Source organism: Shewanella sp. WE21, assembly GCF_002966515.1.
Lineage (GTDB): Bacteria > Pseudomonadota > Gammaproteobacteria > Enterobacterales > Shewanellaceae > Shewanella > Shewanella oncorhynchi.
This window is the reverse complement of the sequence record NZ_CP023019.1, coordinates 2,076,170-2,191,512: the sequence shown is the minus strand read 5'-3', so window position 1 is coordinate 2,191,512 and position 115,343 is coordinate 2,076,170. Positions and strand designations below refer to the sequence as shown.

General features: G+C 46.5%; 97 protein-coding genes, 6 tRNA genes, 3 rRNA genes and 1 riboswitch (1 of these 107 cut by a window edge). Of the genes, 24 read left to right on the top strand and 82 right to left on the bottom strand.

Annotated elements, in window-relative coordinates:
* From rplO to CKQ84_RS09215, 38 genes are all read right to left on the bottom strand, one after another.
* On the bottom strand, positions 1–30 hold the 5' end (the start) of the coding sequence (rplO, locus tag CKQ84_RS09400; RefSeq protein ID WP_006083581.1) for a 50S ribosomal protein L15. Its footprint begins 405 nt before the window's first position; only the first 30 of its 435 coding nucleotides appear in the window; the start codon lies at positions 28–30; its stop codon lies beyond the left edge, outside the window.
* A 3-nt stretch (positions 31–33) separates the two neighbouring features.
* The gene (gene rpmD / locus CKQ84_RS09395) at positions 34–216 is read right to left on the bottom strand and encodes a 50S ribosomal protein L30 (protein ID WP_006083582.1); all 183 of its coding nucleotides are present in this window, start codon (positions 214–216) and stop codon (positions 34–36) included.
* Positions 217–222: 6 nt separating this feature from the next.
* Entirely contained in the window at positions 223–726 is a 504-nt protein-coding gene (gene rpsE, locus CKQ84_RS09390; protein WP_006083583.1) for a 30S ribosomal protein S5, read from the bottom strand.
* A gap of 11 nt (positions 727–737) precedes the next feature.
* Positions 738–1,088, bottom strand: a complete 351-nt coding sequence (rplR, locus tag CKQ84_RS09385; RefSeq protein WP_006083584.1) for a 50S ribosomal protein L18 — start codon at positions 1,086–1,088, stop codon at positions 738–740.
* Between the two features lie 10 nt (positions 1,089–1,098).
* On the bottom strand, positions 1,099–1,632 hold the full coding sequence (gene rplF / locus CKQ84_RS09380) for a 50S ribosomal protein L6 (RefSeq protein WP_105251036.1): 534 nt from the start codon (positions 1,630–1,632) through the stop codon (positions 1,099–1,101).
* Between the two features lie 10 nt (positions 1,633–1,642).
* Positions 1,643–2,035, bottom strand: coding sequence for a 30S ribosomal protein S8 (rpsH, locus tag CKQ84_RS09375; protein WP_006083586.1), 393 nt, complete (start codon positions 2,033–2,035; stop codon positions 1,643–1,645).
* A gap of 24 nt (positions 2,036–2,059) precedes the next feature.
* Entirely contained in the window at positions 2,060–2,365 is a 306-nt protein-coding gene (gene rpsN / locus CKQ84_RS09370; RefSeq protein WP_006083587.1) for a 30S ribosomal protein S14, read from the bottom strand.
* A gap of 10 nt (positions 2,366–2,375) precedes the next feature.
* A complete protein-coding gene (gene rplE / locus CKQ84_RS09365; protein ID WP_006083588.1) occupies positions 2,376–2,915 on the bottom strand; it encodes a 50S ribosomal protein L5 in 540 nt (179 codons plus the stop codon).
* 12 nt (positions 2,916–2,927) lie between these two features.
* Entirely contained in the window at positions 2,928–3,242 is a 315-nt protein-coding gene (gene rplX, locus CKQ84_RS09360; RefSeq protein ID WP_006083589.1) for a 50S ribosomal protein L24, read from the bottom strand.
* 11 nt (positions 3,243–3,253) lie between these two features.
* Positions 3,254–3,622, bottom strand: a complete 369-nt coding sequence (rplN, locus tag CKQ84_RS09355) for a 50S ribosomal protein L14 (protein WP_006083590.1) — start codon at positions 3,620–3,622, stop codon at positions 3,254–3,256.
* A 180-nt stretch (positions 3,623–3,802) separates the two neighbouring features.
* A complete protein-coding gene (rpsQ, locus tag CKQ84_RS09350; RefSeq protein WP_105251035.1) occupies positions 3,803–4,051 on the bottom strand; it encodes a 30S ribosomal protein S17 in 249 nt (82 codons plus the stop codon).
* Positions 4,051–4,242, bottom strand: coding sequence for a 50S ribosomal protein L29 (gene rpmC, locus CKQ84_RS09345; protein ID WP_006083592.1), 192 nt, complete (start codon positions 4,240–4,242; stop codon positions 4,051–4,053). Before rpmC ends, rpsQ begins: the two co-directional genes overlap by 1 nt.
* Positions 4,242–4,652: a 50S ribosomal protein L16 gene (gene rplP / locus CKQ84_RS09340; protein WP_006083593.1), complete on the bottom strand. Its 411-nt coding sequence runs from the start codon at positions 4,650–4,652 to the stop codon at positions 4,242–4,244. The genes rpmC and rplP overlap by 1 nt, the downstream gene beginning before the upstream one ends.
* An 11-nt stretch (positions 4,653–4,663) precedes the next feature.
* Positions 4,664–5,356, bottom strand: coding sequence for a 30S ribosomal protein S3 (rpsC, locus tag CKQ84_RS09335; protein ID WP_006083594.1), 693 nt, complete (start codon positions 5,354–5,356; stop codon positions 4,664–4,666).
* 9 nt (positions 5,357–5,365) lie between these two features.
* Complete coding sequence (rplV, locus tag CKQ84_RS09330) at positions 5,366–5,698, bottom strand: 50S ribosomal protein L22 (protein ID WP_006083595.1); 333 nt, start codon at positions 5,696–5,698, stop codon at positions 5,366–5,368.
* A gap of 15 nt (positions 5,699–5,713) precedes the next feature.
* Positions 5,714–5,992 (bottom strand): 30S ribosomal protein S19, encoded by a 279-nt coding sequence (rpsS, locus tag CKQ84_RS09325; protein WP_006083596.1) that lies wholly within the window; start codon positions 5,990–5,992, stop codon positions 5,714–5,716.
* Between the two features lie 14 nt (positions 5,993–6,006).
* Positions 6,007–6,831, bottom strand: a complete 825-nt coding sequence (rplB, locus tag CKQ84_RS09320; RefSeq protein ID WP_006083597.1) for a 50S ribosomal protein L2 — start codon at positions 6,829–6,831, stop codon at positions 6,007–6,009.
* Between the two features lie 16 nt (positions 6,832–6,847).
* Positions 6,848–7,150 (bottom strand): 50S ribosomal protein L23, encoded by a 303-nt coding sequence (gene rplW, locus CKQ84_RS09315; protein WP_025008843.1) that lies wholly within the window; start codon positions 7,148–7,150, stop codon positions 6,848–6,850.
* Positions 7,150–7,755 carry a 50S ribosomal protein L4 gene (gene rplD / locus CKQ84_RS09310; RefSeq protein WP_105251034.1) on the bottom strand — a complete coding sequence of 202 codons (606 nt, stop codon included), beginning with the start codon at positions 7,753–7,755 and terminating at the stop codon, positions 7,150–7,152. The genes rplW and rplD overlap by 1 nt, the downstream gene beginning before the upstream one ends.
* Positions 7,756–7,772: 17 nt before the next feature.
* On the bottom strand, positions 7,773–8,411 hold the full coding sequence (rplC, locus tag CKQ84_RS09305; RefSeq protein WP_006083600.1) for a 50S ribosomal protein L3: 639 nt from the start codon (positions 8,409–8,411) through the stop codon (positions 7,773–7,775).
* A 30-nt stretch (positions 8,412–8,441) separates the two neighbouring features.
* On the bottom strand, positions 8,442–8,753 hold the full coding sequence (gene rpsJ, locus CKQ84_RS09300) for a 30S ribosomal protein S10 (protein WP_006083601.1): 312 nt from the start codon (positions 8,751–8,753) through the stop codon (positions 8,442–8,444).
* A 334-nt stretch (positions 8,754–9,087) separates the two neighbouring features.
* Complete coding sequence (gene tuf / locus CKQ84_RS09295) at positions 9,088–10,272, bottom strand: elongation factor Tu (protein WP_105251028.1); 1,185 nt, start codon at positions 10,270–10,272, stop codon at positions 9,088–9,090.
* Between the two features lie 72 nt (positions 10,273–10,344).
* Complete coding sequence (gene fusA / locus CKQ84_RS09290) at positions 10,345–12,441, bottom strand: elongation factor G (protein WP_006083603.1); 2,097 nt, start codon at positions 12,439–12,441, stop codon at positions 10,345–10,347.
* 78 nt (positions 12,442–12,519) lie between these two features.
* Entirely contained in the window at positions 12,520–12,990 is a 471-nt protein-coding gene (rpsG, locus tag CKQ84_RS09285; RefSeq protein WP_011787570.1) for a 30S ribosomal protein S7, read from the bottom strand.
* An 81-nt stretch (positions 12,991–13,071) separates the two neighbouring features.
* A complete protein-coding gene (rpsL, locus tag CKQ84_RS09280; RefSeq protein WP_006083605.1) occupies positions 13,072–13,446 on the bottom strand; it encodes a 30S ribosomal protein S12 in 375 nt (124 codons plus the stop codon).
* A 179-nt stretch (positions 13,447–13,625) separates the two neighbouring features.
* Positions 13,626–17,843: a DNA-directed RNA polymerase subunit beta' gene (gene rpoC, locus CKQ84_RS09275; RefSeq protein ID WP_105251033.1), complete on the bottom strand. Its 4,218-nt coding sequence runs from the start codon at positions 17,841–17,843 to the stop codon at positions 13,626–13,628.
* Positions 17,844–17,927: 84 nt separating this feature from the next.
* The gene (gene rpoB / locus CKQ84_RS09270; protein ID WP_105251032.1) at positions 17,928–21,959 is read right to left on the bottom strand and encodes a DNA-directed RNA polymerase subunit beta; all 4,032 of its coding nucleotides are present in this window, start codon (positions 21,957–21,959) and stop codon (positions 17,928–17,930) included.
* Between the two features lie 243 nt (positions 21,960–22,202).
* Positions 22,203–22,568, bottom strand: coding sequence for a 50S ribosomal protein L7/L12 (rplL, locus tag CKQ84_RS09265; RefSeq protein WP_105251031.1), 366 nt, complete (start codon positions 22,566–22,568; stop codon positions 22,203–22,205).
* 54 nt (positions 22,569–22,622) lie between these two features.
* Positions 22,623–23,123 (bottom strand): 50S ribosomal protein L10, encoded by a 501-nt coding sequence (gene rplJ, locus CKQ84_RS09260; protein ID WP_006083609.1) that lies wholly within the window; start codon positions 23,121–23,123, stop codon positions 22,623–22,625.
* Between the two features lie 268 nt (positions 23,124–23,391).
* Positions 23,392–24,093: a 50S ribosomal protein L1 gene (gene rplA, locus CKQ84_RS09255; RefSeq protein WP_105251030.1), complete on the bottom strand. Its 702-nt coding sequence runs from the start codon at positions 24,091–24,093 to the stop codon at positions 23,392–23,394.
* A gap of 4 nt (positions 24,094–24,097) precedes the next feature.
* Positions 24,098–24,526, bottom strand: a complete 429-nt coding sequence (rplK, locus tag CKQ84_RS09250) for a 50S ribosomal protein L11 (protein WP_006083611.1) — start codon at positions 24,524–24,526, stop codon at positions 24,098–24,100.
* A gap of 127 nt (positions 24,527–24,653) precedes the next feature.
* The gene (gene nusG / locus CKQ84_RS09245) at positions 24,654–25,205 is read right to left on the bottom strand and encodes a transcription termination/antitermination protein NusG (RefSeq protein WP_105251029.1); all 552 of its coding nucleotides are present in this window, start codon (positions 25,203–25,205) and stop codon (positions 24,654–24,656) included.
* 9 nt (positions 25,206–25,214) lie between these two features.
* Positions 25,215–25,586 carry a preprotein translocase subunit SecE gene (gene secE / locus CKQ84_RS09240; protein WP_006083613.1) on the bottom strand — a complete coding sequence of 124 codons (372 nt, stop codon included), beginning with the start codon at positions 25,584–25,586 and terminating at the stop codon, positions 25,215–25,217.
* A gap of 261 nt (positions 25,587–25,847) precedes the next feature.
* Complete coding sequence (gene tuf, locus CKQ84_RS09235) at positions 25,848–27,032, bottom strand: elongation factor Tu (RefSeq protein ID WP_105251028.1); 1,185 nt, start codon at positions 27,030–27,032, stop codon at positions 25,848–25,850.
* Positions 27,033–27,149: 117 nt separating this feature from the next.
* A tRNA-Thr gene (locus tag CKQ84_RS09230) sits at positions 27,150–27,225 on the bottom strand.
* Positions 27,226–27,233: 8 nt separating this feature from the next.
* Positions 27,234–27,307 (bottom strand) — tRNA-Gly (locus CKQ84_RS09225).
* Positions 27,308–27,345: 38 nt separating this feature from the next.
* Positions 27,346–27,430, bottom strand: a tRNA-Tyr gene (locus CKQ84_RS09220).
* An 8-nt stretch (positions 27,431–27,438) separates the two neighbouring features.
* Positions 27,439–27,514: transfer RNA gene (locus tag CKQ84_RS09215), tRNA-Thr, on the bottom strand.
* A 235-nt stretch (positions 27,515–27,749) separates the two neighbouring features.
* Here CKQ84_RS09215 and coaA point away from each other — a divergent pair.
* Complete coding sequence (gene coaA, locus CKQ84_RS09210; protein WP_105251027.1) at positions 27,750–28,700, top strand: type I pantothenate kinase; 951 nt, start codon at positions 27,750–27,752, stop codon at positions 28,698–28,700.
* Positions 28,701–28,727: 27 nt separating this feature from the next.
* On the opposite strand, the gene birA is transcribed toward coaA, so the two are convergent.
* The 7 genes from birA to CKQ84_RS09175 form a co-directional block, all read right to left on the bottom strand.
* Positions 28,728–29,687 carry a bifunctional biotin--[acetyl-CoA-carboxylase] ligase/biotin operon repressor BirA gene (gene birA / locus CKQ84_RS09205; protein WP_105251026.1) on the bottom strand — a complete coding sequence of 320 codons (960 nt, stop codon included), beginning with the start codon at positions 29,685–29,687 and terminating at the stop codon, positions 28,728–28,730.
* Positions 29,680–30,705 carry a UDP-N-acetylmuramate dehydrogenase gene (gene murB, locus CKQ84_RS09200; RefSeq protein ID WP_105251025.1) on the bottom strand — a complete coding sequence of 342 codons (1,026 nt, stop codon included), beginning with the start codon at positions 30,703–30,705 and terminating at the stop codon, positions 29,680–29,682. Before murB ends, birA begins: the two co-directional genes overlap by 8 nt.
* A gap of 188 nt (positions 30,706–30,893) precedes the next feature.
* Positions 30,894–31,009, bottom strand: a 5S ribosomal RNA gene (gene rrf / locus CKQ84_RS09195).
* A gap of 139 nt (positions 31,010–31,148) precedes the next feature.
* Positions 31,149–34,051, bottom strand: a 23S ribosomal RNA gene (locus CKQ84_RS09190).
* A gap of 362 nt (positions 34,052–34,413) precedes the next feature.
* A tRNA-Ala gene (locus CKQ84_RS09185) sits at positions 34,414–34,489 on the bottom strand.
* A gap of 138 nt (positions 34,490–34,627) precedes the next feature.
* Positions 34,628–34,704: transfer RNA gene (locus CKQ84_RS09180), tRNA-Ile, on the bottom strand.
* 99 nt (positions 34,705–34,803) lie between these two features.
* A 16S ribosomal RNA gene (locus CKQ84_RS09175) occupies positions 34,804–36,348 on the bottom strand.
* Together the 16S, 23S and 5S rRNA genes with 2 tRNA genes alongside form the textbook arrangement of a ribosomal RNA operon.
* A 643-nt stretch (positions 36,349–36,991) precedes the next feature.
* On the opposite strand from CKQ84_RS09175, the gene CKQ84_RS09170 reads away from it, so the two are divergent.
* On the top strand, positions 36,992–37,453 hold the full coding sequence (locus CKQ84_RS09170; protein WP_105251024.1) for an RNA-binding protein: 462 nt from the start codon (positions 36,992–36,994) through the stop codon (positions 37,451–37,453).
* 36 nt (positions 37,454–37,489) lie between these two features.
* Here the strand turns inward: CKQ84_RS09170 and murI are convergent, their stop codons facing one another.
* A complete protein-coding gene (gene murI / locus CKQ84_RS09165) occupies positions 37,490–38,314 on the bottom strand; it encodes a glutamate racemase (protein WP_105251023.1) in 825 nt (274 codons plus the stop codon).
* Positions 38,315–38,536: 222 nt separating this feature from the next.
* On the opposite strand from murI, the gene trmA reads away from it, so the two are divergent.
* On the top strand, positions 38,537–39,634 hold the full coding sequence (trmA, locus tag CKQ84_RS09160; RefSeq protein WP_105251022.1) for a tRNA (uridine(54)-C5)-methyltransferase TrmA: 1,098 nt from the start codon (positions 38,537–38,539) through the stop codon (positions 39,632–39,634).
* Between the two features lie 107 nt (positions 39,635–39,741).
* Here the strand turns inward: trmA and fabR are convergent, their stop codons facing one another.
* The gene (gene fabR, locus CKQ84_RS09155; RefSeq protein ID WP_105251021.1) at positions 39,742–40,356 is read right to left on the bottom strand and encodes an HTH-type transcriptional repressor FabR; all 615 of its coding nucleotides are present in this window, start codon (positions 40,354–40,356) and stop codon (positions 39,742–39,744) included.
* A 144-nt stretch (positions 40,357–40,500) separates the two neighbouring features.
* Between fabR and CKQ84_RS09150 the strand changes: the two genes are divergently transcribed.
* The 3 genes from CKQ84_RS09150 (at position 40,501) to mnmH (ending at position 43,882) form a co-directional block, all read left to right on the top strand.
* Complete coding sequence (locus CKQ84_RS09150; RefSeq protein WP_105251020.1) at positions 40,501–41,607, top strand: fatty acid desaturase; 1,107 nt, start codon at positions 40,501–40,503, stop codon at positions 41,605–41,607.
* 95 nt (positions 41,608–41,702) lie between these two features.
* Complete coding sequence (gene selD / locus CKQ84_RS09145) at positions 41,703–42,761, top strand: selenide, water dikinase SelD (RefSeq protein WP_105251019.1); 1,059 nt, start codon at positions 41,703–41,705, stop codon at positions 42,759–42,761.
* Positions 42,761–43,882, top strand: a complete 1,122-nt coding sequence (gene mnmH, locus CKQ84_RS09140) for a tRNA 2-selenouridine(34) synthase MnmH (RefSeq protein ID WP_105251018.1) — start codon at positions 42,761–42,763, stop codon at positions 43,880–43,882. The genes selD and mnmH overlap by 1 nt, the downstream gene beginning before the upstream one ends.
* A gap of 23 nt (positions 43,883–43,905) precedes the next feature.
* On the opposite strand, the gene CKQ84_RS09135 is transcribed toward mnmH, so the two are convergent.
* The 15 genes from CKQ84_RS09135 to CKQ84_RS09065 form a co-directional block, all read right to left on the bottom strand.
* Positions 43,906–45,222 carry a hypothetical protein gene (locus tag CKQ84_RS09135; RefSeq protein WP_105251017.1) on the bottom strand — a complete coding sequence of 439 codons (1,317 nt, stop codon included), beginning with the start codon at positions 45,220–45,222 and terminating at the stop codon, positions 43,906–43,908.
* Between the two features lie 56 nt (positions 45,223–45,278).
* Positions 45,279–47,156, bottom strand: a complete 1,878-nt coding sequence (locus tag CKQ84_RS09130) for an MFS transporter (protein WP_105251016.1) — start codon at positions 47,154–47,156, stop codon at positions 45,279–45,281.
* Complete coding sequence (locus CKQ84_RS09125) at positions 47,147–47,758, bottom strand: TetR/AcrR family transcriptional regulator (protein ID WP_105251015.1); 612 nt, start codon at positions 47,756–47,758, stop codon at positions 47,147–47,149. The genes CKQ84_RS09130 and CKQ84_RS09125 overlap by 10 nt, the downstream gene beginning before the upstream one ends.
* Before the next feature lie 320 nt (positions 47,759–48,078).
* A complete protein-coding gene (locus CKQ84_RS09120; protein ID WP_105253041.1) occupies positions 48,079–48,522 on the bottom strand; it encodes a GNAT family N-acetyltransferase in 444 nt (147 codons plus the stop codon).
* Between the two features lie 7 nt (positions 48,523–48,529).
* Positions 48,530–49,342 carry a 3'(2'),5'-bisphosphate nucleotidase CysQ gene (gene cysQ / locus CKQ84_RS09115; protein WP_011848162.1) on the bottom strand — a complete coding sequence of 271 codons (813 nt, stop codon included), beginning with the start codon at positions 49,340–49,342 and terminating at the stop codon, positions 48,530–48,532.
* Positions 49,343–49,413: 71 nt separating this feature from the next.
* The gene (nudE, locus tag CKQ84_RS09110) at positions 49,414–49,965 is read right to left on the bottom strand and encodes an ADP compounds hydrolase NudE (protein ID WP_105251014.1); all 552 of its coding nucleotides are present in this window, start codon (positions 49,963–49,965) and stop codon (positions 49,414–49,416) included.
* A gap of 237 nt (positions 49,966–50,202) precedes the next feature.
* Positions 50,203–64,311: a putative Ig domain-containing protein gene (locus CKQ84_RS09105; protein WP_105251013.1), complete on the bottom strand. Its 14,109-nt coding sequence runs from the start codon at positions 64,309–64,311 to the stop codon at positions 50,203–50,205.
* Positions 64,308–65,168: a sulfotransferase gene (locus tag CKQ84_RS09100; RefSeq protein ID WP_105251012.1), complete on the bottom strand. Its 861-nt coding sequence runs from the start codon at positions 65,166–65,168 to the stop codon at positions 64,308–64,310. Before CKQ84_RS09100 ends, CKQ84_RS09105 begins: the two co-directional genes overlap by 4 nt.
* A gap of 70 nt (positions 65,169–65,238) precedes the next feature.
* Complete coding sequence (locus CKQ84_RS09095) at positions 65,239–65,778, bottom strand: phage tail protein (protein WP_105251011.1); 540 nt, start codon at positions 65,776–65,778, stop codon at positions 65,239–65,241.
* A gap of 11 nt (positions 65,779–65,789) precedes the next feature.
* Entirely contained in the window at positions 65,790–66,320 is a 531-nt protein-coding gene (locus CKQ84_RS09090) for a phage tail protein (RefSeq protein ID WP_105251010.1), read from the bottom strand.
* 12 nt (positions 66,321–66,332) lie between these two features.
* Complete coding sequence (locus CKQ84_RS09085) at positions 66,333–66,854, bottom strand: phage tail protein (protein ID WP_105251009.1); 522 nt, start codon at positions 66,852–66,854, stop codon at positions 66,333–66,335.
* An 84-nt stretch (positions 66,855–66,938) separates the two neighbouring features.
* Complete coding sequence (locus CKQ84_RS09080) at positions 66,939–67,430, bottom strand: GNAT family N-acetyltransferase (RefSeq protein WP_158683034.1); 492 nt, start codon at positions 67,428–67,430, stop codon at positions 66,939–66,941.
* A gap of 280 nt (positions 67,431–67,710) precedes the next feature.
* Complete coding sequence (locus tag CKQ84_RS09075; RefSeq protein WP_105251007.1) at positions 67,711–68,850, bottom strand: sulfotransferase family protein; 1,140 nt, start codon at positions 68,848–68,850, stop codon at positions 67,711–67,713.
* Positions 68,850–70,895 carry a phytanoyl-CoA dioxygenase family protein gene (locus tag CKQ84_RS09070; RefSeq protein ID WP_105251006.1) on the bottom strand — a complete coding sequence of 682 codons (2,046 nt, stop codon included), beginning with the start codon at positions 70,893–70,895 and terminating at the stop codon, positions 68,850–68,852. Before CKQ84_RS09070 ends, CKQ84_RS09075 begins: the two co-directional genes overlap by 1 nt.
* Positions 70,873–71,460, bottom strand: a complete 588-nt coding sequence (locus CKQ84_RS09065) for an aspartyl/asparaginyl beta-hydroxylase domain-containing protein (protein ID WP_173913169.1) — start codon at positions 71,458–71,460, stop codon at positions 70,873–70,875. Before CKQ84_RS09065 ends, CKQ84_RS09070 begins: the two co-directional genes overlap by 23 nt.
* A gap of 160 nt (positions 71,461–71,620) precedes the next feature.
* Here CKQ84_RS09065 and yrfG point away from each other — a divergent pair, with 160 nt between their 5' ends.
* On the top strand, positions 71,621–72,283 hold the full coding sequence (yrfG, locus tag CKQ84_RS09060; protein WP_105251004.1) for a GMP/IMP nucleotidase: 663 nt from the start codon (positions 71,621–71,623) through the stop codon (positions 72,281–72,283).
* 142 nt (positions 72,284–72,425) lie between these two features.
* Here the strand turns inward: yrfG and CKQ84_RS09055 are convergent, their stop codons facing one another.
* From CKQ84_RS09055 to gspC, 12 genes are all read right to left on the bottom strand, one after another.
* Positions 72,426–73,187, bottom strand: coding sequence for a type II secretion system protein N (locus tag CKQ84_RS09055; protein ID WP_105251003.1), 762 nt, complete (start codon positions 73,185–73,187; stop codon positions 72,426–72,428).
* A 14-nt stretch (positions 73,188–73,201) separates the two neighbouring features.
* Positions 73,202–73,678 carry a type II secretion system protein M gene (locus CKQ84_RS09050; protein ID WP_105251002.1) on the bottom strand — a complete coding sequence of 159 codons (477 nt, stop codon included), beginning with the start codon at positions 73,676–73,678 and terminating at the stop codon, positions 73,202–73,204.
* Position 73,679: 1 nt separating this feature from the next.
* Complete coding sequence (gene gspL / locus CKQ84_RS09045) at positions 73,680–74,867, bottom strand: type II secretion system protein GspL (RefSeq protein ID WP_105251001.1); 1,188 nt, start codon at positions 74,865–74,867, stop codon at positions 73,680–73,682.
* A 183-nt stretch (positions 74,868–75,050) separates the two neighbouring features.
* The gene (gene gspK / locus CKQ84_RS09040) at positions 75,051–76,049 is read right to left on the bottom strand and encodes a type II secretion system minor pseudopilin GspK (RefSeq protein ID WP_105251000.1); all 999 of its coding nucleotides are present in this window, start codon (positions 76,047–76,049) and stop codon (positions 75,051–75,053) included.
* On the bottom strand, positions 76,046–76,828 hold the full coding sequence (gene gspJ, locus CKQ84_RS09035; RefSeq protein WP_105250999.1) for a type II secretion system minor pseudopilin GspJ: 783 nt from the start codon (positions 76,826–76,828) through the stop codon (positions 76,046–76,048). The genes gspK and gspJ overlap by 4 nt, the downstream gene beginning before the upstream one ends.
* Entirely contained in the window at positions 76,809–77,177 is a 369-nt protein-coding gene (gene gspI, locus CKQ84_RS09030; RefSeq protein WP_105250998.1) for a type II secretion system minor pseudopilin GspI, read from the bottom strand. The genes gspJ and gspI overlap by 20 nt, the downstream gene beginning before the upstream one ends.
* Positions 77,164–77,739 carry a type II secretion system minor pseudopilin GspH gene (gspH, locus tag CKQ84_RS09025; protein WP_105250997.1) on the bottom strand — a complete coding sequence of 192 codons (576 nt, stop codon included), beginning with the start codon at positions 77,737–77,739 and terminating at the stop codon, positions 77,164–77,166. The genes gspI and gspH overlap by 14 nt, the downstream gene beginning before the upstream one ends.
* Before the next feature lies 1 nt (position 77,740).
* Positions 77,741–78,175, bottom strand: a complete 435-nt coding sequence (gspG, locus tag CKQ84_RS09020) for a type II secretion system major pseudopilin GspG (protein WP_105250996.1) — start codon at positions 78,173–78,175, stop codon at positions 77,741–77,743.
* 62 nt (positions 78,176–78,237) lie between these two features.
* Positions 78,238–79,461, bottom strand: coding sequence for a type II secretion system inner membrane protein GspF (gspF, locus tag CKQ84_RS09015; RefSeq protein ID WP_105250995.1), 1,224 nt, complete (start codon positions 79,459–79,461; stop codon positions 78,238–78,240).
* Between the two features lie 3 nt (positions 79,462–79,464).
* Positions 79,465–81,030, bottom strand: a complete 1,566-nt coding sequence (gspE, locus tag CKQ84_RS09010) for a type II secretion system ATPase GspE (RefSeq protein WP_105250994.1) — start codon at positions 81,028–81,030, stop codon at positions 79,465–79,467.
* Positions 81,023–83,140 carry a type II secretion system secretin GspD gene (gspD, locus tag CKQ84_RS09005; RefSeq protein WP_105250993.1) on the bottom strand — a complete coding sequence of 706 codons (2,118 nt, stop codon included), beginning with the start codon at positions 83,138–83,140 and terminating at the stop codon, positions 81,023–81,025. The genes gspE and gspD overlap by 8 nt, the downstream gene beginning before the upstream one ends.
* A gap of 24 nt (positions 83,141–83,164) precedes the next feature.
* Positions 83,165–84,094 carry a type II secretion system protein GspC gene (gene gspC / locus CKQ84_RS09000; RefSeq protein WP_105250992.1) on the bottom strand — a complete coding sequence of 310 codons (930 nt, stop codon included), beginning with the start codon at positions 84,092–84,094 and terminating at the stop codon, positions 83,165–83,167.
* Positions 84,095–84,347: 253 nt separating this feature from the next.
* On the opposite strand from gspC, the gene hslR reads away from it, so the two are divergent.
* From hslR to CKQ84_RS08980, 4 genes are all read left to right on the top strand, one after another.
* Positions 84,348–84,746, top strand: coding sequence for a ribosome-associated heat shock protein Hsp15 (gene hslR, locus CKQ84_RS08995; RefSeq protein WP_105250991.1), 399 nt, complete (start codon positions 84,348–84,350; stop codon positions 84,744–84,746).
* A 14-nt stretch (positions 84,747–84,760) separates the two neighbouring features.
* Positions 84,761–85,621: an Hsp33 family molecular chaperone HslO gene (gene hslO / locus CKQ84_RS08990; RefSeq protein ID WP_105250990.1), complete on the top strand. Its 861-nt coding sequence runs from the start codon at positions 84,761–84,763 to the stop codon at positions 85,619–85,621.
* 198 nt (positions 85,622–85,819) lie between these two features.
* Positions 85,820–87,361 (top strand): phosphoenolpyruvate carboxykinase, encoded by a 1,542-nt coding sequence (locus CKQ84_RS08985; protein WP_105250989.1) that lies wholly within the window; start codon positions 85,820–85,822, stop codon positions 87,359–87,361.
* Positions 87,362–87,615: 254 nt separating this feature from the next.
* Complete coding sequence (locus CKQ84_RS08980; RefSeq protein ID WP_105250988.1) at positions 87,616–89,175, top strand: AbgT family transporter; 1,560 nt, start codon at positions 87,616–87,618, stop codon at positions 89,173–89,175.
* 196 nt (positions 89,176–89,371) lie between these two features.
* Here the strand turns inward: CKQ84_RS08980 and CKQ84_RS08975 are convergent, their stop codons facing one another.
* Positions 89,372–89,728: a hypothetical protein gene (locus tag CKQ84_RS08975; protein ID WP_105250987.1), complete on the bottom strand. Its 357-nt coding sequence runs from the start codon at positions 89,726–89,728 to the stop codon at positions 89,372–89,374.
* Between the two features lie 538 nt (positions 89,729–90,266).
* Between CKQ84_RS08975 and CKQ84_RS08970 the strand changes: the two genes are divergently transcribed.
* The 3 genes from CKQ84_RS08970 (at position 90,267) to CKQ84_RS08960 (ending at position 95,098) form a co-directional block, all read left to right on the top strand.
* Positions 90,267–91,517: a dicarboxylate/amino acid:cation symporter gene (locus tag CKQ84_RS08970; protein WP_105250986.1), complete on the top strand. Its 1,251-nt coding sequence runs from the start codon at positions 90,267–90,269 to the stop codon at positions 91,515–91,517.
* A 274-nt stretch (positions 91,518–91,791) separates the two neighbouring features.
* Positions 91,792–92,928 carry an FUSC family protein gene (locus CKQ84_RS08965; protein WP_105250985.1) on the top strand — a complete coding sequence of 379 codons (1,137 nt, stop codon included), beginning with the start codon at positions 91,792–91,794 and terminating at the stop codon, positions 92,926–92,928.
* A 133-nt stretch (positions 92,929–93,061) separates the two neighbouring features.
* Complete coding sequence (locus tag CKQ84_RS08960; protein WP_105250984.1) at positions 93,062–95,098, top strand: M14 family metallopeptidase; 2,037 nt, start codon at positions 93,062–93,064, stop codon at positions 95,096–95,098.
* 25 nt (positions 95,099–95,123) lie between these two features.
* Here CKQ84_RS08960 and CKQ84_RS08955 read toward each other — a convergent pair whose 3' ends face one another.
* On the bottom strand, positions 95,124–95,891 hold the full coding sequence (locus CKQ84_RS08955) for a bifunctional 2-polyprenyl-6-hydroxyphenol methylase/3-demethylubiquinol 3-O-methyltransferase UbiG (protein WP_105250983.1): 768 nt from the start codon (positions 95,889–95,891) through the stop codon (positions 95,124–95,126).
* Positions 95,892–96,151: 260 nt separating this feature from the next.
* On the opposite strand from CKQ84_RS08955, the gene CKQ84_RS08950 reads away from it, so the two are divergent.
* The 3 genes from CKQ84_RS08950 (at position 96,152) to CKQ84_RS08940 (ending at position 98,530) form a co-directional block, all read left to right on the top strand.
* A complete protein-coding gene (locus tag CKQ84_RS08950; RefSeq protein ID WP_105253040.1) occupies positions 96,152–96,937 on the top strand; it encodes a hypothetical protein in 786 nt (261 codons plus the stop codon).
* A 308-nt stretch (positions 96,938–97,245) separates the two neighbouring features.
* Complete coding sequence (locus tag CKQ84_RS08945) at positions 97,246–97,716, top strand: hypothetical protein (protein WP_105250982.1); 471 nt, start codon at positions 97,246–97,248, stop codon at positions 97,714–97,716.
* 121 nt (positions 97,717–97,837) lie between these two features.
* Positions 97,838–98,530, top strand: coding sequence for a hypothetical protein (locus CKQ84_RS08940; protein ID WP_105250981.1), 693 nt, complete (start codon positions 97,838–97,840; stop codon positions 98,528–98,530).
* Positions 98,531–99,173: 643 nt separating this feature from the next.
* On the opposite strand, the gene CKQ84_RS08935 is transcribed toward CKQ84_RS08940, so the two are convergent.
* From CKQ84_RS08935 to CKQ84_RS08925, 3 genes are all read right to left on the bottom strand, one after another.
* The gene (locus tag CKQ84_RS08935) at positions 99,174–99,728 is read right to left on the bottom strand and encodes a transglycosylase domain-containing protein (RefSeq protein ID WP_105250980.1); all 555 of its coding nucleotides are present in this window, start codon (positions 99,726–99,728) and stop codon (positions 99,174–99,176) included.
* A 441-nt stretch (positions 99,729–100,169) separates the two neighbouring features.
* On the bottom strand, positions 100,170–100,616 hold the full coding sequence (locus CKQ84_RS08930) for a GIY-YIG nuclease family protein (RefSeq protein ID WP_105250979.1): 447 nt from the start codon (positions 100,614–100,616) through the stop codon (positions 100,170–100,172).
* Positions 100,617–100,627: 11 nt separating this feature from the next.
* Positions 100,628–102,763: a S9 family peptidase gene (locus CKQ84_RS08925; RefSeq protein WP_105250978.1), complete on the bottom strand. Its 2,136-nt coding sequence runs from the start codon at positions 102,761–102,763 to the stop codon at positions 100,628–100,630.
* 180 nt (positions 102,764–102,943) lie between these two features.
* Positions 102,944–103,175: riboswitch (FMN riboswitch) on the top strand.
* Between the two features lie 188 nt (positions 103,176–103,363).
* Here CKQ84_RS08925 and ribB point away from each other — a divergent pair.
* Together ribB and CKQ84_RS08915 are read left to right on the top strand one after the other, a co-directional pair.
* Complete coding sequence (gene ribB, locus CKQ84_RS08920; RefSeq protein WP_105250977.1) at positions 103,364–104,017, top strand: 3,4-dihydroxy-2-butanone-4-phosphate synthase; 654 nt, start codon at positions 103,364–103,366, stop codon at positions 104,015–104,017.
* Positions 104,018–104,450: 433 nt separating this feature from the next.
* The gene (locus CKQ84_RS08915; RefSeq protein WP_105250976.1) at positions 104,451–107,675 is read left to right on the top strand and encodes an EAL domain-containing protein; all 3,225 of its coding nucleotides are present in this window, start codon (positions 104,451–104,453) and stop codon (positions 107,673–107,675) included.
* 60 nt (positions 107,676–107,735) lie between these two features.
* On the opposite strand, the gene ftnA is transcribed toward CKQ84_RS08915, so the two are convergent.
* Positions 107,736–108,272 (bottom strand): non-heme ferritin, encoded by a 537-nt coding sequence (gene ftnA / locus CKQ84_RS08910; protein ID WP_105250975.1) that lies wholly within the window; start codon positions 108,270–108,272, stop codon positions 107,736–107,738.
* A 349-nt stretch (positions 108,273–108,621) separates the two neighbouring features.
* Between ftnA and glp the strand changes: the two genes are divergently transcribed.
* The 4 genes from glp to CKQ84_RS08890 all read left to right on the top strand — a co-directional run bounded on the left by glp (position 108,622) and on the right by CKQ84_RS08890 (position 111,710).
* Positions 108,622–109,875 carry a gephyrin-like molybdotransferase Glp gene (gene glp, locus CKQ84_RS08905; protein WP_105250974.1) on the top strand — a complete coding sequence of 418 codons (1,254 nt, stop codon included), beginning with the start codon at positions 108,622–108,624 and terminating at the stop codon, positions 109,873–109,875.
* A gap of 10 nt (positions 109,876–109,885) precedes the next feature.
* The gene (gene moeB, locus CKQ84_RS08900; protein WP_105250973.1) at positions 109,886–110,656 is read left to right on the top strand and encodes a molybdopterin-synthase adenylyltransferase MoeB; all 771 of its coding nucleotides are present in this window, start codon (positions 109,886–109,888) and stop codon (positions 110,654–110,656) included.
* Between the two features lie 128 nt (positions 110,657–110,784).
* Positions 110,785–111,447 (top strand): Bax inhibitor-1 family protein, encoded by a 663-nt coding sequence (locus CKQ84_RS08895; protein ID WP_105250972.1) that lies wholly within the window; start codon positions 110,785–110,787, stop codon positions 111,445–111,447.
* A gap of 17 nt (positions 111,448–111,464) precedes the next feature.
* On the top strand, positions 111,465–111,710 hold the full coding sequence (locus tag CKQ84_RS08890) for a DUF333 domain-containing protein (protein WP_105250971.1): 246 nt from the start codon (positions 111,465–111,467) through the stop codon (positions 111,708–111,710).
* Positions 111,711–111,796: 86 nt separating this feature from the next.
* Here CKQ84_RS08890 and rlmF read toward each other — a convergent pair whose 3' ends face one another.
* Positions 111,797–112,897: a 23S rRNA (adenine(1618)-N(6))-methyltransferase RlmF gene (gene rlmF / locus CKQ84_RS08885; protein ID WP_105250970.1), complete on the bottom strand. Its 1,101-nt coding sequence runs from the start codon at positions 112,895–112,897 to the stop codon at positions 111,797–111,799.
* 58 nt (positions 112,898–112,955) lie between these two features.
* Positions 112,956–113,384: a flagellar basal body-associated protein FliL gene (locus CKQ84_RS08880; RefSeq protein ID WP_105250969.1), complete on the bottom strand. Its 429-nt coding sequence runs from the start codon at positions 113,382–113,384 to the stop codon at positions 112,956–112,958.
* 170 nt (positions 113,385–113,554) lie between these two features.
* Here CKQ84_RS08880 and CKQ84_RS08875 point away from each other — a divergent pair, with 170 nt between their 5' ends.
* Positions 113,555–114,118, top strand: a complete 564-nt coding sequence (locus CKQ84_RS08875; protein WP_105250968.1) for a chorismate lyase — start codon at positions 113,555–113,557, stop codon at positions 114,116–114,118.
* The last annotated feature ends 1,225 nt before the right edge of the window (positions 114,119–115,343 follow it).

The following is a 115,343-nucleotide window of genomic DNA, read 5'->3' as shown; positions in this document are numbered from 1 at the left end:
TGCAGCTGGAGATAGAGTATTTAAACGCATCTATTAATCCTCCACCTTAACCATGTAGTAGACCTTGTTGATCATACCGCGAACAGAAGGAGTATCTTCTAATTCAACAGTGTGACCAATGCGACGCAAACCAAGACCCGTTAGGGTTGCACGGTGCTTCGGTAAACGACCGATACCGCTTTTAGTTTGAGTAACTTTTACAGTTTTAGTTGCCATGGTGCATTACCCCCGAATTTCGTCAACATTCAGGCCACGCTTAGCTGCGATTTGCGAAGGTGACTTCATGTGCACCAATGCATCGACAGTCGCGCGAACGATGTTGATCGGGTTAGTAGAACCGTATGCTTTTGACAGAACGTTATGCACGCCTGCTACTTCCAATACGGCACGCATTGCGCCACCGGCAATAATACCAGTACCTTGTGATGCAGGTTGCATGTACACAAGTGAACCAGTATGACGACCTTTAACTGGGTGATGCAGAGTACCTGCATTCAACTCAACGGTCACAATGTTACGACGAGCTTTTTCCATCGCTTTTTGAATCGCGGCTGGAACTTCACGTGCTTTGCCATAGCCATAGCCGATCTTACCGTTACCGTCACCCACTACTGTCAGTGCTGTGAAGCTAAAGATACGACCGCCCTTAACTACTTTAGAAACACGATTAACTGCAATTAATTTCTCTTGCAGATCGTCTTTTTGCTGAGCTTCTAATTTAGCCATTTTATAACCCCTTAGAACTTCAGGCCAGCTTCACGAGCTGCATCTGCTAAAGCAGCTACACGACCGTGATACTTGAAACCAGAACGATCGAACGCAACTGAAGTTACGCCTTTTTCGATCGCGCGCTCAGCAACAAATTTACCTACTGCTTTCGCTGCGTCTACGTTACCGGTACTCTTCAGTAGCTCTTTAACCGCTTTTTCTACGGTTGAAGCAGCTGCCAACACCTGAGCTTCAGGATTGATCACCTGAGCATAAATGTGACGCGGTGTACGATGTACAACCAGACGGTTCACGCCCAGCTCTTGGATCTTCTTACGAGCGCGAGTAGCGCGACGTAAGCGAGATGTTTTCTTATCCATATCGCGTTACCTACTTCTTCTTAGCCTCTTTACGGCGTACTACTTCGTCGTCATAGCGAACACCTTTGCCTTTGTATGGCTCTGGTGGACGGTATCCGCGAATCTCAGCAGCGACTTGGCCAATTAACTGTTTATCAACGCCACGTAGGACGATGTCAGTTTGGCTAGGGCACTCTGCAGTAACGCCTGCGGGCAGTTTGTGTACTAACGGATGAGAGAAACCTAAAGTAAGGTCAATATCAGCACCGACGAGTTTCGCACGGTAACCAACGCCAACTAACTTTAACTTACGCTCAAAACCTTGAGATACACCAACAACCATGTTGTTTACTAATGCACGAGTTGTACCAGCCTGTGCCCAAGCGTTAACAACGCCTTCAACAGGGAGGAACTTAACTACGCCGGCTTCAATAACAACATTGACCGCATTGTTGATCACTCGAGTCAGACTACCTTTTCCGCCTTTGACGGTAAGGGTCTGTTCGTTCAAGGTCACCTCTACGCCAGCTGGAATAGATACTGGTGCTTTTGCTACACGAGACATTCCTAGCTCCTTAAGCTACGTAGCAGATAACCTCGCCACCCATGCCTGCAAGGCGGGCGGCACGATCAGTCATCAAGCCTTTAGAAGTGGACACAATTGCGACACCCAGACCGCCCATCACCTTTGGAAGTTCGTTTTTACCTTTGTAAATACGAAGACCAGGGCGACTTACACGCTGGATAGTCTCAACGACTGGTTGGCCTTGGAAATACTTTAAAGTAACTTCCAGTTCAGGCTTGGCTTCATCTGCTACGGCGTAATCAGCAATATAACCTTCATCTTTAAGTAGTTTCGCAATTGCGACTTTCAACTTAGCTGAAGGCATCTTCACTGATACGTGGTTAGCAGCTTGGCCGTTACGAATACGGGTTAACATATCCGCAATAGGATCTTGCATGCTCATATTAGCTTACTCCGTGACAAGTGCTTACCAGCTGGCCTTACGCAGGCCAGGAACTTCACCACGCATGGTTGCTTCACGTAATTTGATACGGCTTAAGCCGAATTTACGTAAGAAGCCATGTGGGCGACCAGTTTGATTACAACGATTGCGTTGACGCGCAGCGCTGGAATCACGTGGTAGAGCTTGCAGCTTAAGAACCGCATCCCAACGATCTTCGTCAGAAGAAGCTGGACTTGCAATGATAGTCTTAAGAGCCGCACGCTTTTCAGCGTACTTGGCCACGAGCTGTGCACGTTTAGCTTCACGTGCTTTCATTGATGTTTTTGCCATTACGCTACCCTTATTTCTTGAATGGGAAGTTAAAAGCGTCTAACAAAGCACGACCTTCTTCATCATTCTTCGCAGTAGTAGTGATAACAATATCCATACCACGAATCTTATCGATTTTATCGTAATCGATTTCTGGGAAGATGATCTGCTCACGCACGCCCATTGCGTAGTTACCACGGCCGTCAAACGCTTTAGCGCTTAAGCCACGGAAGTCACGAATACGTGGGATTGCGATATCGACTAAACGCTCTAAGAATTCCCACATACGCTCACCGCGTAGGGTCACTTTACAGCCAATAGGGTAGCCTTCACGGATTTTAAAACCAGCAACTGACTTACGAGCTACAGTCACAACTGGCTTTTGACCAGCGATTGCAGTCATATCACGGACAGCATGGTCCATGATTTTCTTGTCTGCAACAGCTTCGCCAACACCCATATTCAGGGTGATTTTCTCAATCCGAGGGACTTGCATGACACTGGTATAACCGAACTTTTTAGCAAGTTCAGCGACAACAGTCTCTTGGTATTTATCATGCAGTTTCGCCATCGTTTACTCCAATTACTTAACGAGTTCACTGTTCGATTTGAAGAAACGAACTTTTTTGCCGTCTTCAAAGCGGAAACCAACGCGATCAGCTTTGCCAGTGGCAGAGTTGAAAATCGCTACATTTGATGCTTGTATCGGTGCTTCTTTCTCAACAATACCGCCAGCTACACCCAATTGTGGGTTTGGCTTTTGGTGTTTTTTGACAAGATTGATGCCTTCAACAATCAATTTACCAGTAGGAAGGACTTGAGAAACTTTTGCACGTTTACCCTTGTCTTTACCTGCTAATACAATCACTTCGTCTTCACGACGTATTTTAGCTGCCATTTTGAAGCTCCTTACAGTACTTCTGGTGCCAGCGAGACAATTTTCATAAATTGCTCATTACGCAATTCACGTGTCACTGGTCCAAAGATACGAGTACCAATCGGCTGCAGGTTGTTGTTCAAAAGAACAGCTGCATTCCGATCGAAGCGAATGACAGAACCGTCTGGACGACGTACGCCTTTCTTAGTACGGACTACCACCGCGTTATACACATCGCCTTTCTTCGCTTTAGCGCGAGGAATCGCTTCTTTAACAGAAACTTTGATGATGTCGCCGATACCGGCATAACGACGATGAGAGCCACCCAAGACCTTAATACACTGAACTCTGCGTGCGCCGCTGTTACAAGCAACGTCAAGAGTCGATTGCATTTGGATCATTTTAAGTGCTCCGCTATCGTTACTACACAATTCCCACTATGGGACAATAAAAACACTCATTTTTGCTATTAATTTAGTCAAAAATGGCGCGCAAATATAACACCATAAAAGTGGAATGTATAGTATTAAAAAACAAACGGCCCCACATTCTGGAGCCGTTTACCTAAATACCTAATTAACTTAGGCCTTTGATACTACTTCAACCAGGGTCCAAGACTTAGTCTTAGACAAAGGACGACATTCGCGAATCGCTACTAAATCGCCTTCATTGCACTGATTCGTTTCGTCATGTGCATGGATCTTTGTCGTACGCTTAATGTATTTCCCATAAATTGGGTGTTTCACTTGGCGTTCGATAGCAACAGTAATGGACTTCTCCATTTTGTTGCTAGTTACACGACCCTGCAAAGTACGGATTTTATCAGACATTATGCACCCGCCTTAGAAGTAATAATGGTCTTAACGCGCGCAATGTTACGGCGCACCAATTTCAGTTGATTAGTCTGAGTCAACTGACCAGTGGCGTGTTGCATACGCAGGTTGAACTGCTCACGCAGCAGACCAAGTAGTTCAGCGTTCAGTTCTTCAACGCTCTTTTCTCTCAGTTCGCTCGCTTTCATTACATCACCGTCTTAGTTACGAAGGTAGTCTTAATTGGAAGCTTGGCAGCAGCCAAAGCAAACGCTTCACGAGCGATCACTTCAGAAACACCATTCATCTCATAAAGAACCTTACCAGGTTGAATCTGACATACCCAGTATTCAACGTTACCTTTACCTTTACCCATACGCACTTCAAGAGGCTTAGAGGTAATCGGCTTGTCCGGGAAAACTCGAATCCAAATTTGTCCCTGACGCTTAATGTGACGTGTCATGGCACGACGTGCAGATTCGATCTGACGTGCAGTTAAACGGCCACGGCCGACTGCTTTCAGACCAAAAGTACCAAAGCTAACTTCAGTACCGTTCGCTAGACCGCGGTTGCGGCCTTTGAACATCTTGCGAAACTTCATACGTTTAGGTTGCAGCATTGCCGGCTCTCCTATTTACCACGAGGCTTGCGCTTAGGTTGCTGCTGCTTCGGCTCTTCAATCTGTGGCAGCATTCCGTCTAGAACTTCACCTTTGAAGATCCAAACTTTAACGCCAATCACACCGTATTGGGTGTGACTTTCAGATGTAGAATAGTCGATATCAGCACGCAAAGTATGTAAAGGTACACGACCTTCACGATACCACTCATCGCGCGCAATCTCAGCTCCGCCTAAACGGCCACTAACTTGTACTTTGATACCTTGAGCACCAATACGCATTGCGTTTTGAACTGCGCGCTTCATAGCACGACGGAACATTACGCGACGCTCTAATTGCTGTGCAATTGAGTCAGCAACTAACTTGGCATCTAGCTCAGGTTTACGGATCTCAGCGATGTTAATTTGAGCAGGAGTGCCAGCAAGTTTTGACACTGCAGCACGCAATACTTCAACGTCTTCACCTTTCTTACCGATCACAACACCTGGACGGGCAGTGTGAATGGTAACGCGGATGCTTTTCGCTGGACGCTCGATAACAATCTTAGATACTGAAGCAGCTTGTAATTTCTCTACAAGAAACTTACGCACTTCCCAGTCGCTGTTCAGGTTACTTGCGTAATCTGATTTATCTGCGTACCAGGTAGAGATCCAAGGCTTGGTGATACCCAGACGGATACCATTAGGATGTACTTTCTGTCCCATTGCTCTCTCCTAGCGATCTGATACAACCACAGTAATGTGGCTGGTACGCTTCATGATACGATCAGCGCGGCCTTTAGCACGTGGCATGATACGCTTCATAGTTGGGCCTTCATCTACGAAGACGGCTCCGACTTTAAGCTCATCAATATCCGCGCCTTCGTTGTGTTCGGCGTTTGCGATAGCTGAGTCAAGTACTTTTTTAACCAGTACGGCGGCTTTCTTGGGGCTGAAAGTCAAAATTTCGAGTGCCTTAGCAACAGGCAATCCACGAATTTGATCAGCAACCAGACGGGCCTTCTGCGCAGACGTACGGGCAAAACGATGTTTAGCTAAAACTTCCATCTTATTCCTCCCGTATTAACGCTTCTTCGCTTTCTTATCTGCAGCATGGCCGCGATAAGTGCGAGTTGGTGAAAATTCACCAAGTTTGTGGCCGATCATTTCGTCAGTTACGAACACAGGAACGTGCTGACGACCATTATGGACAGCGATGGTCAAACCAATCATATTTGGAATGATCATAGAGCGACGTGACCAAGTCTTAATAGGCTTTTTGTCACCGGCTTCCATCGCTTTCTCTACCTTCTTCAGCAAGTGCAGGTCAATGAAGGGACCTTTCTTGAGAGAACGTGGCATGGCGAATCCTCTTACTATTTATTACGACGACGTACGATGTACTTGTCAGTGCGCTTGTTACTACGAGTTTTATAACCCTTAGTTGGCACACCCCATGGAGTCACTGGGTGACGACCACCAGAAGTACGGCCTTCACCACCACCGTGTGGATGGTCTACTGGGTTCATTGCAACACCACGCACTGTAGGACGTATGCCTCTCCAGCGCTTAGCACCTGCTTTACCTAACTGGCGTAGCATGTGTTCGGCATTACCAACTTCACCAAATGTCGCGCGGCAATCAACTGGCACTTTACGCATTTCGCCAGAGCGAAGACGTAGAGTGGCATATGCGCCATCACGAGCAACAACTTGTACATAAGCACCTGCAGAACGAGCGATCTGAGCACCTTTACCAGGCTTCATTTCAACTGCGTGAACTACAGAACCTACTGGGATGTTGCGCAGTGGCATAGCGTTACCGGTTTTGATCTCGGCAGCAACACCAGACTGGATCTTATCGCCAGCTTGCATGCCTTTGGCAGCAAGAATATAACGACGCTCACCATCCGCATACAATACTAACGCGATGTTAGCAGTACGGTTTGGATCGTATTCCAGACGCTCAATCTTTGCAGGGATACCATCTTTATCGCGTTTGAAGTCGATTAGACGATAATGCTGCTTATGACCACCACCTACGTGACGGACAGTGATACGGCCAGTATTGTTACGGCCACCACTTTTAGATTTTTTCGCCAACAAGCCAGCAAAAGGTTTACCCTTGTGCAGGTCAGTGTTCACCACTTTAACTACGTGGCGACGACCTGGAGAGGTTGGCTTACACTTAATAACTGCCATGATAATTCTCCTTTGCTTACTCAGCGCCGCCGACGAAATCGATGTCAGCACCAGCAGCTAGAGTCACATAGGCTTTTTTCCAATCGCTACGACGACCAGTACGGCCACCAGTGCGTTTAGTTTTGCCTTTGCTCACTAAAGTGCGAACTGAATCAACTTCAACTTCAAATAGCTTAGCAACAGCAGCTTTAATTTCAGCTTTAGTTGCATCGATAGCTACGCGGAAAACAACAGTGTTGTGCTTCTCAGCGTTCACAGTGCTCTTTTCAGAGATATGTGGAGCGAGAATAACTTTTAGCAAACGTTCTTCGCGGATCATCATACTAGCATCTCCTCGATTTGCTTCACTGCGTCAGCAGTCACAAGCACAGTGTTGAAGGCGATCAGACTCACTGGGTCTAGACCCGCTACATCACGAACGTCAACCTTGTACAGGTTACGAGCTGCTAAGAATAAGTTCTCATCAACTTCTGCAGTCACAATCAGAACGTCTTCAAGGTTCATTGCTTTCAATTTAGCTTTCAGCTCTTTAGTTTTAGGAGCTTCAACACCGAAAGATTCAACAATAACCAAACGCTCTTGACGTACCAATTCAGACAGAATGCTTCTCAGCGCGCCGCGGTACATCTTTTTGTTAACTTTTTGGCTGTGATCTTGGGTTTTAGCAGCGAATGTTACGCCACCGCCACGCCAGATTGGGCCTTTAACAGAACCAGCACGAGCACGGCCAGTTCCTTTTTGGCGCCAAGGCTTTTTGCCTGAGCCAGTTACTTCCGCACGAGTCTTTTGAGCACGAGTGCCCTGACGCGCGTTTGCAGCGTATGCTACAACTACCTGATGAACCAGTGCCTCGTTAAAGTCACGGCCGAAGGTAGTTTCGGAAACTTCAAGAGCGCTTTGCGCGTCTTTCAATACCAATTCCATTACTATCTCCTCAGACCTTAAGCTTTAACGGCAGGCTTGATAATCAAGTCGCCATTGGTAGCGCCAGGAACAGCGCCACGGACTAGTAGCAGGTTACGCTCAACATCTACACGAACAACAACTAGATTTTGAGTAGTAACACGCTCGGCACCCATATGGCCTGACATTTTTTTGCCTTTGAATACGCGACCAGGCGTTTGGTTCTGACCGATAGAACCATTCGAGCGGTGCGACAAAGAGTTACCGTGAGTCATATCTTGAGTACGGAAGTTCCAACGCTTAACACCGCCTTGGAAGCCTTTACCTTTTGATTGACCAGTAACATCAACTTTCGCTACGTCTGCGAAAATATCAACATTTAGCTCAGCACCAACTTCAATGCCCTCGCCTTCACCGTCTACCAAACGCATTTCCCACAAACCACGACCGGCTTCAACGCCGCTCTTGGCAAAGTGACCTGCTTCTGGTTTAGTGATGCGATTGGCTTTTTTGGTGCCAGTTGTAACTTGAAGTGCACGGTAGCCGTCAGTTTCTAAAGTTTTCACTTGAGTAACACGGTTGCCTGCAACTTCAATTACAGTAACTGGTATTGAAACACCATCTTCAGTGAAGATGCGAGTCATACCAACTTTACGACCAATAAGACCGATAGCCATCTCTCAAACCTCTTCTTACTAGGATCTCAATTAACCCAAGCTAATCTGTACGTCGACACCAGCCGCAAGATCTAAACGCATTAACGCGTCAACAGTCTTTTCAGTTGGCTCTACGATGTCAACCAGGCGCTTGTGTGTACGTAATTCGTACTGGTCACGAGCATCTTTATTAACGTGCGGAGAGATCAAAATGGTATAACGCTCTTTGCGAGTAGGTAGTGGAATTGGACCACGAACCTGCGCGCCTGTACGCTTAGCAGTTTCAACGATTTCCGCTGTAGATTGATCAATTAAGCGATGATCAAATCCCTTTAAGCGGATACGGATTCTTTGGTTCTGCATTGACCAGAGCTCCTAAAATGGACATATAAAAAATCACCCTCTAGCTTCTTCTAAATAGAAAAGCAGAGCGAGATGATTTAACCGTTCGACTCCCAATCGGAGCCGCTATGATAATGATTAACTTAAGCGACTAATCATTTAATTCGTCAACCTAGGTCGACGAGGGGGCCATTATACCTATCTAAATTCGGATATCAAGCCCGCTGTGTAAATAGTCATCAAATAACTATTTAACTTCAGAGTGGCGAGCATTTTACACAAATTTGTGAATAAAACCAGCCCTCAAATAAAAAAGGAAGCCGAAGCTTCCTTTTCAAACTAATTTCTATCGCAATTAAGCGATGATTTTAGCTACTACACCAGCACCAACTGTACGACCACCTTCACGGATTGCGAAGCGTAAACCTTCGTCCATCGCGATTGGGCAAATCAGAGTCACTACCATTTTGATGTTGTCGCCAGGCATTACCATCTCTACGCCTTCTGGCAGTTCGATAGTACCGGTTACGTCAGTTGTACGGAAGTAGAACTGTGGACGGTAGCCTTTGAAGAATGGAGTGTGACGTCCGCCTTCTTCTTTTGACAGAACATAAACTTCTGATTCAAAAGTGGTGTGTGGGTTGATTGAACCTGGTTTAGCCAATACTTGACCACGTTCTACGTCATCACGCTTAGTACCACGTAATAACACACCACAGTTCTCGCCTGCACGACCTTCGTCAAGCAGTTTACGGAACATTTCTACACCAGTACACGTTGTTTTAGTCGTTGTGCGAACACCAACGATTTCAACTTCGTCACCCACTTTAACAATACCACGCTCAACACGACCAGTAACTACTGTACCACGGCCTGAAATTGAGAATACGTCTTCGATTGGCAGTAGGAACGGCTTATCGATGTCACGTTGTGGTTCTGGAATGTAAGAATCAAGTGCTGCGGCTAATTCAAGGATCTTAGCTTCCCACTCTGGTTGACCTTCTAGGGCCTTCAGAGCTGAACCTTGGATTACTGGTAAATCATCACCTGGGAAATCGTATTCTGACAGAAGTTCACGCACTTCCATTTCAACCAATTCCAGTAACTCTTCGTCATCTACCATGTCACATTTGTTCATGAACACGATGATGAAAGGTACGCCAACCTGACGAGAAAGCAGGATGTGCTCACGAGTCTGTGGCATTGGACCGTCTGTAGAGGCAACTACTAGAATCGCGCCGTCCATCTGTGCAGCACCAGTGATCATGTTTTTAACATAGTCAGCGTGGCCTGGGCAGTCTACGTGTGCGTAGTGACGTGAAGGCGTGTCATATTCGATGTGAGAGGTATTGATCGTAATACCGCGCTCACGCTCTTCAGGAGCGTTATCGATTTGAGAGAAGTCTTTAGCTTCGCCACCGTAGGTCTTAGCCAGTACGTGAGAGATAGCTGCAGTCAGTGTGGTTTTACCATGGTCAACGTGACCAATGGTGCCCACGTTTACGTGAGGCTTAATACGTTCAAATTTAGCTTTTGCCACGATATATTCCTTTCTTTTCAGAATAGTCCAGTCAGTGCTGGACCATAATAACATTTATGTCGTAACTGGATATTAGCTACGAGATTCAATAATCGCTTTTGCAATGTTTTGCGGTGCATCAGAGTACTTCAAGAACTCCATAGAGTATGAAGCGCGACCCTGTGTAGCAGAGCGCAAATCAGTTGCATAACCAAACATTTCAGAAAGAGGCACTACAGCATGGACTATCTTGATGCCACCGAAGCCATCATCCATCCCTTCAATTAAGCCACGACGACGGTTCAAATCACCAACGACGTCACCCATATAATTTTCAGGGGTAGTTACTTCTACTTTCATGCAAGGTTCGAGCAACGCCGGATTCGCTTCAAGCGCACCCTTTTTGAAGCCCATAGAACCTGCAATTTTGAACGCCATCTCGTTCGAGTCCACATCATGATATGAACCATCGAACAGAGTGACCTTCACGTCCAACACAGGGAAGCCAGCGAGAACGCCATTCTTCATCTGTTCTTGGATACCTTTATCAACCGCAGGAATGAATTCACGAGGAATCACACCTCCCACAACAGCATTGACAAATTCGTAACCAGCGCCTTCTTCATTAGGCTCTAGTTTTAACCAAACGTGACCGAATTGTCCACGACCACCTGATTGGCGTACAAATTTACCTTCAGCTTCTACTGAAGCTCGGATAGTTTCGCGGTAGGCCACTTGTGGCTTACCTACGTTACATTCAACACCAAATTCGCGACGCATGCGGTCTACGATGATGTCTAAGTGTAACTCACCCATACCCGAAATCAGAGTTTGTGATGATTCTTCGTCAGTTTCAACTCGGAATGATGGATCTTCCGCTGCAAGTTTTTGCAACGCGATACCCATTTTGTCCTGATCGGCTTTTGACTTAGGCTCAACGGCAATGGTAATTACTGGCTCTGGGAACTCCATACGTTCCAAGATCACTCTATGATCGTTATCACAAAGCGTATCACCCGTAGTCACTTCTTTTAGACCAATCGCCGCTGCGATATCACCAGCACGGACTTCTTTCAGTTCAGTGCGATCGTTTGCATGCATTTGCACCATACGACCTACGCGTTCACGCTTCTGTTTGACAGAGTTGTAAACGCCCGAACCTGATTCGAGTACGCCTGAGTACACGCGAATAAAGGTCAAAGTTCCTACGAATGGATCTGTAGCAATCTTAAATGCCAATGCAGCAAAAGGCGCATTGTCATCTGATGGGCGTTCTACTTCTTGGTCGTTCTCATCGATGCCCTTAATTGGAGGCACATCAATTGGCGCTGGCAAGAATTCAATAACCGCATCAAGTACCGCTTGAACGCCTTTGTTCTTAAATGCAGAACCACAAGTCGCTAAAACGATTTCATTATTTATAGTACGTTGACGTAGCGCCTTTTTAATTTCGTCTTCTGATAGCGTGCCTTCTTCAAGGTACTTATCCATCAGTTCATCCGAAGATTCGGCTGCCACTTCAACCAGATACTCATGCATTTCAGCCGCTTTAGCTGCTAACTCTGCAGGGATCTCCTCATAAGTGAAAGTCATACCCTGGTCTGATTCATTCCAGTTAATTGCTTTCATCTTGATTAAGTCGATCACGCCTTTGAAGTTTTCTTCTGCACCAATATTCAATTGAATAGGCACACAAGTGGCTCCAAGACGAGTTCTAATTTGCTTCACTACACGTTCAAAGTCTGCACCTGCACGGTCCATCTTGTTGATAAATACCAAACGTGGAACGCGGTATTTATCAGCTTGACGCCACACTGTTTCTGACTGAGGTTCAACACCAGATGAACCACAGAAAACGACAACAGCACCGTCGAGGACGCGCAGAGACCGTTCAACTTCAATAGTAAAGTCAACGTGACCAGGGGTATCGATGATATTGATGCGGTGTTCAGTGAATTGAGCATCCATACCACGCCAGAATGTGGTTACCGCAGCCGAGGTGATAGTGATACCACGCTCTTGCTCTTGAACCATCCAGTCTGTGGTAGCGGCGCCGTCATGCACCTCACCGATTTTATGAGACAAACCGGTATAGAACAGAACACGTTCTGTTGTGGTGGTTTTACCTGCGTCAACATGAGCACAAATACCGATATTACGATAACGCTCAATTGGGGTTGTACGAGCCACGATTATACCCTCTCCACCAAGACCTAAGTCTTGGCAATATCAACAACTATGGTGTGGGCCTAAGCCCACACCATCATATTACCAACGGTAATGAGCAAAGGCTTTGTTAGCTTCAGCCATGCGATGCACGTCTTCACGCTTCTTAACAGCAGTACCTTTGTTTTCAGACGCATCCAGCATTTCACCTGCCAGACGTAAAGCCATAGATTTTTCACCACGCTTACGAGCAGCTTCAACTAACCAGCGCATCGCCAGTGCGTTACGACGCACAGGACGAACTTCACATGGTACCTGGTACGTAGAACCACCAACGCGACGAGATTTAACTTCGACTGATGGGCGAACGTTGTCCAGGGCTGCTTCAAGGATAACTAAATGGTTTTCGCTTTTCTTTTCAGCGACAACATCTAGTGCCTTGTAAATAATTTTTTCTGCAGTCGACTTTTTGCCGTCTTGCATAATGACGTTGATGAACTTAGCCAGCAACTCACTGTGAAACTTTGGATCTGGTAGGATTTTACGTTGTCCTACAACGCGACGTCTTGGCATAACAATTCTCCGTATGCTTCAGGGATTTCCAAAACTGGAATTCTCAAAATAAAACTAGCTTGGCCTTACTTAACGGATAAGTTAAGACTTAGGACGCTTAGCACCGTATTTAGAACGGCTTTGGCGACGTGAAGTCACGCCTGCACAGTCTAATGCGCCACGAATAGTGTGATAACGCACACCTGGTAAGTCTTTAACACGACCACCACGGATTAAGATCACGCTATGTTCCTGCAGGTTGTGGCCTTCACCGCCGATGTACGAAGTAACTTCGAAACCGTTAGTTAGACGCACACGAGCTACTTTACGTAGTGCAGAGTTAGGTTTTTTAGGGGTAGTAGTGTACACACGTGTACAAACACCACGTTTTTGCGGGCACGCATTCAACGCAGGCACGTTAGTCTTGTCGACTTTTGGCGCGCGTGGCTTACGTACCAACTGGTTTACAGTTGCCATGTATAGCTCCGAGTCAGTTGAATCAAACTCAACGATAAGGTGTGAAAAATCTATATCCCACAATGGTGGGACGCGGAATTTTAGAAAGGTAATGCCTGACTGTCAAGAAATAGCCAACTTTTGCGGCATATTACAAGAAAAAAGGCGCCCTAGGCGCCTTTTTATAACAAACTTATTACTTAATCTTGGCTACCAGCCAAGTTTAAGAGATCGGCCAAGTTCTGTTCGGCTTCACTTGCAGTGATCTTGTTCACTACTACAGGTTCGTTTTTCTTCGCACGCGCTTCATTACGAGTCTTGTGATAAGCGTAACCAGTACCAGCTGGGATCAGTCGGCCAACGATAACGTTTTCTTTCAGACCACGTAATTGATCGCTCTTACCACCTACGGCGGCTTCGGTCAGTACGCGCGTCGTTTCTTGGAACGATGCTGCTGAGATAAAGGATTCTGTTGCCAGAGATGCTTTAGTAATACCCAGTAGTTCACGTTCAAAGGTCGCAGGCACTTTACCTTGGGCGATCAGTTCGCGGTTAGCAATCTTCACGCGTGACACTTCAGCTTGCTCGCCTTCGAGGAAGTCAGTGTCACCGGCAGAAGTGATAAGACACTTACGCAGCATCTGACGGATGATCACTTCGATATGCTTATCGTTGATCTTCACGCCTTGCAGACGGTAAACGTCCTGTACTTCGTTCACAATGTAGTTTGCTACGTTGTGGATACCACGAAGACGCAGAATGTCGTGCGCTGCTTCTGGACCGTCAGCGATAACTTCACCACGTTCGACTTTTTCACCTTCGAACACGTTTAAGTTACGCCACTTAGGGATCATCTCTTCATAATGATCGCCGCCATCAGCAGGTGTAATCACCAAACGACGCTTACCTTTGGTCTCTTTACCAAACGAGATGGTACCAGAGATTTCCGCCAGAATAGCAGGCTCTTTTGGCTTACGCGCTTCGAACAAGTCAGCAACGCGTGGCAGACCACCGGTGATGTCGCGAGTTTTAGACGATTCCTGAGGAATACGAGCTAATGCGTCACCTACGTTGATTTGCGCGTTATCTTCTAAGTTAACGATCGCACTACCTGGTAAGAAGTATTGTGCTGGTACTTCAGTACCTGGGATCATCAAGTCAGCACCATTAGCGCCAAGCAGACGGATCATTGGGCGCATTTCTTTACCCGCAGTACCACGCTGACCAACGTCAAGGATCACGATTGATGACAGACCCGTTAGTTCGTCTGTTTGACGTGTCATAGTAACACCGTCAATCATGTCTACGAACTTAATACTACCCGCCACTTCAGAAATGATTGGGTGAGTATGTGGATCCCAGTTAGCGATAACATCGCCCGCTTCAACAGCCGCTTCTTCTAGTTTCTCGAGCACAGTACCGTATGGCACTTTATAACGCTCTTTCTCACGACCCAGCTCGTCAATAACAGCCAGTTCAGAAGAACGAGAAACGATAACCAGTTTGCCGTCACTGTTAGTAACATGCTTAGCATTATGCAGTTTCAATGAGCCCGAGTTTTTCACTTGGACATTGTTTTCTGCAGACGCTCTAGATGCCGCACCACCGATGTGGAACGTACGCATCGTTAACTGTGTACCTGGTTCACCGATAGATTGTGCTGCCACAACACCGATGGCTTCACCGTGGTTAATAATATGACCACGAGCCAAGTCACGACCGTAACAAGCTGCACACACACCGAAATCGGTATCACAAGAAATAACAGAACGTACAATCACTTCGTCGATTGAATGCTCTTCTAACTTGTCACACCATGCTTCGTCAAGTAGCGTGTTACGTGGTGCTAATACGTCTTCAGTGCCTGGATAGAACACATCAATCGCAACCACACGACCCAGTACGCGTTCACGTAACGGCTCAACCACATCACCACCTTCAATCAGCGGTTTCATGGTTAGACCTTCGTGAGTACCACAATCGTCTTCGATAACCACTAAATCTTGTGCAACGTCTACAAGACGACGAGTCAGGTAACCCGAGTTCGCTGTCTTCAATGCCGTATCGGCTAGACCTTTACGCGCACCGTGAGTAGAAATAAAGTACTGGAGTACGTTTAGACCTTCACGGAAGTTAGCGGTAATTGGCGTTTCGATGATTGAGCCGTCTGGCTTAGCCATCAGACCACGCATACCCGCCAACTGACGGATCTGTGCGGCACTACCACGAGCGCCTGAGTCAGCCATCATATAGATGCTGTTAAACGAGGCTTGTTTCTCTTCAACACCATCACGGTTAATCACTGTCTCAGTTGACAGGTTTTCCATCATAGCTTTAGAAACTTTTTCGTTGGCACTTGCCCAGATATCGATAACTTTGTTGTAACGCTCACCAGCTGTGACTAGACCAGATTGGAACTGCTCTTGAATTTCAAGAACTTCCGCTTCTGCATCAGCAACTAAGGTGTATTTCTCGTCTGGAATAACCATGTCATCGATACCGACAGAGGCACCAGAGATGGTTGCAAAACGGAAACCGGTATACATCAATTGGTCAGCGAAGATAACAGTATCTTTCAGACCCAGTTGACGATAACAGGTGTTCAACAGTTTAGAGATCTGCTTTTTGCCCATGTTCTGGTTAACCAGATCAAATGACAAACCTGCTGGCAGAATAAGTGACAGCAGAGCACGACCCACAGTCGTATCAACGATACGGCGTTGTTCAGTGCGCTCACCATCGTCACCAATAATGGTTTCAGTGATACGAACTTTAACGCGGGCATGCAGTTCAGCAGCGCCAGTTGCGTAAGCTTTTTCAACTTCAGCAACAGACATAAATGCCATACCTTCACCACGGCCGTTAATACGCTCACGGCTGGTGTAGTACAGACCCAATACCACGTCTTGAGACGGGGTGATAACAGGCTCGCCGTTGGCTGGTGACAGGATGTTGTTGGTAGACATCATCAGGGCACGGGCTTCAAGCTGCGCTTCCAGTGTTAACGGTACGTGTACCGCCATTTGGTCACCGTCGAAGTCGGCGTTGTATGCCGCACAAACGAGTGGGTGTAACTGGATGGCTTTACCTTCAATCAGTACAGGTTCGAACGCTTGGATACCCAGTCTGTGCAGTGTTGGTGCACGGTTGAGCATCACTGGATGTTCGCGGATCACTTCATCCAGAACGTCCCAAACTTCCGCCACTTCACGCTCAACCATCTTCTTAGCCGCTTTGATGGTAGTCGCTAAGCCACGACCTTCTAGCTTGCCATAGATGAATGGCTTGAACAGTTCCAGTGCCATCTTCTTAGGAAGACCACATTGGTGTAGACGTAGAGTAGGACCTACGGTAATTACCGAACGACCAGAATAGTCGACGCGCTTACCTAACAAGTTCTGACGGAAACGACCTTGCTTACCTTTGATCATATCAGCCAAAGATTTCAGAGGACGCTTGTTAGAACCGGTAATAGCACGACCACGACGACCGTTATCTAATAGCGCATCAACAGACTCTTGTAACATACGCTTTTCGTTGCGTACGATAATGTCTGGCGCAGCTAAATCTAACAGACGCTTCAAACGGTTGTTACGGTTGATCACGCGGCGATACAGGTCGTTAAGATCTGAAGTCGCGAAGCGGCCGCCATCGAGCGGAACCAACGGACGTAAGTCAGGTGGTAACACAGGCAGTACTTTTAAGATCATCCACTCAGGCTTGTTGCCTGAAGTGTAGAATGCTTCCATCAACTTAAGACGTTTAGTCACTTTCTTGCGACGAGTCTCAGAGTTGATTGAAGGCAATTCTTCACGCATTTGTTCGATTTCTTTCGCTAAATCGATAGCACGTAACAGTTCAAGTACTGCTTCGGCACCCATTTTAGCTTCGAACTCATCACCGTATTCTTCTAATGCATCCAGATAAGTTTCTTCTGTCAGCATTTGGCCACGTTCAAGGCTGGTCATGCCAGGCTCGATCACGACAAATGATTCAAAATACAGTACGCGTTCGATATCACGCAGCGTCATATCCAGCATTAAGCCAATACGTGAAGGCAGTGATTTTAAGAACCAAATGTGCGCAACTGGGCTAGCCAGTTCGATGTGACCCATACGCTCACGACGTACTTTAGTTTGGGTTACTTCAACGCCACACTTTTCACAAATAACACCACGGTGCTTCAAACGTTTGTACTTACCGCACAAACATTCGTAATCTTTGACTGGGCCAAAGATACGCGCACAGAACAGACCTTCACGCTCAGGCTTGAAGGTACGGTAGTTGATGGTTTCTGGCTTCTTAACTTCACCAAAAGACCAAGAACGGATCAGATCAGGCGATGCCAGACCAATTTTGATGCCGTTAAATTCTTCAGTCTTGCTTTGCTGTTTCAGAAACTTTAATAAGTCTTTCACGTTTCTCTCCTGAAGGAGTTAAACCGGGTGCTCCGCTTGCACGGAGCACCATTCTGTTTGCCAAACGCGGCTAAAGGCCTGCGCTTATGCCTGATCCAACTCGATATTAATACCGAGTGAACGGATCTCCTTCAGTAACACGTTGAAGGACTCTGGCATGCCAGGTTGCATCTGATGGTTACCGTCGACGATGTTCTTATACATCTGAGTACGACCGTTAACGTCATCCGATTTAACAGTGAGCATTTCTTGAAGCGTATAAGCGGCACCGTATGCTTCTAGTGCCCACACTTCCATCTCACCGAAACGCTGACCACCGAACTGAGCTTTACCGCCCAGTGGTTGTTGAGTCACTAAGCTGTACGAACCGGTAGAACGGGCGTGCATCTTGTCATCAACTAAGTGGTTCAGTTTGAGCATGTACATGTAACCTACCGTTACTTGACGCTCAAATTCGTTACCGGTACGACCATCAAACAACTTCAACTGACCAGAGGTTGGCAAACCTGCAAGTTCAAGCATCTGCTTGATCTCTTTCTCTTTAGCACCGTCGAATGCAGGAGTTGCAATCGGGATACCGCCTTTCAGGTTAGTCGCAAGACGTAATACTTCATCATCAGTGAATGAATCGATATCGACGCGCTGCTGCACTTCGTCACCTAATTCATAAACTTGCTTGATGTAACCACGAACTTCAGCCAGCTCACGCTGTTCTTCAAGCATCGCAGTGATCTTGTTACCAATGCCTTTGGCAGCGGCGCCCATATGGACTTCAAGTACCTGACCAATGTTCATACGTGATGGAACACCTAGCGGGTTCAATACGATGTCTACTGGGTTACCTTGCTCGTCATATGGCATGTCTTCGATTGGGCAAATCTTAGAGATAACACCCTTGTTACCGTGACGACCCGCCATCTTGTCACCAGGTTGGATAGTACGCTTAACCGCTAAGTAAACCTTAACGATCTTGAGTACGCCTGGCGCCAAGTCATCACCTTGGGTGATCTTGCGACGTTTGATTTCAAACTTCTTATCGAAGTCAGCTTTCAGCTCTTCATGCTGTTCAGCTAATTGCTCAAGTTCAGTTTGTTTTGCTTCATCGTCAATGACTTGAACCAATACATCTTTACGTGGCAACGCAGCAATTTGCGCTTCAGTGAAACCAGCACCGATTAACAGGTTACGCGCACGGCTCAATACACCTTCTTCAAGGATCTTGAACTCTTCGCCTAAGTCTTTACGAGCCTGGGCAATGTGCATCTCTTCGATTTCAACTGCACGCTTGTCTTTTTCAACGCCGTCACGGGTAAATACCTGTACATCGATGATAGTGCCCTTAACAGAGTTAGGAACACGCAGTGAACTGTCTTTAACATCAGACGCTTTCTCACCGAAGATAGCACGGAGTAACTTCTCTTCTGGCGTTAGCTGTGTTTCGCCTTTTGGCGTCACTTTACCAACCAGAATATCGCCGCCCTTCACTTCTGCACCAATGTAAACGATACCAGACTCGTCGAGTTTCGACAGAGCAGATTCACCTACGTTTGGAATATCAGCCGTGATTTCTTCGCTACCCAGTTTGGTATCACGAGCAATACAAGACAGCTCCTGAATGTGGATAGTGGTGAAACGGTCTTCTTGCGCTACGCGCTCAGAAATTAAGATCGAGTCTTCGAAGTTGTAACCGTTCCAAGGCATGAATGCGATACGCATGTTCTGGCCAAGGGCTAAGTCACCTAAGTCAGTAGACGGACCGTCTGCTAACACGTCACCACGAACGACTGGCTCACCAACAGCACAACAAGGGCGTTGGTTGATACAAGTGTTTTGGTTAGAACGGGTGTATTTAGTCAGGTTATAAATGTCGATACCGGCTTCGCCTGGGCGCAGCTCATCTTCATTTACTTTAACAACGATGCGGCTCGCATCAACGTAGTCTACAAAACCACCACGTTTAGCAACAACCACAACACCAGAGTCAACAGCCAAAGTACGTTCAATACCAGTACCTACTAGCGGCTTTTCAGAGCGCAGTGTGGGTACGGCTTGACGTTGCATGTTCGCACCCATCAAGGCACGGTTAGCATCGTCGTGTTCTAAGAACGGGATCAGCGACGCAGCAACAGAAATAATCTGTTGTGGCGAAACGTCCATATACTGGATGTCAGCAGCGCGCATAAAGGTAGATTCACCTTTATGACGACAAGCAATTTGCTCTTCTGCCATACGACCGCTAGCGTCAACTTCGATGTTCGCCTGTGCAATCACATAACGACCTTCTTCGATTGCTGACAAGTATTCCACTTCGTCAGTAATCACGCCGTCGATAACCTTGCGGTATGGCGTTTCTAGGAAGCCGTAAGAGTTAGTACGGGCAAAACTTGCTAATGAGTTGATTAGACCAATGTTTGGACCTTCAGGGGTCTCAATTGGACATAAACGACCATAATGCGTTGGATGTACGTCGCGGACTTCGAAGCCTGCACGTTCACGAGTTAAACCACCAGGGCCAAGTGCAGAAATACGACGCTTATGCGTTACTTCTGACAGCGGGTTGTTTTGGTCCATGAATTGTGACAGCTGAGAAGAACCGAAGAACTCTTTCACTGCAGCAGAAATTGGCTTAGCGTTGATCAAGTCTTGTGGCATCAGCTCGTTCAGATCGCCTAAAGACAGACGTTCACGCACGGCGCGCTCAACACGGACTAAACCAACACGGAATTGGTTTTCAGCCATTTCACCGACGCTACGAATACGACGGTTACCTAAGTGATCGATGTCATCGACTTCGTCGAAACCGTTACGGATATGAATAATGTTCTTCATTACCGCGACGATGTCTTCTTTAGACAATACACCGCTACCTTCGTCATCAGGAATGCTGAGACGACGGTTGAACTTCATACGACCTACTTTAGACAGGTCATAACGCTCTTCACTGAAGAACAAGTTCTGGAATAGTGCTTCGGCAGCATCTTTGGTTGGTGGCTCGCCAGGACGCATCATACGATAGATCTCAACCAGCGCTTCTAAGCGGTTAGTGGTTGAATCGATACGCAGCGTATCTGAAATATAAGCACCATGATCTAACTCGTTGATATACAACGTGCTGATATCTTTAATACCGGCCAATGATAGTTTAGCCAGATCTTCTAAGCTAATTTCACTGTTGGCAGAGACTAAAACTTCACCCGTGTCCGGATCGATATAATCTTGAGCAGCATATTTGCCCACGATATATTCAACTGGCACTTCAAGCTCAGTGGTATTGGTCTTTTCTAACTGACGAATGTGACGTGCAGTAATACGACGTCCCGCTTCAACCAGTACAGAGCCTTCAGCATCCTTGATGTCATAGCTGGCAGTTTCGCCACGCAGACGTTCAGGCACCAAAGACATGACCAGAGTATCTTTCTTGATCTTGAACTCAACGCGTTCGAAGAACAGATCGAGGATCTCTTGAGTAGAATATTCTAATGCACGTAACATGATGGTCGCAGGCAGTTTGCGGCGACGGTCAATACGCACAAATAGTGCATCTTTAGGATCGAATTCAAAGTCAAGCCATGAACCACGGTAAGGAATAATACGTGCGTTATACAGCACCTTACCTGATGAGTGGGTTTTACCACGGTCATGATCAAAGAACACGCCTGGAGAACGGTGTAATTGAGATACGATTACACGCTCAGTACCGTTGATAACAAAAGTACCGTTATCCGTCATCAATGGGATATCACCCATGTAGACTTCTTGTTCTTTAATATCTTTTACTGTGCCCGCCGCTGCTTCACGGTCATACAACACCATGCGTAATTTAACGCGTAGTGGGGCTGAATACGTAACACCACGGATCTGACACTCTTTCACATCAAAAACAGGCTCGCCAAGCTTATAGCTGACGTATTGCAGTTCTGAGTTACCAGAAAAGCTCTTGATGGGAAAAACGCTACGGAAGGCGGCTTCTAAACCGCGCTCACCGGTAGGATCTTGATCGGTGAACTTCTTAAAAGAGTCTAGCTGGATAGACAATAAATAAGGGATATCCAAAACTTTTGGACGCTTACCAAAGTCTTTGCGAATACGCTTCTTTTCAGAATAGGAGTAAACCATGGGTTTCCTCTGCTTACGAGATGTGACCAAGACTGAATAAATAACTTAAGTTATTAAAATTCAGCACGTTTGCCCATCACCGTTGATGGCAAGAACCTAACCAGTAATCTCTGCTAGGGACTGCAAAATTTGGCGACAAACGGTGAAAAAAAATCGCCAGCGCATATAGCGCAAAAAAGGCCGACGGTTAAAAAACCGCCAGCCTCCACCCAAGTGGCTTGGGTGAGCAAGCTAAATAATAGCTTACTTAATTTCTACAGAAGCACCAGCTTCAGTAAGTTCTTTCTTCAGAGCTTCAGCTTCTTCTTTAGAAACGCCTTCTTTAACTGCTACTGGAGCAGCTTCAGACATAGCTTTAGCTTCTTTCAGGCCTAAACCAGTTGCGCCACGGATGGCTTTAATAACTGCAACTTTGTTGTCGCCGTGAGCAGTCAGAACTACGTTGAATTCTGTTTGTTCTTCAACAACAACTGCTTCTGCACCGCCAGAAACAACAGCAGCAGCGGCAGAAACGCCGAACTTCTCTTCCATAGCTTCGATCAGTTCAACAACTTCCATTACAGACATAGCTGCAAAGGCTTCTAAGATTTGGTCTTTAGTGATAGACATAACAAATGTTTCCTATTGTTCTGAATTCAATTTTATTAAGCAGCCAGCTTGAAATTAAGCGGCTTCTTGTTTTTGATCGCGCAGGGCGGCCAGTGTACGAACGAACTTGCCAGCAGATGCTTCTTTCATAGTCATCATTAACTGAGCTAGTGCTTCTTCGTATGTTGGCAGTTTCGCCAAACGATCAATTTCAGCTGCAGGGATGAAATTCCCTTCAAAGGCTGCGCCTTTAACTTCGAAGTTAGCTTGTTCTTTAGCAAAGTCTTTTAACAGACGTGCTGCAGCACCTGGGTGCTCTAAAGAAAAAGCAATCAAAGTTGGGCCAGTGAACGTTTCTGCTAGGCACTCAAAAGCAGTACCTTCAACAGCACGACGAGCTAGCGTGTTACGTACTACACGTACATATACACCAGCTTCGCGAGCTTTTTTACGCAGACCGGTCATAGCACCTACAGTCACACCGCGAGAATCAGCGGCAACTGCAGATAGCGCACCTTTGGCAGCTTCGTTGACTTCAGCAACAATCGCTTTTTTGTCTTCGAGTCTTAATGCCATTGGCTTTACTCCTGGATTCTACCTAGGGTATTCCCTAGTATTTACCATACTAAATACTTATGTATTTAGTGACTTACGGTGCAGATTATCCAGTAAAAAATTTTAGCTGGGGCCTGACACCGTCTACGCAGGAAATTAAGTTATTTTTACAAAAAACACCTGCGGTCTTGGACGGAAACCTGAGTTAAACTCCGCCTAAACGAGAGATAAAACAGGCTTCAACCCACAAAGTGCGCGCATTATAGACTAATGCACCCGCTTTGTAAAATTATAGAGTTGTTTCAAGCGTAGCTTGATCAACTGCAACACCTGCACCCATAGTGGTAGAGATGCTGATCTTTTTCACGAAAATGCCTTTAGCAACTGCAGGCTTAGCCTTTTTCAGTGCTGACACTAACGCTTCCAAGTTTTCTTTCAATTGAACTGGTGTGAAATCCACTTTACCGATAGTAGTGTGGATAATACCGTTCTTGTCGTTACGGTAACGAACTTGACCCGCTTTGGCGTTCTTAACAGCTTCAGCAACGTTTGGCGTTACTGTACCTGTTTTAGGGTTAGGCATTAAACCACGTGGGCCTAAGATTTGACCTAACATACCAACAACGCGCATTGCATCTGGAGATGCGATAACTACGTCAAAATTCATTTCACCGGCTTTGATTTTCTCAGCCAGATCATCCATACCAACTAGCTCAGCGCCAGCAGCTTTAGCAGCTTCAGCATTTGCACCTTGTGTAAATACTGCAACGCGAACGTCACGACCAGTACCATGTGGCAACACTGTTGCACCACGAACGTTTTGGTCAGATTTACGTGGGTCAATACCCAGGTTAACTGCTACGTCTACACTTTCAACGAATTTTGCAGTTGCTAATTCTTTTAACAGAGCAACAGCTTCGTTGATATCATAGCTTTTAGTACCGTCAACTTTTTCGCGAATTACGCGCATGCGTTTAGTTAGCTTTGCCATTATATTAATCCTCTACAACCAAACCCATTGAACGCGCAGTACCTTCGATTGAGCGAGTCATCGCTTCAATGTCAGCACCAGTCATATCGGCAGCTTTCAGTTCAGCAATTTCTTGAACTTTAGCGCGAGCGATAGTACCCACTTTCTGAGTGTTTGGACGTGGAGAACCTGATTTCAGGCCTGCAGCAGTCTTCAGTAAGTAAGACGCTGGAGAAGTCTTAGTTTCAAAAGTGAATGAACGGTCACTGTAAACAGTGATCACGACTGGAATAGGCATGCCTTTTTCCATTTTTTCTGTACGGGCGTTAAACGCTTTACAGAATTCCATGATGTTCACACCTTTTTGACCCAAAGCTGGACCAACTGGTGGTGATGGGTTCGCAGAACCGGATTTTACTTGTAGCTTAATATAAGCATCAATCTTCTTTGCCATCTGACATTTCCTCAGTTTGGGTTCAAACGCGCATCAGCGACATGCTGACATGCTCCCCCGAAAACAACGGGTGCGAATTATATAGAAATTCGCACCCGTTGCCAAACGGATTTTGTAGTTTATTTAATCAGCCTTTTTCAACTTGACTAAAATCAAGTTCAACAGGCGTAGAACGACCAAAGATCATCACTGATACTTTCACGCGGCTCTTGTCATAATCCACTTCTTCAACGGTACCGTTAAAGTCAGCAAATGGACCATCACACACACGTACCACTTCACCAGGCTCAAATATGGTTCTATGAGTCGGTGACGCTGTCGTTTCTTGTAAGCGACGCAGAATTGCATCAGCTTCTTTATCTGAAATTGGGGCAGGACGATCAGACGTTCCGCCAATAAAGCCTAAAACACGCGGGATGCTTTTGACTAAATGCCAGCTGTCATCGTTCATTTCCATCTGGACTAACACATAGCCCGGGAAAAACTTACGTTCGCTCTTGCGACGCTGACCTGCACGCATTTCGATGACTTCTTCAGTCGGAACCAATACTTCACCGAAGTATGCTTCCATGCCATGCATTTTAATATATTCAATCAGTGACTTACAAACTCGGCCTTCATAGCCTGAGAATGCCTGCACTACATACCATCTTTTTTTAGCTTCTTTAGCTTCAGTCATTCGAGGTGCCTATACGCCAGTGATAAAATTGACAATTCGCATTAACACAGCATCCATACCCCAAAGGATAAGAGCTAAGATACCTGTTGCTGCAAGGACAATAAAAGTGGTGTTTAGCGCTTCTTGACGCGTCGGCCATACAACCTTGCGCACTTCGATATGCGCTTCACGGGCAAAAGCTAACGCTTTTTTACCTTTTACAGTCTGAAGCGCAATAAAACCAGCAATAGCGAATGCAACGATAACACTAAGCGCACGTATGACGGCACTGGCTTCGCTATACATTTGATTGCCAATAACAGCAGCGGCTAGCAATACAATCACTAAACCCCACTTCACGATATCCAGAGAATTGTTCTGGTTTTCAGTATTTGTTGTCATCGGTTTTTCCGTTACTCAATACGGCCTGAGCTTAGAGCACATTAATTGACGGGCATAATCCCACATCACTCTGCATTTCCGAACACCCTTAGAAACGCAAAATAGCATAAGCTCAGGGTCAAAAATCGGCCATAGATTGTATTCTTATTCGACTTTGTAAGCAAGGATGCGAATCCCATGCAAACCACAAAACCTATGAAATAATCCACTTAAACAAAAAAGGAAGCCGAAGCTTCCTTTTCAAACTAATTTCTATCGCAATTAAGCGATGATTTTAGCTACTACACCAGCACCAACTGTACGACCACCTTCACGGATTGCGAAGCGTAAACCTTCGTCCATCGCGATTGGGCAAATTAGAGTCACTACCATTTTGATGTTGTCGCCAGGCATTACCATCTCTACGCCTTCTGGCAGTTCGATAGTACCGGTTACGTCAGTTGTACGGAAGTAGAACTGTGGACGGTAGCCTTTGAAGAATGGAGTGTGACGTCCGCCTTCTTCTTTTGACAGAACATAAACTTCTGATTCAAAAGTAGTGTGTGGGTTGATTGAACCTGGTTTAGCCAATACTTGACCACGTTCTACGTCATCACGCTTAGTACCACGTAATAACACACCACAGTTCTCGCCTGCACGACCTTCGTCAAGCAGTTTACGGAACATTTCTACACCAGTACACGTTGTTTTAGTCGTTGTGCGAACACCAACGATTTCAACTTCGTCACCCACTTTAACAATACCACGCTCAACACGACCAGTAACTACTGTACCACGGCCTGAAATTGAGAATACGTCTTCGATTGGCAGTAGGAACGGCTTATCAATATCACGTTGTGGTTCTGGAATGTAAGAATCCAGTGCTGCGGCTAATTCAAGGATCTTAGCTTCCCACTCTGGTTGACCTTCTAGGGCCTTCAGAGCTGAACCTTGGATGACTGGTAAATCATCACCTGGGAAATCGTATTCTGACAGAAGTTCACGCACTTCCATTTCGACCAATTCCAGTAACTCTTCGTCATCTACCATGTCACATTTGTTCATGAACACGATGATGAAAGGTACGCCAACCTGACGAGAAAGCAGGATGTGCTCACGAGTCTGTGGCATTGGACCGTCTGTAGAGGCAACTACTAGAATCGCGCCGTCCATCTGTGCAGCACCAGTGATCATGTTTTTAACATAGTCAGCGTGGCCTGGGCAGTCTACGTGTGCGTAGTGACGTGAAGGCGTGTCATATTCGATGTGAGAGGTATTGATCGTAATACCGCGCTCACGCTCTTCTGGAGCGTTATCGATTTGAGAGAAGTCTTTAGCTTCGCCACCGTAGGTCTTAGCCAGTACGTGAGAGATAGCTGCAGTCAGTGTGGTTTTACCATGGTCAACGTGACCAATGGTGCCCACGTTTACATGGGGCTTAATACGTTCAAATTTAGCTTTAGCCATGGTAATGCCTCAGTCCAAGATTCTTGGTGATGAAAACTAACATATAGAAAAAATCCGATGCATTAAAATGACATCGAACCGATTATGTTTAGGCGTAGGAGCTAAATTTAGAGAGGCTGGTGCTGATAGGCAGATTCGAACTGCCGACCTCACCCTTACCAAGGGTGTGCTCTACCAACTGAGCCATATCAGCAACTAATTTGGAGCGGACAGCGGGAATCGAACCCGCGTTATCAGCTTGGAAGGCTGGAGTAATACCATTATACGATGTCCGCGCAACCTAACTAAGGCTACCTAACTACCTAGAAAAAAGTGGTGGAGGGAGAAGGATTCGAACCTTCGAAGGCTGAGCCGTCAGATTTACAGTCTGATCCCTTTGGCCACTCGGGAACCCCTCCACAGAAAATGGTGCCGGCACCAAGAGTCGAACTCGGGACCTACTGATTACAAGTCAGTTGCTCTACCAACTGAGCTATGCCGGCATTATCATTTCGGAACGGGATATTAGGTAAATGCGCTCCCAAGTGCAAGTAAAAAACGCCTATTTACGTAAAAAAAGCGCTTGAACGGTGTTTTTGTACACGTTATGCAGCTTTGACGGCCAATTAAACAGCGAATACATCAAACGGTAACGGAAACACGACTGCAATCACCCATTTAGTATTGTTCCAAATAATCTCATAGTGTACTGTGCCTTTCCTAAGCTGAGGAAAGCCAATGACTTCTAAAAATTCAATTCAAAAAGCACTCTATCTCGCCTTCGAGCGCCTGCAATGGTCTGAGTTACGAGATTCAGTGCCGTTGACACTGAGTGAGCAAGACTTGGAGAACCTTAGAGGCATAAATGAAAAGATTTCCTTATCGGAAGTGACCGATATTTATCTTCCCCTTAGCCGGCTACTGAATTTGATCGTTAAAGCTAAGCAACAACGAGGCTTAGTGGTTGATGAATTCCTCGGTCAAAAACCATCAAAAAGTCCTTACATCATTAGTATTGCTGGTAGTGTCGCCGTCGGGAAAAGCACCACAGCACGTATTTTGCAAGCTTTACTACGACACTGGCCTGAACACCCAAAAGTTGATTTGGTGACAACAGATGGTTTTTTGTATCCTCTGGCGGACTTAAAACGTAAAGGGCTATTACAGCGTAAAGGATTTCCAGAAAGTTACGATATGAAAATGCTGGTTGAGTTTATCTCCGCCGTGAAATCCGGTCAGCCACATGTCAAAGCCCCTATCTATTCACACGTCACCTATGACCGCGTTAAGAATCAGCACCAAACGGTTTCTCAACCAGACATCTTAATTTTAGAAGGCTTAAATGTACTACAAACAGGACTCGACTCCCCCGTTGATACCCGTCGTCCTTTCGTCTCCGATTTTGTCGACTTTTCTATTTATGTCGATGCAGAAGAACCTTTGCTAAAACAATGGTATAAAGAACGATTCTTGCAGTTCCGCTCTGGTGCATTCAGTGACAAAAAATCTTATTTTCATCACTATTCAACGCTAACCGATGATGAGGCCAATACGATTGCCGCCAATATTTGGGACACTATCAATGGCCCAAACCTACAACTTAACATTCAACCGACCCGTGAGAGAGCCCATTTGATCCTGCAGAAAGGTCAGGATCATTTGATGTCCCACGTGCTGATGCGCAAATAGCATTATGTAAAATTGACTCTTGGGTACTTAGCGTGCCCTTAAGCTAATTTCACCGCCGATAAATGCTTGAACACCGTCGGCGGTTTCGAGCAATACTGCACCTTGCTCATCAACGCCTCGACAAATTCCTTCGACAGACTTTTCCCCCATAAGCAAACGTATTTCACGACCATAAAATAAGTCCGCAGCTTGCCAACGAGTCTTGAATGCTGCTAATCCTTCACGCTCAAATAACTGAATATCACGCTTAAGCTGCTTCTGTAATGCAATAACAAGCGCCGTCTTGTCAGGCATGTCGACCAACTCTGACAAATCACTCCAAGGCTGATCGATACCTTTACCTTGCTCCTCGGACATAGCCATATTGACACCAACACCTATGATAAGCTGGCACTGGCTATCAGCCTGACCCGACATCTCAATCAAGATCCCGGCAAGCTTCTTGTTATCCAAATAGATGTCATTGGGCCACTTAACACCAATATTCTCGACGCCAAAAGATTTAAGCACTTCAACCAATGTACAGGCCACCACTAAACTTAATCCCATTGCCTGCGCTATTCCCTGCGGGAAAGTCCAAAACAGCGAGAAATATAAGTGATGCCCATAGGGCGACACCCAAGTTCGGCCTCGACGACCACGACCTGCAGATTGATACTCTGCCACACACACATCACCATTCTTCAATTCAGTGATATGGTCCAGCAAAAAACCGTTGGTGCTTGCTATCTCATCAAAGTAAAAGCAACGATTATCAATTGATTGCACTAAACGTGAAGCATCAATCAAAGAAATAGGATTCGCTAACTTATAGCCGCGACCTTTGACGCTATAAATTGCCACACCATAGGTTTCTAGCGCATCGATGTGCTTATTCACTGCGGCACGCGAAATCCCAAGTTCAGTGGCTAACTGCTCGCCTGAAACAAATTGCCCGCTAGATAATAAAGCTAATATCTGGCGTTTTCTTCCCCAATGATCAGACATGCAAATCTCCTTCACCGTTAGCCCCGATGATTCTAGGCTCGGCTTCTAGCACAACACCAAATTTATCCTGTACTTGCGCAATAACATACAGCGCTAGGCGGCAAATATCATGCCCCGTTGCTCCGCCTCGATTCACTAACACTAAGGCTTGCTTGTCATGCACTGCCACATTGCCGAGCACAAAACCTTTCAGTCCCGCTTGTTCAATCAACCAGCCTGCAGCCAATTTCACTGTTGCATCCGCTTGTGCGTAGCCCACTATCGTCGGAAAACGCTGTGCTAAATCGAGATAACAGGCTGCGCTTACAATGGGGTTTTTAAAGAAACTGCCTGCATTGCCGAGCACTGCGGGATCAGGAAGCTTTTCACTTCGTACTTGGCATACGCGCTCAAAAATCTCATGCGCTGTAACGGTTGCAGGATCAAACGATTGCAATGGACCATAGACTAAACGCGGTTGCCAACGTTTAGCTAAGCGCAGCCCAACAGCTGTGACTACAGCGAGATTGCGCAATTTGTCTTTGAAAATAGACTCACGGTAAGCAAATTGACACTCAGCTGTGCTGATGCGCACAAACTCACCTGAGGGTAAATCAAGATACTCAACCCAATCACACACATCACATAGTTCAACACCATAAGCGCCAATATTCTGAATAGGTGCTGCACCAACCGTCCCAGGAATTAATGCCATATTCTCCAGCCCAAACATGCCATGCTCGAGCGTAAACTGAATTAACTCGTGCCAATTCTCACCCGCCTCAACATCGAGATAAAACGCTTCTGTGTCTTCAGATACTTTTATCCCTTTCGATAAAATCCTGACAACTGTGCCGTTAAAGTCCTCCGTAAAGACCAGATTGCTACCACCACCAAGCACCAACATAGGCAATTGTTGTTGCCATAGCGGCAGACAGATCGCCTTAACAGCTTCTTTTGAGTGCGCCTCAACAAGATCCGCGCAAGACTGGGCTAAACCAAAGGAATTAAATGATTGAAGGCTATGAGATAGAGACATGTGTTTGTTCAATGACGACAAAAACGTATTGTAACTGCTAAAAGCGAGGATTGCAGCTCATGCTAGAGAAGATGGCTGGATGAAGAACAGAGAGAAAAGCAGGAAAATCACTCCAATTAACAAATTATAGACGCAAAAAAGCCAGCTTATTCAGCTGGCTTGGTTACATCTCAATGAGATAATTAGGCGCTTGGCGATGACCTACTCTCACATGGGGAGACCCCACACTACCATCGGCGCGTTTGCGTTTCACTTCTGAGTTCGGGATGGGATCAGGTGGTTCCACAAGGCTATTGTCACCAAGCAAATTCTGTTTATTACCGTGTCCATCTCTGGCTCACGTTAATAATAATTCGGAAAGCTGATTTTCTTTGTTTGAGTTCAAACTTTATCAAGTATCTGTATTCTGTCTAAGGCTTCTTTGTAAAACCCATCTGGGTTGTATGGTTAAGCCTCTCGAGTCATTAGTACATGTTAGCTCAACGCCTCACAACGCTTACACACCATGCCTATCAACGTCCTAGTCTCGAACGGCTCTTTAGAGGAATTAAATTCCTAGGGATGACTCATCTTAGGGCTCGCTTCCCGCTTAGATGCTTTCAGCGGTTATCGATTCCGAACGTAGCTACCGGGCAATGCCATTGGCATGACAACCCGAACACCAGCGGTTCGTCCACTCCGGTCCTCTCGTACTAGGAGCAGCTCCCTTCAATCATCCAACGCCCACGGCAGATAGGGACCGAACTGTCTCACGACGTTCTGAACCCAGCTCGCGTACCACTTTAAATGGCGAACAGCCATACCCTTGGGACCGACTTCAGCCCCAGGATGTGATGAGCCGACATCGAGGTGCCAAACACCGCCGTCGATATGAACTCTTGGGCGGTATCAGCCTGTTATCCCCGGAGTACCTTTTATCCGTTGAGCGATGGCCCTTCCATTCAGAACCACCGGATCACTATGACCTACTTTCGTACCTGCTCGACGTGTATGTCTCGCAGTTAAGCTGGCTTATGCCATTGCACTAACCGTACGATGTCCGACCGTACTTAGCCAACCTTCGTGCTCCTCCGTTACTCTTTGGGAGGAGACCGCCCCAGTCAAACTACCCACCAGGCACTGTCCCTAATCCCGATAAGGGACCTAGGTTAGAACATCAAAACTACAAGGGTGGTATTTCAAGGACGACTCCATCATGACTAGCGTCACAACTTCAAAGTCTCCCACCTATCCTACACATGTAGGTTCAATGTTCAGTGCCAAGCTATAGTAAAGGTTCACGGGGTCTTTCCGTCTAGCCGCGGGTATACGGCATCTTCACCGCAATTTCAACTTCACTGAGTCTCGGCTGGAGACAGCGTGGCCATCATTACGCCATTCGTGCAGGTCGGAACTTACCCGACAAGGAATTTCGCTACCTTAGGACCGTTATAGTTACGGCCGCCGTTTACCGGGGCTTCGATCATGAGCTTCTCTTGCGATAACCCAATCAATTAACCTTCCGGCACCGGGCAGGCGTCACACCGTATACTTCCTCTTGCGAGTTTGCACAGTGCTGTGTTTTTGATAAACAGTTGCAGCCACCTGGTATCTGCGACTCCCGTCAGCTTAGAGAGCAAGTCTCATCACCAACAGGAGCGTACCTTCTCCCGAAGTTACGGTACCATTTTGCCTAGTTCCTTCAGCCGAGTTCTCTCAAGCGCCTTGGTATTCTCTACCCGACCACCTGTGTCGGTTTGGGGTACGATTCCCACTAACCTGAAGCTTAGAAGATTTTCCTGGAAGCATGGCATCAACTACTTCAGTCCCTTAGGACCTCGTCATCAGCTCTCAGTGTGTACATTAAAGTACGTGTCCCCGGATTTGCCTAAGAACACCACCTACCACCTTAAACGCGGACTACCAACGCCGCGCTAGCCTAGCCTTCTCCGTCTCTCCATCGCAGTTAGCGGAAGTACAGAAATATTAATCTGTTTCCCATCGATTACGCCTTTCGGCCTCACCTTAGGGGTCGACTCACCCTGCCCCGATTAACGTTGGACAGGAACCCTTGGTCTTTCGGCGAGGGGGTTTTTCACCCCCTTTATCGTTACTCATGTCAGCATTCGCACTTCTGATACCTCCAGCGTGGGTTACCCCTTCACCTTCAACGGCTTACAGAACGCTCCTCTACCGCGCACAGTAAACTGTGCACCCGTAGCTTCGGTGACTAGCTTAGCCCCGTTACATCTTCCGCGCAGGCCGACTCGACTAGTGAGCTATTACGCTTTCTTTAAATGATGGCTGCTTCTAAGCCAACATCCTAGCTGTCTAAGCCTTCCCACATCGTTTCCCACTTAGCTAGTACTTTGGGACCTTAGCTGACGGTCTGGGTTGTTTCCCTTTTGACGACGGACGTTAGCACCCGCCGTCTGTCTCCCGAGTAGTACTCATTGGTATTCGGAGTTTGCAAAGGGTTGGTAAGTCGGGATGACCCCCTAGCCTTAACAGTGCTCTACCCCCAATGGTATTCGCTCGAGGCGCTACCTAAATAGCTTTCGAGGAGAACCAGATATCTCCCGGTTTGATTGGCCTTTCACCCCCAGCCACAAGTCATCCGCTAATTTTTCAACATTAGTCGGTTCGGTCCTCCAGTTGATGTTACTCAACCTTCAACCTGCCCATGGCTAGATCACCGGGTTTCGGGTCTACACCTTGCAACTAAACGCGCAGTTAACACTCGGTTTCCCTACGGCTCCGCTATTCGCTTAACCTCGCTACAAAATGTAAGTCGCTGACCCATTATACAAAAGGTACGCAGTCACGGTCTCAAGAACCGCTCCCACTGCTTGTACGTATACGGTTTCAGGTTCTATTTCACTCCCCTCACAGGGGTTCTTTTCGCCTTTCCCTCACGGTACTGGTTCACTATCGGTCAGTCAGGAGTATTTAGCCTTGGAGGATGGTCCCCCCATATTCAAACAGGATGTCACGTGTCCCGCCTTACTCGTTTTCATCAATGGTTAGTTTTCATGTACGGGGCTATCACCCTGTGCCGCTGCGCTTTCCAACGCATTCCACTAACACCCCACTGACTTAAGGGCTAATCCCCGTTCGCTCGCCGCTACTAGGGGAATCTCGGTTGATTTCTTTTCCTAAGGGTACTTAGATGTTTCAGTTCCCCTCGTTCGCCTCGCAACACTATGTATTCATGTTGCGATAACAGCTTATGCTGCTGGGTTCCCCCATTCGGACATCGTTAGCTCAAATGCTTGTTACTAGCTCGCCAACGCTTTTCGCAAGTTACTACGTCCTTCATCGCCTCTGACTGCCAAGGCATCCACCGTATACGCTTAGTCGCTTAACCATACAACCCAAATGAGTTTCACTCACCTGAGTCGCATTGCGACCAGCTTGGTTTTACTTGTCTCACTTCTGACCAAAGAAGTGGACGCGCCTTAGACGTAAACTATTCAGCAAAGAATAATTTACTATTGAATATTCAAGACACTTAATAAAGTGTTTGAGAACTCATGTTCAATGCTTTCGCATTAAACGTTTTGTAATTAATCACATGACAGACTCATGTAATTAAATACTATCAGCTTTCCAAATTGTTAAAGAGCGGGCTTAAAAAAGCCAAAGATAATTTTTAAGTTTATCTTTGGCATCTCTATCCATAGTGCATATGCCTTATTACTTTGCAATAAAGTTAGAATAAGGTGTAAATGGTGGAGCTATGCGGGATCGAACCGCAGACCTCCTGCGTGCAAGGCAGGCGCTCTCCCAGCTGAGCTATAGCCCCATTTACATGCAGTGCGAGTAAGTAAGATGTTCCAAACCTCTAAAAGGATTGGTTTGCCAAATCGAGTTATCCGCGGCAAATTAACGCGACGTTTAGTTCACTAAACGAGTGTTAATTTAACAAAGGAGAACGAAGATTTGGTGGGTCAGAGTGGACTTGAACCACCGACCTCACCCTTATCAGGGGTGCGCTCTAACCAGCTGAGCTACAGACCCATCTTTGATAAACCTATTTGACTAGGTCCATTTTTTACTCTTTCTTCTATCAAGCAAATCTGTGTGAACACTCAACAAACATTAAGTTAGTCGTATAGGTAAGGAGGTGATCCAGCCCCAGGTTCCCCTAGGGCTACCTTGTTACGACTTCACCCCAGTCATGAACCACAAAGTGGTGAGCGCCCCCCCGAAGGTTAAGCTACCCACTTCTTTTGCAGCCCACTCCCATGGTGTGACGGGCGGTGTGTACAAGGCCCGGGAACGTATTCACCGTGGCATTCTGATCCACGATTACTAGCGATTCCGACTTCATGGAGTCGAGTTGCAGACTCCAATCCGGACTACGACGAGCTTTGTGAGATTAGCTCCACCTCGCGGCTTTGCAACCCTCTGTACTCGCCATTGTAGCACGTGTGTAGCCCTACTCGTAAGGGCCATGATGACTTGACGTCGTCCCCACCTTCCTCCGGTTTATCACCGGCAGTCTCCCTAGAGTTCCCACCATTACGTGCTGGCAAATAAGGATAGGGGTTGCGCTCGTTGCGGGACTTAACCCAACATTTCACAACACGAGCTGACGACAGCCATGCAGCACCTGTCTCACGGTTCCCGAAGGCACTAAGCTATCTCTAGCGAATTCCGTGGATGTCAAGAGTAGGTAAGGTTCTTCGCGTTGCATCGAATTAAACCACATGCTCCACCGCTTGTGCGGGCCCCCGTCAATTCATTTGAGTTTTAACCTTGCGGCCGTACTCCCCAGGCGGTCTACTTAATGCGTTAGCTTGAGAGCCCAGTGTTCAAGACACCAAACTCCGAGTAGACATCGTTTACGGCGTGGACTACCAGGGTATCTAATCCTGTTTGCTCCCCACGCTTTCGTGCATGAGCGTCAGTCTTTGTCCAGGGGGCCGCCTTCGCCACCGGTATTCCTCCAGATCTCTACGCATTTCACCGCTACACCTGGAATTCTACCCCCCTCTACAAGACTCTAGTTCGCCAGTTCGAAATGCTATTCCTAGGTTGAGCCCAGGGCTTTCACATCTCGCTTAACAAACCGCCTGCGCACGCTTTACGCCCAGTAATTCCGATTAACGCTCGGACCCTCCGTATTACCGCGGCTGCTGGCACGGAGTTAGCCGGTCCTTCTTCTGTAGGTAACGTCACAGATATAACGTATTAAGTTACACCCTTTCCTCCCTACTGAAAGTGCTTTACAACCCGAAGGCCTTCTTCACACACGCGGCATGGCTGCATCAGGGTTTCCCCCATTGTGCAATATTCCCCACTGCTGCCTCCCGTAGGAGTCTGGGCCGTGTCTCAGTCCCAGTGTGGCTGATCATCCTCTCAGAACAGCTAGGGATCGTCGCCTTGGTGAGCCATTACCTCACCAACTAGCTAATCCCACCTAGGTTCATCCAATCGCGGAAGGCCCGAAGGTCCCCTCCTTTCCCCCGTAGGGCGTATGCGGTATTAGCAGTCGTTTCCAACTGTTATCCCCCTCGACTGGGCAGATCCCTAGGCATTACTCACCCGTCCGCCGCTCGCCGGCAAAGATAGCAAGCTATCTTCCCGCTGCCGCTCGACTTGCATGTGTTAGGCCTGCCGCCAGCGTTCAATCTGAGCCATGATCAAACTCTTCAATTAAAGTTTTGTTGCTTCCGTCTTGCGACTTCAGCGGCTCAATGAATTCTGATTTTTTGTTTCTAACTAAAGAAACAAACTGTACATATTACTATGAACACTCATTGTTACATTGATTTAAATTTTTGACTGCCAACCCGAAGGCTAAGCAGTTTCGATTAACTCAACACCTGTGAGTGTCCACACAGATTTGCTTGATAAATTGTTAAAGAGCATTGACCACACACTGAGTTTTCAGCGGGTCAGGGCTGCGTATTTTACGCATTCCCGTTAGTGCGTCAAGTAGTTTTTTCAACTTTCTCAACACTCATCGTTTAGCTTGCTAACCGATGAACTGCTTGGCTTTCTTTGCTTAACTTGCGTTACGCTGTCTGCCGTGTCAGTGGATGCGCATTATAGGGAGATTGAGAAAGTCCGCAAGAGCTTTTTATCGATCATGGAATCGCACGTCGATATTTTAAACGTTATGTCCATTTTTTAGCTTATAAGCTCTATTTATCGGAGATAAGTAAGGTTTTTTATCTAATAATTGATAATTCACGCTCAATATTTCAGCAATGGTCTAGTGTAAAAGTAAATAATTCATTACCATATACTTGCTGTTAACAGTTATTTATCAATTTCCCATTCATCAGAGAGCATTCTTATGCAAAAGTCATTTCTTATTGTCTTGATTGTCGCCATTATTGGCGCAGTAGCACTATCTCAGTTCGAAACGCCATTATCAGCTATTGCTTTTGTCGCTGGCGCTATCATTGCAAGTCTTGTTTTTAAATTTGTTCCAGAGACTTCATCATCTCATGCTTCAGAAGAACAATATGTTGGCCCTACTATGACCTTATATGTAGGTAACCTGCCTTATCGTGTTCATGAGGGTGAAGTAAAAGTATTATTTGGCGAATTTGGTCCAGTAAACTCTGTGCGTTTAGTCAGAGATCGTAAGACGGGTCGTCGTAAAGGTTTTGGTTTTGTGGAGATGTCAGAATCAGGCGCTCAGAAAGCCATGGTTAAACTGAATGACTATAGTTTCCAAGAAAGAACCTTAAAAGTAAGAGAAGCAAAAACACAAGATTCGGAAGCTGCCGACCGTACAGGGACAGACGAGTAGCATTACCGCTTAAACTGTTTTGCTTTATTTTGTAATTTAGTTGGTTGTGGTGATTCGTTCGATAGTTGAAAAGCCACAATCAATTAATGTTGTTGTTAACCCTTCGCTGATTCCCACCTTAGTATAGAAAGCTTGCATCACCGACTCCCTTACTGCTTCTCTCTCATCTGTTACTCTGTGATCTTCCATAATAAGATTCTGTTGCGTTAAAAGAGTCACGACTCGCTTAGCAATAGCAGCGCCAGAATCCATTAGTTTTACGCCCGCACCGAGCACTTGTTGTAATTCAGCTTTGATCATAGGGAAATGAGTGCAACCTAGTACGAGAACATCCAATTGTGCGGCAACGACTGGTGCCAGTAACTGTGCCAATCTATGCATATCCAACATTCCAGTCGCCACTTTTTGTTCTGCCATCATCACTAATTCAGAACAACCAAAGAGTTCGACATGGCAATCATCAGCAAATTGGCTGATGAGTTCATGGGTATAATGACGCTTAACTGTGCCAGGTGTAGCCAAGAGTCCAATACGTTTGCTCTTAGACATTAGAGCGGCGGGTTTAATGGCGGGGACAACACCTACGACAGGGACAGTAAGATGTGCACGTAATGCCGGTAATACAACAGTACTTGCAGTATTGCAGGCAACGACCACTATCATTGCATTGGTACGAGCCACTAGATCGCATACTAATTCGACACAGCCAGAAATTAATACCTGCTCTTCCAACTCTCCATAGGGCAACCTAGCGTTGTCGAAAAGATAGCAATAGTCGCTATGGGGCAAACTCTTGCGAATTTCAGCCAGTACAGATAGACCACCAATCCCAGAATCAAACACTAATATAGGTCGCGACAAGCGAATCTCCAGTTTCGGATATATAAATAAACTATACAGATTGGACGCATTAACGATTCGATGGCTGCTTTACCGACGGAATCCAGCCAAATACCATAGAACCACATTCAAGTGCGCGGATTTTCCCATAGCTTTGCGAAAACCGCAAAAGCAAGATACTGGACATTCGTGTCACCTAGTATAATATTTGCGCCCCAATTTACAGCAACGGTGAATCAAACAATGAACTTAGCAGCAATGGACCCTCAGACTTATGATGCGCAGTTAGAACACAAGCGTATCAAGCTAGAACAAGCCTTTGCCCAATTTGAAACACCGAGTGTTGAAGTTTTTGCCTCAGAGCCAGCTAACTACCGTATGCGCGCCGAATTCCGCATGTGGCATGATGGTGACGACTTATACTATTACATGTTCGATAAAGTATTGAATGAGAAAGTACGTTGCGATCAATACTTACCAGCTAGCGTACTCATCAATCAAATGATGTCGGCCTTAATCGCCGAGCTGAAACCGAATCCGAGTCTAAGGCACAAATTGTTCCAAGTGGATTTTTTGTCGACTTTAAGCGGCGAGATTTTAGTGTCTTTGCTTTATCACAGGCAGCTTGATGACCAATGGCGCGCCGATGCGGCTGCATTGAAAGCCAAGTTAAGTAGCCAGTTTAACGTCAACATCATCGGCCGTGCCCGTAAGCAAAAAATCGATTTAGATAAAGACTTTGTGGTTGAGTCATTACAAGTAAATGATAAAACCTTCTTATATAAGCAAATCGAGAACAGCTTTACTCAACCGAATGCCAAAGTTTCCGTAAAAATGTTGGAGTGGGCTATCGATGCGACTCAAAACAGTAAGGGAGACTTACTCGAGCTCTACTGTGGTAATGGCAACTTTTCTATCGCACTGGCGCAAAACTTTAATCGCGTATTGGCAACCGAACTCGCTAAGCCTTCAGTCGATGCGGCGCAATACAATATCGAAGTGAATGGTATTGGTAATCTGCAGATTATTCGTATGTCAGCCGAAGACTTTAGCGATGCCATGGCGAAGAAACGCAGCTTTAGACGTTTAGAAGGTATCGATCTTGACAGCTATGTTTGCAACACCATTTTTGTTGACCCACCACGCGCGGGGATTGATCCTGATACGCTGGCGTTAGTCCAAGGTTATGAGCGGATTTTGTATATTTCCTGCAACCCTGAAACCTTAAAAGATAACCTGCAACAACTGAACGAAACCCATAGAGTGACCCGCTTTGCCTTGTTTGATCAGTTCCCTTACACAGATCACATGGAAACGGGTGTACTACTCGAGCGTCGTTAATCACTTCAGATACACTGAGCTCGACTGCATAACACTTAAACGTAAATTCGCTAAAAATAATGGAGCCTTAGGCTCCATTATTTTAGTAAATCTGCATCTCACTCAGATTAGCGGTGTTCAACCTTATGCTGCAAAGCCTCGGCGCCTTTGGCGACCATGCGCAATTGCATGACTAATTGATCGGCAAGAATTTTACGGTCAGCCCGTTTCATATCTAATGCGGAAGCGCCAGCATTAAACACCAGAGTCACTAAAGCTTCAGCCTGTGCACGGGCTAGCAAGGGGGTTCGACCCGCTTTGGCTTCGGTATAATGAGCCAATTCAGAAATAAAATGTTCAATTTCGCGGGCAACTGCCGCACGAAATGCTGCCGAGGTTCCAGAGCGTTCATGCAATAAAATACGGAATACGTTTGGATTCGAATCAAGCACTTCCATAAAGGTATCAACGGAAATACGGATCACACTGCCACCCACTTCAGCTCGCTGACGGCCTTTACGCATCATCTGCCTTAGGGTTAACCCGCCCTCATCCACCATAGTAAGACCAAGTTCGTTCATATCTTTAAAATGGCGATAAAAAGATGTCGGCGCGATATTAGCTTCCCGAGCAACCTCTCGCAAACTCAGACTTGAGAAACTGCGCTCAGCACTTAGCTGATTAAAGGCCGCATCGACTAAAGCTCTGCGAGTTTTCTCTTTTTGCTGTGCTCGAATACCCATTCTTAAATCCGCTAACTGAATGTAATAACGCGATAATACCGCTTTTAGGCATTAAACACAGCCCCATCGTCCTTGACCAAACAATATAGCTAAGCTAAATTAGCTTACAGATGTACGCTCAAAAGCGAATTTTGGAAACCTATAATGAAAAAACCCCCTATCATCTGGCTTAATGTCAGTCTGTTTGCCATCACTTTCCTCAGTGCGGTAATTTTAGTTCCATGGCGCGGTATTGTTCATGGCTATGGTGCCAGTGAATGGATCGCTTTTATTGTTTTAGCCTTTGCCAGTGGTTTGTCGATCACCGCGGGTTATCACAGACTCTGGTCACACAAGGCCTATAAAACCCATCCGGCAGTACGTTTTATATATGCCCTTGGTGGTGCTTTAGCATTACAAAACAGTGCATTGCACTGGGCATCTGATCACAGAGTCCACCACAAGCACGTAGATAATAACGACAAGGACCCGTACTCAGCCAAAATGGGATTCTGGTACAGCCATATCGGTTGGATGCTGCGTGAGTATCAGTCGCAACGCTATCACGATTATCAAAATGTGCGTGATCTGCAAAATGACCGTATTGTCATGTGGCAACACAAACATTACCTCGCACTCGTGTTGCTGATGAACATTGGGCTGCCTGCACTGCTTGGTTGGCTCAATGGTGACGTGCTGTCTATGTTATTGATGGCGGGTTTACTGCGTTTAGTGGTGGTGCATCACTGCACTTTCTTTATCAACTCTTTAGCCCACGTGTGGGGCAGCCAGCCTTATACCGATAAGAATACCGCCCGCGATAATGGCTTCTTGGCCATGTTGACCTACGGTGAGGGTTATCATAATTTCCATCATATTTTCGAAAATGATTATCGTAATGGCATTAAATGGTGGCACTACGATCCAACCAAATGGTTGATTAAGTCATTATCTTGGTTGGGATTAGCTAAGGATTTGCGTACGAGTCCACAGGAACGTATCGAGAGCGCACGCTTACAGATGCAGTTATTACGTACCAAGCGGAAGGTTAATAACCTGCCTAATGCCGATGAAATTATTGAAAAAATCCAAGCAGAGTATGAGTTATTAAAGCTGCACTTAATGGATTACTATCAAGCACAGAAAACCTTGCTTGAGGCCAAGCGTAAACAACTTGTCGATCAGCAACTATTGCAACAAGTTGAAGAGCTAAAGGCGCGTTTCTTAGTCCAGCAAAAACATTGGCGCAGCCTGACCGCAACTTATAGCTAAGCCACAATTCTGCCCGAAAGTCATACGGCCACCTTGCATGGTGGCCGTATCTGATTATGATGATGCCTTAATCACTTAAATAGGCTGTTGAGATCATGTCAGATTCCCCAGTTACACTCCCAGAATCAATCAAGCTAACAGAATATAGTCATGGCGCAGGTTGTGGCTGCAAAATATCCCCTAAAGTGCTCAGCACTATCTTAGCCTCGCAATTACCTGTATTTACCGATCCAAATCTGCTGGTTGGCAATCAGAGCCGCGACGATGCTGCAGTGTACAAACTCAATGATGACATAGGCATCATTAGCACTACCGATTTTTTTATGCCAATTGTTGACGATCCATTCACCTTCGGTCGTATCGCAGCGACCAATGCGATCAGCGATATTTATGCCATGGGCGGCACGCCTATTATGGCGATTGCAATTTTAGGTTGGCCAATCAATAAACTACCCGCAGAAATCGCACAGCAAGTGGTCGATGGCGGCAGACAAGCCTGCATGGAAGCGGGGATAATGCTAGCCGGTGGTCATAGCATAGACGCACCCGAACCTATTTTTGGTCTCGCGGTTACCGGGCAAATTGCCTTAAGTGATTTAAAACAGAATGATACCGCTAAAGCCGGCGATCGTTTATATCTCACTAAACCTATCGGCATTGGTATTTTAACCACAGCGCAAAAACAGAAAAAACTCCGCGATGAAGATAGTCTCATTGCGGTAAATGCTATGTGTCAACTCAATACTATAGGCGCGACCATTGCAAAAATTAGCGGTGTAAATGCCCTGACCGATGTCACAGGTTTTGGACTGGCGGGACACTTACTCGAAATGTGCCAAGGCGCCAACCTCACTGCGAAGCTTAAATTTGATGCAGTGCCATTGTTACCACGCGCCTTAGATTATTTGGCCTTAGGTTGTGTTCCTGGCGGGACTCACCGTAATTACGACAGTTATGGCGAGCATCTCCCTGAACTCAGCGAGCATCAAAAAGCGATACTGTGCGATCCGCAAACCAGTGGTGGCCTGTTAGTTGCCGTCTCTGCCGCAGCTGAAGCGGAATTAATCGCCCTACTCGATGCGAACCACATAACCCCAATCTGCATTGGGTCACTGGAAACACCGACCACTGCAGCGAATGTGGTGTTGTGCTGATGCCAAGCGCTATTATAGCCGCAGAGCAATATCGGGAAATTTTCCTCAACCAACATCCCATAATGGATGTGCGAGCGCCCATAGAGTTTACTCGAGGTGCGTTTCCCAACTCGACCAACTTGCCCTTGATGCTGGATAGTGAAAGGGAAAACGTCGGTACTTGTTATAAGCAATTTGGTCAGCAAGCCGCAATTGCATTAGGTCATTCACTGGTGAATGGTCCCATCAAGCAACAGAGAATCGAGGCTTGGGCTAGCTATGTTAAAGCCAATCCTAATGCTTACCTTTATTGCTTTCGCGGCGGCTTACGCTCGCAACTCACTCAACAATGGCTCAAAGAAGCGGGTGTAGAAGTCCCTTATATTCAGGGTGGCTATAAGGCCATGCGCCAATATCTGATTGGCGTGATTGAAGCGACACCGACTCAGCAACCGTTATTGAGTTTGAGCGGGATGACGGGCTGCGGTAAAACCGATTTTCTACTACAGCGTAAAGAAGCAGTTGATCTTGAAGGGATAGCCAATCACAGAGGCTCTAGCTTTGGCAAGAATATCGACCCACAGCCGACGCAGATTAACTTTGAAAATCAACTCGCCATTGCCTTGCTACAGCACCAAACAAGTGGCGCGGCGTGTTTACTGCTCGAAGATGAAAGCTTCCTGATTGGGCGTTCGGCGCTGCCGCAGACATTTTACAATGCCATGCAAGCCGCTAATGTTTTAGTGCTAGAAGAGTCGGACGATGCGAGGCTCGAACGCTTACGCTATGAATACGTGCATAAAATGTATAGCGGCTTCTGTGAGCGCCTAGGGCCGGGAGCAGGTTTTGCGGCATTTAGCGAATATCTATTGCAAAGTTTAGTGAGCATTCGCAAACGTCTAGGCGGAAAACAACATCAAGAACTGCAAGATTTGATGCAACAAGCCCTCGATCAACAAATCAACCAGAATGACACTTCGCTGCACTTAGTCTGGATAAACCTGTTATTGCACAAGTATTACGATCCTATGTATCAATACCAATTACAGAAAAAGTCCGAACGTGTTCTTTTTAAAGGCTCACATCAAGCGATGCACGAATGGTTGGATAGCCATAAAAATGATAATAAAGCCGCACAATAACTGTGCGGCTAGTACGCTAAAAATTAATTTGCAAAAATCGTAATGGCTTCATAGTTATAATTATCGAATTTAGCCGAGCGAATATTACCCGTGCTACGACTCGATTTACTGAGCTCGGCACGGAAATCATATAACCCCGTCATTCCTTCATAGCCCCAGACATATAAACTCATCATAGGGATTGTTATTCCATCAAATGCTGTTTGTAAGTGTATGGGCAAATCTAAATCCGGAATTGACCCCTTTAATGAAGCTGAAATAGCCCAATTCGCATAGCCATCTTGTCCTATGGTGATTTGTATCGCTTGCATATGGGCATTGTTGAAACTGTAGTCATAATTTGCACTACCACCATTATTAATAGTAGTGATTAAACGTGTCGTTTCATCCAGCATTTGGTTTTCATTTAACGGTAAATTCAAGCTCAAACTCTTCGAAGGATCAGTAACAGCCCTACGTGTTATTGCCGAATAATTTATGTAGCCAGCCTCATTTGCACCAAGGGCAATCCACTGTGATGCGTAAACTAAATTGCGATCAAAAATCGCGGGAAATAATTGCACTTCTTTCGTAGGCCATTCTACCCAGTTTTGGCGACCAAATTCAGTTTCAGAGTAACTCCTTAGCGAATAATCATTGGTATTCACATCAACATTTAACGGAGTCCCTTCATGATTAGTACCTTCAAATTCACTACTCGATATAGGTACTGCTTGCGATAAATCTAGTGTATTTATATCTATGCTAGCAGCATAAGCCGTAACACCACTCTGGCTAGGAACCAACACCATATTCACTGGTGCAAACTTATCGTCCTGCTTACACAGGCGTAATGAAGAATTGTTAGATTGTGAGTCCAAAAATGAGTTATTACCATATAGCTGGTAGTCACTATATACCGCTTCAATTTCACTAAGATCAAAATTCGCATCACTACAGTCACATTGGCTATTTAAATTTTCATCTGTGAAAGCATAAATGCCATAGTCGCCAGCTTTAGCGGCTAAATCCGTACGGATACTCCAAGTTGACTGACCATTACGAAACTCTTTTGCTGCAACTGTTAAATGTGATGCTTCGTTTGTCCAAGGTACATCGACATGTCCCTGCCCATCACTCTTATAAGTGCCGAGAATATGACCGTCTTGTCGGTGAATAATAACATCGGCACCTGCCATTTTTTCTTTTACATTGCATTTGCTTGCAACGCTCTGCACATCCATAACCAATCTAGCTGTTGTTGTACCCGAATCACCAGAATCCCCACCACTTGAATCACTCGAACCGCCGCATCCACTAAGCAATAACACTAGTGCACTGGCATAACATCCTTTTCCCATGACCAAACTCCAGAGTATATAAGTTATTATTTTGTAAATTTGTTAGAGCATACTAATTACAACACGGCTTCATTTCGTTTAACAAGTAGGTTTGCAACTTGCTGACGCAGATTTTCACGATTAGCGGAAACGTCCACGATAGGAACCGCAATATCCACCGACACCCTTGACCAAAAACGCTTGGGCATTTTAGCCAAGGCATGTCCGCCCTTGTGGCTAAAGTAAGATCCCCATAATCCGTGCAGCGCCATAGGAATGACTGGCACTGGATCTCTGGCCAAAATCTTATCAATTCCGGGACGAAAATCGCCAAGTTCACCGTCAGGTGTGAGTCGACCCTCAGGGAAAATACATACCAACTCGTCATTGGCGAGCGCTTCATGAATCGCCTCGAAGGCACGATTATAGGTCTCTTCACTTTGCTTAGGCGAACAGATAGGGATCACACCTGCATGGCGGAACAAATACTTCAACAGAGGAATTTCGCTGATGGATTTATCCATCACAAAGCGGATTGGCCGTGTCGACGCTCCCATAATAATCAATGCATCCACATAACTCACATGGTTACAAACTATGATGCCAGCCCCTTCCTTTGGAATTTTCTCTCGGCCTGTGACTGTCACTCGATACATAACATGACTGAGTAAGTAACTGATAAATCGTTGTGTAAATTCTGGTACTTGTGAATAAACATAGAGCGCGACTACAGCATTCATCACGGCGAGTAGCAGAAATAACTGTGGAATAGTCCAACCTGCAACGCCCAGTAACAGCATAGATAACAGTGCCGAAACCACCATAAACAATGAGTTCATAATGTTATTGGCTGCAATCGCCTGAGCACATTCACCCTTAGGCGAACGAGATTGAATAAACGCATACAAGGGGACGATAAACAAGCCACCGCTAACGCCAATCATAAAGAAATCCAGCATCACCCGATAATGTTGGGACTCGCCAATAAAGGCTTTTAATCCATAGACAAAACCAGCATCTACGGGCGCAGGTGGAATAGCCCAAAGCAAATCGACACCAAAAATAGTTAATCCCAATACCCCAAATGGCAGCAAACCGAGTTCCACATGGCCGTAAGAGAAACGTTCACAAACGAAGGAGCCAACAGCAATCCCGATGGAAAACATGCCTAATAATAATGACACCACAGTCGCACCAGAATGCAAATGCAGCTTAGCAAAGTTAGGAAACTGAGTCAGATAGGTCGCGCCTAAAAACCAAAACCAACTGATAGCGAGGATAGCCATCCAGATTGAAGGCGTTTGACGGGCTTTTTTGATGCTACGCCAAGTGCCCGATAACGGCCTGAAACGTATTTTTTCGATGACGCCCTGCGGGGGTAATGCAGGAATCGCTCGGCTCGATAAATATCCTGCAAAGGCTAATACAGCAACAGTAATCGCCGACCAAAGCGTACCGTTTTCATCAGAAACCAAGATCCCCGCACTCAAAGTGCCCACCAGAATAGAGAGAAAAGTGCCCATTTCAACCCAAGCGTTGCCTGTGACTAACTCGTCCTCTTTCAACGCTTGGGGTAACAAGGAATATTTAACCGGACCGAAGTATGCTGACTGGCTACCCGTTAAAAATAACAGTAATAACATCATCATGTAGCTCTCACTCAGAATCGCAATCGCGGCGCTAAACATGATGATGACTTCGAGTAATTTCAATCGGCGAATAAGTTTAGCCTTATCCATATTATCGGCGACTACACCCGCATGGGCCGAAAAGAGGAAAAATGGTAAAATGAACACCCCAGCCGCCAAGTTCACAAACATATCGACGCTTATGGGTAGGTCTTTCACTTGGCTAAAGGTCACTAATAGCAGCAACACATTTTTATAGATGTTGTCATTCAATGCGCCTAAGCACTGAGTCGCAAAATAGGGTAAAAAACGTTTTGTTAGCAGCATGATAGTTCCTTCTGGTAACCCATTCCTTGTAAATACGCTTGTACGTGACTCTCGAGTAAATCCTGCAGTGATAATGACTCAGCGAAGAGCTTATTATCGAGTGACAGAGAGGTCAGCCCATGAATCCCCCCCCATAATACCCGGCTCATACTGAGATGCTGTGTCTGCGTAACCTCGGGAAATAGTTGCGCCAATTCACGCTCAATCAGAGTAAATAACCCCGCTATCAATTGCCCTTGCGATTCAGGCAAGGGTTCAGAATCGAGTAATTGCAGCTCAAAAACCAGCTTGAAAGCTTGGCGCTGCTCATGGGCGAATTGACTATACTCCCACGCCATTGCAATAATTTTACCTAAACTGTCGGCTGCGCGAACACCCGTCAATCGGTCGTGCAAAATCCTAAGCGTTGACTCAGAAACCGCCAGTAATAAATAGTTGTAGCTGCCGAAAATATTAATCAAGGTACTAGGGACATAACCAATTTGGCTGGCCACTTTGCGTAAGCTGAGCCCTATGGCACCTTGATCTATCAGTAACTCAGTTGCCGCTTGTATTGCCATCGCGCGAATTTCATCATGGCTGTGTTCTTTTCGTCTGGCCATAGGTCTCATCCCCTGTTGAATAGCAAAAGACTAACAGTAGTTAAAATAAAAAACAACGTTCAAAATAAGTTTGTTTTACGTACAGAAGAGGGTAAATAATGAAGGATATTATTAAGGATGATGGATAAAGATAGGCACTCGAATTAGATTCCCTCAGCAAGCCGAACGGGATCAGTGGGATGACATCGCCTAAAAGAGCATAAAAAACGGCGCGCTCAGTCAACACACCGTCCATTATTTTGATTTAAAAATAGTTCTTAATTCAAAGGTGATTTTTATTTGAGGATAATCTTTCTTTGGTTCAAAGATAAGCACGCGATTTAAGGCCTGCGATAAGTCATCACAACCCTATCTGCGCCAGCGCCAAAATAATCGGCCTCAAAAGTTGAATCAATGAAACCTAAATGCTGATATAAACCATGAGCAGGGTTACTCGGATCAACGGTTAAACACACCCGCTCAACTGACACGGGCAACTCGGCTAAACATTGTTGCATCAAACGCTTGCCGAATCCCTTCCCGCGAGCATTTTCACTCACTGCGACAGATAATATCCACATGCAGTTAGGATCGCTACTCTGGGCACTGAGCAAATAGCCTTGTAGCTGATTATCTGCATCCACGGCCACTAAAAATTGCTCTGGCCAACAATCAAATCCCTGACGGAAGAAAAAATCAGGATAGCTGTGCTCGCCAAAAATGGCCTGTTCGAGCTGATAAACTGCGAATAACTCAGGCTTTAATACCGGACGTATAGACTGCATTTGAAAATCATTCACCTATTAAAATCTTATCCCACTCTAAGTTGGGTGCGCCAACTACGATGAAATTAGGGTTCTCTAAGCTCTCGCGCTCATTGTAGGTTAACGGTTGCAGCTCAGTATCCATCAGCTGTCCACCCGCTTCCTCGACGATAATTTGCGCAGCTCCCGTGTCCCACTCACCCGTTGGTCCGACTCGTACATAACAATCAGCACGACCTTCCGCGACAAGACAGCTCTTCAACGCTGCGCCCCCCATCACGACTAACTCGCAGTGTTTGGGATGGTTGAATAGGGTCAACACAGATTGGGGGTCCTGACGGCGACTTACGGCCAATCTTAGGGATACCTTTTCACGGTGCTCAATTTGGCGACTGCTAATACGCACTTCTTGTTTATCCGTGCGTTTGTACGCCCCTAAACCAGCAATAGCGTAATAACACACTTGTGTCATAGGCACATAAACCACGCCCATCACAGGACGATTGTGTTCCACCAGCGCGATAATGACCGAAAAATCACCACTGCCGGCGATAAACTCCCCCGTACCATCGAGCGGATCCACCAACCAATAGCGCTTCCAAGATTCACGCACACTCAACGGAATGTCAGCGGCTTCTTCAGATAACACTGGAATATCAGGCGTTAAGGCGGTTAATCGGTCACAAATGATCTTGTTCGCCGCCAAATCTGCGGAAGTGACAGGGGTATTGTCAGACTTCATTTCTCGCTCAAAATTACCTTTGAGATAAATGTCACGGATAGTTATCCCTGCATCGGTCGCAATCGCAATAACTTCGTCGATCAACTCTTCTGGCTTCATAACAACTCCAATCGCCTGCTGAGCGAATGTTTTGCAAGCGTGCAAACTCTGAACGCTTAAAAGGAAAAAGATTATTTAAGATGTAAATATTTTTGCGCCAAAAACAACGCGCTCACACTACGGGATTCAGAAAAATCGACATCATCGAGCAAGGCTTCCCAATCGGCGAGCGCCCAAGGCACCACATCAATTGGCTCGGGCTCATCACCTTCAAGGCGACTCTCATACAGATCTTCTGCAAGAAAAATTTGCATCTTACTAGAGAAATAACCCGGAGCTAGGCTGAGTTCTTTCAGTAAGGTGAGCTTATTCGCTCCAAAGCCAATTTCTTCCTGTAATTCACGATTAGCAGCTTCTATTGCTGTCTCACCGGGATCGATCAAACCTTTTGGGAAACCGAGTTCGTAATTATCAGTTCCTGCAGCATATTCGCGTGCCAGTAGCATTTTCCCTTGATGAATAGGCACTATCATCACAGCGCCACGACTACCGCCTTTCATGCGCTCATATTGGCGCTCTACACCATTGGAGAACTTAAGATGCACTTGCTCAATTTGAAATAATCGGCTTCTCGCGACAACTTCGGTATGCAATATTTCCGGCTTATTCTGCCGTTGCGACATAACTGCCTCTGGATAAAAAAAGCGATAAATTAAATAAGGTAAGTGACAATCTTACTATCCTGTCTTTAATCTACAACCTGAATTTATTACATGCTCCTAATGGTAAGCCACAAATCCTTTGCGATATGCATCACAAACCCAGCCCAGCCTTAAGTGAACACCTTCAAAATATTCTCAAATATGATGTTTTTATTGGATAGTAAAAAGGGGCGAATGCCCCTTTTAATATGCTAACGCTTAAAATTGATATCGTAGATTGAGCTGGTAACTGAGGAAATCATTAGGCTCGATATCCACATATTGATATCCCAAACCTACAGACCATGACTCAGTAAATTGATAGCTAAAACGCACGCCCGCATACCAATCTGTACCATCAAGCTCTGTAGTTAAACGGCTATTGCCCATAGTGCTACTGATATCCGCTTGCCACCTAAACAACCCGATGGGTACTTCAAACCGCCAAGCTTCATGTTGGAGTAAAGTGAAACGTAATCCCAGCATGACACCATCGGCCAGTACTGGCGTTACGGCTTTGACCTGCTCATGATATTGCTCAGGGGTGAGACTTGCGCCCTCAATCCTCGCAGTCCCATTACCAAAGTCGGCATAGCCTAATTCGATGGCAACAAAGGGAGTCCATTGATAACCGATACTCACACCCAAAGCAGTATCTTTATCATCAACCGATGTTACAAAGCCTGTCCCCGCTTGTGGCTGTAGATCTCGCCTGCTGCTATCAACCTGAGCTTGCCCGACAAATCCCTCGACATACCAGTTATCAGCCGCATTTGCTTGATTAACGGAGCCTGCGAGCAACACAGCGCCCAAGACTAATTTATGTAATTCCTTACGGCGAATTAACCCCATTGTAAGAATCAAACCTAATGCCCATAAGGACATACTGCCTCCACCCGACTTGTTATCTATCACCACATCTTGGTATGCCTTAACTGTGATTAACGCTTGCCCAGTTGCTTCGCCGCCCAATCCATCACTAATCTGATAACTCACAGTATCTACTCCATCAAATCCAGTTTTAGGGATATAACGTAGTTTATTAGACTCAACAGAAACCGTTCCTTGCTGCGCGGTTGCGCTGACTAAGGTTAAAACGTTGCCGTCGGGATCGCTGTCATTACTCAACACATCGAGTAACAAGCTCGTTCTGTCATCTATGGCAGCACTATCATTCACTGTCGTAGGTGCCGTATTGCCATTAACAATCACAGTCAACTCACTACTCGCAGTACCACCTTTACCATCAGTAATGCTATACACCAGCACATCTGTACCGATGAAATCGGTTGCTGGCGTGTAACTTAACTGCTGATTAGCCAAGATAACTACAGTTCCGAACTCGCTGGTGACTTGTGTTACCGTCAAGGCATCACCATCGCTATCCGTATCATTGGCGAGCACATCGACATCGAGACTCTGATTCCAAGGTAAAGATGCCGTATCTGGGTTCGCCACAGGTAAATGGTTACCATTGAGTATCACTGACACACCACTTGGGTCGACAATGGTTCGGTTAGCGACGCCATCGTCATCGTTTGGCCCGCCATCTTCTATGGTTAACTGAACACACCAATGGCCTTCAGTTAATCCTGAAGTCCAACGATTATCTCCAGGAGGAGGGCAGAAACCACGCTCACCTTCACTACTCGCGACACTATTACGTGCATCAATCACAAAATCCTTCCAACCATTTTGGGCTTGATACTTACGATATACCGCATTGGCAGGAACTGGCGAACGTTGTGGTATCACCAGACTGTAACTCTGCCCTTGTTGCGGTAGTCCTGTAGCAATGAAGTCAAAAATCCCCCCCACATTGGCCGCGATACTGTCTTCAGGAACCAGATTAGGTAATAGTTGAATACCACTTTGCTCTTGCATCAGTGCAATATTACCTAAGCGTAAGCACACGCCCGCTTGCCCCTCTGCCAAGAAGTACACAGGCTGTAACTCACCTTCAGGCATCACGTTACAATCATTGATTGCATCCAAGTAATCTGGAATGCCATCGCGGTCTGTATCGGTAAATCCCTCTTGGTTATCAGGGATCAAATCACCGTCGGTATCAGTCCCTGTCAGAGGTGGCAAAGATGGGCGCACAACAATATAAACTTTCTCCGTGGTAGACAGCGCGGGTAAGCCGCTATCCGTCACAGTCAGGCTCACAGGATAAATGCCCGGCAAGACCTCTGTCGGCAAGAAGAACATCCCCGCATCATCGGACTGCAAGTTCAGCGCGCCACTCGACCATACAGATGTCAAAGTATCGTTCATGTTGGCATCGCTAATCTGCGCATGAATATGAACCTCGCCACCATTTTGTGCCACGATCAACTGACGTTCACCCGCTTGAGTCACCTCAAGAGTCACACTCGGGGCAATGTTAGCCTCAGTGATCGACACTTGTGTTTGCTTCTTACTGCCTAAATTCAAACTTGGATCTAGGCTGATCAACACATCTTCTTCAGCCTCAACTTCCCCATCCTCTATGGTTCTAAAGTGAATATGGGCCAATGTACCTGAAGTAATCTCCACTACCGCATCGACTAAGTCATGATCATTGCTGTCCGCGGAACCTGCAACCGTATAAGGAACTGATATTGGATACTCAGGCGCGACACCGTTTAAGTGAATACTAACAACAACCTCATTACCCTCACCCACGACTTGATCTTTACTCAAGGAAATTAATGGATGCACTTTTACTTTCTGAGCTTTAGTCGCTTTGTTGCCATCACGATCTACGGCTTGCCAGTAAGCAAGATAACTACCAGGGGCAAAGAATAAACGCTTATCGACCAAAGAAACGGGCAGTGGATGACCATTACGATCGACGGCCTTCGCAAACCCTAGATCCACCCGAGTGAACAAGCCTGTTGCATTAACCTCAACATCACTAGGTACAGTAATAACAGGTAAATTGTCAGCCTCCCCACCTTCTACCAGTAAGTTGACTTTTGCACTTGCGCGCCCTTTCTGACCATCACTAATGGTATAACGAAGTGCGACCGGACCAACATAAGCTGCAGGGGCAGTAAATATGAGTCCATCAGCAGTAATCTGCACACTACCGATGTCTGCTGCCGCGCCATCGATAGTCAAAGTATCACCGTCCACATCAACATCATTCTCTAGCGCAGCTAGTGTGTATTTATCATCCGCGGTGCTGGCTAGAGTGTAATTATCATCTACAGCTTGTGGGTCATCATTCACTGGCGTGACATTCATGGTGATAGTTGCAGGCTCAGAACTCAGTTCAGCATCCTTAGCAATAAAGCTTATCTGATCTGCACCGTTGAAATCTTTCTCCGGTGTGTATAACCACACAGTTCCATGCTGCTCCAAAGTGCCCGATTCAGGTTGGCTCACCACTTCATAGGCAAGAGGATCACTATCTGCATCCTCCCCAGTAAGCGTGATCATCACAGAGCTATCTTCCTCTAAGGTCACACTTGCACTCGTCGCAACAGGCGCATCGTTAACGTTAGTCACTGTAATGCTAAAGGACTGCTCAGCCGTTAAGCCATCCGTGTCCGTCACTCGTAAAGTGACAGCATGACTGCCCACATCCGCATTGCTCGGCGTACCACTGAGTAAACCCGTCGCCGCGTTGAAACTTAACCAGCTCGGTTTGGTCACTGCGCTCAGCGTTAAGCTGTCGCCGGTATCGGAGTCAGTTGCAGTCAAGCTGTAGCTGTACGCCGCATCTTGAATGGCTGCCGTTATCGCCGTCGAACTAATCGTTGGCGCATCGTTGACGTTAGTCACTGTGATACTAAAGCTTTGCTCAGCCGTTAAGCCATCCGTGTCCGTCACTCGTAAAGTAACAGCATGACTGCCCACATCCGCATTGCTTGGCGTGCCACTGAGTAAACCCGTCGCCGCGTTGAAACTCAACCAACTCGGTTTAGTCACTGCGCTCAGCGTTAAGCTGTCGCCTGTATCGGAGTCAGTTGCAGTCAAGCTGTAGCTGTACGCCGCATCTTGAGTGGCTGCCGTCACCGCCGTCGAACTAATCGTTGGCGCATCGTTGACGTTGGTGACCGTGATACTAAAGCTTTGCTCAGCCGTTAAGCCATCCGTGTCCGTCACACGTAAGGTGACAGCATGACTGCCCACATCCGCATTGCTCGGCGTACCACTGAGTAAACCCGTCGCCGCGTTGAAACTTAACCAGCTCGGTTTGGTCACTGCGCTCAGCGTTAAGCTGTCGCCGGTATCGGAGTCAGTTGCAGTCAAGCTGTAGCTGTACGCCGCATCTTGAATGGCTGCCGTTATCGCCGTCGAACTAATCGTTGGCGCATCGTTGACGTTAGTCACTGTGATACTAAAGCTTTGCTCAGCCGTTAAGCCATCCGTGTCCGTCACTCGTAAGGTAACAGCATGACTGCCCACATCCGCATTGCTTGGCGTGCCACTGAGTAAACCCGTCGCCGCGTTGAAACTCAACCAACTCGGTTTAGTCACTGCGCTCAGCGTTAAGCTGTCGCCTGTATCGGAGTCAGTTGCAGTCAAGCTGTAGCTGTACGCCGCATCTTGAGTGGCTGCCGTCACCGCCGTCGAACTAATCGTTGGCGCATCGTTGACGTTGGTGACCGTGATACTAAAGCTTTGCTCAGCCGTTAAGCCATCCGTGTCCGTCACACGTAAGGTGACAGCATGACTGCCCACATCCGCATTGCTCGGCGTACCACTGAGTAAACCCGTCGCCGCGTTGAAACTTAACCAGCTCGGTTTGGTCACTGCGCTCAGCGTTAAGCTGTCGCCGGTATCGGAGTCAGTTGCAGTCAAGCTGTAGCTGTACGCCGCATCTTGAATGGCTGCCGTTATCGCCGTCGAACTAATCGTTGGCGCATCGTTGACGTTAGTCACTGTGATACTAAAGCTTTGCTCAGCCGTTAAGCCATCCGTGTCCGTCACTCGTAAGGTAACAGCATGACTGCCCACATCCGCATTGCTTGGCGTGCCACTGAGTAAACCCGTCGCCGCGTTGAAACTTAACCAGCTCGGTTTGGTCACCGCACTAAATGTCAGTACGTCGTCCACATCGACATCTGTAGCGGCAAAGGTATAGCTGTAAACAGCGTCTTGCACAGCGGCCGTAGTTGCTGTTGAAGTGATGATAGGTGCGTCGTTGCTATTAGTGACTGTAATACTAAACGATTGATCTGCTGTTAATCCGTCAGCGTCCGTCACTCGCAGTAACACTGCATGACTGCCCACATCCGCATTGCTTGGCGTGCCACTGAGTAACCCTGTCGCCGCGTTGAAACTCAACCAGCTCGGTTTGGTCACTGCGCTCAAGGTTAAGCTGTCGCCAGTATCAGAGTCGCTGGCCACTAAGTTGTAGCTGTACGCCGCATCTTGGGTTGCCGCCGTCATCGCCGTCGAACTAATCGTCGGCGCATCGTTAACGTTCGTTACTGTGATACTAAAGCTTTGCTCAGCCGTTAAGCCATCCGTGTCCGTCACACGTAAAGTGACAGCATGACTGCCCACATCCGCATTGCTCGGCGTGCCACTGAGTAACCCTGTCGCCGCGTTGAAACTCAACCAGCTTGGTTTGGTCACTGCGCTCAAGGTTAAGCTGTCGCCAGTATCAGAGTCGCTGGCCACTAAGTTGTAGCTGTACGCCGCATCTTGGGTTGCCGCCGTCATCGCCGTCGAACTAATCGTCGGCGCATCGTTGACGTTGGTGACCGTGATACTAAAGCTTTGCTCAGCCGTTAAGCCATCCGTGTCCGTCACACGTAAGGTGACAGCATGACTGCCCACATCCGCATTACTCGGCGTGCCACTGAGTAACCCTGTCGCCGCGTTGAAACTCAACCAGCTTGGTTTGGTCACTGCGCTCAAGGTTAAGCTGTCGCCTGTATCGGAGTCAGTTGCAGTCAAGCTGTAGCTGTACGCCGCATCTTGAGTGGCTGCCGTCACCGCCGTCGAACTAATCGTTGGCGCATCGTTGACGTTGGTGACCGTGATACTAAAGCTTTGCTCAGCCGTTAAGCCATCCGTGTCCGTCACACGTAAGGTGACAGCATGACTGCCCACATCCGCATTGCTTGGCGTGCCACTGAGTAACCCTGTCGCCGCGTTGAAACTCAACCAGCTCGGTTTGGTCACTGCGCTCAAGGTTAAGCTGTCGCCAGTATCAGAGTCGCTGGCCACTAAGTTGTAGCTGTACGCCGCATCTTGGGTTGCCGCCGTCATCGCCGTCGAACTAATCGTCGGCGCATCGTTAACGTTCGTTACTGTGATACTAAAGCTTTGCTCAGCCGTTAAGCCATCCGTGTCCGTCACACGTAAAGTGACAGCATGACTGCCCACATCCGCATTGCTCGGCGTGCCACTGAGTAACCCTGTCGCCGCGTTGAAACTCAACCAGCTTGGTTTGGTCACTGCGCTCAAGGTTAAGCTGTCGCCAGTATCAGAGTCAGTTGCAGTCAAGCTGTAGCTGTAAGCGGCATCTTGGGTTGCTGCCGTCACCGCCGTCGAACTAATCGTCGGCGCATCGTTGACGTTGGTGACCGTGATACTAAAGCTTTGCTCAGCCGTTAAGCCATCCGTGTCCGTCACACGTAAGGTGACAGCATGACTGCCCACATCCGCATTACTCGGCGTGCCACTGAGTAACCCTGTCGCCGCGTTGAAACTCAACCAGCTTGGTTTGGTCACTGCGCTCAAGGTTAAGCTGTCGCCAGTATCAGAGTCAGTTGCAGTCAAGCTGTAGCTGTAAGCGGCATCTTGGGTTGCTGCCGTCACCGCCGTCGAACTAATCGTTGGCGCATCGTTGACGTTTGTCACTGTGAGATTGAAAGCAGGCAGACTCGCACTGAGCACTCCATCACTCACACTGATCACAATTGCCGTCGTCATACCAACATCTACATTGCTCGGCGTACCGCTCAATGCCCCCGTCGCTGTATTAAAGCTCGCCCACGAAGGTCGATTCGTAATATCAAAAACTAAACTATTACCGTCCGCGTCTGCGGCGGTGGGCATGAAGTTATAAAGTGTACCTTGAGCTACATTGGTCGCAGGTGTCCCTAAAATAGTGGGTACACTATTCACCACAACCTCGAAGGTTTGAGTACTAGTATTACCCGCACCATCTTCGAGCGTAAGGGTGATGGTACTGGTACCCGAGCCAAGCGCAGTCACAGTCACACTTCTGTCGGCATTGCTTCCTGCTAATACAACATCCGCCAGTGGGACCACAGTGGTATCAGAACTCGCTGGCGTTACTAGGATATCCGTTGCAGCGGTTACATCATCGGCAATAGTAAATGCGAGCGTAGATGAGCTCTCGCCAGGTTGAATGTTTTGATGAGCAATTGCCGAGGAAGTGGGTGCACTCGTATCAATAGTCACAGAAAGGGCGCTCGATGCAACACTGCTATTTCCTGCAATATCAGTCGCAACTGCTGTGATGTTATGGGTTCCAGGGCTCATGCTCGTCGCGTTGACACTCCAGTTACCACTCCCATCCGCATTGACTGTACCAAGCTCACCATCAAGATGGCTGCTAAGAACAACACTGGCGCCGGCCTCTGCAGTGCCCGTCAGTACGAGCGTCGTATTCTTGGTGATATTATCCGTTGAACTCACACCTGAATCACTTGCCGCATCGAGATCAGGCGCAGAAGGTGCGACAGGTACAGTGGCGTCTTGAGTAATAGTAGGGACATTCTGAGGGGCAGAAACATTACTCGCTGCATCGCTGGCAACCACGACAAAATTATTGTCACTGTCCGTCGATAATCCGGCGCTCAGGGTCCAAGCGCCCGTCACCACAATAGTATCATCCAACACAGTCGCATTATCGGCAGCACCATCATTGTTCATATCGGCATAGAGGCTGATTGTCACCCCATCTTCAGCGTGCGTACCGCTGATCAATGTCGTTGCCTGATTGGTACTGATGGCGCCAGCAGGTGTAGTTACCACTGGATCGACGGGAGCCGTCGTATCAACAATCACATTGACACTGTTCCACTGGCTGTAGCTTAAGTCAGCATCGTTACTGCCCGCATCTCGCATAGTGTCGCCATTAAGTACTATGCCATTGGCATCGACAATTAAACCACTCGCCCCCGTGTTATCACCCGCTTGGACTGTATATCTATAGGTCAGCACACCACTCGCCGCAGACACAAACACAGCCTGACGAGCCACACCATCGATATCGAGCGACAGCGTAGAAAGTGTGCCAGAAACCGTCACATCCTCGGTCAGAGTAAGAGTGATATCAATAGCACTGCCGACCCCATAATGGCCATCGTTAACATTAACCACATTCACTGCGGGAATTACAGCATCCTTCGATATGGTATCGGTCACTGCGGGACTAGAAACATTACCCGCCGCATCGGTCAGGGTAAGGCTCACTGTCAGAGTGCCATCCCCTAAGCCGCTCACGTCTATATTGACGATCTGTTGTGACGCACTTGCGACCGCAATAGATCCTGTAACAGGCGTGCCTGAACTGCCAGTAATAGTGTAATTCGCGCTGGTTCCCACCTCCGCACTTACTAAGGTCAGGCTAATCGCACTTTGATTTGCCTGAGTCACCGACGTCTGGTCAAAACTGACACCCGAAATAGTTGGTGCATCCGTATCGACAGAGTGTGCAGTGCCGGCACTATAGGCACCGAGTTCATTACCCGCATCATCAACAATATCACTCGTTGTGTGGCCAACCTTCAGACTACCCGTACCCGATATGCCATTAACAGTGACGGCAACACCCGTTCCAGAGCTAGCGGAAAGGCTCGAAATAGTACCAGATGCAGTGCCTGTGCTCGCCAGAGCAAAATCATCCGTCGTCAGACTATTCACAGATTCGCTAAAGGCGAGGTTGAATATCACACTGGCATCCGCCGCGGCACCTCCTGCAGGGGCCGAGCTGGTTATCGAGGGAATTTGTGTATCGAGCGTAAGCGCAAGTGCCGTTGACACTGCGCCAGTATTGCCCGCAACATCGGTCGCAGTGGCCGTAATGTTATGCGCGGAATTACTGGTTAATAGCGGCGTGGTAAACGACCAATTTCCAGAACCATCTGCAGTTGTTGTACCCAATACACCATCGATGCTGCTCGTGAGCGTCACAGTACTATTCGCCTCAGCGTTGCCTGTGAGTGTCGGAGTGGTATCGTTGGTTACATTGTCTGTGCTGCTGATCCCGGAATCGGAGGCCATAGCTAAATCTGGAACAGAGGGAGTCAAAGGCGCATCGCGATCGACCGCATGACTTGTGCCACCAGTATAAGCGGCGGTATAGCCATTGGTTCCATCGCCATTACCGGAAGCATCTTGGATATTGGAATTCGCCTTGACATCGAGTCTCAGGTTACCAGTGCCGCTCACAGTATTCACAGTCACATCAACACTTGTGCCAGATGCCGCAGAAACTCTGGCAATACTGCCACTTGCCGAGCCTGTTGCCGTGAGCACAAAATCATCGGCAGATAGATTGCTCGCTACCTCATCAAAACTCACAGTAAACACTAGGCTAGCAGCATTCACTACGGGTGATCCCGTTACGACAATCCCAGTCACCACCGGCGGTGTAACATCGGCAACGGTAAAGTTCCAATCGGTTTTATTGCTAATCCCAGCGTAAAGGTTACCCGCCAAGTCAGTAATAGCCCCATTGGCGATTTGAATGTAATAACTGGTATTTTCCACTAGATTAGCGGTTGGGTTAATAGTCAACACACCCGCCGTTATCGTTAACTGTCCAGCAGGTGAACCCACATCAATCGTCGCTACGGGCACATCGTCGGTGTTGTAAATAACGATATTATCGCTACCGAGTTGAATACTTTCATTCATGGTCAGCACAAAATTGGCACCAACTGCCACCCCAACATCGCCATCTAAGGGGTTAAAACTCTGTACTGTTGGCGTGGCTGTATCCACGAGAATCGCGGTAGTAGAACCAACCGAGTTAAGCGTAAGCGCTAAATTATTACCCGCACCGTCAAGCAAGGTTCCCCCGTTGGCATCAACGCTAGATGCCAAGCCAATACCATCGGTATCGTTATCACCAGACTGCACTGTATAACTAAAGACTAAATTGGAGGTTCCGGAGCCACTGATATATGGGGCATAACGGGTTATTCCGCCAATAGTCAAGACGATACGCGGCGTACCACCGACCGTATTAACAGTCACATTTTCAGTGCTGCTCACCGTAAAACTCAAGGTTTCTCCAACCACATAAGTATCACCCGCAGGGACCGCGACGCTACTCACAGTAGGCGCTATCGCATCCACTAAGACGGACGAGGTACTACCGACTGCATTTAAGGTTGAGCTCAAGCTATTACCAGAACTCTCTTTTAAGGTGCCACCATTGGCTTCTATCGATCCCGCGATCGCTATCCCATCGGTATCGAGATCGCCACTTTGCACTGTATAGCGGAAAGTCAATGCGCTGCTGCCAGTACCGGCAAGATAACTGGCATACACAGTGGATGCACCGAGCGTCAATGCAATACGCGGCGTGCCACCAACAGTAATAGCTTCGCTGGTATTGACGGTAAAATCGAGGGATTGCCCGGTAATATAAGTCGCATTAGCCGGAACGCTGACACTGGTTACCGCTGGCACCACATTATCCACTGTGGCATTACTGCTATCAGCCTGGGTTTTGCTATTGCCCGCATTATCCGTCGCCGTGATCGACACATTACGACTCGATGCATTAATGGCACCGGCAACCAAGGTATAAGTCGCCGTCCAAGTACCGCTGTTATTGGTTGCCGTGACAGCTGCCCCGCCGCCAAACTGGGAGAAGTCAACAGTCACAGCATTCATGGTGTCGTTGTTGTTATCACCACCAGCGGTGTTATTCCAGGTAGCCGTGACCGTATCGCCAGCGATATAAGCGCCCGCAGTACCAGTGCCGCCGGAAATGCCGATATACACATCGGATACCAATGGCGCAATACTATCGACTGTCGCGTTGCTGGTGTCTGCAGTTGTTGTAGTGTTGCCCGCGTTATCAATCGCAGTAAGACTGATATTGCGGTTTGTGGCATCAATAGCACCTGAGGTAATAGTGTAGGTTGCTGTCCAAGTACTGCTACTATTGCTCGCCGCCACCGCAGCACCGCCACCAAATGCAGAAAAGTCCACAGTAGCACTGCTGATAGTGTCTGTGTTGTTATCGCCACCCGCAGTATTATTCCAACTGGCGGTTACTGTATCGCCAATTTTATAGGCACCTCCGGTACCAGTGGCACCGCTGATGCTAAGACGGTTATCTGTGACAACTGGCACAACGTTATCCACAACGGCATTGGTTGTGTCAGCAGTAGTAATGTCCCCTTGGGCATTGGTTGCGGTCACGCTGACATTACGACTGGATGCATCAATCGTACCAGAAGTGAGAGTATAAGTTGCCGTCCAGGTTCCGCTGCTATCCGTCGCAGCCACAGCGGCGCCACCACCAAATTGCGAGAAATCGACAGTCACACCTGTGATTCCGGCATTATTATTGCCGCCAGCGGTATTATTCCAAGTCACAGTGACGGTATCGCCAATTTTGAAGGCTCCCCCAGACCCTGTCCCCCCTGAAATGCTGATATTGCCATCGGTTACTGTCGGCGTGGTTGACGCCGTTAATTGACTGCTATCTGCCGTGGTTAAACCACCAGAAGATGCGCGCAAATTGAAAGCTTCACTACCCGCGCCAGAATTGGTGTAGGTAATTTGCATACTGGTAAAAGTGGATACGCCACTGCTGGGAGTGATAGACACTGTGGCACCATTACTATCGGTATCTCCCGTCCCCGTGATCGTCGCGCTGCCCGCACCGTTAACTTCCGCCAAGGTAATACCTGTAGCATAACCCGTGTCCACAATGCTGTTTGCATCGCGTGCCGATACGATTGGCACAGTAGAGAAAGCAGTGTTCTGACCGCTAATGACGCTAGTAGGTGCAGGTTGAGTATCGAATACCAATTGGGTGGCTACTACATCTGAGGTTACAGAATTGGCATCAACAGTCGGCAAATTTGAACCAACGCCATCCTGATCATTCGCGGTCAGAGTGAATGCTTGCTGATCGGCGGTGGCGGTATAAGTCAGGTTGCTAAATGTCGCCACACCCGCGGTCGCCGCTTGAGTAGCGTTGGTTAAGCTTCCCGCACTGGACTCGGTCAAGGTAAGGGTTTCGGCGAAGTCCACATCGGTATTGCCGAACGCATCACGCGCCACAATGACAGGTTGGGTCGTCAATGCCGCGCCGGAAACAGAACCAGCAGGCTGGGTGGTAAAGACTAGCTGGCTAGCGACCACATCAAGGGTTGTGCCGCTGCCATTGGTGACAGCACTCTGCCCGCTTGCCATTTGCGTACCGCTGCCACCGACCGTGAGGTTGGTATCGCCATCCACACTCAAAATAATAGTGTGATCTTCTGTGAGCGTCGTATTGTCGTTGTAGTAGGCATTAACCGTGTAAGTTTCATTGCCCCCGTCAGCAACGGACATAGTCAGGCCAGAGAAGGTAATAGTATCTGCACCAGCGTTGTAAGTACCGGTCACATTGCTGGCATCCGGCCCGTTCAGGCGCCAGGTAATTTTACTGCGTTCGGCGTCGGTACTGGTGCCACTAACGTTGACAACAATTTGAGACACTGTGGTCGCAAGACCATCAGAGGTGCCACCGTCGCTGATGGTGAAGTCAAAAACATCCACAGCTTCGCCGACCGAATCAATGGTGGTTGCCAGCCCGACAGGCTCAGCAACCCCGCCTGCGGCGGTGAGGGTGGCGTCGGCGTCAGTGCCTTGGGTGGTGAAGTTCACCAGGGTGGCTGAAGCTTGAACATTGGGAGTGCCTTCATCGTCTTGCGCAACAACATAAAGATCATAGTTGGTACCGGAGGATAAACCGCTGAAAGCTTCGCTGCCAGTGGTGGCAGTGGTCGTGAAATTGCCACTGACGAGCGCAGCCGCGCCACTGCTATTTTGCCCGGCAACTACCTGGGCGGCACTCGGTGCGCCTGCGCCATCGGCTACCACTACGTAGTAGACGGTACCTTCCTCATCAAGATCAGCTGACAAGGTGGCGCCACTCAGGGTTTGACTGCCGACAGCGGGTGTACTGTTTTGGAATACCGGTGGATTTTCATCCACAGTTACACCAACGCCTACAACAGAAAAATTATCCAGCCAGGCATATACCAAAGTGGACGAAATGGTTACATAAGTAACATTGGCACCAAAGGACGTTAGATCGATGGTTGCCGGAGTTCCATTGACAACGTTTTGCGAAAAACTGCCTTTATTGCTGGTAAAAGTAAAGGAATGGGTAGTGCCGCCTCCGCCAGCGATATTGGCTACCTTTAATGATTGCGGCGAAAACGGTTCATTATTATTAAAGCGTAATGTAACCGAATTTTCGGTATTCAGCGTAAAAGCTGCCTGCCCAGTGGAACCCAAGCCGGTATAAAGTTCAGTGGCCCGGGTTGCTCCATCGATGATGAGAAAATATCCCGAAGTGCCAGTGGCCCATACTTCAGCATTAACAGTTGCATTCCCGTAATAGTCCCCGGCGTTTTTGGTTTGGCTAAAATTAATTGTTCCGGTAAATGGCGCTAGCACACCCGAAAAATCCCTTAACGCCTTCTCAGAAAACGCCAAAGTAGATTCAATATTTCCGCGGGTAACTTCTAAATCCCAGTCGCCTTGTAATTCGGCATTACCGGTTAAATTATTGGAGGCGGCAATATCCAAACCCGTGTTATTGCTGATGATATCCAGCAGCGCTTCACCGCTTTCATTCGCGGCCAGATCACAACCATAAAATAATAAATCGCCACCTTCACGCACCGCGCCTTTTAGCGCAGCAAATGCCTGCACTTCTTGCTGGATTGTCTCTGGGGTAATACGTGAATTGCCTAGCAGTATCACACCAGCTTGTGCGTGGGAAACCACATGAATAGCAGCGAGATTTTTGTGACCATCAAGTACATTAATTAATTGCGGTAATCCAGCGATAGAAGAATCTAACTCTACCAATTGAACACTATGTTTAAGGGCCCGACGCAATACCAATTTATCAGCTTCAGCCACTGCGCCATCAACAATCACCAGCTCACGCACCGGATGTGCACTCTGGATATCCAGTTGATCGCCAGATAAATCAATTAGATCCTGTGGTAAAGAGGTGTCTGAACGCAATAATAGATCGGTCGATGCACTTATCGATGAACTCAAATAGGATCGCTGATAACTCGGCGCTGCAATAGCACCAGCACCATAGAGTCCGAATGGTAATAACAGCGAGGAAAGCCCACTAAGCAGTGCGTGTCTCATGATAAGTGATTACCTTCATTTTTTGCGTTAGGTGCTACAGGTTTTTTACTTGCAATAATATTGGCTGCAGTGCCAGTACTATCCAGCCAGAAGTCCATTTCTTGATACTTCATAAATAAGTCAGGCGGTAAAATACTGCGCCTACTTTTGTATTCCACTTTCCGCTTAACGCTATGCAAACCTTTGACCCCAAGATTGTGGTCAAACTCATTTTCAGCATAGTCGACATTATTAAAATCGTGTTCGAATTGCGGTTCGCCAATAAAACGATAGATTAACTCCAGCGTGCGTGCCGGATGCTGGGTAAGCAGATCATAATCCACTAATAGCAAGCGATCAGAAAACTCGCCGTAATAGGCTTCCTTTAGTGCCGTCCATGCACTTCCAACCGCGCCACCAGCATTGATTAATGACTCGCAGCGGCTATACACAGTCTGGCGCGAGGCCGAATTGAACATACGGCTGTAATCAAAAGGGTTTTTACGGTAAATCACTTCAAAACTATCCATAATCCAAGCCGGATTACGCACACAACAAATCACTTTAAAATCATCAACCAACTCTACCAATTGGTGCAAACGAGCAGTCCAGTGACGATTAGTGTCGAAAATCACCGGATGGTTTTTATCTTGGTAATAAGCATCAATTAATGCCCGACAAATGACCTTACGTTTATGTTCATCGAAAAATGAATAGGACTCACTACCAGCCCCCATTTGTTCGAGGGCGCCATTAACAAGCCCTGCTACAGGGCTACTCATAGCCGCATGAAAGCGTGGATTTTGCCGGAGTATACCTGCAAGCAACGTCGAGCCTGCACGCGGTAAACCTGAAATAAAATGTAATTTGTTTGGCATCAATGTGACTTACTAATTAAAAATATTTATAAAAAACTTCCCGACAAACATGCCGGGGATCATTCATCAATTAATTGCGTGCCGGAAAAACGCCGTAAAGGGCAATGCAATAATTCAGAGCGATAAATGGCTGACGGTTTTCATGGGGTAGACCACCACCACTTATACCTAAAGTCTGTGTTGCCATAGCGGTATTTAATGTACCCGGTGCGGTCTGCATATAGTTGACGATACCACTGCCACCACGAATATCCTTGGCCAGATAGGTATTCGCTGCCGGAGAAGGCAAAGTCCCCTGATTATTCAAACCGGTCAGCGTGTGGTTGTGTGCTGGCATTTCAGTGGAGATCAGCGTCACCCCATTTTCACCAAACTGTTCGCCCCAATCCCAGGTTCTCAGCCCGGGGCCCTGACCTACACCAACTACGGTCTGCCCCTGCAAATTAGGCAATTGGAACGTGGTTGTACCATTGCCACCATAAGTAATTCCGATAATTGAAAACAACGCGGTATTACTTGCGATTGACAATATTTGGCCATTACACAGCGCCCAATTGTGGGGAGCGAAGCTGAATGGCAACAAACGGATTTCACCTATAAATGGATCCATAATTTCGCTCCTTAATTACGCGATGGGAAAATGCCTTCAATACATATGATGTAATTTATCGCTGTGGTAGGCATGATGTTATTGTGTGGTTGTGTTCCCCCTGAGGCTTGCACACTGAGTGCATTCATAACTTGGGGATCGGCACCGCTAGATGGCAAAGGAGCATAAATATTATCGGTATTGCTGTGGGCAAAGACATTACCCATAGGGTTAGGTGATGTGGAGGAACTTGCTGTGCTCGCCGACAAACTATGGCTGTGTGAAGGTATTTGCGGCGTTAATAAGGTAACGGATTCAACACCAAACTGCTGACCGATAACACGGGGAGTCAGACCAAGGCCATTACCCTGCCCAACCGGAAGGCGACCGCGCAAATCCGGCAATTGAAATGTTGTTACCCCATCACCACCATAAGTGGTTCCGATAATTGCGAAAAGAGTGCTTTGCTCACTAATACTTAATAGCTGACCAGCGCACAACATCCAACCTCTAGGTGCAAAACTACCCGCAAAAAGACGGATATCACCGATATAAGGATCCATAGTGATTCTCCTCTAGTTACGTGAAGGGTAAATGCCTTGAGTGGCAATGCAATAACTCAACACCAGCGACGGCTGGCAATTTTCATGGGCTTGATTGCCGCCGGTACTGGATACAGTTGCAGGGTCCAACGCTTGTAAACCTGCAGCGGACCCATACAAATTGACCTCACCTGCTGCATTTTTGGCGGCGGCAATATTATTGTCTGCAAGCAACGTGGTATCGCCGGCAGTAGAACTGGCCATCACAAGGTGATTGTGTACTGGCAGGTTGTTAAATACTAGGGTTACATTTTCAACACCCGCCTTACTGCCCTGAGGCAAACCTGCACTAACATTAGAGTGAACTGGTACGCGGCCACGCAAATCAGGCAACGCAAAGGTAGTGACTCCATCACCACCATAAGTAGTACCCAAGAGTGAAAAAAGCGCTTGGTTGGTGTTGATTGGCAATAATTGCCCAGCACACAAAGTCCAATACTTAGGTGCCCAGTTGTAGGGGAGAAGCTTAATTTCTCCGAGAAAAAAATCAGACATCCATGACTCCTTAATAAAAGTAAACCTGTCTAAACGTCATCAGGTTGATTGCACAAGCTTTCCTCTACCCCGAAACAACATTACCTATGGTGATGGCCACGATAGCCACTCTTGAGTAGGCGAAATTTCAAAAGGAAAGAAACCCAAGCGAAGGTATAGCTGTTTCGCACGCATATTTTGTCGATCAACACTCAGACTCACACTCGCCTCTTTTGCTTGGGCATAGGCTTTTACCGAGTCCAAAATGACTGAACCATAACCATAGTCACGAAATTGCGGTGCGATGACAAAGTCGACGATATGGACACAGTTAACAGAGGGATTAAGTATGATTTTGCCAATAGAAATTGATTGATATTCAATGATTAGAGTCACCGCTTGAGGGTATTGGGCAGCGTAACTCGCTTGCTGTAAGCGGTATTGTTGTTGTACTAACAGCTCTCGTTGCTGTGGGGGAAGCGGTAATAGAGACAATTCCGTCCTTGCAGAACAAAATAGTGCAAATACAAAAGCATCGTCATTTTTATACGCATAACGCAATGAATAGGCTTTAGGTAATACGATGTCTTCTACCATCAAATACATTCCCTGTAATAAGTAACTCTAACAGCGCTTTATAGTTCTTTAATTCGTCGTGGCATCTCGAGGTTAACGGACAAAAAACTCGGCCAATCGAATGACAGGTTTAAAGAGTGACTCAGGGAAATGCGTTCGCAGAATAAAAAAGGCTAACGACTTGGAAGTACATGGTTGCATTTTCCATCCCTAGAATAAAAACGTTAACTTCCTGATATTTTTTTAAAGATACACCATTGGCTAAAGCTAGTTTACGTCACTCTAAAATACAAGATACATGTTAACTTTTAGTTTCAAAAAGGTGAATATTAGACCAGTTGCAATAACGGTGGATCTGTTCTTTTTGCTTAGCCGTAAAAAAACTTTGTTTAGATTGTGAATCTGCAACAAAGGGTTGCGTGGCTGTTTTAGAGTGTATTAACTGACATTGTTCGACTTGGCTGCACTCTTCTTTAGAGAGAGCCAACGAAAACCAGTTTGCGATTTTATTCGCTATCGCGGGTAACAACTCCTGATAATCCACGACCATCACTTGGTTACGCTGACTCATCTCTAACCCATAACCCAATAACAAGCGCAATACCTTACATTGATAATCCAGTATCGACTCCCCCTCCTCTGGTACTGATAATTCACGGAATAAAGGTCGAGACGGTTGTCGCACCATATGATATCCAGCAGACTTTTGCTGTGAGGCTAAGATCTCGACGGGGTCCCTAAGTAGCAATAACACGGGAACTTGAGGATAAAGTGATAGGATCAATGGCCAAAACTGCAAATCCCACGCATTCCATTTAATCAACAAATGCTGTTCAGGATGAAACAACTGACCTTGGGTGTTAATGCAAAATATTAAAGCTGCGCGTCTTTCAGTGTCTGATAGGTTCCTATCCAATAGCACTTGAGTCAGCAAAGGCGATTCAGATAACACCCTGCATTTAGATAACCCCGCAAAACTGCGCGACACTAAGGTAGATCCACAGCGAGAGAGGTGAAATATAAATCCGGCAGGCTGCACTTGTTCTACTAGCCCAGAAAGATTTGGCGCAGGTAACAGAGCAGTTTGGGGTTTAATCAAGGCGGACAATAACTGACCCAGCACGGCAGAAATATGCTCCGAGTAGAAAGGATGAATCGGTTTTTCTGCGGCGGACATCCACTCTAATACTCTGCGTTTAGGGTCATAGTCTGCTGGCGCCCAAAACTGGCAGAAGAGTGAATAATCCGGCTCTATCCTTTGTCGATTACCAGTATGCAAGATGGCCAGTAACGTATCATCGCCACAGTCTGGTAAGTGCCAAAAAAGCCGCAAATATTGGCAAAAGTTGGTGAGAGTCATAACCTTGCCAAGCTCCCTCAGGGCGGTTGGATTATGAACTAACAACCAATAGCGTTGCTGTTGTTCTTTAAAATCAACCATTAGGAAGCCATAGGGTAAAAGTTAATGTATTGCACCATACGCGGTAACGTCCCACGATTAGGACTGGCGCCATGGGGCAAGGCATGGTGCCAAATAATTAAATCTCCCGCTTTAGCCGCTATAGGTTTTACTTGCCAGCGATACCAATCCTGTTGCTGAAGCTCAATATCAGACTTGTTCTGTTCGAGAAGCCACTCCTCTATCTTGAGATGAAATCCGGGGACACAACAGAATGCGCCTTGTTCCGCACTGGTATCGGTTAAATAAATTAACCCTTGCGTCGCAAACTTAACGGGGAGCTGTAGCGGCATATCCCAGTGCATATCCGGACCGGGGAAATGCCAAGTTGGCGTTTCAGGTGGATTAAAGCTGACTCTATCGGTTGTTATGACTAAATCAGTTCGCTGCCACAACTGTTCAAACACTTGACGGATTTTGGGGACTTGTCGATTCGCGTCCAGTTGCGGATGGCGAAACAGTTGCAGCATGATTTTCTGCATAAACTCATGAGGTTGATACCAAGTGGTGGGATCTTGTTCATTGGCTCCTAACTGCTGCCAAATAAAATCTCGAGTTGCGGCGGATTGCTCTGCCGTGAGTACTTGCGGGATCACTAAGTAGCCTTCACTTTGCCAAAAATTGAGTTGTGACTCGCTGAGGACTGCAGCCGGATTTGAGTCTTCAACCTCCGCTGAATTGAAGTCTTCGACTTCTGGTACTGTGACCGATGGCGTTAATCCATAGGAAATAGCGCCTAATTGCTGATTAATCCCTGCAATATCCGCGGCTGTTAGCTTGGCTATTTGCTGAATGTAGGCAACAAAAGCTGACTGATGATCGTTTTGATATAAAGCTCTTAGACCCGGCTCTAGCCCTATTCCACAAAGATCCAGCAAGGTTTTATCTAAGTGCCATTCATTAGCCTGTTCAGTGAATGGCACTCCCCGTTTGCGTAGCTGTATCTTTTGCCAAAGCCGCTGCAAATGATAAATGCCTAAGCAGCTCAGATCGTCACTCGACACAAGCACAGGTTTTTGCTCTATAACATCAAACACAAAATCGGGATGAGTACCCTGCTCATATCGAAAAGCAAGGCATGAAAGAGGCTTAAGCCAATGCTCGCGTCGATATCGAGGTAACGTGAGTTGAGATTGGTTTTCGCTCAACTTCGATTCACCATAAACTTGAATGCTAGTAGTAAACTTAAGCGTTACTGCACTCAGACTAAAATCGGGCAATAGTAATGTACCAGCCAAGAAACTGCGGTCTCCACTGGCAAGCAAGCGTGCTGTTTGTAGGTTGAGCGCGAATAACGGCCCTAAATAATGCGTCTCCACAAAGTCCTGCACAGTACGGCACTCGAGCCAAGCGTCTAACTCAATGTTTTGCGGGATGAGCACACCATCATCGGCAAGATACGCCTGTAAATGGGTAAAAATTTGCACTTGCGGCTCCTGTTGCAACAAGTGCTTCATGGTTTCGGAAAGAATCACATCAAACTTTACGACTGTATTTGGCTGCCAAAGCGTGGCATCCGCACAGACACTCTCCACCATACGATCAGCTAAATCAAAGTGTTCAATAAGCTTGGTAACTTTATCTAACGAGGCTTGATGAATGTCGAGCAAGGTCACTTGAATTTGACTCGCAGAAAATAACGGCAGCAGAGGTAATAATAACCAAGCAAAAGGCCCAGTCCCCGCATATAAGATGTTCACAATCTGCCCGGGATGAGCCTTTAGACGATCTTGTATTGCTTGATAAATCCCTTGTATAAAGACTCGGCCCCGCTCGGGATCTTCGGCACACTGCGCCGCGGTAGTGAGTGACACCGCCTTACCAAAAGGCGTATGGCTCGCCTCAGTATCCAAAAAAGACTCGGGGTGTAACTCCACTGCCGCTATTTGGCATAACTGCTTCAGCATGGGATCAATGAGCCGTTTAGACTCCCCCGCTGAAGTTGACAGCAGTAGCGCATTAGCAAACTGAGTTAATACAGCTACATCCAAACTATGCCCTAATTCAAGCTCTGATCTTTGCAGCATCGATTAACTCCCTTAACCAAGTATTGACCTCGCAATCAATCACTAAATTGATCCGCGCATCCTGCCCTTTATTTTCAACCCAATGGACTTGGTCGGCATTGATATACCAAAGCTCTCCGGCCTGCATGGGTACACGTTTATCGTCCACGTAAAAGTTGAGTTGCTCATTCGTTTGCAGTGGCAAATGCAGTCTTGCTTCGCCTTGTTCTAGGCAGAGTCCTTGATCTCTATGAGGTTTGATTTCTGCCCCCGCATGTAAGCGCATCAAACGCACGGATTTCACTGGGCAGGCTAAAGATTGTAGAAAATGGCATAACGCAGGGCTCGATTCGAGTTGAGGCAAATCTTGCCAGTGCTGACCGGTAGAAATTGAGAAGGCTTGCAAGATAGGATGAGCACCGCGATACTCTGCTGCACAGCGTAAGACGAGAACATCCCAACCACCCATATAATCACGCTGATTTACATGGGGTAACCAGTCTTGTTGCAGCAAAGCATTCAACTCTTGCTGTAAACTAAGGGGGTTTAAAACTTGAGCTAATAGGGCAAAAGAACAGATATCCATATCCAACCGCTTAATTTTCAGACTAAAAATAATTAATCATCCAAGACTAGCACAAAGATTTAAGCATACAAGTGACTCGAATCATCGTCATCACTGAGTATTACGCAGTGCAACAATCAATGCTAAGCGTGATTCAGTTTTGCAAAAATAGGAAATACCCATGTTTAACTGGAAGACTATCGATACGGTTCTGCTCGATATGGATGGCACCCTATTGGATTTGCACTTCGACAATCATTTTTGGCTGAATTTAGTACCGCAGGAATTGAGTCGACAGCAAGGTGTGAGCCACAACGAAGCGCAGCAATTAGTTGTGAACGCCTATGAGAAAGTCGTAGGCACGCTCGATTGGTACTGTCTCGATTATTGGCAGGAGCAACTGCAGCTCGACATTATGGGCTTGCACCGCACTTTAGTGGATCGTATTCAACTGCGCCAAGACAGCATGCCATTTTTAGCGGCCTTAGCCTCTGCAGGTAAACGGCGCATCCTAGTGACCAATGCGCATCCCAAGAGTCTTGCCCTAAAGCTTGAACATACTGAGCTAGCAGCAGGGCTCGATGACATGATTTCTAGCCACGAGACAGGTTACCCTAAGGAACACCCACAATTTTGGCTGACCTTGTTTAAACAATTCAACCTTGAACCAAGTCGCTGTCTCTTTATCGACGATAGCGAACCCATACTCAAAGCCGCTAAACTTGCTGGAGTGGGCCATCAATTGGGGATTGCTAACCCAGACAGTAAAAAACCAATCAAAGTCTTTCACGATTTTCCCGCGATTACCGACTATCACTCACTACTGACTGATCTAACACGATAAAAAAGCCATAAAAAAGGCACCTAAGGTGCCTTCGTTTCTATTCATCGCGTTGTTTTAGGATCGAACGTTTAATCGCAACTCTCGCATTACGGCCTTCACATCTGAGCACTCACATTAAGTTTAAGTGCTCATCTAAAACAGCCTATAACCCAGGGATCCGCCCCTGATATACCACAGGGAAATAACCATCCGCACCACGCTTACCTAAAATATTCAGCGACTCACGCATATCTTCTGGTTGCTCTGCCGTTTCTTTAATCTTAGCCTCAACCTTCACCATATTGCCTTCATCTAACTGTAAGGTACCAACAATACCAAGCTGGTTCTTGGTTTCATCTGTGGCCAATTGCGCTTTGCCTTCGACACAACTCAGTCCGAGTTCAATATTACCTAGAGGATAGTTACCAAACTGATTCTTAACATTGGTTTGATTCAAAAACAGCTTACCAGACAACTGTTCACACCAAGGCTTACCTTGCTCTAACGTCTCGACTAATAGGCTGACTTCACCGGATATTTCGGTTTTAAAGGGCAGTTTTGCATTGCCGAGTAAAAAGCTATCCGGCGCTTCGAAACGTAACCCCTGCGCACTTAAGCCTCCCATAGACCAAGAAATTAATCCCTTAGCACTGACAGGTGTTGCGCGGCTGCCCACTTGAAAATCAACTTTCACTTTACCTAAAAATAGCGCCCAAGGACTCAGATCCCAACGCACTTGCTCTACCTGGCGCTGCGGCATACTTAAGGTTTCTATGCTGCCAGACCAAATACTGCCACTCACACCCGAAACACTGATATTCGCGGGCAATGGGGCTAACGCTATCGCAATCTTAGCGGGGAATAGAACGACTAAAAATATTAAATAAATCAGTACGCCTATGATGACTTTTTTTATCAAACTCACAGCTACACCTTAATTTATTGCGCTAATTGGATACGTCTCACTTTGACATAGCCAGGTACATCGGCCTCAGCCAAATCAACACTTTCGAGCGAAAGTCCTTTCTTCTGCACTAACTCACTCAAATAACCTAACAAGGCATCAAAAGGAACATCGTCCATCCACACTTGGATCTTATCGCCTTGGGGCTGCATGCGAGTAATCACTAACCCATAATTGCCCGCAGTTTGGTTAACCACTGAGCTTAAACTGCCCGACGTCGTTGGCTTAGCACCGTTCTGCTTCAAACTCGCTATTTTATTCGCCGTTTGTTTTACATAGTTCAACGTCTGTTGCTGTGCATTGAGGTTACGTAATGCATCGGCTTCAGCATTGGCAATCGGCGTCCAAACACCCCAATAAAAAATACCAATGACTAAAAATACCGAGCAAAAGCCTACTAACTGCTGCTCGCGCGATGCGAGCCCTTGCCACCAAGTCCGCAAATTATCCATCTTATTTGCTCCTCAAGGTTAAGGTGCTGGTGACTTGCTCTTCACCACTATTCATAGTGCCGCCATCGAGTTGAAAACGACGACCGACAATCTCTTTAAACTTCTCGATCTGCGCGTAATTTTTCGCACTCACTTGCATGCGGATCTCATTACGAGCGCTTTCGAATCTTAAGCTATTAGGTTTAAGTTCAGGCACTTGCTTAAAGGCATCCTGTAAACCATCGAGCATGGCAAAAAACTCGGCACCACTACCCTGTCCCTGCAATGCACGTAACTGACTTTCCATCTGCGAACGTAGGTTAACAATACGCGAATTTCCCGGGATCACTTGCTGATAAATGGATTCACTCTGGGCTTTAAGATCGGCAACCTGACCATTGACTTGATGTATAGTCAGCCCTTTATTCACTAAGGCCAGCACGCACGCGATGGCAATAACGATGGCCGCACTTTTCCACATCATCAACTGTTTGCTGTATTCACGCTTCGGCGTGTAAACGCCGCTCAGTAAGTTCACTGGCGCATGCAAAATACCGCGGGCCAACACTAACATAGGTAGCTCAAGTGACTGCGGCTTAAGCTCGACCCCCTCGAGTTGCAGCTCGGTATAACTGGCAACTGAGACCTCACCTTGCACTGGCTTAAGTTGTTCTAACGCAATTGGCAACCAAGGCAGAGGTAAGCTCTGGCCCGAAGCTAATCCGGTACGCAGCAATAGCTCATTGCCAAAATTCATTGCCGCCCATTGGCACTCTTGCAATGGCAAGGCTAAACAGTCAGGCACAATGCGCTTCACTTTTAAACCCGCTTCGGTCAAACAACTCAGCCAAGTCTGCATTTGCTCATGGGCCACAGCGACCACACTTAAGGCGTCACCGTCACGTGGACCAACAGTAAAATGCATGGCATCGACATCATCGGCTAAGGCTTCTTCGAGCATAAAAGGCAAGGCTTTCAAGGCTTGGCGTTGACCTTTTTCTGGCAAATGCACGCTAGTGAGCGTCATTGCCGCGGCGGGCACTAACACATCGACGGGACGATTGCCCGCACGCTCGGTTAAGGTCGACAAACCTTGGGCATTGGCGAGCTCGCCAGAGGCGATAATTTCCTGTTCTTGCTCCGACCAAACGAGCCAAGAGCACGCTTGCTCTGCTGTTCTGCCTAAGCGAATAAATAGCCGTTCACTCACAGTTTTTCTCCACCAGTCCCAGTCAAGAAAGCGTGACTGAGCTCGTTGCTATTATTTTTGTCCACCAGATTCTGCCGGGTGAGCACTGCCATTATTTTTGGCCACCAACATCAAACCTTGCCGGGTGAGCACTTCCATTATTTTTGGCCACCAACATCAAACCCTGACGGGTAAGCACTTCCATTATTTTTGCCCACCAAACTGACGGGTAAGCACTTCCATTTTATTGCCGCCGCTCTTTTTGAGCACACTTTCCATTCTAAATACGGCGTTATCAACCTTCGCCCCCGAGGCCAATAAAAAATATTGGCTATCGATGACAAAGCTCGACTTCATGGCACCTTCCCACTTGATCGATCCCATGGATGAGCTTTCATAAAAATCATCTATCTTGGCAAAGCCATCACCGGGGCGTTGGTTGATGATACTTTCTGCTTCGCCTACCGAAATCTGATTTTCGAGCATGCCAGCTAACAGTGCCGCTTGCTCGACTTCCAAGGTATTCACATTCAGTAATTGCCTGTCATTGCCAGGGATAACGCATACATAGGGCAAGAGTTTCAAATAGATATCTTGGGTGTATCCCATCACTGCCCGTAACTCACTGCGATGATTCATCAGTGTATTGGCCGCACGGTAAGGCACATTTCGCGCTTCGTATTCCGCATCTTCGGCACCATAAGGGCTAGCAGTGGTGTCTTCGTCGATATAATCTTTTAAGGTCTGGGTCAGACGGTCCGCACTAAAGTCGTCCATCCCTAAACTCACCAACAAGGCCTTATATTGCTTCGCCGCCAGCGGCAGCTTAGGTTGACTGTTTTCCACCTCTTTCGTGGTCACAGACAAGGCATTTAAGTTAAAACAGGCGCGCATATCAGTGATCTTGCCAGCAATTTCACCGTATTCCGCCGGAAACACAACATCGGCCATGGCCCAATATTGTTGCCTGTGGACTCGACCTTCCGAGTCGTCTAAATCTTGTTTTAAAATCTTCTTCGCCAGTTCTTCGGCAGAAATCGCGTACCAATAGGCTTGATCGTACTGGGCCAAGTTCAACGTTCGACGCATGGATAACTGATTACGACCTGTGATATTTGTCGCGATGATCACCACCATGGCCACAATCAAGAGCACAACTATCAGTGCGACACCGCGCTGTTTAGACCGAGATTGGGTTCTCATTCGCGGCCCTCATCTTCAGGGTCACCATCACCTGGATCACCAGAACCGTCACCTGGATCGTTCCCCGAGCCATCATCGACTCCATCACCATCTTTGTCTTTATCTTTGTTCGTATCGTCAGGATTTTCGTCTTTATTATCGTCATCCTTAGACTTTTCTGGTGCAACAGCACCCAGCGGCAACAAGAACTTACGTTGGATCTTGCCTAAACCTTCAATCTCAATCTCCATGGCGATCGCTTTAGGCAACTTAGTCGCCTCGACTTTGCGCTCCCACTTGTCTTCCATAAAGAAGGAATATTCCACCGACAGCACTTTGTCGATAATAACTGTCTTAATCGGCTCGGCGCCAAATTCAGGCTCAGGATAAGGAAAATACCAACGTTCCAGCCGCCCTTCATGCACCACATACGCCACCGACTGTAAGCTGCCTCGCGGTAATAAACCGTCGGGATTTAACCAGCCTAAACGGTAAAACACTAAGGCTTCTGATTCCGAATCTAAGATATCATTGCCCGTTTGGAAGACGGTCGAACCTCGACCACCTTCGAGTAATCTTGGCGTGCGCGCCACCATTTGGGCGAGATCACGCTCAATCGCACCAAAACCTTGCTGTAGAGCTTTAAGCCGAGTTGAAAACGCGCGCGTCACTTCATCGTTAGTCAGCACAGTGCTGAGTACCGCATTAGAAGCCAAACCTATCATGGCGAAAATCGCGATGGCGATCAGCATTTCCAGCAGGGTGAATCCCCGCTGCGCACTAGTTAGTTTTAAGGACATAACTGCTCACTTGTGCGGCAATACGCTGATAGCGTTCGTCTTCACTCACACTTATGCGGATCATACGAAAATTATCGTCCGTCGTTTTCACCACTTCTTTACGCCAATACCAATCCTTTCCTGCGAGCTCAACTTGACCTTCTTTTTTACCGATTTCAGGAAACTGTGGATCAAGTCTGGCATCGACCATCTGATTATCAGCCACCCACTGTGCCAAAGTGCGCGATTCCAGAATCGGCATGTTTGCCATCTGCTCACCCAAACTTTTAGTGATAGACACGGCCGCAATTGAAAATACGGCAAGGGCCACAATCACTTCGAGTAGGGTCATGCCCTTAACGCGTTTCATCGGGGCGCCCTATGGTTAATCTGCCCAGCGCATCACCAACCACTAACGTTTCGGCCTGCTGGCCTTTGTTAGTTTTAGCGATAAACGTCAGCTCAAAAGCGCTCATTTCACCGCTCGGGAATAGCATGACCTGTGGCTCAGGGTGTTTCTTCTTATCATCGGCAGAGGGTTCAATCAACGGTTCTTCAAACCAAGAATCGTCTTTCTCATCCTCTTGTACCAAAGGTAAACCATCGAGCACTAAGTTCAGTACAACCCCTGGCTCCATTTGCTTTTCAGATAAAAGTCTGTCTTTATCCAAAGGCTCCCACTTACCTTCTTTATAAAAAACAAACTGATAACTGGTTTTCTCAATCACAATACCAATAAACTGGCCACTTAAAACGGTTTCATCAAGCACCATTTCAGTGGCCGCAATAAACTGCCGCGCCGTTCTATCTAAGGCCTGTTGCGGCCCAGAATTGCCGACAGACATAGTCACAGCCGCTGCCGTGAGCCCCATCAACAAAATCACTAGCATCACCTCCATTAAGGTGAAACCAGCGTGACGCAGCTTTAGCATCTTATTGGAAATTCTGTAAATTCCAGTTACCGATGTCATCTTCGGTACCTGGTTGACCATCGGGGCCTGCACTGAAAATATCTAACTTGCCGTTTTCGCCAGGGCTTAACAACAGGTAGTTATTGCGCCATGGATCTTCTGGCAAACGTTTTACATAACCATCTTCACGGTAGTTACGTGGCTCAGGCGAAATCGTAGGCTTTTGCACTAATGCTTCTAAGCCTTGTTCGGTCGATGGATAAACACCGTTATCTAACTTATACATATCTAAGGCATTTTCGAGTGCAACTATGTCAGACACGGCTTTTTGTTGGTCAGCCTTGTCTTTGTTACCCATCAAGTTAGGCACAACCATAGAGGCTAAAATCCCTAAAATCACGATAACAACCATCACTTCGAGTAAGGTAAAACCTTGATGTTTCTTGTTCATTTGCATCGACTACTTCTCCTAAAAAATCCTATGCCAATCGACTTGGTCATAATCCATAAATTCAAAAATTAACCGCTAATCAAGTTATTCAAGGCTAAAATTGGCTGCAAAATTGCCATCACGATAAAGAGCACAACACACGCCATACTGACCACTAGCATAGGTTCGAATACACCCAATGCTATGTTGACGTTACCTTCGAATTCCCTGTCTTGGTTATCGGCGGCCCGCTCTAACATCTGCTCAAGTTGACCACTCTTCTCGCCCGACGCAATCATGTATAACATCATAGCCGGAAACAACTTAGTATTAGTCAACGCTGCACCTAAGCTAGTTCCTTCCCGCACGCGTGCGGTCGCATCGTCCACTGCGGCCCGCACTCGCATATTCTGCAACACTTCACTGGCGATACGCATACCATCGAGCAAAGGTACTGAACTGGCAGATAAGATACTTAACGTCCGCGCAAAACGCGCCGTATTTAACCCCTTACTCACGCGGCCAACAACTGGCATGCTCAATAAAAAATTATCGTACTTCATCCTAAACGCAGGTGACTTTAACATGCGCCGAAAGAGTGCGAACAGCAGCACTAAGGCGATGACCACAAACACACCATAGTTTTGAACAAAGTCAGAGGCCGAGATCAAAAATCGAGTCGAGGCGGGAAGCTCAGCGCCCATGTGCTCAAACTGTCCGACCACTTTAGGCACAACCGCTGCTAGCAGGATTGAAATCACCCCTATCGCCACTGTGGTCAAAACCGCGGGATAAATCATGGCTTGGGTCAGCTTAGATTTAAGCTGTTGGCGTCGCTCGGTATAATCCGCCAGACGATTAAGCACCACTTCTAAGTGACCGGATTTTTCACCCGAGGCCACCATGGCACGGTATAAATCATCGAAAATATGCGGAAATTCAGCCAAGGAATCGGCCAGACTATAACCTTCCACCACCCGAGAACGTACCGCCATAATCATGCTCGCGAGACGATCTTTCTCGCACTGCTGACCAACGGCTTTAAGGGATTCTTCAATCGGTAAACCCGCGGCCACTAAGGTCGCAATTTGGCGGGTGATCAAAGCTAATTCAGCAACTGAAATGCCACGTTTGAAAAACGAAAAACTGCTGCTCTTAGCTTTGGCTTCTTTTTCAGTAACAGGCAGTATTTCCAAGGGCATCATGCGCTGATCGCGCAGTTGGCTGCGGGCGTGCCTGGCGGTATCCGCCTCAATCACGCCCTTAAGCTGCTTTCCCTTGGCATCCAGTGCCTTATATTCAAATGCTGGCATAAATTACTCCTCGCGAGTCACACGTAGCACTTCTTCGAGAGTGGTGATGCCCGCGAGCACTTTGCTCATGCCATCGTGACGAATGCTCGGTACAAACTGACGAATATACTTTTCGATGGCTAACTCACCGCGGCCGCCATGGATCAATTCACGCACATTATCGTCAACCAGTAATAGCTCATGAATACCGGTTCGACCACGGTAGCCATTGTTACCACAGGATTTACAGCCATTGGCACGGAAAATACGTCTGTCGTCATCGGCGGCTATGCCCAGCAACTCACGCTCACGCGCATCGGGCACATGCTCGATTTTACATTTAGGACAAAGGGTTCGGATCAAACGTTGAGCCAACACGCCGAGTAAACTTGAAGACACGAGGAAAGGCTCTACGCCCATGTCTTGCAAACGTGTAATCGCGCCAGACGCTGTGTTGGTATGCAGGGTTGAAATCACCATGTGGCCAGTGAGTGACGCTTGCACCGCAATTTGCGCGGTTTCGAGGTCACGGATCTCGCCTATCATCACGACATCGGGGTCTTGACGCAAAATAGCGCGCAGACCACGGGCGAAGGTCATGTCGGCCTTAGTGTTAACTTGGGTCTGACCAATACCGTCTAACTCGTATTCGATAGGGTCTTCTACTGTGAGTATGTTGGTGTCTTTGGAGTTGATCTCCGTCAAACCCGCATACAAAGTAGTACTTTTACCCGAGCCCGTTGGGCCAGTCACCAAAATGATCCCGTGAGGACGACGAATAAGATCTTCAAACTTAACGCGAATACTGTCTGTCATCCCCAATTGTTCTAAATCGAGGTTGCCAGTATTTTTATCCAGCAGACGCAGTACAACACGTTCACCGTGGCTCGATGGCATGGTCGATACCCGCACATCTACCGCACGACCTGCGATTCGCAGCGAAATACGGCCATCCTGTGGCACACGTTTTTCGGCGATATCGAGGCGAGCCATAACCTTAATCCGCGACACTAACAGCGACGACAGTTTACGGTTTGGCTTGAGGACTTCCTTGAGCACACCATCGATGCGGAAACGCACCACGAGCTGTTTCTCGTAGGTTTCGATATGGATATCCGACGCTTCTTCTTTAATCGCTTCAGATAACAAGGCATTAATCAGTTTGATGATAGGCGCATCATCATCACCTTCGAGCAAGTCTTCGGTCTGCGGCAGCTCTTCGGCAAGGGTGAATAAATCCATCTCGTTGCCTATGTCTTCCATCAACTGCTGCGCTTCAGACGAGTTCGCCTGATATGCTTGAGTGAGTTTGGCCTCAAACTTCGCCACTTCGAGCTTAACCAAAGGCAAATCGACACCCGAATAACGCCGCGCTTCGAGCATAGCCGTTAACGGTGTTTTACTCGTATAGAACAAGCTTAACTCGCCCGTTTCGCCCAGCGCGAGCACCACATCGTGGCGGTGTGCAAAGGCAAAAGGTAAACGCTCTTTACTGCTCGAACGAAATACCTCATCACCTTCAGCTTCAAGGCCTAGCTCATTAGAGACTTGGCTAAGGTCATCGACTTGGGATAGTTGAATTTCACTCATTGGTTTTATCTTTGTTTTTGTTTTCATCGAGCGTTTTGAGCGTTGGATCAGTTTTACGCATCTGGGTCTCTAAACCTTTACCTTCTTTATAACGCTCTAAAATCTCATTAACTTCAGGTGGTAAATACTCAGACTGATTCCATTCATCTAGTACAGGCACTTTAGTATCAGGCATTAAGTTAACGCCACGCTCTTGCTGTTCAAGCTGTAATGCTCTGAAATAATTATATTTACGTCCAGCAATCCCTTCCATCGTGATGCCATCACGTATAATCGTTGGCTTGATGAAGATCATGAGGTTTTTCTTCGTTTTTTTACTCGAAGAAGATTTAAACAAATGTCCTAGAATAGGGATATCACCCAAGAACGGTACTTTTTGTATACTTTCTTGTACTTCTTCGTTGATCAAACCACCGAGTACCACAATTTGACCAGAATCCGCCATAACGGTAGTGGTTAAGCGACGAGTCGCGAAGGAAATATCCACACCTGTATTACCGTTAACCCCAGAAACTTCCTGTTCAATCGTCAGCTTCACTGAGCTGCCTTCGTTGATCTGCGGCACCACTTTCAGTTTAACCCCAACCTCTTTACGCTCAACGGTTTGGAATGGGTTACTGTTGCTCGAGCTGGCGGTAGAACCTGTCAGAATAGGCACTTCGTCACCCACAATAAACGAGGCTTCTTGGTTATCTAAGGTGGTAATAGAAGGCGTTGCCAGTACGTTTGAGTTAGTGTCACTCGACACGGCTTGAATTAAGGCACCAAAGTCGCCCATGGCCACGCCCCAAGCCATACCGTTCACTTTACCTAAGGCTTGAGCAAGTAAAGTAACATCACCTTTAGTATCTGGGTTTTTGCCAATCACGTCACCTGTATTTGGGTTAGTGATGAATGTCCCTTCTTGATCTTGCGCCTGCCATACACCTGCACCAATTTCACCTATGGTTGGGCCTAAGTTATTAAACTGAGTGCCACCGCCCGCTTTAGCAGCCCATTGGACCCCGAAGCCAACGTTATCGCCCTCTGCCACTTCAACGATAATCGCTTCAACTAACACTTGAGCACGGCGGATGTCGAGTTGATTAATGACGCTCTCGATAGTGCGCATCTGATCGGGTTCAGCACTGATCACTAAGGCGTTGGTTTCAGTATGCGCCATGATATTAATTTCATTACGGCGTTTACCACCACCCGCAGCCTGAGCGCTCGGATCTTTCTCGCCTTCCAACTTTTGGGCAAAACCGGTCAGCACTTCAACTAAATCTTCTGCTTTGGCATAACGTAGATAACGAACTTTTGTGTTACCTGTACTGGCTTGTTCGGCATCGAGACGATGGATAAGCTCAACCACACGTTGGCGGCTCTTCTCATCACCGCTCACGACCACGGCATTGATACGTTCGTCAGCAACCACTTTTGGCGCTTGGCCTGGCAATTGGGATTGGTTAGCGGTAGCACGATAAAGGGTATCGATAATTCGTACCATTTCACCCGCAGAAGCAAATTCTAACGGCACGACTTGCACCGAGGTATCGCCTTGCTTATCCACTCGACGGATAATTTCGACTAACTTGTTCACGACAGCGGCACGGCCAGATAACATCAAAACATTGGAGGGGTCGTAGTTTACTACGTTGCCGCCACCCGCATTATCATTAAGTTGACGCAATAACGGCGCTAATTGCTTAGCCTCAGTGTTATACAAGGCCACGATACGCGTCACCATTTCATCACCAAGGCCGGGGTCGTTATCGTTAGCGACTCGAATTGCAGCGGTTTTGGCATCTTTGTCTTTAATGACTTTAATAACGTTATTTTCCATCTCGACGATGGCATAACCGTAAACTTGTAAGACGTTGAGGAAAAACTGGTAATACTGTTCATCGTTCAACAGATCATAACTGCGAACGTTGATTTTGCCGCGAATTGTCGGGTCAACTATGATGGTCTTATTCAGGTTTTTACCAACTATATTGATAAATTCTTGAATATCCGTGCCTTTAAAGTTGGCCGCATACTGTTCAGACCAAGCGAATTGGGAGGAGAACATGGCTGCACCCGCAACAACCCCAGCAATCAGCTTGCGTCGAATCCTTTTGTTATTCATTCTTTTTCTTTCCTCTAACGCGTGTTATTGCGGCAAACTAAACATGATTTCAACCAATTGTCCTTCCCGCTCAACCATAATAGAAACTTCGGTTAACTCGGATAATTGGCTCATCATTTCTAACGCTTGACTCATTACGGTCAAGTCGTATCCATTAATCGATTTGGCTAAATCGTTAGCTTTAAAACCCGCCTGCTTAAACAAATTGGCGTCTTTCCCTGGATTCAAGCGATATCCCGCCACAGCGTCACCCTGTCTGACAGGTGAAATGGCAATATAATCGGTGATCTTACTGGGGTCGGCTAACAATTCGGTGCGGGATTCGGCGAGTTCTTGGGAGATTTCGGCATTTTTACGTTGATCGACACGGCTCACTGCCGAGCCAGTCTTATTAGTCTTAGCTTGTTGTAACTGTTGATTGGCTGGGCTTTGGCTAGTGTAAACTAAGCCATCGAGCATTAATGTCTCGTAACGGCCAGCGTTAGTAATGATAATACGGTCGGCATAGACTTCTTTCAGTGATGCCGAAGTGCCCTTGATTTTATCGCCTAAGCTGTAAGTCTCTTGGCTGCCGTTTGACTCAATGATTGCTAAGCCTTTCTGATCTGCTGTCGATGCAACAACGCCAGTGAGCTGAATAGATAGCGTGGTCTTAGGCGCGTCGGTCACAGTCTCAACAACCTCAGTTTTTGGCTTTTCAGATTTAGCATCTGCCTTACCAAAGAGACCAAGCTGCTGCAAACCCGCAAGATCAACCTGCCCAGCACCTTTACCCGTCAGGTTAACGGGCGTTGGCGACCAAGCACTGGGTGATGAGCTAGTAGGCACTAATTTCCATGTAATTTGCGCGGCTAACAACATGATCACAATAAAACCCAACCAGAAGACTATCCGGCTTAAGGGCTTATGGGGCATGCCAATGGCTTTTGCGATAACTTTATCTAATAAATCCATATTTTATGTGGACCCTCGATACAGGTCTCTGTTCTGATTATAATAATTAGGCGATTACCGTGTCATGCTAACCTAGGCAGCATTTGGCAACAAGCCCATAACAGCATTCAAATTGGCGAAAATAAGCCAATTATGCTAACTTTGCCCGCCATAAAAGGGTGTGAAGCACGCCACCCTTTAACATAATAGAAATGCTCTTCACGCATTTTCTTGCTCGGCATGTGAACTCATCGATCTTTTAGCTGGAGACACTATGACTCAGGGTCAAAGCGATAAAACAGACATTCGACTCGATAAGTGGCTTTGGGCTGCACGTTTTTATAAAACCCGTGCCATCGCCAAAGAAATGATTAACGGCGGCAAAGTACATTACAACGGCCAGCGTGCCAAATCTAGTAGGAATGCCGAGATAGGCGCCGTCCTTAAGATACGCCAAGGATATGACGATAAAGAGATCGTCATAAAAAAATTATCGCAATTACGCCAAAGTGGTTCGATTGCACAAGAATTGTACGAAGAAACCGCGACAAGTCTGGCTAAACGGGCCATTAATGCTGAGCAACGACGCCTCCACATGCTCAATAACCCGATACCCGATCAGAAACCAGATAAAAAGCAACGACGCCAGCTCATGCGCTTTAAAGACCTTTAACAGTGAGATACACGATGAACCAAGATACTTTACACCGCTACTTGTTCGATAATGCCGATGTGCGCGGTGAACTGGTGCAGTTACAAGACAGCTATCAACAAGTGATCAGCGCCCAAGAATACCCAGCCGTACTGCAAGTGCTACTGGGTGAATTAATGGCAGCCACCTCACTATTAACCGCTACATTGAAATTTAGCGGTGATATCAGCGTACAGTTACAAGGCAACGGCCCTGTTTCTTTAGCGGTGATCAACGGTAACAATTTACAAGAGTTACGCGGTGTGGCTCGCTGGAATGCTGAACTCGCCGATGATGCTAGCCTCACAGAACTCTTCGGCCAAGGCTATATGGTCATCACCTTAACACCCGACGAAGGTGAACGCTACCAAGGTGTGGTCGCACTGGACAAGCCAACACTTGCTGCCTGTGTTGAAGAATACTTCAATCAATCTGAGCAGTTACCTACGGGAATTTGGTTATTTGCCGACGGCAAACAAGCGGCGGGTATGTTCCTACAAATTCTGCCAAGCCAGCAAGATCACAACGCCGACTTCGAACACTTGAGCCAACTGACGTCGACCATCAAGGCCGAAGAGCTATTTACTCTTGATGCAGAAAGCGTGTTACATCGCCTCTATCATCAGGAAGAAGTACGCTTATTTGATCCTATCGATGTGAGCTTTAAATGCACTTGTTCCCATGAACGCAGTGCCGGCGCGATCAAAACCTTAGATCAAGCAGAAATCGAAGCCATACTGGCCGAAGATGGCAAGATAGAAATGGGTTGCGAATATTGCCACGCTAAATACACCTTTGATGCCATAGACGTAGCAACCTTATTTGCTAACGGTCAGACATCAACAACCCAGCAGTAAAACGACTCCCGCTAAAAAATGGGCGCCCTATTTGGCGCCCATTTTTTATTCATACCTATAATCCCCTCACACATTGCACTCGGCTTAGGCTACAATCGCCCTCACTTTGTCACCTAGCACGACTCAGGCGATAAATAAAATTAAATCGGCAGACGATCGATATTAAAATAACCTTACAAATCAAATGGAGACCTCACTATGGCGGATGGATTAAACCGCGTTCACTTTAACCCCTCAACAGCACAACTTGTCGAATTTGCCCTGCTACGCGGCGAAGGTGAATTGACAGCCAATGGCGCATTAGTTGCTAAAACAGGCGCTCGCAGCGGTCGCTCACCTGGCGATCGTTTCATTGTAAGAGAACCCAGTTCAGAAGCTGACATCGAATGGGGCCAAGTCAATCAGGCTTTCGATCCAGGTGCTTTTGAAGGTTTATGGGCACGGGTTGAAGCTTACCTAGCCGATAAAGAACTGTTTGTATCTGATCTCGAAGTCGGTGCCGACACTGAACATTACCAACCAGTACGAGTCACCACACAATACGCTTGGCACCAACTGTTCGCCCGCAATCTATTTATCATTCCTGAAAAATTTAATCGTAAAGACAAACCAGTGTGGCAGATCATCAATGCCCCTGACTTTGTTTGCGTACCAGAACGTGATGGCACTAACTCAGATGCGACCGTGATTTTAAACTTCGCTGAACGTAAAGTGCTGCTTGCCGGCCTGAAATACGCTGGCGAAATGAAAAAGTCTATGTTCTCAGTGCAGAACTTCCTACTGCCAGCCCAAGGCGTGCTCCCAATGCACTGCTCGGCCAACGTGGGTAAAGATGGTGACACTACGCTGTTTTTCGGTTTATCTGGCACAGGTAAAACCACACTTTCTGCCGATCCAAAACGCTTCCTGATCGGTGACGATGAACACGGCTGGGCACCTGGCGGCGTATTCAATATTGAAGGCGGTTGCTACGCCAAATGTATCGATTTAAGCCAGAAGAATGAACCTGTTATTTGGGATGCGATTCGTTTTGGCACTGTGCTTGAAAACGTCGTAATGGACGAACACCGCGTACCTAACTACAAAGACAGTAGCCTAACGGAAAACACCCGCGCAGCCTATCCGCTGGAGCACATTGCCCAACGTAAAGAAGACAACTGCGGCGCTGAGCCACATGCGGTTGTATTCTTAACCTGCGACGTATCTGGCGTATTACCACCGGTTTCTATCCTGACCAAAGAACAAGCGGCATACCACTTCTTGTCTGGCTATACCGCCAAAGTAGGTTCAACTGAAATCGGCTCAACCTCAGCGATTCAATCCACCTTCTCAACGTGCTTCGGCGCACCTTTCTTCCCGCGCCCTGCTGGCGTGTACGCTGAACTGCTAATGAAGCGCATTGAGTCATTCGGCAGCCAAGTGTACTTAGTCAACACTGGTTGGACTGGTGGCCCACACGGTGTAGGTAAACGTTTTGACATCCCAACCACCCGCGCCATCGTCGATGCGATTGTCAGCGGTGAATTGAAAGATGTTGAAACCGTCCACTTAGACACCTTGAACCTCGCCGTTCCTGTGGCAGTCACAGGCGTAGACAGCAATTTACTCAATCCAATCAACACTTGGGGCGATAAAGCGCTATATGCCGAATACGCCCAGAAGCTGGCCGAAGCTTTCACTAAAAACTTCGCTAAGTATCAAGTGTCAGACGCTATCCGCAATGCAGGCCCAAAGGCTTAAGCACGTAGCGGCTCCATTCGGATAATGTAATCAAACACATTGTTGAGTAAAAAAGCACGGGTTCAGTCATGAACCCGCGCTTTTTATTTGCGGCTAAATTGATTTAGTGACGATGAAATCCACCCGCACTAAAGCCACTGCGATAGATTTTTATGTGTTTTATTTCTTATCGATTAGTTAAACCAAGCTTAAATTAATGCTGCGTTTTTATAATCACCGATAACAATCATCATTTTTTAGGAAGCGGCACCCAAATGGAAAATCATAAACCTGTCACTGGATTCCAGCGATTTCTCAATGGCGTCGAAGTCGTCGGCAATAAACTGCCTGATCCGGCGGTATTATTTGCGATGTTTCTGGGCTTAGTCTGGTTGATCTCTTGGGGATTATCGGGTGTCAGTTTTGATGAAATCGACCCTCGTACTGGTAACCCGATTCAAGTCGTTAATATGCTCGAAGGCGGTGCACTGACCGCGTTTACCTCGACGATGGTCACGACCTTTGTGACTTTCCCGCCGCTCGGTGTCGTGCTGGTTGCTATGTTGGGTCTAGGCGTTGCTGAACATACCGGCTTTATTAATGCGGGGCTGCGCTCCATTTTATCTGTTACCCCCAAGATGTTACTCACTCCGGTATTGATAGCCGTGGGTATTCTAAGCCATGTCGCGGTTGATGCGGGTTATGTACTCGTTATCCCACTCGGCGCGGTGATCTTCTATGCCGCGGGTCGTCATCCCTTAGCCGGTATTGCCGCCGCTTTCGCTGGCGTATCCGGTGGTTTTTCTGCGACCGTTGGCGTGCCATCCAGCCTTGACCCTATGTTAGCGGGCTTAACTCAGGCAGCGGCAAGATTATCCGCCGACCCCGCGGCCGCCACATTAACGATTAACCCACTGAATAACATCTTTTTTACTTCGGCTTCTGCCATTTTAATTATCTTAGTTGGCTGGTTCTTAACGGATAAAGTTATCGAGCCGCGCCTAAAAAACACTGCGGTGAATGGCGATCCCAGCACGCTCCCAACCCTAGATGAACTGCAACCCCATGAGCGCCGCGGACTCAAATTCGCCATGGCCGCCATGTTGTTATGTGCTTTAGGGCTGGTGTTTACCGCCTATGGTGACAACTCTGCCTGGCGTGGTACCGATGGCGCCCTAACCAGTGCCTCGGCCCCCTTAATGCGATCCATTGTGGCGATTATTTTTGTGTTCTTCCTCGTGCCCGGCATAGTGTATGGCTATACCGCTGGCACGGCAAACAACCACAGAGCCATTATTCAAGGCATGAGCAAATCCATGAGCGGCATGGGTTATTACATCGTGATGGCCTTCTTCTGCGCCCAGTTTATTTATGCTTTTGGTCAATCTAATTTAGGCGCGTTAATGGCCATTAAAGGCGCGTTGGCGTTAAAGGAATTAGCCCTTCCTATGGGTGTGACTTTGGTGGGAATTGTGTTTCTCACGGCGTTCGTCAATCTATTAGTGGGTTCCGCCTCAGCCAAATGGGCATTGATTGGTGCCATTATGGTACCCATGTTAATGGAACTAGGTGTGTCACCGGATTTGACTCAAGCCGCTTACCGAGTGGGCGACTCATCCACTAATATCATCACCCCACTGATGCCTTACTTTCCGTTAATTGTGGTGTTTTGCCAAAAATACGTTAAGGAGTCGGGCATAGGCACCTTAGTGGCGCTGATGTTGCCATTTTCAATCAGTTTTCTTTTACTTTGGAGCGGTTTCTTATTGGCTTACTGGGGCTTTGGCCTGCCTCTAGGGATTGGCAGCTCGCTCTCCTTCCCCGCAATGCCTTAGGGCGTTCAAGAGGTATTCAGAGTGCTTACGAAATTGAATTCATAATAAACAGGCGCTCAATACCTCAATAACCACTAAATGGTGCACAACTTATTACCTCGCCTTAAACGCAAATGCCGACGTTAACCGTCGGTATTTTACCGCTAACAACACGTAATTTTATTTTATATAGAAACAACAAAATAAAAATAAACACTTAAATATCTATAAACGCATCTCGCTCATAGTAAAAGATAATAGCTTCAAGCAGTTCCTGTTCACTTGGCAGGGCTTTTTGCTGCATCAGGTTATCGATCACATCCTCAATCTGATCCATATTGAGCAGATAGCAATAACCATTGTTTATCAGACTATCTTCAAACTCATCGATTTCTTCATTAGACCAATCCCTCATATCATCGACAATTGGCAGTAGCTGCGTGGTCAATTGGAGAGTTTCATTTTCCGCAGTATCTTGATAAACAAGCCAATATTGTAAGCCTCGCTGAGTAATACACTTATTAATCCAGTTTTTTAACGGCTCTGATTCGCCAAGGAATGATCCTATATCCACCAATGTCTCCTTCATATTAACGTCAGAGTGACATGTTAACTTGCTTAAAAAACATAAGTCTATGGCTTTGAGTTAATCCGATCCTTCCAGTCATTTCATCCATAAATAATGGAAAAAACGGGTTGTATGCCACAGAAAAAACTACGCAAAGGTTAAAATTGATACTTTCAACAGTCGTTATATCTACCCAACGCGACTCTGCAACCCAACGCAAAATCACAATTCATCAATCCAGAAGTTAAAAAACCACAATAAAATAAGCTTTATTCATTTTTAAGCGCATAAATTTAAGCATTCCTCATTTAACGTTAACGTGATTTAGACTTTGGTTATTTTGAAACCAAGGTTAGTGATGTTTCACAATCTCCTGCTATGCAATTGTGGTACTTTACTCGGTCAAAAATGTCGGGCATTTGCCTTTAACATAGAGTGAACCTTTAGCCTAGAGTAAGCCTTAATCACTAAAGCTTGAGTCATCTAGGTTCAAATCGTCTGTGCATGACACAAAATGCTGCGGCAACTGGGGAGTTTCGCAAGAATGAAGAGCAAGAGTTTATTAGGTAACATTGGTGTGCAAGTGGTTATTGCCATGATTATCGGCGCACTGGTGGGTTTTATCATGGGCGAGAGTGCAAGTGTGTTTGCACCACTCGGAACCATTTTCATCCATTTAATCAAAATGCTAGTGATACCACTGGTATTGGTTTCTATCATCAGCGGAGCAGCGAGCTTAGGCGATAGCCCATCGGCGGGTAAGATTGGCATTGGTACTTTCGGCTTTTTTATTGTCACGTCGGGCTTTGCCGTTGTGCTTGCACTCTTGATGGGTAATCTGTTCCAACCGGGTGCAGGCGTTGATTTTACCGCCCACAGCAGCACAGACTTGATGGAAGTAACCAAGGAACATGGCGCATTGCCTGGGGTAATGGATACCTTTATCGGCATGATCCCAACCAATGTGTTCGAGTCGCTGAACGGCGGTAACATATTACAAATCTTAGTCTTTAGTATCTTCTTCGGCATCGCACTGACTAAAGTTAAAGGCGATGGCGCGAAACCTATTTTGGCCGCACTCAACACAGTCGTCGATGCCTTTGTGTGGATGATCAACTGCGTGATGATCATTGCCCCTATCGGTGTATTTGGTTTGATGGCCGATTCTGTCGGTACCTTCGGTTTCGATGCACTAGAAGTCGTGTTTAAGTTATTCGCCGTGTTTGTGGCTGCGATTCTGATCTACGGCTTTATCTTCTTCCCATTAGTGGTACAACTCTTCTCAAGAGTGTCGGCGCGCCAGTTTATTTCGGCAATGAAGAAACCACAGGTGATGGCATTATCGACCGCCTCTTCAATGGCGACTCTGCCAGTGAATATGGAAACCTGTGAGGAAGATCTTAAAGTCTCTAAGGCAACCACGGCTTTTGTACTGCCGTTAGGCGCCACCATAAATATGAGCGGCAACGCGATTTATTATGGTTTAGTAGCCATGTTCTTCGCCCAAATGTATAACGTTGATCTGTCGATGACAGCCTATGCGGCCATCATTTTCACCTCAACCTTAGGTGCAATTGGTCAAGCAGGTGTGCCGGGCCCATCCTTCTTAGTAGTGGCAGTGCTGTTAGCTGCGGGAATTCCTATCGATGGTTTACCTTTGCTGTTTGCATTAGACAGGGTTTTTGACATGATCCGTACCGCACTCAATATCACTGGCGATGCGGCTTGTGCCTTGATTATGGATAAATACACAGAAGTTGACGTTAAAGCGGATAGTGAGCGCAGCTTAAGCTAACTCAAACACTTTGAATATAGGCTTGAATAGGCAACGCTTATTCAAGCCTTTTTTATATCTGCAGCACGGTATAATGGCCTGCCTCTACACGCATCAGTTAAGCCTATTTAATCTGAGTGTTAATGTGATCTCTCCCGCGCCATCCACTAAGCTCAATTTGCTAGATTTCGCAATTTACATTTCTTTATGGCGCTATGGCCGCAAGTGACACGGTTTTTCTGCGATACTGCCACCAGATTAACATCGCTAAGTTAGCTCAAAGGAATTTTGCCCTATGTCTGTATTTGCCCCAGCCACACCCTTTGCCGACTTTATCTATCGCCATTTCCGCTCAATCCACGCCCTAAAGCTCGGGCTAGCCTTACTCGTTGCTGTCACTATTAATGCCATTTGGGCGCCACCGCATTTTATTTGGAGTATGGTCACGATAGTGATCATTATGATGAGCTTACCTCAGGTAGGCGGCGCGATTGAAAAGTCGCTACAAAGGGCTATAGGCACTTGTTTAGGCTCAGCTTATGGGGTGATGTTAGTTGCCACTGTGGACAGTTATTGGCTAATTATGAGCCTGCTGATCTTAGCCGTTAGCTTGATTTGTTTTATCTCGGCCGGACGTTACAGCTATGCCTATTTAGTGGCCGGATTTACCATCATAATCGTCGTCGGCGACGCCAACCATGACACCTCTGAGGCACTATGGCGCACGGCCAACATCCTCTCCGGCTGCGTGATTGCTATTTTGGTCTCACTGTTCATTTTTCCGATTAAAGCTAAACAAGATTGGCGCTCCCAACTCACCCATGCCATCGACAATATGGCCGAAGTATTAGCCGAGCACCTTAAGGCACCCGCTAATCATGAGCTCGATTTTCGCGCTAGACTGGAGGCTGCGATGAAAGCCGTACTCACTCAAAAGAAACTGTTTTTCTCCTTGGAATGGGAAAGTCAAACCCTCAAAAAACACAAAGTGCTACTGTCGCAGTTAGCCAATAAACAAGTGCGCTTAATCACCTTACTCGAACTCTTACCCTTAACCCGCTGGCAGGAAGAAGACAAAGACGCCTATCTGCAGATTAATGCGGTTGCCTCTGAGCTTGCCTTCTATTTGCAACAACTTGCAGAATTTGTAGCGGGTAAAGCCCAACAATTGCCGACACTGCCAGAATGTTTAGATCAAGAATTACAACACAGACTCCAGCTTGCCCTAGTTGCAGCCACTCAAGCATCAACCGCTGATCCAGTGACAGCCGTAAACGACCAAGTGCCGCAGGGATTTGCACTCACAGGTTATAGCTGGCTGATTTATCAGCTCGCGATTGCCGTCGAAGCACTTTATAAAGACATTGCCATTATCGACATTGCCTATCACAAGCGGCCAGCTTCTCAGATAACGCCCAACAAAGCAGCTTAGTCGATTTTACCATTCCGCTTAGTGCTTAAATCCATGTCAGAAATGCCGGATAACCCTTAGCCGCCCTTGCGTTAACGGGGCGTTTAATGAAAAGATACCGTCCTAATAAAAATTCGATAGATGGACTCTTTTCATGCGCTTGTTTTCTTTCTCCGTTATCGCTATTGCCTGTCTCTCTACGGGCAATCTGTACCCTGGGAATGCTTTTGCCAATGATGCGAAAACCACAACCCAAACAACTCCGGCAGCCACTATGGCGCAAGCCTCTACCACCGAAACATTGGCAGTTGGCTCCCCAGTAATCACAACGTCACAGGATGCAAGTCCAGCAGCGAATAGCCAAGCGACTGCAACTGCGACTAATGTACTGGCCGATACCACAGTTGCAGCGCCAGAAGCACAACCAGCGCCCATTCCTGAACGAGCCAACACCTTTGTCAACGATGCGATTTTACCGCCCAGCATCACTTGGCATGGCGCCAGCGAATCGCTCATGTTAAGTGTTGATAGCGAGTGGGCGACTCCCTTTGAGCAAAGTGGCGGTATTGAAAGTCCAAGCTACGATGCCACTATCGCTTGGCTCGACAAACTCGCGGGCGAGACAGATAAATTACAAAAGGTGAGCTTAGGTAAGAGCCCACAAGGGCGCGATATTTGGATGTATATCGCCAGCAGTGAAGGCATTAATGAATCGGCACGCCTCAAACAAAACACTAAGCCGACAGTGCTAGTGCAGGCGGGGATTCATGCAGGAGAAATCGACGGTAAAGATGCTGGCATGATGCTGCTACGTGACATTATCCAAGACGATAAAAGTGCCCTGCTCGATAAAGCTAACCTCTTGTTTGTGCCTATTTTTAGTGTTGATGCCCATGAGCGCAGCGGCGAATTTAATCGTGTAAATCAACGTGGCCCTGTGAATATGGGCTGGCGCACTACGGCTAATAATCTCAACCTTAACCGCGATTATGCTAAGGCCGACAGCTTAGAAATGCAGCACATGCTGCGCGCAATCAACGTATGGCAACCGGATCTGTATATCGATGTCCATGTTACTGACGGCATCGACTATCAATACGATGTTACCTTTGGTTATAACCTTGCCCAAGGCTTAAGCCCAGCGAGCTACCGCTGGCTCGAAAACAACTACAGACCTGCGGTTGAAGCCGCATTAACGGAACAAGGCCATATTCCCGGCGCACTGATTTTTGCCGTGGATAACGCCGATATTAACAAAGGCATGTCGCTGTGGAATCCAAGCCCGCGCTTCTCTAACGGTTATGGCGATGCTCGCCATTTGCCCACCATTCTGGTTGAAAACCACAGCCTAAAGCCCTTTAAGCAAAGGGTGCTCGGCACTTATGTGATGTTAGCGCAAACCCTCAAAACCGTGGGTGAACAGGCGACGAAACTTAAGAGTGCAATTCAAGAAGATAAATACCGCGCCTCACCGCTAATCACCCTTACTTGGAAATTAGCACCATTAGAAAAAGGCTGGGATTTTAAAGGCATAGATTATCAACTTGAAAAGAGCCCCATCAGTGGCGCTGAAGTTGTGCGCTGGACAGGTGAACCTAAGCTTTACCCTAACTTGCCTGTGATGGCTGAAACAGTGCCCGACATTAAGGTTACTCGTCCGAGTGCTTACTATATTCCAGCTCAATGGACTCAAGTGATTGATCGTCTTAACGTGCATGGCATTCGCATGACCACGCTCAAAAAGCCAACCGAGTTGAAATTGCAGCAATATACTCTCAGCAATCCCGTGTTTAACACTAAGGATTTTGAGGGCCGCCAAACGATCAAAGCCGAGTCAGAGTTAACCAAAGTCAGCACCACTCTGCCCGCTGGCACCATTAAAATCAGTACAGATCAACCGCTAGGTGATCTGGCGATTTTACTGCTTGAGCCGCAATCACCAGATTCTTTACTGCAATGGGGTTTCTTCAATCCTATCTTCACTCACACTGAATACATTGAAGATTATGCGGTAGAGCCACTGGCAGCCAAGATGCTGAAAGAAGATCCTAAGCTACAAGCTGAGTTCGATAAAGCACTGACCAATGCAGAGTTTGCCGCAGATCCTGAGGCACGCCTACGCTGGTTCTATGAACGTAGCCCTTACTACGATAACCAATACCTTAAGTATCCGGTTTACCGTAGTCGTTGATCATCGCGATTACAAAAGGCTGTGATTACGCTGGCTTACGCGCGCTGATGCTATACACCAAGGGCACATTCTGCCCTTGGTGTGTTAACACATAACGACCATCTTCTTGCGCTTCGAGCCCTTCAAAGCAGTTATAGGGGCTGAAATCAAACTCGTGGAAGAACTCCAACACTAAGCCCGCCTGCAATAATGCATTGATCACTTCAGATAAACTGTGCGACCAGCACATTAAGGTTTGCTGATCATCACCGGTATTTTCGGTATATGTGCCTTCCTGCTCTATGTCTGGCTCACCCCGATTAAAATAGCTATAGCCATCGAATAGCTGCTGCGCAGGATGGAACTCGGCCATGTAAAACTGTCCGCCGGGTGTTAAACAGGCAGCCACTGTCTGCGCCCACAGAGTTAAATCCGGCAGCCAAACAATGGCACCATAGGACGTAAACACAATATCGTGAGGCTCAACCTTGCTCGCCACACTGTAAACATCGCTACAGATAAACTCGGCGGACAACTGTGTCCGTTCTGCCAGCTTTTGCGCTTCAACAATCGCCACCTCTGACAAATCGACGCCAGTGACTCTGGCACCCATTCGCGCCCACGACAAGGTATCTAAGCCGAAATGACATTGCAGATGCAGCAAACTTTTACCTGCAACCTCGAGTTCACCTAGCTCAATTTCCCGCAGCGAAGTCTTACCACTAAGAAAGCCCGCCACATCATAAAAATCCGAAGTTAAATGTACCCGAGTGCGCGCATCCCAAGCCGTCTTGTTTGTTGTTAAATAATCCATCTGCATCCCTTCTTGTATTTTTGATTCCGCGTGACTTACGGAACTTAAACTAACTTAATAAATGAGCAATTTCACTAATCTATGAGTAAATCACCCATGTAGCGGACATGTCCGCACAGTGAACCTCGGACACTTTCAGCTTAACCAATTGATTATAAATGAAACTTAAAATTGGCATGGGCTGTGCAATGTCTTATTCATCGCAAGACGACTCAGCACTCACCCAAAAAATCGAGTGCCAGATAAACAAGGAAGCTAACATGTCACTACGCCCATTTATATTCACCCTCGCTTTTATAGTGTTTTTTACTGCTGGAGTATCGCTCACTGGCTGCATTCTTAATGTGAACGCTGCAGGCATGCCAGACTTAGACCACCAGCAACGCGAACTCACACTCGATAGCCAAGACTTACAAGGCCTGATTGCAGAAACTGGCGCAGGCAGTCTCGAAATTATCGGTGTCGAAGGCCTCAGCCAAATTAAACTCGTCGTCGACATCTATAGCAATAAGGAAGGCAACGATGACAGCAAAGTCATTCTCACCCTTGAGAAAAAAGCCAATAAAGCCAAGCTCAAGGCCAGCTTTGAGCAAACAGATTCTAATAATAACTCGCCCTATATAGACCTAAAACTCCAAGTCCCTGCACACTTTACACTGGATATCGATGACAGTTCAGGGGCTATTTTGATCAACAAGATGACGTCGGACATGAACGTCAAAGACGGTTCGGGTGAACTCACTATCAACGGTGGTAACAATATCAACATAGAGGATGGCTCAGGTGATATTGAAATCAGCCAAATCAACGGCAGCCTCACCATTGAAGATGGCGCTGGTGCCATCAAGCTGACCGATATTCGCGGCAATACCGCAATTGATGACGGCTCGGGCAACATAGAGGTCGCCAATGTGCAAAGTGCTGTGACCATCACAGATGGCTCAGGCAATATTAATGTCTTTAACACTAAGGGATTAACGATTCTTGCGGCAGGTTCTGGCGATGTGAAATTTAACAAAATCGACGGCCCAGTAAGCATGGAATAACGCGCCGCTTTACCACCCTATACCCAAAGGTTTTACTAACTTCCCGGCGTAGAGACTGATGTTGCAACGGTTCCCAGCCAAGATATCAGTCTTCTACCCACCCTTTTAAGCTTATGCCAGACTTATGCATTTATGCCACTAACCCCTTGTAGTGGCATTTTTTATACCGAAATTAAGCTTGAGTTTGCAGAAATGACATTGATTTTATTCAGACCGTTACGCTTTAACCTTGTGGATTTGCTAAGATTGTCAGCCTTCCCACTTCAATAGTCGAAAAGTCACACTGTAGTGCCAGTAAGGTCGAGAATATGGATCAGTTTTCGGAATACCAAAGAGAAATTGAATCGCTCTCTCTATCAGAGAACCCTAGACAGATAATGGAAGGACTAGGGGATATTTGTTTTGATGGCGAATCTTTTTACCGCAACGGCAATAAAGCCCTAGCCAAACACATTTTCAAGTATATTTACGCCTTAGATGCGCACTCAGACTATTTCTCACATACCAGGACTGTCGCAAAAGCCTTTCTTATAACCTTGGAAGAAATTCCCCCTATCTCCCTAGAAGAGGCTATTTTACAGATAAAGCATGAGCATGCCTCATTAGCTGCACATCAATTAAATCTGCTGATTGCAAAGCGTATTTTTAGGGAATTTAGTCACCATCAAGACACTATCCACATCACTATGCAATATCTCACTAAAGCCGAGGCACTTACCCCTCTGAGCAAGAGTGACCTTCGCTTTAAAGCTTTAGTCAGCTCAAATAAGAGTGAGTAAAGAGATAGCGTGACAGAATAAATCATCAGAATTTAGAGCCGCTTCTCAAAAGAAATGCAAAAATATACCGGAAGAGATCAACGTTCTGAATTCGACAACCCAATTTTAATTAAGTGATAATATGGACATTTCATCTTTTAAGAAATATATAAAGTTAGCACCAGAAAATGTTTCAGAATGGCAGAGGTGGGAAAATTCATTACCTACCTTCGATTCTATATTACCAATATTGGATTATGTATATAACGCTGAGTGGCAGCGAGATGATTGGAAAGCCATAATGGCATTCATTCGGAAAGGTTATGTTGAGCAAAATGAATCATCTGAATTGGTTGACGGGATTAAGCATGTAAATATATTCAACTCCAAAGTTATTAATCTAAAAGTTGATGTCGCAATTTCATTAAACTGCTCCATTGTTCGTTCATTAGAGTCAATCAATTTATGCTCAGACTCAGTTGAATCATTAAGTGTGTCCCATGCAAGCAAACTCTCTGAAATTACCGGAAACACCCAGAATTTAAGCTACTTATCTTTAAATAAATGTCAAAAGTTAGATTTTGGTTCTATCATTTCAACGCTTGACAGCGTAAAAATGTTAGACCTCAGTGGAAACCCACAGTTGTCCAGTATTGATGAGTTGCGTGGAAATAAAAATATTTTTGCGTTATATCTTGTTGAAACAAATGTAATCAAGACTAAAGAGACAGTAGAAATCTTGGCTTCAATACCAAACTTGAAAAAACTTTGGATTAAAGCAAACAAAAAGGAGTTGGAACTTTTAAGAGAAGCCCTACCAGGGATTGTAAATTAAGCATAGAAAAAGGCCTGACATGTAGTTCGAGAGCGCGAAAAGATCTGTGTAAGTGGCATTCTTAACCTATTAAATGGAGTTCAGAATACCAATAGCAGACAAACTTATCGCTCAGCAGAAGAAACCCAAGCATAGTCGGATGTTAACTGCCGCGCCATTAAGAGTGGGTGTCCCATTTAATAATTATATGCTTTTTGAGATCTCGTCTCTAAATTCCCCCAGCAACTCATACTTTTTGTAAATCGTGGCTTCAATGGTAAGCCTCATATCAAGAGCAGCATAGCGAAGTCTGAAATCATCCCCTGAATTAAGATGCTCAATGCTACTAGCATAATGCTTTAGGGCCATTACTAAATAATTGCTTTCCATAACAATACTCGAATAACTAAGTTAGATAAGCCAATAACAAAAAGGGAGCCCTCAAAAATGAATCCGGCCACCCAAGTTAAAACAACATAATGCACTCTGGGTTTGGCTTCAAGCAACGGAAAGTCACTTAGTAGCGAGTTTATCGAGATGCCCACTGTTAAATGTTGCAACGAAACAACAGAATCGGGGCCGTTCTTGTTAAATGAAAGGGCAGCGTGTCACTGGAATGACAGTGCTGAATCATTTCATCGACACACATAAGTGGCACAGCAGGCTAGAAGCTTGTATCCAACTTAGAAAGCAAATATTCACGGCGTTTTGTAAGAAGATCTGGGCGCTTTGCAAAGGTACTTGGGGCATTAGGAAGAGCTGCTATTGTGGCCGCCTCTTCAACATTTAATCCCGATAAAGGCTTATTGAAAAGTGCATGGGATGCGTAGGAAAAACCTTTTGAATCTTTGCCAGTATGCACTTGAGCCAAATAAAGAGTTAATTGCTCATGCTTCGTAAGGTGAATCCTTACCAACTGCAGCCATAGAAATGACTCTATATGCCTACCAATCATTGATTTGGGCTTATTACAGATATTTAAATTATCAATAATTAACCTTGTAACAAGCCAATCAACATTCTCGCCAGTGGATATACGAACGAGCTGCACGATCAAGGGTGGAGGCTCAGATTCTTCTGGTGTAGCAACTTGGATGAGTCGAGTAATTTCTACACGGTGATGCTGAAAGTAAAAAAGATCATAAATTGCAAAACTTATCAGCGGCAGCATCACAACAATTGCTGCCGCCCAAGACGAAATTTTAAGACCTAGTCTCATTATGGTTCCTCAAATAAATCTTGCTAAATTAAAACGGGTTTATCGAAACATCCATAGTTAAATTTTACGACGACACAAAAGATATAGGAACATGTTCCAAAACTGAGGGTACAGACACATCTCTCTTAGGATTAACAGCCAACGCCGAAGTATCAGAATGCACCATACCCTCGGAGTTGCCGCAGGGTGAATAGACAAATTGCGTGAGTCTCGGCATGGATGCCGAGCTAGCTTTCGCAGGTGCAGGGACGCATCCTTCGGAAGCGATAGCAAATTTGGCAATGAGCACAAGGGGCTTTCAACTCCGTCAGGGGCGTCTTGGAGAATCCAAGGAGGATAGGACGAGCAGTCCTCCTTGGTCGGGTGTGGGGTGAAGCCCCACGACGTTGATTTAGCTTTTGCCTGAAAACAATAAGATCTGAATGATGTCAGAGTTCAGTGTTATCTGAGTACAGATTCGATCAACGCCAATTTCTGAGCACGACTCAGTTTTTTAACCGCGATTTCACGCTTTAGGGCATCGCTGCGGGTGCCGACTTGTTCTTGATACATCAGCGTTAACGGACCTTTACCACGCAGATACTTAGCGGATTTGATACCACCCGATTGATGCTCGCTAAAGCGTCGTGTGACATCTGTAGTGACGCCTGTGTATAAATGCCCGTTGGCGCAGCGGACTAGATACAAATACCAGAGGGGTGCTGACTTTATGGGTGTAGGCTTCTGTGGTGCAGGATTTAATGGTACGGGATTCAGCGAAGCTTCTGTCACTGCATCTTTGGTAACGACAGCGCTAGTCACTGGGGCAAGTGTGTCTGCCACCAGTGACTCATGTTGCTGCACAGCTTCTATGTCCGTATTGCCTAAGCTGACGACTGATCCAGTCACTTGCGAATGACCTACTTCGCCATACCTAACAGACTCAAGAAGAAGGCATATTCTTGGGCTGTGTCTTGGTATTGGCGATAACGGCCACTCTTACCGCCGTGGCCAGCTTCCATATCCACATTGAATAACAACACCTTATCGTCCATCTTGTACCACTTATTCTGTACATCGCGCAGTTTAGCGACCCACTTTGCAGGTTCAAAATACTGCACTTGGGAATCATGCAAACCTGTCGTCACTAACATGTGTGGATATTCTTGCTCGGTGACATTGTCGTAGGGCGAGTAACTCAGCATGTAATCGAAATAGGTTTTCTCGTTCGGATTGCCCCACTCGTCATACTCATTGGTCGTCAACGGAATCGACTCGTCCAGCATAGTCGTCACCACATCAACAAAAGGCACATGGGCTGCAAGGGCGAAATACTTATCCGGAGCTTGGTTAGCAATCGCGCCCATTAGCAAACCACCCGCGCTGCCGCCAGAGGCAACTACCTTGTTTTTGTCGCCATAACCTTGCGCCGTTAATGCCGTTGTTACGTCAATAAAATCATTGAAGGTATTCTGCTTATTCAACAGCTTACCATTGTCATACCAAGGGCGACCTAGCATTTCTGAGCCACGTACATGGGCGATGGCATACACAAAACCGCGGTCGAGCAAACTGATAACGGATGAAGAAAAATCGGGTTCTACTGTGTAACCGTAAGATCCATAACCGTATTGATACAGAGGGTTAGTGCCATCTTTCTTGAATTTATCTTTGCGATATACCAAAGAGACGGGCACTTTTGCACCGTCGCGGGCCGTCACAAATATCCGTTCGGCACGATACTGGCTGGCATCGAAGCCGCCTAAGACTTGATCTTGTTTCAATAAATCACGTCTATCGGGATTCACCAGCGAATATTCGTATACGGCTTCTGGCGTCGTTAGGCTGGAGTAAAATATGCGTAACTTATTACTGTCTTGCTGGGAATTAATCTCTAAACCCATCACATAAGCAGGCTCATCAAAGCTCAACTCGAAGGGCTTTTGACCATTGAGCGGCATCACTTTAATCCGCGTCAGGCCGTTTTCACGGGTCTGAATAATCAGATAATCCTTGAGCACTAACTCATCTTCGATACGGGCATTGGGATTATGCGCAACCACTTCTTGCCACTTCGATTTATCCGCCGCATCTTTGATGGCAACTTTCATCAAACGGAAGTTAGTCGCCTGCCAGTTGGTGAGAATGTAATAAGTATCACCCAGCTTAGACACACTGTATTCGTGACCTTCTTCCCGCGCTAATACTGGCTTGAATAAACCTAAAGGCTCGCTGGCATCGAGAATAGACACTTCACTCGTCGTGGTGCTTTCTTGGAACAACACAATTTGCGACTCATCTAAGGTTTTGCCGAGTGAGATATAAAATGAATCGTCTTGTTCTTCATATACTAAGACATCGCTCGATTGCTTAGTGCCCAGCTCGTGGCGATACACTTGATAGCCCAGCAAGGTTTTTAGATCTTTGGCGATATAGAACACATGCTTGTTGTCGTTCGCCCACACTACGCGACCTTCGGTATTTTCAAGCACGTCGGTGATCATGTCGCCCGAAGCCAAGTCTTTAAAATAGATGTGATATACACGGCGGCTGAGGACGTCTTCACCAAAGGCCAACATGGTTTCATCTGGGCTCACACTCGCGCCACCTAAACCATAAAACTCATGGCCCTTAGCTCGCTCGTTAACGTCGAGCATCACTTGCTCAACACCATCGGCGCCCTTACGGCTGATCAGCGGATATTCGCTGCCCTCTTGGTATCTGTGATAATAGCTGTGCTGATGCCATTGGTACGGCACGCTCGACTCATCGGCGACTAAACGCTCGGTTAACTCTTTATAAAGACCATCTTGCAATGGCTTTAATGGTTTGAAATAAGCAGCGGTATAACGATTCTCAGCGTTGAGATAGGCCAACACTTTAGGATCTTTGCGCTCATCATCACGCAGCCAATAGTAATCATCGGTACGCGTTACGCCATGTAAAGTCATCACATGGGGAATTTTTTCAGCAACCGGGGCAGGTACTTGCCCTTTGGAGGTCGAACAAGCGGATAACAGCATAACAATACCTAAAGTGAGTAGCAGAGAGCGCATTTATACGTCCTTGTGACGTCCATAACGACCGTCGAAGAATGCGACGGCAAGTCAATTAGCTTATGTGTTCAGTATGATAGTGGTCAGGTGTGCACTAGCGCAAACATTGAACGCGAGAAGTTGCCATTCGCGGTAAATAAGAGCAACATAACCGCGTTTTTGAGCGCAAATGGCTCAAAAGCAAATTCTCAGGGCGGGGTGAAACTCCCCACCGGCGGTAAATGGGTAACGACTAAGTGATTATTTTGCTGAGCGACACCCAAAGCCCGCGAGCGCCCGAAATCACTTTCGGGGTCAGCAGATCTGGTGCCTTAGATTTTGCCTAGTGCAAAACTGACTATTCCAGAGCCGACGGTAATGGACTGTTTGCTTTAATGGCAACAGTGCTGAGTCCGGATGGAAGAGAATGTAAGACAACATTCTGGTATCTCAGTGCAACGCGCTTATGTATCTCAGTGTTAGCCTCATGTTTTGCAATAACTTCACCCCAAGTGAAGTGATATTGCTACAGCAAAATCGAGCCATTGGGTTTGATTACGTTGTATTTCTGCACGCCCTGATTCTGGATATTCCAATGTCGTTTATTTAAGGATATTAACCATGAATCAGTCTTTACTTGCTCCTTTTGGTACTGCTATCGAACGCGTTGAAGCGGGTCTTAATGCCCTGCGTCAAGGTCAAGGTGTGTTAGTTGTCGATGACGAAGATAGAGAAAACGAAGGCGATTTAATTTTCGCTGCCGAGACGCTGACTAACGCTCAAATGGCCATGCTCATCCGTGAATGTAGCGGTATTGTTTGCCTGTGTTTACCCGATGCAAAAGTCAAAGCCCTCGAATTGCCCCCTATGGTGGAAAACAACTCGAGCCAATACGGCACTGCGTTTACTGTGAGTATTGAAGCTAAAGTCGGTGTGACTACAGGGGTTTCTGCCGCTGACCGCGTGACCACCATTAAAGCGGCGATTGCCGATGGCGCTAAGCCAAGTGATCTCGCTCGTCCTGGCCATGTGTATCCACTTCGCGCCCAACCGGGTGGGGTATTGACCCGCCGTGGTCACACTGAAGGCACTATTGATTTAATGCAACTCGCGGGTTTAAAAGCCGCTGGCGTATTGTGTGAAGTCACTAACACCGATGGCACTATGGCGCGTTTGCCCGAAATTATTGCCTTCGGGGCGCAGCACAATATACCCGTATTAACGATTGAAGATATTGTCGTTTATCGCAAATCATTGCTGGCCAATGTCGGCTAGATAACACGCCAATCGCCTGAATCTAGGGCATTGATTTAAATAGAAGGACGTTTAGCTACGGCAAACGTCCTTTTTATTTAAGTAGATTTACCGTTAACAATCGCGTTCCACCTAATGCACTAAAAACCGATGAAAGGTAAAGTTAAACAAGTCATTCTTTCGAATGATGAAATACTGCTTCACATCACAGACAAGACAAATGCTTGTTTGATAGGTGCAAAATAGGTTAATAAAAATAGTCTCTTAGCATGATATATAACAATTTGCTTAATTTCGTGACCTAGATTAGATATCCATAAACTAAAGGTCGCGGTGGCTGGCCGCCTATGTTAAATATCCTCACCCTGTGCCTAGTCCTATTTGTAACTCGGATTCAACGTTATTACGTTGAATTTTCTTTTTCTGCCTAGGTGAACGAGTGGAGTGATCTTTAATGCCGTCAGCGCTACACCATCTCAGTTTGAAGCAAAAGCTCATTCTGTTTTCGTTAGTCCCATTATTAATGATGAGCTTTTTCATTCTGACGCGCATGCATGACTTGATAAAGGAATCACACTCGGCCAAGCACAATCATCTTGCGGTACAAACGACGGTACAAATCACTGAGCTACTCTATCAGTTGCAAAACGAATATGGTCTAAGTACAAATCAGCGACCAACCGATGAAGTGCTATTACAGCAACAAGCGACTAGATCAAAAGCACTCGATGCATTACTGAACAGTGAGCCTTTAGAGCATCTTCTGGAGGCGCTCGACCCTAAAAGTATTGAAGCAAACAAAATGAACGCATTGTTGGATGCGCTCAAACTCACAGGCAACAAACTCGCTAACGTTCACCAAAACCACACAGACGAAACACTGAGTCAGTTTACGGAACTCTATAATCAATTCCACACTCAGCTTTTGCAGCTCATTCAGTTATTACAGTTACAAACCAACGAAATCAGTCAGTCCCGTGCCTATACCGATCTATTGAACCTACTTATGGTGCAGGAGTTGGCCGTAAAAGAACGAAGTGCCATCAATCAATTACTGCTCAGCAAGTCACTCAATATTAATGATTACCGCACCATAATCTCCTTCATGTATGAATATGAGCGAGCCGTGATACACGCGAGTAATGCATCAATTTCCGATAGAAGGTCCTTGCTACAAAACCTACAAGATTCGCCAGAAAATCAACGCATTCTGCAAATCAGCAAGCAAATTGAACAACAAACTCGCATTAGCGCTCTGGCACAAAATATTAATGCCTACTTAGGTTATGGTGGCTTAATGGGCAGTTTTCAGGACTATTTGCTTAAGGGCGATGAGATTTCACTGCAAAAATTTAATGCAGCACTTGCGACGATTCAGCTTAATTTGGATGAACTCAGTCACGAGACTCGTTCTCTACCCGAATTTAAGGCAGCGCTGAAAACCATTGAAGACAGCATAAATCAATACCAGTTCAGCATGGTCAAGTTGCAGCAACTGCAGCAACAAGGTTTGCCGATGACGGAGATCAAAGCCATCGCGCAAGTCCCAGCCAGTGAGGACAAATTAAGCCAAGCGATGAGCCAACTATTAATGCCGCCACATCCAATTGATAGCCAGGAGTGGTGGGATCTCACCACTCAGCGTATCAATCAACTACATTTGCTAGCGCAAAATATCACCAAGAACATGGCGCAGCAGAGCGAATATCAACAAAACCACACCTTAATCTTACTCGGCTTATACTTGTTCTCGGCTTTGTTCACCGCAACCATCACACTTTGGCTTGGACAAAAGATCATCCGCAATTTTATGGATAAGATCACTAAGATTGCCAATGACATGCAGCAAATGGCAGCAGATCCACAGCTCAATATTAATATCCAAGTCTCAGGCACAGATGAACTCGCCCGCATGGCCCGTGCCATGAACCGTATGATTAGCGAACGGCAAAAAGCGAACCATGCCCTAAGCCGCGCTGCTGCTGTGTTTGACTATTCTGCCGAAGGCATAATGGTGACAGATGCCGACAACCATATTGAACTGGTCAACCCCGCTTTTTGCCACATTACGGGCTATTCATTGGAAGAAGTGAAAGGCCGCAGTCCCTCCCTACTCAGCTCTAGCCGTCATCCTAAACACTTTTATACCGCCATGTGGGAGTCACTACAAAAAGAAGGGAAATGGGAGGGTGAAGTTTGGAATAAACGCAAAGATGGCCAAGTGTATCCCGAGTATCTAGCGATTACTGTGGTGCGAAATGAACAAGGTAAAATAATCCAACATATTGGTTTATTTATGGATATCAGTAAGCGTAAGCAATATGAGCAGGATCTTTGGTATCAGGCCAACTTCGATGGATTAACTGGGCTGCCTAATCGTAAGCTGTTCAATGAACGACTGCAGCACGAAATCCATGTGGCGCAGCATGACTCTCGCAAGCTGGCTATCTTGCTGATTGATTTGGATCAATTCAAATATATCAATGATGTACAAGGCCATGCCACTGGCGACTTATTACTTAAAGATGTCGCAAAGCGCTTAGAAGGCATTGCGGGGAAAACCGATTTTATCGCACGTATCGGTGGCGACGAGTTTGTGCTTATCTTGCCACGACTGACTAACGAACTCGCCATCGAACACATGGCAACCCGAATCATTGAAACCTTAGGTATGCCATTTAACTTAAATGACCGCGAGATCCAGATTTCGGCCAGCTTTGGTATTGGCGTCTATCCCGAAGATGGGTTAGATACCGGCTCACTCACCCGCAATACCGAAACCGCCATGTATCAAGCCAAAGACGCAGGGCGGAACAATTTTAAATACTTCACCGCGGGTATGAATCAAGCCATGTTCGCCCGGATGGAGTTAGAACAACGCCTACGCCGTGCCGTGGCACAAAATGAATTTGCCCTGCATTATCAACCTATCGTGGATATGCAAACCGGAAGTGTCTGCAGCGTCGAAGCCCTTATCCGCTGGCAAGATCCCGAGCTTGGGTTGATCCCGCCGGATCAATTTATCCCATTAGCCGAAGAGACTGGATTGATAGAGCCTATGGGCGAATGGGTGCTCAACCAAGCCATGCATGATCTGAGACAATGGCAGAAAAGTGACTTAAATATCAATGTCGCGATTAATGTTTCCAGCCGCCAATGTATCAATACACGCGGTATGGGGTTCGACCAAGTGTTGCAGGAGTGCTTCAACCGCCACCACGTCAATCCACGAAATGTGCATATTGAGATCACTGAAAGCATGCTGATGGGCGATGCCAGCCATTGCTTGAGCACGCTCGAGTCTATTCGTCATTTAGGCTCGCAAATCTATATCGATGACTTTGGTACGGGTTATTCTTCCCTGAGTTATCTGAAAAAATTCCCGATTTCAGTGATTAAAATAGACCGTAGCTTTGTGGAAAATGCCCTCGAAAATAACTCGAACGCCAACTTAGTCAAAGCAATTGTCATGATGGGGCAAAGCCTAGAAATGGAGTTAGTTGCTGAAGGCATAGAAACCGAAGCACAGTGGCACTTCCTACGAGATTTAGGTTGTCACTTCGCTCAAGGGTATTTGATCTCCAAACCGCTCCCCTTCAATGAAATCACTCCCTTGCTACGCATCAAGCACACAGCGCTGTTGAATGATGGCTATCAAGATAAATGCGTGAATATCTAAGCTTATGATAAAGAACAAAAAAGCAGCCTAGGCTGCTTTTTTGTGGCAAATAAAACGGACTTAAGCCTGTGGTTGGCCTTGGCCGTTCATTATGCTTTCGCCACCCTTAGAGGCTAGCTTAGCTAAATCTTTATCAATAAAGAACAGTGCCTTACCATCTTCGCCCACTAAACGTATCTTATCGACAATCGACTTAAACAGCTTTTCTTCTTCATGCTGCTCAGCGACATACCATTGTAAGAAGTTAAAGGTTGAGTAATCTTGATTCGAAAATGCGGCATGGGCCAAGGCATTGATCTGACGGGTAATCAGCTGCTCATGCTCATAGGTTAATTCAAACAACGCCAGTAAAGAATCGAACTGTGACTGTGGCGCCGCAATCGCACCTAACAAAGGTAAGCCACCGGTTTCACTCACATACGTGAACAGACGACGCATATGGCCCATTTCTTCATCCGCGTGCTCACGCATAAACTTAGCTGCGCCTTCAAATCCCTGATCTTCACACCACGCACTCATTTGCAGGTATAAATTTGAGGAGAAGAACTCCATATTAATTTGTTCATTCAACTTTTCGATCATAGTTGCAGACAGCATAGTAAATCCTCTTTTGCATTCGAACTGAATCATGGGGGACATTGTCATCAAGGGGGTCGACAAAAGCAACAAAATTTACCTTTGAATTTCTTGCTAAGTTAATGATTCATTGATAAAAATGATTTTCATTTGTTCATCGACTCGCGTTCAACCCTCGAATTAGCGCAGTAAATTGTGTGACTTCTAGCGAGGTTATCACCCAAAGTGGCAGAAAAAACTGACTGGCCTATCACAGAAACTCACATGCAAATCATAGCCATCCCAGATCACCGTGGCATAATAGCCAGTCATAATCAGGTGGAAATTCATTCAGCGTCATTACGACCCATTGCATATAAGGCAGACCCTAATGTCCGTAACAGCCGATCCTTGTTCGCAACCTAGCTTAATGCATCCAGATCAAGCTATTCCCCTTTTGCTCGAGCAAGTTAGCCCAGTGTCAGACACCGAAGTCGTATTGCTTCCCCATGCCCTTGGCCGCGTCCTAGCAGAAGATTTAGCTTCCTGCATCGACCTGCCGCCCTTTAACAACTCCTCTATGGACGGCTACGCCTTCCGTTTTGTCGACTTAAATACGCAAACCAATCAGACCGCATTGCGCCTTATCGGCAATTCCTTCGCTGGCCATGGTTTTAAAGGTGAAGCCAAACCTAATACCTGCGTGCGGATCATGACAGGCGCGCCTGTGCCTACAGGTTATGACACAGTGCAAATGCAGGAAGAAGCCGAGGTTGAAGGAGAGATTATTCATATTCGCCACCCTAGGGCGCAAGGCGCCAATGTGCGTTGCCGCGGTGAAGAACTCACCCAAGGCACTAAAGTGCTCAGTGCTGGCATTCAAATTGGTGCTGCCGAACTCGGGGTGTTGGCCACGATTGGTGTTAGCCAAGTGCGAGTTTATCGTCAGCTTAAAGTGGCCTTTTTCTCCACTGGCGATGAACTGCGTCCCGTTGGCAGCGAATTAGCCCTAGGACAAATTTACGATTCAAACCGTTACTCGATCCAAGGCTTACTCAGCCGCGCTAATGTGGAATGGCTCGATTTAGGCGTAATAGCCGATGATCCTGAAGCCATACGTCAGGCATTTCGCAATGCCGCTAGCCAAGCCGACATGGTATTAACCTCGGGTGGCGTGTCGGTCGGTGAAGCAGATTTCACCAAACAAATTCTTGATGAGGAAGGCAAAATTACCTTCTGGAAACTCGCCATCAAACCAGGCAAGCCCTTTGCCATGGGCCATATCGGCAAAGCAATATTCTGTGGTTTACCGGGGAATCCCGTGTCTTCTATGGTGACGTTTTACAAACTCGTTTGGCCAATACTGAACAAGATGCAGGGCTTAACCCCAGTTGCATCTTTGATGTTAGACGCTACGCTCACCACGCCTGTACGTAAACAACCGGGCCGCGTCGAATATCAACGGGGCGTTTTAAGCCGTAATGCACAAGGTAAACTTGAAGTTGCCATTACTGGTAGCCAAGGTTCTGGCATGTTGACTTCGATGAGCTTAGCAAACTGTTTCGTTTTATTGGAGCAATTCCAAGGTGATACTCCCGCTGGTACCCAAGTGACGGTCGAGCCATTTAACAGCGTGCTTTGCTAGGAAAATCCCAATGAATGTGCCAAAAGATATTCTCAGCGACAGCGAACTCTTAAGATACAGCCGCCAAATATCTATCAAGGCTATGGATATCGACGGTCAAGAACGCTTAAAACAAGCCAAAGTGCTGATGATAGGCGCTGGCGGTTTGGGCTGTGCTGCTAGCCAGTACCTGACAGTTGCGGGTATTGGTGAGCTGACACTGGTCGATTTTGATACAGTTGAATTATCCAACTTGCAGCGCCAAGTGCTGCATCAAGATGCCAATGTCGGCCAGCCTAAAGTCGAATCGGCTAAACAGAGCCTCAGCCAGCTCAATCCCTTTATTAAGATCAATATTATCAATGCCGTATTAGATGATCATGAGATTGATGCCCTTGTCGCCGATCACAATCTAGTGCTCGACTGCACCGATAATGTCAGTGTGCGCGAGCAACTTAATCTCAGCTGTTTTAAGTATAAAGTACCCTTAGTGTCTGCCGCGGCAATTCGGATGGAAGGCATGGTCACTGTGTTCGATTATCACAGCGAAACGCCTTGTTATCATTGCTTTAGCGCCCTATTTGGCGAGCAACAACTGAGCTGCGTTGAATCGGGCATCCTAGCACCAGTGGTCGGTATGATAGGTTGTTTGCAGGCGGTTGAAGCCATCAAAGTGATTACTGGCATGGGTAAAACCTTAGCGGGACGCATTTTGATGATCGATGCGATGACGATGGAGTTTCGCGAGATGAAGTTACCGAAACAAGTCCGCTGCAGTGTTTGTGGTACTAAAGAGGCTTAGGTTGTTCTCGCTTGAAAAACGGCTTTATTTACACTAGCTTAATTGCCACCGCTTAATTTACCGTCATATAGCTCAACACTGATGACGCTTAATGGCCCGTTAAAATAAGGAAATCACAAGGAAAACATATGGATTCGGAAAACAGTGTATTTGACCGCATGACCACAGACGACCCCATAGTTCGCGCAGGTATTTACAACCTCGTTATCGGCCTCACGCTGATTTGGGGTTTTGCCGTTAACTATTGGATGGTCACCAATATCGACCCAGAGGCGATTGCCAGTGTTAATCCTTGGATTTTCTTTATCGGCTATTTCGCCTCCTGTTTCTTTGGGATTTATCTGTTCCAAAAATCGACTAATCCCGTTGTCAGTTTTATTGGCTACAACTTTGTAGTCGTGCCCTTCGGCTTAATTATCAATATGGTGGTCAGTCAATACGATCCCGAATTGGTGACCGAAGCCATTCGTATCACAGGGTTAGTGACCATAGCCATGATGTGCTTAGGCACACTCTTCCCCGCCTTTTTCCAAAAAATTTCCGGCGCACTCACGATTGCTTTATTGCTCGTTATCGTCGTCGAACTGATTGAAGTGTTTATCTTTAATACTCACCACGGCATTTTAGATTGGATAGTCGTGCTGATTTTCTGCGGTTATATTGGTTATGACTGGGGACGGGCGAATCAAATCCCTAAAACCATAGATAATGCCATCGATAGCGCCGCCGCTTTGTATATGGATATCATCAACTTGTTCCTACGGATCCTGCGGATTTTAGGGCGAAAATAACTCACCAAGGAGTGTCTATGAAAATCCAATTCCTGCTTGTTACTGCTCCACTTCTGGCGAGTCTGGTATTAGTCGGATGCAGTGATACTGAACAAGTAAAAATAGCCAATCCCGCCTCTGAGTATTGTGTCTCCATTGGTGGCAAATTAACAATTGAGAAAACCGCTGAAGGTGAACATGGGATCTGCACCTTACCCAGCGGTGAAGCAATTGAAGAATGGGCGTTATTCCGTCGCGATCATAAGGAAGAAAAGCCGCAGTAACAGTGGCTATTTTTACTTTTAATAAAAACAGGCGCCATTAGCGCCTGTTTTGTTAGCAGTACTTAATTGGGTCATACTCAAAAGTCTTAACGGGCTAAGTGTTCACCGCGCCAGATTTTGCGCTTAGCTGCTGACTGGAAGCTCCACGCTAAAACCCGCGTAATTTTATTACCCTGCTGCATCTCAATCGTTTTCACAGTATCGACTTTCAACTGCGCTAAGGCTTGATAACAAGGTTTCAGGTTTTCCTTCTTCGACACTAGACTGCTAAACCATAAGCATTGATCTGCAAACATTTGACTCTCACGGATCATAGTCGCTAAAAACTGTCGTTCACCACCTTGGCACCAAAGCTCAGCCGCTTGACCGCCGAAATTCAGCTTAGGTGCAACCTTTGCCAAGCCACCTCGATTGAGCTGCAGATTATTCACCTTACGCTTTGTACCTTCGCTCGCCTCAGCCATAGAGGCATGAAATGGCGGATTGCACAGGGTTAACGCAAAACGTTCTCCGGCTTGAATGATTCCCTTGAAGACCGCCTTGTCATTTGGCTGTAATCGCAAACTTATCTGCCCTTGCAGCACTGGATTTTGCTCAATAATACTCTGCACATTACTGAGTGAACCGGCATTAATATCCGAGGCGACAAATTGCCAACCGTATACTTGGCAACCCAATATGGGATAAATACCGTTCGCGCCAGTACCGATATCTAATACCCTAGTCTTATCCAAAGCAAATACATCATCGCCTTCGGCTAGAAGGTCTGCTAAATAATGTAAATAATCGACTCGACCGGGAATAGGAGGACATAACGCTCCATCAGGAATATCCCAAGATTCAATCCCATAATGATGTTTCAGTAGCGCCGCATTAAGGATTTTAACCGCTAACGGATCGGCAAAATCGACCGATAAAGCCCCATAAGGCGTGGGTCGAACAAAGGCTTTTAGCTTAGGGAATGAACTCATCAGCGCCGGAAAATCATAGCCGTTCAAGTGTACATTTCGAGGATGCAAAGCTTTTTTGATCTCAGCACTAGGCCTGTTTTTGACCGACTTGGCTTTGCCTTTCACCTCAGTTCTAGCCTGCTTTGGTGCTTTAGTTTTTGCATGACCAATGTTGGCTGTACTCGTTAGGCGTTTCGCAGTTACTAATTGGACGGGTTTCACGGCAGGTTTTGACATAATAGCTCTTGTAACGCAATGGGCCGGCCTGAGTCAGCCCATGGAATGGGGCAGTAAATTAATCGTACAGATAAGAGGTAAACAATAAGTTTACGATCAAGGGTTTACCAGCTTCTTTGGTGATCAAGTTATTGACCATTTCAAAGCACTCACGACGAATCTCTTCACGACCCGTGAGCGACTTAATCTTCTCTTCCGATTGATTGCCTAACACTTCAACAATTGCGGCTCGCAATAATGGATTATGGAGCTCAATTGTCACTAGATCATCTGGACTCTTTACCATTAACTCAACGCTAATCTTCACAAAACCCAATTTCTTGCGATTAGAAATATAGTTAGTGACAATTTCGGGTTCGAAACCATAGTAGGCATACTCACCCGTAGGTGGGGTTGCTGCTGCAGGTGCAGCTTCTTTTTCATCGGCCGCATAAACACTGAAAACACTTGTAAACAGGATAAGACAGACTGAGAGTAATTTTTTCATAGCGACTTACGGCTCCCTAAAACAATAATGGTAATGGAAGAAACTTCCCAATCTATATAGCCAAACAACCTGAAGATGCAGTATCCGTATCTGGAAGTAGCTTGGGTATATATGCTCGCGTCGCGACATGCTAGACTGCCGACGTTTGTTTATATTGTAACGAGTATTTAATGAATGTGACTAGCTTAAGCTTTCCCTATGGTGAATCTATTCAGTGGTTTTCAGCCGATCTAGCCGACAAACTCCCCAAATCGCCCTTGAAAGAATGGTTGCTTGCCACTGGCAGCCTAACGCAAAAACTCAAAACTTGCTGCGCTCAATTTGAAGTAAAGATACTAGGCGAAGGACTGCATGCTCCCTTAGAGGGCGAATATCCCCAGCAAGGTGCTGTATGGATCCGTGAAGTCTTGCTTTGCCTCGACTCGATACCTTGGGTATTTGCCAGAACCTTGATCCCTGAAAAATTAATGGCCGAGCGCAAAATGGATTTCCTTAGTTTGGGTACTCGCCCCTTAGGTGAATTACTGTTTAGCCAAGATAACTTCATCCCCGGTAGAATCGAAGTTGCCAGTTTCGAAACCTGTAGTCGCCTTGCCCACTTAGCTGAAAGTTTAGATCAAAGTGTCGAACATGCACTCTGGGGACGCCGCCGCTATTTCCATCACGGTGAGCATGAAATGATCGTCAGCGAAATCTTTCTGCCAGCGGCCGAGCAAGCTATCAATCGAATGTGAATGTTTGGGTATAGACGCTTATACAATAAAAATGCCTCTAAATCAGAGGCATTATATACGCTATTACTTAACTTAACGACAATTCATAATCTACATATTAAGTACGCCTATAATTTATTCAAGCTATTTTACTTAAGCTCTAGCTAAACCCAAGCCAATTCAACTTTATCTAATAAAGTAAATAACATGAGTCTGATCAGAATTTCGGTTGGCAATTCTAAATATTTATAACTTTTAGTTTATTTCTTTAGAGTGATTTAATTACTGGCGTACAATAGATTTTTACTTTTACTGCAGAACGGAATTTACCATTATACTCTCTAGACCTTACATTGATATATAATCCTCCAGAGTTTTTAGTGCTGTAATTAGTAAGTTTAAATGAGTCAAAACCATCAAGCCTTTCTCGCGAATAAACTCTGTGTGCCTTTTTGCTTTTCCCTCCGACTGCAATAACCCAAACATCGTCAGCCATATTAATGGTATCTATATCAAAAGTTAGATCAATATACTCACCATAATTGAATGGATATGCTTCATACACTGTTACATCCTTAGTAAGCCCATTGAAATTAAACTCTCTAAATGGTGTCATACAGAAAGGATAATCATCAGCTTCGTCAGTAGTTTCTGCGATTCTCGAACATGAATCTTTAACTGAACGCCTATTATTGTCCTTCAAGTAAACATTTCGAGTATAAGATGTTCCTTTATTGTATTCAGAGTTATCAACATCCCCCATCAATGCTTGTAACATCGATGAGATAATAGGACCACTAGGTGCAAGTTGTTCTGCTGCCCCAAGGGCAAATGAATAGGATTTCCTATCATGGCGATAACGTTGTGCGGCCATATAAGCTGTTGCAGCAATCGCTGAAGCATGTGCCTGAGAATTGTTATCATCAATGGCTAAAAACTTGTCAATAAGTTTCTGCTCACGTGGTTTGTTAGCATAATATGACCCTCTATGTAATTCTACATCAGACAATACTTTATTTAGGCTTCGTCCAGTAGAGTTGATATTTTCAGGTGGTTTCATATTATCCATACAAGGTAAAATATATTGAGCTGTTGAAAATTTACTTTCAGGACTCAAATCTATTAACTTACCCTCCGTATATAAATCTTTGTTGCTCGCTACTTGTGCGATGCTATTTAGTTCAGGCTTGATTCTATTTGTACTATCTTGATAATTCTTTGGCGCTTCCATATTTAATGTTGATGT

Excerpts from the sequence above, each read along its gene's own strand:
- rpmD (WP_006083582.1), bottom strand. The coding sequence starts at position 216 with ATGGCAACTAAAACTGTAAAAGTTACTCAAACTAAAAGCGGTATCGGT.
- rpsE (WP_006083583.1), bottom strand. The coding sequence starts at position 726 with ATGGCTAAATTAGAAGCTCAGCAAAAAGACGATCTGCAAGAGAAATTA.
- rplR (WP_006083584.1), bottom strand. The coding sequence starts at position 1,088 with ATGGATAAGAAAACATCTCGCTTACGTCGCGCTACTCGCGCTCGTAAG.
- rplF (WP_105251036.1), bottom strand. The coding sequence starts at position 1,632 with ATGTCTCGTGTAGCAAAAGCACCAGTATCTATTCCAGCTGGCGTAGAG.
- rpsH (WP_006083586.1), bottom strand. The coding sequence starts at position 2,035 with ATGAGCATGCAAGATCCTATTGCGGATATGTTAACCCGTATTCGTAAC.
- rpsN (WP_006083587.1), bottom strand. The coding sequence starts at position 2,365 with ATGGCAAAAACATCAATGAAAGCACGTGAAGCTAAACGTGCACAGCTC.
- rplE (WP_006083588.1), bottom strand. The coding sequence starts at position 2,915 with ATGGCGAAACTGCATGATAAATACCAAGAGACTGTTGTCGCTGAACTT.
- rplX (WP_006083589.1), bottom strand. The coding sequence starts at position 3,242 with ATGGCAGCTAAAATACGTCGTGAAGACGAAGTGATTGTATTAGCAGGT.
- rplN (WP_006083590.1), bottom strand. The coding sequence starts at position 3,622 with ATGATCCAAATGCAATCGACTCTTGACGTTGCTTGTAACAGCGGCGCA.
- rpsQ (WP_105251035.1), bottom strand. The coding sequence starts at position 4,051 with ATGTCTGATAAAATCCGTACTTTGCAGGGTCGTGTAACTAGCAACAAA.
- rpmC (WP_006083592.1), bottom strand. The coding sequence starts at position 4,242 with ATGAAAGCGAGCGAACTGAGAGAAAAGAGCGTTGAAGAACTGAACGCT.
- rplP (WP_006083593.1), bottom strand. The coding sequence starts at position 4,652 with ATGCTGCAACCTAAACGTATGAAGTTTCGCAAGATGTTCAAAGGCCGC.
- rpsC (WP_006083594.1), bottom strand. The coding sequence starts at position 5,356 with ATGGGACAGAAAGTACATCCTAATGGTATCCGTCTGGGTATCACCAAG.
- rplV (WP_006083595.1), bottom strand. The coding sequence starts at position 5,698 with ATGGAAGTTTTAGCTAAACATCGTTTTGCCCGTACGTCTGCGCAGAAG.
- rpsS (WP_006083596.1), bottom strand. The coding sequence starts at position 5,992 with ATGCCACGTTCTCTCAAGAAAGGTCCCTTCATTGACCTGCACTTGCTG.
- rplB (WP_006083597.1), bottom strand. The coding sequence starts at position 6,831 with ATGGCAGTTATTAAGTGTAAGCCAACCTCTCCAGGTCGTCGCCACGTA.
- rplW (WP_025008843.1), bottom strand. The coding sequence starts at position 7,150 with ATGATCCGCGAAGAACGTTTGCTAAAAGTTATTCTCGCTCCACATATC.
- rplD (WP_105251034.1), bottom strand. The coding sequence starts at position 7,755 with ATGGAATTGGTATTGAAAGACGCGCAAAGCGCTCTTGAAGTTTCCGAA.
- rplC (WP_006083600.1), bottom strand. The coding sequence starts at position 8,411 with ATGGCTATCGGTCTTATTGGTCGTAAAGTTGGTATGACTCGCATCTTC.
- rpsJ (WP_006083601.1), bottom strand. The coding sequence starts at position 8,753 with ATGCAGAACCAAAGAATCCGTATCCGCTTAAAGGGATTTGATCATCGC.
- rpsG (WP_011787570.1), bottom strand. The coding sequence starts at position 12,990 with ATGCCAAGACGTCGCGTTGTAGGACAACGTAAAATCCTACCAGATCCA.
- rpsL (WP_006083605.1), bottom strand. The coding sequence starts at position 13,446 with ATGGCAACTGTAAACCAGTTGGTACGTAAGCCACGCGCGCCAAAAGTC.
- rpoB (WP_105251032.1), bottom strand. The coding sequence starts at position 21,959 with ATGGTTTACTCCTATTCTGAAAAGAAGCGTATTCGCAAAGACTTTGGT.
- rplL (WP_105251031.1), bottom strand. The coding sequence starts at position 22,568 with ATGTCTATCACTAAAGACCAAATCTTAGAAGCCTTTGCAGCTATGTCT.
- rplJ (WP_006083609.1), bottom strand. The coding sequence starts at position 23,123 with ATGGCATTAAGACTCGAAGACAAAAAAGCGATTGTTGCTGAAGTCAAC.
- rplA (WP_105251030.1), bottom strand. The coding sequence starts at position 24,093 with ATGGCAAAGCTAACTAAACGCATGCGCGTAATTCGCGAAAAAGTTGAC.
- rplK (WP_006083611.1), bottom strand. The coding sequence starts at position 24,526 with ATGGCAAAGAAGATTGATGCTTATATTAAGCTACAAGTAAAATCCGGT.
- nusG (WP_105251029.1), bottom strand. The coding sequence starts at position 25,205 with ATGACTGAAGCTAAAGAAGCTAAAAAAAGATGGTATGTAGTGCAGGCA.
- secE (WP_006083613.1), bottom strand. The coding sequence starts at position 25,586 with ATGACAACAAATACTGAAAACCAGAACAATTCTCTGGATATCGTGAAG.
- tuf (WP_105251028.1), bottom strand. The coding sequence starts at position 27,032 with ATGGCTAAAGCTAAATTTGAACGTATTAAGCCCCATGTAAACGTGGGC.
- coaA (WP_105251027.1), top strand. The coding sequence starts at position 27,750 with ATGACTTCTAAAAATTCAATTCAAAAAGCACTCTATCTCGCCTTCGAG.
- birA (WP_105251026.1), bottom strand. The coding sequence starts at position 29,687 with ATGTCTGATCATTGGGGAAGAAAACGCCAGATATTAGCTTTATTATCT.
- murB (WP_105251025.1), bottom strand. The coding sequence starts at position 30,705 with ATGTCTCTATCTCATAGCCTTCAATCATTTAATTCCTTTGGTTTAGCC.
- CKQ84_RS09170 (WP_105251024.1), top strand. The coding sequence starts at position 36,992 with ATGCAAAAGTCATTTCTTATTGTCTTGATTGTCGCCATTATTGGCGCA.
- trmA (WP_105251022.1), top strand. The coding sequence starts at position 38,537 with ATGAACTTAGCAGCAATGGACCCTCAGACTTATGATGCGCAGTTAGAA.
- fabR (WP_105251021.1), bottom strand. The coding sequence starts at position 40,356 with ATGGGTATTCGAGCACAGCAAAAAGAGAAAACTCGCAGAGCTTTAGTC.
- CKQ84_RS09150 (WP_105251020.1), top strand. The coding sequence starts at position 40,501 with ATGAAAAAACCCCCTATCATCTGGCTTAATGTCAGTCTGTTTGCCATC.
- selD (WP_105251019.1), top strand. The coding sequence starts at position 41,703 with ATGTCAGATTCCCCAGTTACACTCCCAGAATCAATCAAGCTAACAGAA.
- mnmH (WP_105251018.1), top strand. The coding sequence starts at position 42,761 with ATGCCAAGCGCTATTATAGCCGCAGAGCAATATCGGGAAATTTTCCTC.
- CKQ84_RS09135 (WP_105251017.1), bottom strand. The coding sequence starts at position 45,222 with ATGGGAAAAGGATGTTATGCCAGTGCACTAGTGTTATTGCTTAGTGGA.
- CKQ84_RS09130 (WP_105251016.1), bottom strand. The coding sequence starts at position 47,156 with ATGCTGCTAACAAAACGTTTTTTACCCTATTTTGCGACTCAGTGCTTA.
- CKQ84_RS09125 (WP_105251015.1), bottom strand. The coding sequence starts at position 47,758 with ATGGCCAGACGAAAAGAACACAGCCATGATGAAATTCGCGCGATGGCA.
- CKQ84_RS09120 (WP_105253041.1), bottom strand. The coding sequence starts at position 48,522 with ATGCAGTCTATACGTCCGGTATTAAAGCCTGAGTTATTCGCAGTTTAT.
- cysQ (WP_011848162.1), bottom strand. The coding sequence starts at position 49,342 with ATGAAGCCAGAAGAGTTGATCGACGAAGTTATTGCGATTGCGACCGAT.
- nudE (WP_105251014.1), bottom strand. The coding sequence starts at position 49,965 with ATGTCGCAACGGCAGAATAAGCCGGAAATATTGCATACCGAAGTTGTC.
- CKQ84_RS09105 (WP_105251013.1), bottom strand. The coding sequence starts at position 64,311 with ATGAGACACGCACTGCTTAGTGGGCTTTCCTCGCTGTTATTACCATTC.
- CKQ84_RS09100 (WP_105251012.1), bottom strand. The coding sequence starts at position 65,168 with ATGCCAAACAAATTACATTTTATTTCAGGTTTACCGCGTGCAGGCTCG.
- CKQ84_RS09095 (WP_105251011.1), bottom strand. The coding sequence starts at position 65,778 with ATGGATCCATTTATAGGTGAAATCCGTTTGTTGCCATTCAGCTTCGCT.
- CKQ84_RS09090 (WP_105251010.1), bottom strand. The coding sequence starts at position 66,320 with ATGGATCCTTATATCGGTGATATCCGTCTTTTTGCGGGTAGTTTTGCA.
- CKQ84_RS09085 (WP_105251009.1), bottom strand. The coding sequence starts at position 66,854 with ATGTCTGATTTTTTTCTCGGAGAAATTAAGCTTCTCCCCTACAACTGG.
- CKQ84_RS09080 (WP_158683034.1), bottom strand. The coding sequence starts at position 67,430 with ATGGTAGAAGACATCGTATTACCTAAAGCCTATTCATTGCGTTATGCG.
- CKQ84_RS09075 (WP_105251007.1), bottom strand. The coding sequence starts at position 68,850 with ATGGTTGATTTTAAAGAACAACAGCAACGCTATTGGTTGTTAGTTCAT.
- CKQ84_RS09070 (WP_105251006.1), bottom strand. The coding sequence starts at position 70,895 with ATGCTGCAAAGATCAGAGCTTGAATTAGGGCATAGTTTGGATGTAGCT.
- CKQ84_RS09065 (WP_173913169.1), bottom strand. The coding sequence starts at position 71,460 with ATGGATATCTGTTCTTTTGCCCTATTAGCTCAAGTTTTAAACCCCCTT.
- yrfG (WP_105251004.1), top strand. The coding sequence starts at position 71,621 with ATGTTTAACTGGAAGACTATCGATACGGTTCTGCTCGATATGGATGGC.
- CKQ84_RS09050 (WP_105251002.1), bottom strand. The coding sequence starts at position 73,678 with ATGGATAATTTGCGGACTTGGTGGCAAGGGCTCGCATCGCGCGAGCAG.
- gspK (WP_105251000.1), bottom strand. The coding sequence starts at position 76,049 with ATGAGAACCCAATCTCGGTCTAAACAGCGCGGTGTCGCACTGATAGTT.
- gspJ (WP_105250999.1), bottom strand. The coding sequence starts at position 76,828 with ATGTCCTTAAAACTAACTAGTGCGCAGCGGGGATTCACCCTGCTGGAA.
- gspI (WP_105250998.1), bottom strand. The coding sequence starts at position 77,177 with ATGAAACGCGTTAAGGGCATGACCCTACTCGAAGTGATTGTGGCCCTT.
- gspH (WP_105250997.1), bottom strand. The coding sequence starts at position 77,739 with ATGCTAAAGCTGCGTCACGCTGGTTTCACCTTAATGGAGGTGATGCTA.
- gspG (WP_105250996.1), bottom strand. The coding sequence starts at position 78,175 with ATGCAAATGAACAAGAAACATCAAGGTTTTACCTTACTCGAAGTGATG.
- gspF (WP_105250995.1), bottom strand. The coding sequence starts at position 79,461 with ATGCCAGCATTTGAATATAAGGCACTGGATGCCAAGGGAAAGCAGCTT.
- gspE (WP_105250994.1), bottom strand. The coding sequence starts at position 81,030 with ATGAGTGAAATTCAACTATCCCAAGTCGATGACCTTAGCCAAGTCTCT.
- gspD (WP_105250993.1), bottom strand. The coding sequence starts at position 83,140 with ATGAATAACAAAAGGATTCGACGCAAGCTGATTGCTGGGGTTGTTGCG.
- gspC (WP_105250992.1), bottom strand. The coding sequence starts at position 84,094 with ATGGATTTATTAGATAAAGTTATCGCAAAAGCCATTGGCATGCCCCAT.
- hslR (WP_105250991.1), top strand. The coding sequence starts at position 84,348 with ATGACTCAGGGTCAAAGCGATAAAACAGACATTCGACTCGATAAGTGG.
- hslO (WP_105250990.1), top strand. The coding sequence starts at position 84,761 with ATGAACCAAGATACTTTACACCGCTACTTGTTCGATAATGCCGATGTG.
- CKQ84_RS08985 (WP_105250989.1), top strand. The coding sequence starts at position 85,820 with ATGGCGGATGGATTAAACCGCGTTCACTTTAACCCCTCAACAGCACAA.
- CKQ84_RS08980 (WP_105250988.1), top strand. The coding sequence starts at position 87,616 with ATGGAAAATCATAAACCTGTCACTGGATTCCAGCGATTTCTCAATGGC.
- CKQ84_RS08970 (WP_105250986.1), top strand. The coding sequence starts at position 90,267 with ATGAAGAGCAAGAGTTTATTAGGTAACATTGGTGTGCAAGTGGTTATT.
- CKQ84_RS08965 (WP_105250985.1), top strand. The coding sequence starts at position 91,792 with ATGTCTGTATTTGCCCCAGCCACACCCTTTGCCGACTTTATCTATCGC.
- CKQ84_RS08960 (WP_105250984.1), top strand. The coding sequence starts at position 93,062 with ATGCGCTTGTTTTCTTTCTCCGTTATCGCTATTGCCTGTCTCTCTACG.
- CKQ84_RS08955 (WP_105250983.1), bottom strand. The coding sequence starts at position 95,891 with ATGGATTATTTAACAACAAACAAGACGGCTTGGGATGCGCGCACTCGG.
- CKQ84_RS08950 (WP_105253040.1), top strand. The coding sequence starts at position 96,152 with ATGTCACTACGCCCATTTATATTCACCCTCGCTTTTATAGTGTTTTTT.
- CKQ84_RS08945 (WP_105250982.1), top strand. The coding sequence starts at position 97,246 with ATGGATCAGTTTTCGGAATACCAAAGAGAAATTGAATCGCTCTCTCTA.
- CKQ84_RS08940 (WP_105250981.1), top strand. The coding sequence starts at position 97,838 with ATGGACATTTCATCTTTTAAGAAATATATAAAGTTAGCACCAGAAAAT.
- CKQ84_RS08935 (WP_105250980.1), bottom strand. The coding sequence starts at position 99,728 with ATGAGACTAGGTCTTAAAATTTCGTCTTGGGCGGCAGCAATTGTTGTG.
- CKQ84_RS08925 (WP_105250978.1), bottom strand. The coding sequence starts at position 102,763 with ATGCGCTCTCTGCTACTCACTTTAGGTATTGTTATGCTGTTATCCGCT.
- ribB (WP_105250977.1), top strand. The coding sequence starts at position 103,364 with ATGAATCAGTCTTTACTTGCTCCTTTTGGTACTGCTATCGAACGCGTT.
- CKQ84_RS08915 (WP_105250976.1), top strand. The coding sequence starts at position 104,451 with ATGCCGTCAGCGCTACACCATCTCAGTTTGAAGCAAAAGCTCATTCTG.
- ftnA (WP_105250975.1), bottom strand. The coding sequence starts at position 108,272 with ATGCTGTCTGCAACTATGATCGAAAAGTTGAATGAACAAATTAATATG.
- glp (WP_105250974.1), top strand. The coding sequence starts at position 108,622 with ATGTCCGTAACAGCCGATCCTTGTTCGCAACCTAGCTTAATGCATCCA.
- moeB (WP_105250973.1), top strand. The coding sequence starts at position 109,886 with ATGAATGTGCCAAAAGATATTCTCAGCGACAGCGAACTCTTAAGATAC.
- CKQ84_RS08895 (WP_105250972.1), top strand. The coding sequence starts at position 110,785 with ATGGATTCGGAAAACAGTGTATTTGACCGCATGACCACAGACGACCCC.
- CKQ84_RS08890 (WP_105250971.1), top strand. The coding sequence starts at position 111,465 with ATGAAAATCCAATTCCTGCTTGTTACTGCTCCACTTCTGGCGAGTCTG.
- rlmF (WP_105250970.1), bottom strand. The coding sequence starts at position 112,897 with ATGTCAAAACCTGCCGTGAAACCCGTCCAATTAGTAACTGCGAAACGC.
- CKQ84_RS08880 (WP_105250969.1), bottom strand. The coding sequence starts at position 113,384 with ATGAAAAAATTACTCTCAGTCTGTCTTATCCTGTTTACAAGTGTTTTC.
- CKQ84_RS08875 (WP_105250968.1), top strand. The coding sequence starts at position 113,555 with ATGAATGTGACTAGCTTAAGCTTTCCCTATGGTGAATCTATTCAGTGG.